This window comes from Pseudomonas sp. RA_15y_Pfl1_P11 (assembly GCF_963970975.1).
GTDB lineage: Bacteria > Pseudomonadota > Gammaproteobacteria > Pseudomonadales > Pseudomonadaceae > Aquipseudomonas > Aquipseudomonas tritici.
In genome coordinates this window covers 113,051-227,813 of sequence record NZ_CAXAOY010000005.1, presented here as the reverse complement: position 1 = coordinate 227,813, position 114,763 = coordinate 113,051, and the positions used below count along the sequence as shown (strand labels likewise).

105 protein-coding genes, 3 tRNA genes and 2 pseudogenes (2 of these 110 cut by a window edge) are annotated in these 114,763 nt (G+C 59.5%); 65 read left to right on the top strand and 45 right to left on the bottom strand.

The window, feature by feature from the left end; all coding sequences use genetic code 11:
- From ffh to rplS, 5 genes are all read left to right on the top strand, one after another.
- Positions 1-12, top strand: partial view of a signal recognition particle protein gene (gene ffh, locus AACY44_RS08535; RefSeq protein ID WP_339417311.1) — the 3' portion only. The gene continues 1,365 nt to the left of window position 1, outside the view; 12 of the gene's 1,377 nt are visible here — the last part of the coding sequence; its start codon lies beyond the left edge, outside the window; the stop codon is at positions 10-12.
- 251 nt (positions 13-263) lie between these two features.
- Positions 264-515: a 30S ribosomal protein S16 gene (gene rpsP / locus AACY44_RS08530; RefSeq protein ID WP_003175899.1), complete on the top strand. Its 252-nt coding sequence runs from the start codon at positions 264-266 to the stop codon at positions 513-515.
- A 5-nt stretch (positions 516-520) separates the two neighbouring features.
- On the top strand, positions 521-1,057 hold the full coding sequence (rimM, locus tag AACY44_RS08525; protein WP_339417310.1) for a ribosome maturation factor RimM: 537 nt from the start codon (positions 521-523) through the stop codon (positions 1,055-1,057).
- The gene (gene trmD, locus AACY44_RS08520; protein WP_339417309.1) at positions 1,039-1,812 is read left to right on the top strand and encodes a tRNA (guanosine(37)-N1)-methyltransferase TrmD; all 774 of its coding nucleotides are present in this window, start codon (positions 1,039-1,041) and stop codon (positions 1,810-1,812) included. Before rimM ends, trmD begins: the two co-directional genes overlap by 19 nt.
- Positions 1,813-1,857: 45 nt before the next feature.
- Positions 1,858-2,208 carry a 50S ribosomal protein L19 gene (gene rplS, locus AACY44_RS08515; protein ID WP_003175895.1) on the top strand — a complete coding sequence of 117 codons (351 nt, stop codon included), beginning with the start codon at positions 1,858-1,860 and terminating at the stop codon, positions 2,206-2,208.
- A gap of 87 nt (positions 2,209-2,295) precedes the next feature.
- Here rplS and AACY44_RS08510 read toward each other — a convergent pair whose 3' ends face one another.
- A complete protein-coding gene (locus AACY44_RS08510) occupies positions 2,296-4,095 on the bottom strand; it encodes a cation:proton antiporter (RefSeq protein WP_339417308.1) in 1,800 nt (599 codons plus the stop codon).
- A 107-nt stretch (positions 4,096-4,202) separates the two neighbouring features.
- Here AACY44_RS08510 and xerD point away from each other — a divergent pair, with 107 nt between their 5' ends.
- The 5 genes from xerD (at position 4,203) to AACY44_RS08485 (ending at position 9,451) form a co-directional block, all read left to right on the top strand.
- On the top strand, positions 4,203-5,099 hold the full coding sequence (gene xerD / locus AACY44_RS08505) for a site-specific tyrosine recombinase XerD (RefSeq protein WP_339417307.1): 897 nt from the start codon (positions 4,203-4,205) through the stop codon (positions 5,097-5,099).
- A gap of 141 nt (positions 5,100-5,240) precedes the next feature.
- On the top strand, positions 5,241-5,972 hold the full coding sequence (locus tag AACY44_RS08500) for a disulfide isomerase DsbC N-terminal domain-containing protein (RefSeq protein WP_339417305.1): 732 nt from the start codon (positions 5,241-5,243) through the stop codon (positions 5,970-5,972).
- Between the two features lie 129 nt (positions 5,973-6,101).
- Positions 6,102-7,406: a homoserine dehydrogenase gene (locus AACY44_RS08495; RefSeq protein WP_339417303.1), complete on the top strand. Its 1,305-nt coding sequence runs from the start codon at positions 6,102-6,104 to the stop codon at positions 7,404-7,406.
- A 103-nt stretch (positions 7,407-7,509) separates the two neighbouring features.
- Positions 7,510-8,919 (top strand): threonine synthase, encoded by a 1,410-nt coding sequence (gene thrC / locus AACY44_RS08490; RefSeq protein ID WP_339436012.1) that lies wholly within the window; start codon positions 7,510-7,512, stop codon positions 8,917-8,919.
- 247 nt (positions 8,920-9,166) lie between these two features.
- The gene (locus AACY44_RS08485) at positions 9,167-9,451 is read left to right on the top strand and encodes a DUF3509 domain-containing protein (protein ID WP_339417301.1); all 285 of its coding nucleotides are present in this window, start codon (positions 9,167-9,169) and stop codon (positions 9,449-9,451) included.
- A gap of 170 nt (positions 9,452-9,621) precedes the next feature.
- On the opposite strand, the pseudogene AACY44_RS08480 reads toward AACY44_RS08485, so the two are convergent.
- Together AACY44_RS08480 and AACY44_RS08475 are read right to left on the bottom strand one after the other, a co-directional pair.
- Positions 9,622-10,128, bottom strand: a pseudogene (locus AACY44_RS08480) (TIGR02285 family protein); the annotation flags it as partial.
- Positions 10,129-10,142: 14 nt separating this feature from the next.
- On the bottom strand, positions 10,143-11,342 hold the full coding sequence (locus tag AACY44_RS08475) for a CaiB/BaiF CoA transferase family protein (RefSeq protein ID WP_049711684.1): 1,200 nt from the start codon (positions 11,340-11,342) through the stop codon (positions 10,143-10,145).
- A 148-nt stretch (positions 11,343-11,490) separates the two neighbouring features.
- Between AACY44_RS08475 and AACY44_RS08470 the strand changes: the two genes are divergently transcribed.
- Together AACY44_RS08470 and recJ are read left to right on the top strand one after the other, a co-directional pair.
- Positions 11,491-12,033, top strand: coding sequence for a YaeQ family protein (locus AACY44_RS08470; RefSeq protein WP_339417299.1), 543 nt, complete (start codon positions 11,491-11,493; stop codon positions 12,031-12,033).
- Between the two features lie 172 nt (positions 12,034-12,205).
- Entirely contained in the window at positions 12,206-13,915 is a 1,710-nt protein-coding gene (recJ, locus tag AACY44_RS08465; RefSeq protein WP_339417297.1) for a single-stranded-DNA-specific exonuclease RecJ, read from the top strand.
- A 153-nt stretch (positions 13,916-14,068) separates the two neighbouring features.
- Here the strand turns inward: recJ and AACY44_RS08460 are convergent, their stop codons facing one another.
- The 4 genes from AACY44_RS08460 to AACY44_RS08445 all read right to left on the bottom strand — a co-directional run bounded on the left by AACY44_RS08460 (position 14,069) and on the right by AACY44_RS08445 (position 18,624).
- The gene (locus AACY44_RS08460; protein WP_339417295.1) at positions 14,069-15,355 is read right to left on the bottom strand and encodes a virulence factor family protein; all 1,287 of its coding nucleotides are present in this window, start codon (positions 15,353-15,355) and stop codon (positions 14,069-14,071) included.
- Positions 15,355-17,997, bottom strand: coding sequence for a bifunctional lysylphosphatidylglycerol flippase/synthetase MprF (mprF, locus tag AACY44_RS08455; RefSeq protein WP_339417294.1), 2,643 nt, complete (start codon positions 17,995-17,997; stop codon positions 15,355-15,357). Before mprF ends, AACY44_RS08460 begins: the two co-directional genes overlap by 1 nt.
- Before the next feature lie 278 nt (positions 17,998-18,275).
- Positions 18,276-18,352, bottom strand: a tRNA-Met gene (locus AACY44_RS08450).
- Between the two features lie 195 nt (positions 18,353-18,547).
- A tRNA-Met gene (locus AACY44_RS08445) sits at positions 18,548-18,624 on the bottom strand.
- A gap of 278 nt (positions 18,625-18,902) precedes the next feature.
- Between AACY44_RS08445 and dinB the strand changes: the two genes are divergently transcribed.
- Positions 18,903-19,961: a DNA polymerase IV gene (dinB, locus tag AACY44_RS08440; RefSeq protein ID WP_339417293.1), complete on the top strand. Its 1,059-nt coding sequence runs from the start codon at positions 18,903-18,905 to the stop codon at positions 19,959-19,961.
- A gap of 129 nt (positions 19,962-20,090) precedes the next feature.
- Here the strand turns inward: dinB and AACY44_RS08435 are convergent, their stop codons facing one another.
- The 4 genes from AACY44_RS08435 to AACY44_RS08420 form a co-directional block, all read right to left on the bottom strand.
- Positions 20,091-21,044 (bottom strand): hypothetical protein, encoded by a 954-nt coding sequence (locus AACY44_RS08435; protein WP_339417292.1) that lies wholly within the window; start codon positions 21,042-21,044, stop codon positions 20,091-20,093.
- 20 nt (positions 21,045-21,064) lie between these two features.
- Positions 21,065-22,780: a proline--tRNA ligase gene (locus AACY44_RS08430; protein WP_339417291.1), complete on the bottom strand. Its 1,716-nt coding sequence runs from the start codon at positions 22,778-22,780 to the stop codon at positions 21,065-21,067.
- 211 nt (positions 22,781-22,991) lie between these two features.
- Positions 22,992-24,524, bottom strand: coding sequence for an AmpG family muropeptide MFS transporter (locus AACY44_RS08425; protein WP_339417289.1), 1,533 nt, complete (start codon positions 24,522-24,524; stop codon positions 22,992-22,994).
- Between the two features lie 43 nt (positions 24,525-24,567).
- The gene (locus AACY44_RS08420; protein WP_339427480.1) at positions 24,568-24,930 is read right to left on the bottom strand and encodes an MGMT family protein; all 363 of its coding nucleotides are present in this window, start codon (positions 24,928-24,930) and stop codon (positions 24,568-24,570) included.
- Positions 24,931-25,071: 141 nt separating this feature from the next.
- Here AACY44_RS08420 and AACY44_RS08415 point away from each other — a divergent pair, with 141 nt between their 5' ends.
- The 10 genes from AACY44_RS08415 (at position 25,072) to AACY44_RS08370 (ending at position 33,803) form a co-directional block, all read left to right on the top strand.
- On the top strand, positions 25,072-26,079 hold the full coding sequence (locus AACY44_RS08415; protein WP_339436014.1) for a DUF481 domain-containing protein: 1,008 nt from the start codon (positions 25,072-25,074) through the stop codon (positions 26,077-26,079).
- Between the two features lie 116 nt (positions 26,080-26,195).
- Complete coding sequence (locus AACY44_RS08410; RefSeq protein ID WP_339417285.1) at positions 26,196-26,927, top strand: HugZ family pyridoxamine 5'-phosphate oxidase; 732 nt, start codon at positions 26,196-26,198, stop codon at positions 26,925-26,927.
- 66 nt (positions 26,928-26,993) lie between these two features.
- Positions 26,994-27,470 (top strand): FxsA family protein, encoded by a 477-nt coding sequence (locus AACY44_RS08405; protein WP_339417283.1) that lies wholly within the window; start codon positions 26,994-26,996, stop codon positions 27,468-27,470.
- Between the two features lie 247 nt (positions 27,471-27,717).
- Positions 27,718-28,014 carry a co-chaperone GroES gene (locus AACY44_RS08400; protein WP_003175874.1) on the top strand — a complete coding sequence of 99 codons (297 nt, stop codon included), beginning with the start codon at positions 27,718-27,720 and terminating at the stop codon, positions 28,012-28,014.
- 50 nt (positions 28,015-28,064) lie between these two features.
- Positions 28,065-29,711, top strand: coding sequence for a chaperonin GroEL (gene groL, locus AACY44_RS08395; protein WP_339417281.1), 1,647 nt, complete (start codon positions 28,065-28,067; stop codon positions 29,709-29,711).
- Positions 29,712-30,032: 321 nt separating this feature from the next.
- On the top strand, positions 30,033-30,716 hold the full coding sequence (gene colR, locus AACY44_RS08390; protein WP_049711697.1) for a two-component system response regulator ColR: 684 nt from the start codon (positions 30,033-30,035) through the stop codon (positions 30,714-30,716).
- Positions 30,706-31,980: a sensor histidine kinase gene (locus AACY44_RS08385; RefSeq protein WP_339417279.1), complete on the top strand. Its 1,275-nt coding sequence runs from the start codon at positions 30,706-30,708 to the stop codon at positions 31,978-31,980. Before colR ends, AACY44_RS08385 begins: the two co-directional genes overlap by 11 nt.
- A 194-nt stretch (positions 31,981-32,174) precedes the next feature.
- Positions 32,175-32,855: a class I SAM-dependent methyltransferase gene (locus AACY44_RS08380; RefSeq protein WP_339427479.1), complete on the top strand. Its 681-nt coding sequence runs from the start codon at positions 32,175-32,177 to the stop codon at positions 32,853-32,855.
- A 4-nt stretch (positions 32,856-32,859) separates the two neighbouring features.
- Entirely contained in the window at positions 32,860-33,579 is a 720-nt protein-coding gene (locus AACY44_RS08375; RefSeq protein ID WP_339417277.1) for a lipopolysaccharide kinase InaA family protein, read from the top strand.
- On the top strand, positions 33,576-33,803 hold the full coding sequence (locus AACY44_RS08370; RefSeq protein ID WP_339417275.1) for a hypothetical protein: 228 nt from the start codon (positions 33,576-33,578) through the stop codon (positions 33,801-33,803). Before AACY44_RS08375 ends, AACY44_RS08370 begins: the two co-directional genes overlap by 4 nt.
- A 74-nt stretch (positions 33,804-33,877) precedes the next feature.
- On the opposite strand, the gene AACY44_RS08365 is transcribed toward AACY44_RS08370, so the two are convergent.
- The 6 genes from AACY44_RS08365 to AACY44_RS08340 form a co-directional block, all read right to left on the bottom strand.
- Positions 33,878-35,314 (bottom strand): hypothetical protein, encoded by a 1,437-nt coding sequence (locus AACY44_RS08365; protein WP_339530038.1) that lies wholly within the window; start codon positions 35,312-35,314, stop codon positions 33,878-33,880.
- A 124-nt stretch (positions 35,315-35,438) separates the two neighbouring features.
- Positions 35,439-38,468, bottom strand: coding sequence for a multidrug efflux RND transporter permease subunit (locus tag AACY44_RS08360; RefSeq protein WP_339417271.1), 3,030 nt, complete (start codon positions 38,466-38,468; stop codon positions 35,439-35,441).
- 3 nt (positions 38,469-38,471) lie between these two features.
- Positions 38,472-39,602, bottom strand: coding sequence for an efflux RND transporter periplasmic adaptor subunit (locus tag AACY44_RS08355; protein ID WP_339438119.1), 1,131 nt, complete (start codon positions 39,600-39,602; stop codon positions 38,472-38,474).
- Positions 39,603-39,718: 116 nt separating this feature from the next.
- Positions 39,719-40,816, bottom strand: coding sequence for a DUF1513 domain-containing protein (locus AACY44_RS08350; RefSeq protein ID WP_339417333.1), 1,098 nt, complete (start codon positions 40,814-40,816; stop codon positions 39,719-39,721).
- A gap of 2 nt (positions 40,817-40,818) precedes the next feature.
- Positions 40,819-41,883 (bottom strand): imelysin family protein, encoded by a 1,065-nt coding sequence (locus tag AACY44_RS08345; RefSeq protein ID WP_339530035.1) that lies wholly within the window; start codon positions 41,881-41,883, stop codon positions 40,819-40,821.
- Between the two features lie 31 nt (positions 41,884-41,914).
- Positions 41,915-43,342, bottom strand: a complete 1,428-nt coding sequence (locus AACY44_RS08340; protein WP_339438117.1) for a di-heme oxidoreductase family protein — start codon at positions 43,340-43,342, stop codon at positions 41,915-41,917.
- A gap of 140 nt (positions 43,343-43,482) precedes the next feature.
- Between AACY44_RS08340 and AACY44_RS08335 the strand changes: the two genes are divergently transcribed.
- Positions 43,483-44,046, top strand: a complete 564-nt coding sequence (locus tag AACY44_RS08335; RefSeq protein WP_339417265.1) for an NAD(P)H nitroreductase — start codon at positions 43,483-43,485, stop codon at positions 44,044-44,046.
- Positions 44,047-44,265: 219 nt separating this feature from the next.
- On the opposite strand, the gene AACY44_RS08330 is transcribed toward AACY44_RS08335, so the two are convergent.
- The 6 genes from AACY44_RS08330 to gap form a co-directional block, all read right to left on the bottom strand.
- Positions 44,266-44,667 carry a YbaN family protein gene (locus tag AACY44_RS08330; protein ID WP_339417263.1) on the bottom strand — a complete coding sequence of 134 codons (402 nt, stop codon included), beginning with the start codon at positions 44,665-44,667 and terminating at the stop codon, positions 44,266-44,268.
- Positions 44,668-44,817: 150 nt separating this feature from the next.
- Entirely contained in the window at positions 44,818-45,426 is a 609-nt protein-coding gene (locus AACY44_RS08325; protein ID WP_339436017.1) for a biliverdin-producing heme oxygenase, read from the bottom strand.
- A 134-nt stretch (positions 45,427-45,560) separates the two neighbouring features.
- Positions 45,561-48,125 carry a TonB-dependent receptor gene (locus AACY44_RS08320; RefSeq protein ID WP_339417260.1) on the bottom strand — a complete coding sequence of 855 codons (2,565 nt, stop codon included), beginning with the start codon at positions 48,123-48,125 and terminating at the stop codon, positions 45,561-45,563.
- A gap of 115 nt (positions 48,126-48,240) precedes the next feature.
- On the bottom strand, positions 48,241-49,209 hold the full coding sequence (locus AACY44_RS08315) for a FecR family protein (protein ID WP_339530034.1): 969 nt from the start codon (positions 49,207-49,209) through the stop codon (positions 48,241-48,243).
- Between the two features lie 74 nt (positions 49,210-49,283).
- Positions 49,284-49,802, bottom strand: a complete 519-nt coding sequence (locus AACY44_RS08310) for an RNA polymerase sigma factor (protein ID WP_339417256.1) — start codon at positions 49,800-49,802, stop codon at positions 49,284-49,286.
- 121 nt (positions 49,803-49,923) lie between these two features.
- Complete coding sequence (gene gap, locus AACY44_RS08305; RefSeq protein ID WP_049711713.1) at positions 49,924-50,925, bottom strand: type I glyceraldehyde-3-phosphate dehydrogenase; 1,002 nt, start codon at positions 50,923-50,925, stop codon at positions 49,924-49,926.
- A gap of 221 nt (positions 50,926-51,146) precedes the next feature.
- Here gap and edd point away from each other — a divergent pair, with 221 nt between their 5' ends.
- From edd to AACY44_RS08285, 4 genes are all read left to right on the top strand, one after another.
- The gene (edd, locus tag AACY44_RS08300; protein ID WP_339417254.1) at positions 51,147-52,973 is read left to right on the top strand and encodes a phosphogluconate dehydratase; all 1,827 of its coding nucleotides are present in this window, start codon (positions 51,147-51,149) and stop codon (positions 52,971-52,973) included.
- A complete protein-coding gene (locus tag AACY44_RS08295; protein ID WP_339436018.1) occupies positions 52,970-53,926 on the top strand; it encodes a glucokinase in 957 nt (318 codons plus the stop codon). The genes edd and AACY44_RS08295 overlap by 4 nt, the downstream gene beginning before the upstream one ends.
- Positions 53,927-54,014: 88 nt before the next feature.
- Positions 54,015-54,749 carry a response regulator gene (locus tag AACY44_RS08290; protein ID WP_025854798.1) on the top strand — a complete coding sequence of 245 codons (735 nt, stop codon included), beginning with the start codon at positions 54,015-54,017 and terminating at the stop codon, positions 54,747-54,749.
- 31 nt (positions 54,750-54,780) lie between these two features.
- Positions 54,781-56,208 (top strand): ATP-binding protein, encoded by a 1,428-nt coding sequence (locus AACY44_RS08285; protein WP_370467840.1) that lies wholly within the window; start codon positions 54,781-54,783, stop codon positions 56,206-56,208.
- 35 nt (positions 56,209-56,243) lie between these two features.
- Here AACY44_RS08285 and AACY44_RS08280 read toward each other — a convergent pair whose 3' ends face one another.
- On the bottom strand, positions 56,244-57,173 hold the full coding sequence (locus AACY44_RS08280; protein ID WP_339417251.1) for an AraC family transcriptional regulator: 930 nt from the start codon (positions 57,171-57,173) through the stop codon (positions 56,244-56,246).
- Between the two features lie 327 nt (positions 57,174-57,500).
- Between AACY44_RS08280 and AACY44_RS08275 the strand changes: the two genes are divergently transcribed.
- Together AACY44_RS08275 and AACY44_RS08270 are read left to right on the top strand one after the other, a co-directional pair.
- Positions 57,501-57,842 carry an antibiotic biosynthesis monooxygenase family protein gene (locus AACY44_RS08275; RefSeq protein ID WP_339417250.1) on the top strand — a complete coding sequence of 114 codons (342 nt, stop codon included), beginning with the start codon at positions 57,501-57,503 and terminating at the stop codon, positions 57,840-57,842.
- A 41-nt stretch (positions 57,843-57,883) separates the two neighbouring features.
- Positions 57,884-58,129, top strand: a complete 246-nt coding sequence (locus AACY44_RS08270) for a hypothetical protein (protein ID WP_339530032.1) — start codon at positions 57,884-57,886, stop codon at positions 58,127-58,129.
- 37 nt (positions 58,130-58,166) lie between these two features.
- Here AACY44_RS08270 and AACY44_RS08265 read toward each other — a convergent pair whose 3' ends face one another.
- The 5 genes from AACY44_RS08265 to AACY44_RS08245 all read right to left on the bottom strand — a co-directional run bounded on the left by AACY44_RS08265 (position 58,167) and on the right by AACY44_RS08245 (position 65,301).
- A complete protein-coding gene (locus tag AACY44_RS08265) occupies positions 58,167-58,799 on the bottom strand; it encodes a flavin reductase family protein (RefSeq protein WP_339417248.1) in 633 nt (210 codons plus the stop codon).
- Between the two features lie 147 nt (positions 58,800-58,946).
- The gene (locus tag AACY44_RS08260) at positions 58,947-60,266 is read right to left on the bottom strand and encodes an MFS transporter (protein WP_339427478.1); all 1,320 of its coding nucleotides are present in this window, start codon (positions 60,264-60,266) and stop codon (positions 58,947-58,949) included.
- Between the two features lie 268 nt (positions 60,267-60,534).
- Complete coding sequence (locus tag AACY44_RS08255) at positions 60,535-61,860, bottom strand: sigma-54-dependent transcriptional regulator (protein WP_339436020.1); 1,326 nt, start codon at positions 61,858-61,860, stop codon at positions 60,535-60,537.
- Positions 61,854-63,620 (bottom strand): ATP-binding protein, encoded by a 1,767-nt coding sequence (locus AACY44_RS08250; protein ID WP_339436021.1) that lies wholly within the window; start codon positions 63,618-63,620, stop codon positions 61,854-61,856. Before AACY44_RS08250 ends, AACY44_RS08255 begins: the two co-directional genes overlap by 7 nt.
- Before the next feature lie 157 nt (positions 63,621-63,777).
- Positions 63,778-65,301: a fumarate hydratase gene (locus AACY44_RS08245; RefSeq protein WP_010208051.1), complete on the bottom strand. Its 1,524-nt coding sequence runs from the start codon at positions 65,299-65,301 to the stop codon at positions 63,778-63,780.
- Between the two features lie 215 nt (positions 65,302-65,516).
- On the opposite strand from AACY44_RS08245, the gene AACY44_RS08240 reads away from it, so the two are divergent.
- Positions 65,517-66,449, top strand: coding sequence for an iron-sulfur-binding ferredoxin reductase (locus tag AACY44_RS08240; protein ID WP_339417241.1), 933 nt, complete (start codon positions 65,517-65,519; stop codon positions 66,447-66,449).
- 30 nt (positions 66,450-66,479) lie between these two features.
- Positions 66,480-67,229 (top strand): enoyl-CoA hydratase-related protein, encoded by a 750-nt coding sequence (locus AACY44_RS08235; protein WP_339436022.1) that lies wholly within the window; start codon positions 66,480-66,482, stop codon positions 67,227-67,229.
- A gap of 99 nt (positions 67,230-67,328) precedes the next feature.
- On the opposite strand, the gene pyk is transcribed toward AACY44_RS08235, so the two are convergent.
- Entirely contained in the window at positions 67,329-68,780 is a 1,452-nt protein-coding gene (pyk, locus tag AACY44_RS08230) for a pyruvate kinase (protein WP_339417239.1), read from the bottom strand.
- A gap of 173 nt (positions 68,781-68,953) precedes the next feature.
- Here pyk and AACY44_RS08225 point away from each other — a divergent pair, with 173 nt between their 5' ends.
- Together AACY44_RS08225 and AACY44_RS08220 are read left to right on the top strand one after the other, a co-directional pair.
- Complete coding sequence (locus tag AACY44_RS08225) at positions 68,954-69,328, top strand: tetratricopeptide repeat protein (RefSeq protein ID WP_339417237.1); 375 nt, start codon at positions 68,954-68,956, stop codon at positions 69,326-69,328.
- A 223-nt stretch (positions 69,329-69,551) separates the two neighbouring features.
- Positions 69,552-69,911 (top strand): PilZ domain-containing protein, encoded by a 360-nt coding sequence (locus AACY44_RS08220; protein ID WP_339427504.1) that lies wholly within the window; start codon positions 69,552-69,554, stop codon positions 69,909-69,911.
- A 59-nt stretch (positions 69,912-69,970) separates the two neighbouring features.
- Here the strand turns inward: AACY44_RS08220 and AACY44_RS08215 are convergent, their stop codons facing one another.
- From AACY44_RS08215 to AACY44_RS08190, 6 genes are read right to left on the bottom strand one after another with little or no spacing between them, the layout of a single operon-like run.
- The gene (locus AACY44_RS08215; protein WP_339417235.1) at positions 69,971-71,302 is read right to left on the bottom strand and encodes a DUF58 domain-containing protein; all 1,332 of its coding nucleotides are present in this window, start codon (positions 71,300-71,302) and stop codon (positions 69,971-69,973) included.
- 7 nt (positions 71,303-71,309) lie between these two features.
- On the bottom strand, positions 71,310-72,305 hold the full coding sequence (locus AACY44_RS08210; RefSeq protein ID WP_339530031.1) for an AAA family ATPase: 996 nt from the start codon (positions 72,303-72,305) through the stop codon (positions 71,310-71,312).
- Positions 72,302-73,471 (bottom strand): DUF4350 domain-containing protein, encoded by a 1,170-nt coding sequence (locus AACY44_RS08205; protein ID WP_339427476.1) that lies wholly within the window; start codon positions 73,469-73,471, stop codon positions 72,302-72,304. Before AACY44_RS08205 ends, AACY44_RS08210 begins: the two co-directional genes overlap by 4 nt.
- Positions 73,468-74,997 (bottom strand): DUF4129 domain-containing protein, encoded by a 1,530-nt coding sequence (locus AACY44_RS08200; protein WP_339427475.1) that lies wholly within the window; start codon positions 74,995-74,997, stop codon positions 73,468-73,470. The genes AACY44_RS08205 and AACY44_RS08200 overlap by 4 nt, the downstream gene beginning before the upstream one ends.
- Positions 74,984-75,964 (bottom strand): stage II sporulation protein M, encoded by a 981-nt coding sequence (locus AACY44_RS08195; RefSeq protein ID WP_339417230.1) that lies wholly within the window; start codon positions 75,962-75,964, stop codon positions 74,984-74,986. The genes AACY44_RS08200 and AACY44_RS08195 overlap by 14 nt, the downstream gene beginning before the upstream one ends.
- The gene (locus AACY44_RS08190; RefSeq protein WP_339530029.1) at positions 75,961-76,653 is read right to left on the bottom strand and encodes an RDD family protein; all 693 of its coding nucleotides are present in this window, start codon (positions 76,651-76,653) and stop codon (positions 75,961-75,963) included. Before AACY44_RS08190 ends, AACY44_RS08195 begins: the two co-directional genes overlap by 4 nt.
- 167 nt (positions 76,654-76,820) lie before the next feature.
- Between AACY44_RS08190 and sbcB the strand changes: the two genes are divergently transcribed.
- Positions 76,821-78,248: an exodeoxyribonuclease I gene (sbcB, locus tag AACY44_RS08185; protein WP_339417228.1), complete on the top strand. Its 1,428-nt coding sequence runs from the start codon at positions 76,821-76,823 to the stop codon at positions 78,246-78,248.
- A gap of 89 nt (positions 78,249-78,337) precedes the next feature.
- Here sbcB and mvaT read toward each other — a convergent pair whose 3' ends face one another.
- Positions 78,338-78,712 carry a histone-like nucleoid-structuring protein MvaT gene (mvaT, locus tag AACY44_RS08180; protein WP_005790963.1) on the bottom strand — a complete coding sequence of 125 codons (375 nt, stop codon included), beginning with the start codon at positions 78,710-78,712 and terminating at the stop codon, positions 78,338-78,340.
- Positions 78,713-79,062: 350 nt separating this feature from the next.
- Between mvaT and purU the strand changes: the two genes are divergently transcribed.
- Both purU and AACY44_RS08170 read left to right on the top strand, forming a co-directional pair.
- On the top strand, positions 79,063-79,911 hold the full coding sequence (gene purU, locus AACY44_RS08175; RefSeq protein WP_339417226.1) for a formyltetrahydrofolate deformylase: 849 nt from the start codon (positions 79,063-79,065) through the stop codon (positions 79,909-79,911).
- An 88-nt stretch (positions 79,912-79,999) separates the two neighbouring features.
- On the top strand, positions 80,000-80,170 hold the full coding sequence (locus tag AACY44_RS08170; protein ID WP_339417225.1) for a hypothetical protein: 171 nt from the start codon (positions 80,000-80,002) through the stop codon (positions 80,168-80,170).
- Positions 80,171-80,183: 13 nt separating this feature from the next.
- Here AACY44_RS08170 and AACY44_RS27690 read toward each other — a convergent pair whose 3' ends face one another.
- The gene (locus AACY44_RS27690) at positions 80,184-80,948 is read right to left on the bottom strand and encodes a methyl-accepting chemotaxis protein (RefSeq protein ID WP_370467841.1); all 765 of its coding nucleotides are present in this window, start codon (positions 80,946-80,948) and stop codon (positions 80,184-80,186) included.
- A 93-nt stretch (positions 80,949-81,041) separates the two neighbouring features.
- A pseudogene (locus AACY44_RS27685) lies at positions 81,042-82,073 on the bottom strand (HAMP domain-containing protein); the annotation flags it as partial.
- Between the two features lie 204 nt (positions 82,074-82,277).
- Here AACY44_RS27685 and AACY44_RS08160 point away from each other — a divergent pair.
- Positions 82,278-83,756, top strand: coding sequence for a helicase HerA-like domain-containing protein (locus AACY44_RS08160; RefSeq protein ID WP_339530027.1), 1,479 nt, complete (start codon positions 82,278-82,280; stop codon positions 83,754-83,756).
- A 4-nt stretch (positions 83,757-83,760) separates the two neighbouring features.
- On the opposite strand, the gene AACY44_RS08155 is transcribed toward AACY44_RS08160, so the two are convergent.
- Positions 83,761-84,216 (bottom strand): DUF721 domain-containing protein, encoded by a 456-nt coding sequence (locus AACY44_RS08155; protein WP_339417222.1) that lies wholly within the window; start codon positions 84,214-84,216, stop codon positions 83,761-83,763.
- Between the two features lie 304 nt (positions 84,217-84,520).
- Here AACY44_RS08155 and secA point away from each other — a divergent pair, with 304 nt between their 5' ends.
- The 3 genes from secA to AACY44_RS08140 all read left to right on the top strand — a co-directional run bounded on the left by secA (position 84,521) and on the right by AACY44_RS08140 (position 89,564).
- On the top strand, positions 84,521-87,256 hold the full coding sequence (gene secA, locus AACY44_RS08150; protein ID WP_339417221.1) for a preprotein translocase subunit SecA: 2,736 nt from the start codon (positions 84,521-84,523) through the stop codon (positions 87,254-87,256).
- Between the two features lie 123 nt (positions 87,257-87,379).
- The gene (argJ, locus tag AACY44_RS08145; RefSeq protein WP_065889944.1) at positions 87,380-88,597 is read left to right on the top strand and encodes a bifunctional glutamate N-acetyltransferase/amino-acid acetyltransferase ArgJ; all 1,218 of its coding nucleotides are present in this window, start codon (positions 87,380-87,382) and stop codon (positions 88,595-88,597) included.
- Positions 88,598-88,619: 22 nt separating this feature from the next.
- On the top strand, positions 88,620-89,564 hold the full coding sequence (locus AACY44_RS08140; protein ID WP_339427474.1) for a Nudix family hydrolase: 945 nt from the start codon (positions 88,620-88,622) through the stop codon (positions 89,562-89,564).
- A gap of 56 nt (positions 89,565-89,620) precedes the next feature.
- On the opposite strand, the gene AACY44_RS08135 is transcribed toward AACY44_RS08140, so the two are convergent.
- The 3 genes from AACY44_RS08135 to AACY44_RS08125 are packed head-to-tail and all read right to left on the bottom strand — an operon-like array spanning position 89,621 to position 93,202.
- Positions 89,621-90,199, bottom strand: a complete 579-nt coding sequence (locus AACY44_RS08135; RefSeq protein ID WP_339417218.1) for a cob(I)yrinic acid a,c-diamide adenosyltransferase — start codon at positions 90,197-90,199, stop codon at positions 89,621-89,623.
- Positions 90,200-90,201: 2 nt separating this feature from the next.
- Positions 90,202-92,238, bottom strand: a complete 2,037-nt coding sequence (locus tag AACY44_RS08130) for a sensor histidine kinase (protein WP_339530024.1) — start codon at positions 92,236-92,238, stop codon at positions 90,202-90,204.
- A gap of 46 nt (positions 92,239-92,284) precedes the next feature.
- A complete protein-coding gene (locus tag AACY44_RS08125) occupies positions 92,285-93,202 on the bottom strand; it encodes a putative 2-dehydropantoate 2-reductase (protein ID WP_339436028.1) in 918 nt (305 codons plus the stop codon).
- Positions 93,203-93,325: 123 nt separating this feature from the next.
- Here AACY44_RS08125 and AACY44_RS08120 point away from each other — a divergent pair, with 123 nt between their 5' ends.
- A complete protein-coding gene (locus tag AACY44_RS08120; RefSeq protein ID WP_159955504.1) occupies positions 93,326-93,811 on the top strand; it encodes a YajQ family cyclic di-GMP-binding protein in 486 nt (161 codons plus the stop codon).
- Between the two features lie 136 nt (positions 93,812-93,947).
- The gene (locus AACY44_RS08115; RefSeq protein WP_339436029.1) at positions 93,948-94,790 is read left to right on the top strand and encodes a mechanosensitive ion channel family protein; all 843 of its coding nucleotides are present in this window, start codon (positions 93,948-93,950) and stop codon (positions 94,788-94,790) included.
- Between the two features lie 192 nt (positions 94,791-94,982).
- On the opposite strand, the gene AACY44_RS08110 is transcribed toward AACY44_RS08115, so the two are convergent.
- Positions 94,983-96,281 (bottom strand): OprD family porin, encoded by a 1,299-nt coding sequence (locus AACY44_RS08110; RefSeq protein ID WP_339436030.1) that lies wholly within the window; start codon positions 96,279-96,281, stop codon positions 94,983-94,985.
- 878 nt (positions 96,282-97,159) lie between these two features.
- On the opposite strand from AACY44_RS08110, the gene AACY44_RS08105 reads away from it, so the two are divergent.
- Both AACY44_RS08105 and AACY44_RS08100 read left to right on the top strand, forming a co-directional pair.
- Complete coding sequence (locus AACY44_RS08105) at positions 97,160-97,585, top strand: HIT domain-containing protein (protein ID WP_339436031.1); 426 nt, start codon at positions 97,160-97,162, stop codon at positions 97,583-97,585.
- Between the two features lie 3 nt (positions 97,586-97,588).
- Positions 97,589-97,795, top strand: coding sequence for a SlyX family protein (locus tag AACY44_RS08100; protein WP_015885618.1), 207 nt, complete (start codon positions 97,589-97,591; stop codon positions 97,793-97,795).
- 69 nt (positions 97,796-97,864) lie between these two features.
- Here AACY44_RS08100 and AACY44_RS08095 read toward each other — a convergent pair whose 3' ends face one another.
- Positions 97,865-98,467: a cold-shock protein gene (locus tag AACY44_RS08095; protein WP_339417205.1), complete on the bottom strand. Its 603-nt coding sequence runs from the start codon at positions 98,465-98,467 to the stop codon at positions 97,865-97,867.
- 413 nt (positions 98,468-98,880) lie between these two features.
- On the opposite strand from AACY44_RS08095, the gene AACY44_RS08090 reads away from it, so the two are divergent.
- The 20 genes from AACY44_RS08090 to nadA form a co-directional block, all read left to right on the top strand.
- A complete protein-coding gene (locus AACY44_RS08090; RefSeq protein WP_003193874.1) occupies positions 98,881-99,354 on the top strand; it encodes a Dps family protein in 474 nt (157 codons plus the stop codon).
- A gap of 181 nt (positions 99,355-99,535) precedes the next feature.
- Positions 99,536-99,880, top strand: a complete 345-nt coding sequence (locus AACY44_RS08085) for a ribbon-helix-helix domain-containing protein (protein ID WP_065889943.1) — start codon at positions 99,536-99,538, stop codon at positions 99,878-99,880.
- Between the two features lie 171 nt (positions 99,881-100,051).
- Positions 100,052-100,273 carry an FmdB family zinc ribbon protein gene (locus tag AACY44_RS08080; protein ID WP_339417204.1) on the top strand — a complete coding sequence of 74 codons (222 nt, stop codon included), beginning with the start codon at positions 100,052-100,054 and terminating at the stop codon, positions 100,271-100,273.
- Positions 100,274-100,380: 107 nt separating this feature from the next.
- The gene (gene aspS, locus AACY44_RS08075; RefSeq protein WP_339417202.1) at positions 100,381-102,156 is read left to right on the top strand and encodes an aspartate--tRNA ligase; all 1,776 of its coding nucleotides are present in this window, start codon (positions 100,381-100,383) and stop codon (positions 102,154-102,156) included.
- A gap of 150 nt (positions 102,157-102,306) precedes the next feature.
- Positions 102,307-103,053, top strand: coding sequence for a YebC/PmpR family DNA-binding transcriptional regulator (locus tag AACY44_RS08070; protein ID WP_339417200.1), 747 nt, complete (start codon positions 102,307-102,309; stop codon positions 103,051-103,053).
- 95 nt (positions 103,054-103,148) lie between these two features.
- Complete coding sequence (gene ruvC, locus AACY44_RS08065) at positions 103,149-103,673, top strand: crossover junction endodeoxyribonuclease RuvC (RefSeq protein ID WP_339417198.1); 525 nt, start codon at positions 103,149-103,151, stop codon at positions 103,671-103,673.
- Positions 103,674-103,739: 66 nt separating this feature from the next.
- A complete protein-coding gene (gene ruvA, locus AACY44_RS08060; RefSeq protein ID WP_003175802.1) occupies positions 103,740-104,351 on the top strand; it encodes a Holliday junction branch migration protein RuvA in 612 nt (203 codons plus the stop codon).
- Positions 104,352-105,410, top strand: a complete 1,059-nt coding sequence (ruvB, locus tag AACY44_RS08055; protein ID WP_024077146.1) for a Holliday junction branch migration DNA helicase RuvB — start codon at positions 104,352-104,354, stop codon at positions 105,408-105,410.
- Positions 105,411-105,549: 139 nt separating this feature from the next.
- Positions 105,550-106,005: a tol-pal system-associated acyl-CoA thioesterase gene (ybgC, locus tag AACY44_RS08050; protein WP_071484353.1), complete on the top strand. Its 456-nt coding sequence runs from the start codon at positions 105,550-105,552 to the stop codon at positions 106,003-106,005.
- Between the two features lies 1 nt (position 106,006).
- Positions 106,007-106,702, top strand: a complete 696-nt coding sequence (gene tolQ / locus AACY44_RS08045) for a protein TolQ (RefSeq protein WP_339417195.1) — start codon at positions 106,007-106,009, stop codon at positions 106,700-106,702.
- 23 nt (positions 106,703-106,725) lie between these two features.
- Positions 106,726-107,178, top strand: a complete 453-nt coding sequence (gene tolR, locus AACY44_RS08040) for a protein TolR (RefSeq protein WP_161793227.1) — start codon at positions 106,726-106,728, stop codon at positions 107,176-107,178.
- On the top strand, positions 107,178-108,251 hold the full coding sequence (gene tolA, locus AACY44_RS08035) for a cell envelope integrity protein TolA (protein WP_339417194.1): 1,074 nt from the start codon (positions 107,178-107,180) through the stop codon (positions 108,249-108,251). Before tolR ends, tolA begins: the two co-directional genes overlap by 1 nt.
- A 17-nt stretch (positions 108,252-108,268) precedes the next feature.
- Positions 108,269-109,549 (top strand): Tol-Pal system beta propeller repeat protein TolB, encoded by a 1,281-nt coding sequence (tolB, locus tag AACY44_RS08030; protein WP_339417192.1) that lies wholly within the window; start codon positions 108,269-108,271, stop codon positions 109,547-109,549.
- Between the two features lie 55 nt (positions 109,550-109,604).
- Positions 109,605-110,105, top strand: coding sequence for a peptidoglycan-associated lipoprotein Pal (pal, locus tag AACY44_RS08025; RefSeq protein ID WP_003193861.1), 501 nt, complete (start codon positions 109,605-109,607; stop codon positions 110,103-110,105).
- Positions 110,106-110,111: 6 nt separating this feature from the next.
- The gene (ybgF, locus tag AACY44_RS08020) at positions 110,112-110,939 is read left to right on the top strand and encodes a tol-pal system protein YbgF (RefSeq protein ID WP_339417190.1); all 828 of its coding nucleotides are present in this window, start codon (positions 110,112-110,114) and stop codon (positions 110,937-110,939) included.
- A gap of 164 nt (positions 110,940-111,103) precedes the next feature.
- Positions 111,104-111,751 carry a 7-carboxy-7-deazaguanine synthase QueE gene (queE, locus tag AACY44_RS08015; protein ID WP_339438108.1) on the top strand — a complete coding sequence of 216 codons (648 nt, stop codon included), beginning with the start codon at positions 111,104-111,106 and terminating at the stop codon, positions 111,749-111,751.
- Between the two features lie 16 nt (positions 111,752-111,767).
- Entirely contained in the window at positions 111,768-112,442 is a 675-nt protein-coding gene (gene queC, locus AACY44_RS08010; protein ID WP_339417332.1) for a 7-cyano-7-deazaguanine synthase QueC, read from the top strand.
- Between the two features lie 63 nt (positions 112,443-112,505).
- A tRNA-Lys gene (locus tag AACY44_RS08005) sits at positions 112,506-112,581 on the top strand.
- A gap of 228 nt (positions 112,582-112,809) precedes the next feature.
- Complete coding sequence (locus AACY44_RS08000) at positions 112,810-114,387, top strand: lactate dehydrogenase (protein ID WP_339438107.1); 1,578 nt, start codon at positions 112,810-112,812, stop codon at positions 114,385-114,387.
- Positions 114,388-114,622: 235 nt separating this feature from the next.
- Positions 114,623-114,763, top strand: the beginning of a protein-coding gene (gene nadA, locus AACY44_RS07995) for a quinolinate synthase NadA (RefSeq protein WP_339417187.1). 918 nt of this gene lie beyond the right edge of the window; the window shows 141 of its 1,059 coding nt (coding positions 1-141); its start codon is at positions 114,623-114,625; its stop codon lies off the right edge, out of view.

The window sequence follows — 114,763 nt, the reverse complement described above, 5'->3', positions numbered from 1 at the left end:
CCGAAAATGTAAAGTATTCGAGCGCAAGCCCGGCTTGCGCTCCGACCCACAGGGATGTGGGATCTCCAGCAAACCCGCCGTTGGCGGGGGCTGACCTGCCGTTTTAACCGACGGCTCTATAGCAGATCTGAATGGCACGCTGATAGGCGCCAGAAAAAGACATTTGCAAAAGTCCGGATATTCCTTAGAATATGCGGCCTTTCGGGCACCTATGCCCGCTGTGCATTTAGATTTGCAGCACCGACTACAGGAACGATGTTCACATGCTAACAATCCGTCTTGCCCTTGGCGGCTCCAAAAAGCGCCCGTTTTACCACTTGACCGTAACCGACAGCCGCAACCCGCGCGACGGTTCGCACAAGGAACAGGTTGGTTTCTTCAACCCTGTTGCTCGTGGCCAAGAAGTTCGTCTGTCCGTGAACCAAGAGCGCGTAGCCTACTGGCTGAGCGTTGGTGCACAGCCATCCGAGCGCGTTGCAAAGTTGTTGAAGGACTCGGCTAAGGCCGCAGCCTGAGCAATATGAGCGCGACGCCAGCTGTTGCTGATGATTTGATCGTTATCGGCAAGATTTACTCTGTTCATGGCGTTCGCGGCGAAGTGAAGGTGTATTCCTTTACTGATCCGACTGAAAACCTGTTGCAGTACAAAACCTGGACGCTCAAGCGCGAAGGTAGTGTGAAACAGGTCGAGCTGGTCAGTGGACGCGGGAGCGACAAGTTCCTGGTCGCAAAGCTCAAGGGTCTTGATGATCGTGAAGAAGCTCGTCTTCTGGCCGGTTACGAGATCTGCGTGCCGCGCAACCTGTTCCCTGAATTGACCGACGGCGAGTACTACTGGTACCAGCTGGAAGGTCTGAAGGTTATTGATCAACTCGGGCAATTGTTCGGGAAAATCGATCATCTTCTGGAAACCGGCGCCAATGATGTAATGGTGGTCAAGCCTTGCGCTGGCAGCCTGGATGATCGCGAACGCTTGTTGCCCTATACAGAGCAATGCGTGTTGGCCATTGACCTGGCGGCGGGCGAGATGAAGGTGGAATGGGATGCGGACTTCTAAGCGTGGCTAATCTGCGCATTGAAGTGATCAGTTTGTTTCCCGAGATGTTTTCCGCTATCAGCGAGTACGGCATCACCAGTCGGGCGGTGAAACAGGGGCTGTTGCAGCTTACCTGTTGGAACCCGCGAGACTACACGACGGATCGACATCACACTGTGGATGACCGCCCATTTGGCGGTGGCCCAGGCATGGTGATGAAGATCAAGCCCCTGGAAGACGCGTTGGCTCAGGCCAAGGCCGCCGCCGGGGAGAAGGCGAAGGTAATTTACCTGTCCCCTCAAGGCCGTCAGTTGAAACAGGCTGGGGTCCGCGAACTGGCGAATGAGGAAGCACTGATCCTGATTGCCGGTCGCTATGAAGGCATTGACGAGCGTTTTATTGACGCTCATGTCGATGAAGAGTGGTCGATTGGGGACTATGTCCTGTCTGGCGGCGAGCTGCCGGCGATGGTCCTGATAGATGCGGTTACACGACTGCTGCCTGGAGCTTTAGGGCATGCGGACTCCGCGGAGGAAGATTCCTTCACGGACGGTTTGCTGGATTGCCCGCACTACACCCGCCCGGAGGTGTATGCGGATCAGCGTGTTCCCGACGTATTGCTAAGTGGCAATCACGCACACATCCGGCGTTGGCGTTTACAGCAGTCCCTTGGTCGGACCTATGAACGACGCGCCGATCTTCTGGATAGCCGCTCGCTTTCTGGAGAAGAGAAGAAGCTGCTCGAGGAATACATCCTCGCGCGGGACGATAGTTAACAACGTATCGATGGTAGGTCCATTGACTTACCTTAGGAGCACAGCATGACTAACAAAATCATCCTTGCACTCGAAGCAGAGCAGATGACCAAAGAGATCCCTACCTTTGCCCCGGGCGACACTATTGTCGTTCAGGTGAAAGTGAAGGAAGGCGACCGTTCGCGTCTGCAAGCGTTCGAAGGCGTGGTAATCGCCAAGCGTAACCGTGGTGTGAACAGTGCTTTCACTGTTCGTAAAATCTCCAACGGTGTTGGCGTAGAGCGTACTTTCCAGACCTACAGCCCGCAAATCGACAGCATGGCCGTCAAGCGTCGCGGTGACGTACGTAAAGCCAAGCTGTACTACCTGCGTGACCTGTCCGGTAAAGCAGCTCGCATCAAGGAAAAACTGGCTTAAGTCCAGCTTCCCGATGCAGAAAAAAGCAGCCTACGGGCTGCTTTTTTGTGCCTGCGATTTGTGCGTATCGCAGGGTGGCAGTTGAGGCTAGGACTGCCCTGGCTGGATGACTGCCAATAACGCCCATCCCGCCACTGGTTTCAAACCGCTCTCTGGTGTTACCACATGCACCCAGCCACTGTTGTCACGGGCAAACAACAGGATCGCCCGTTCACCATGCAGTGCCTGGTAGTCGTTCCATCCAAACCCATCGGTCAGGTGGGTGGTGTACAGCTCGGCGCCTTGCCCCAGCAGGCTGGCGAGCTTGGTATAGCTCAAGGGTTGGCTGCCCAGCAGGTGCCCGCGGTGTTCATGACTGGCCCGGTGCTTGTCCGTGCGACGGCTCTCCTGGCTGCTGGTCAGGGTGAACAGGCGATGCCCGAAGTCGTGGCGAAAGCGCATGGCGGCCAAGGTATTCAGTTCACCCGAGGGCGAAAGTGCCAGCAAATGTCCGAGCCCCACAAGGTCCAGGTGCGATTCGGCATGCTGCGAGGCCGGGTTGCCGAAGTAGGTCGGTAGCCCCTCCATGCGACTGGCGCGGATGTTTTCCCAGCTGGAGTCGGTCAACAGCACGCGGCTGCCCAATTGCTGTAGAGCTTTGCCCAGGATGCGCGCCGGGCCATTTGCACCGACGATCAGAAAGCCACTGGGCGCAGGCTCGGCGACTTTCAGCAGGCGGGCCAGGGGGCGGGCGGTGGCGCTTTGCAGTACCACGGTGCCGATGATCACCGCAAAGGTCAGCGGCACCAGCAGCAATGCACCTTCGTGACCGGCTTCATCCAGGCGAATCGCAAATATCGCCGACACCGCTGCGGCCACAATCCCACGGGGGGCAATCCAAGCCAGCAGTGCGCGTTCCCGCCAGTTCAGCTTCGAACCGGCGGTCGACAGCGCGACATTGAGGGGGCGTGCAATAAACTGAATGATCAGCAACAGGATCAGGACGAAGGGCCCCAGGGCAATCAATGCATTCAGGTCCAGGCGCGCCGCCAGCAGGATAAACAAACCGGAGATCAGCAGTACGCTGAGGTTTTCCTTGAAGTGCAGGATGTGTCGCACATCCACGCCTTTCATGTTGGCCATCCACATGCCCATCAGCGTTACCGCCAACAGGCCAGACTCGTGCATGACTTCATTGGCGGCGATGAATACGCCCAGCACCCCGGCCAGGGTCGCCAGGTTGTGCAGGTATTCCGGCAACCACTGTCGACGCATGATCTGCCCCAGCAGCCAGCCGCCGGCAACCCCGAACAGGCTACCGCAGGCAATCACGCCGCCGAAAGTCAGCAGACTATGGCTCAAGCCATCACCGGAAGCGCGGCTGATGATGAAGCTGTAGACCACCACGGCCAGCAGTGCACCAATCGGGTCGATGACGATACCTTCCCAGCGCAGGATGTTGGCGATGGAGGCTTTGGGGCGCACCACGCGTAGCATCGGGACGATCACCGTCGGGCCCGTCACCAACGTCAGCGTGCCGAACAGCAGCGCCAGCATCCAGTCGAAACCCAGCAGCCAGTGGGTTGCCAGCGTGATTACCGCCCAAGTCGAAAGCGCGCCGAGGGTCACCAGGCGGTGGACGACGCTGCCAATCTCCTTCCATTCCGACAGGTGCAGCGTCAGGCTGCCCTCAAACAGGATCAGCGCCACGGCCAACGACACCAGTGGCATCAGCAAGGGGCCGAACATTTCCTGCGGGTCGAGCCAGCCCAGTACCGGCCCGGCCAGAATCCCGCTCAGCAAGAGGAACAGAATTGCCGGCAGTTTCAGGCGCCAGGCCAGCCATTGGCAGCCGAGTGCGGCCACGCCAATGCCGCCAAAGGCCAACAAAATCTGTTGTTCGTTCATTAAAGCTCCCTGTTCCTTGAAGTAGCGGGCTATGAAAGACTAGTGACCCTAATCACAGTTCACTAATTAATTGCCGCAAAGCCCTGTGCCGCGTCACTTGAGTGCCCATGCCCGCCATTGATCATCCTCTTATCGACCGTTTCCTCGACGCCCTTTGGCTGGAAAAAGGCTTGTCGGACAACACACGCCAGGCTTACCGCAGTGACCTGGCCCTGTTCAACGGCTGGCTGCAGGAGAAAAACCTCGAGCTGACCAATGCCGGACGCGAGCTGATCCTCGATCACTTAGCCTGGCGTCTGGAGCAACACTACAAGCCGCGTTCTACTGCGAGATTTCTCTCGGGTGTGCGTGGCTTTTATCGCTATTTACTGCGCGAAAAGCTGATCGCAGTCGATCCGACTCTACAAGTCGACATGCCACAATTAGGTAGGCCGCTTCCTAAGTCTTTGTCGGAAAATGACGTGGAGGCCTTGCTCGCTGCCCCCGACCTCAGCGAAGCCATCGGCCAGCGCGACCGCGCCATGCTCGAGGTTTTGTACGCTTGCGGCCTGCGGGTAACCGAGCTGATCAGCCTGACCCTGGAACAAGTGAACCTGCGCCAGGGGGTATTGCGGGTGATGGGCAAGGGCAGCAAGGAGCGGTTGGTACCAATGGGGGAGGAGGCGATAGTGTGGGTCGAGCGCTATATGCGTGATGCCCGCAGCGAACTGCTTGGCGGACGCCCCAGTGATGTGTTGTTCCCCAGCCTGCGCGGTGAACAGATGACCCGCCAGACCTTCTGGCACCGCATCAAGCATCAGGCCAAGGTCGCCGGGATCAGCAAGTCCCTGTCGCCCCACACGTTGCGCCATGCCTTCGCCACCCATTTGCTCAACCACGGTGCGGATTTGCGCGTGGTGCAAATGCTGCTCGGCCACAGCGACTTATCCACCACCCAGATCTACACCCACGTGGCGCGCGCACGTTTGCAGGAAATGCACGCCAAGCACCACCCGAGAGGCTGAAAACCGCCAATTTATCCCGCCACGGGCTGCCCTGCGGCCCAACTGTGGTAGGCTTTGCCGGTTAGCAAAGGGGACGGCTCAGACCTGTATTAACAGACCCATGTCTTGCGCCCGTCCCTGCATCTGCCTTCAGGAGTTCCCATGCGCTTGACCCAGATTATTGCCGCCGCAGCCATTGCGTTGGTTTCCACCTTTGTTGTCGCCGATGACGCTGCCGAGCAGGCCATCCGCAAGAGCCTGGCCAACCTGCAGCTCGACACTCCGATCGAAAGCATCAGTGCCAGCCCGATGGCCGGCCTTTACGAAGTCAAGCTCAAGGGCAGCCGCGTGCTGTACGCCAGTGCCGACGGCCAGTACATCGTCCAGGGTTACCTGTTCCAATTGAAGGACGGCAAACCGGTCAACCTGACCGAGAAAGCCGAGCGCCTGGGCGTGTCCAAGCTGATCAATGGCATCCCTGTGGCTGAAACCGTGGTCTACCCGGCGATCGGCGAGACCAAGACTCACATCACGGTGTTCACCGATACCACGTGCCCGTACTGCCACAAGCTGCACGCCGAAGTGCCCGCGCTCAACAAGCTGGGCGTGGAAGTGCGCTATGTAGCGTTCCCGCGCCAAGGCCTGGGCTCGCCGGGTGACGAGCAACTGCAAGCCGTATGGTGCTCGGCCGACAAAAAAGCGGCCATGGACAAGATGGTCGACGGCAAGGAAATCAAGGCCGCCAAGTGCGCCAACCCGGTTTCCAAGCAGTTCGCGCTGGGCCAGTCCATTGGCGTGAACGGTACACCGGCCATCGTTTTGGCTGACGGCCAAGTGATTCCGGGCTACCAGCCGGCGCCACAAGTTGCCAAACTGGCGCTGAGTGCCAAATAAACCAGCATCGTCGAACCTTTGACGATCATGGCCCGTGGATAAGTCCACGGGCCATTAATTGAAAGCCGCAGTTATGCGGCTGTTTTCCACGGCCGACCTCGCGTCGGCCGTTTCATGGGGAGTTCTTCAGTGAAACCGGTCAAAGTAGGCATCTGTGGGTTAGGGACCGTCGGTGGCGGCACCTTCAACGTACTTCAGCGTAACGCTGAGGAAATTTCCCGCCGCGCAGGCCGTGGGATTGAAGTGGCGCAAATTGCCACGCGTTCGCCAAAGCCACAGTTCGAAACGACCGGTATTGCGATTACCAACGATGTCTTCGCCGTTGCCACCAACCCTGAAATCGATATTGTCATCGAACTGGTCGGCGGCTACACCGTGGCCCGCGAGCTGGTGCTCAAGGCCATCGAGAACGGCAAGCACGTGGTCACCGCCAACAAGGCGCTGATCGCCGTGCACGGCAACGAAATCTTCGCCAAGGCGCGTGAAAAGGGCGTGATCGTTGCGTTCGAAGCCGCTGTCGCTGGTGGCATCCCGGTGATCAAGGCGATCCGTGAAGGCCTGTCCGCCAACCGTATCAACTGGGTCGCCGGCATCATCAACGGTACCGGTAACTTCATCCTCACCGAAATGCGCGAGAAGGGGCGTACCTTCGAAGACGTGCTGGCCGAGGCACAGGCCCTGGGTTACGCCGAAGCCGACCCGACCTTTGATGTGGAAGGTATCGACGCGGCGCACAAGCTGACCATCCTGGCGTCCATCGCCTTTGGTATCCCGCTACAGTTCGACAAGGCTTACACCGAAGGCATCACCCAGCTGACCACTGCTGACGTGAACTACGCCGAAGCCCTGGGCTACCGCATCAAGCACCTGGGCGTAGCGCGCAGCACGCCGGCCGGTATCGAGCTGCGTGTGCACCCGACGCTGATCCCGGCCGATCGCTTGATCGCTAACGTCAATGGCGTGATGAACGCCGTGATGGTCAACGGTGACGCCGCCGGTTCGACCCTGTTCTACGGCGCTGGCGCCGGCATGGAGCCAACGGCTTCGTCGGTGATCGCTGACCTGGTGGACGTGGTCCGCGCCATGACCAGCGACCCGGAGAACCGCGTGCCGCACCTGGCGTTCCAGCCGGACTCGCTGTCGGCCCACCCGATCCTACCGATCGAAGCCTGCGAAAGTGCCTACTACCTGCGTATCCAGGCCCAGGACCATCCGGGCGTGTTGGCCCAGGTCGCCAGCATCCTGTCGGAGCGCGGGATCAACATCGAGTCGATCATGCAGAAGGAAGTCGAGGAGCAAAACGGCCAGGTGCCGATGATCCTGCTGACCCACCGTGTGCTCGAACAACACATGAATGACGCCATCCGAGCGCTCGAAGCTCTCCAGGGCGTGGTTGGGCCGGTAGTCCGTATCCGTGTCGAACATTTGAATTAATTCAGCTGCAAGCGCCAAGCTACAAGCTTCAAGTAGAAGCAGATCTGCTTTAACTTGAAGCTTGTCACTTGAAGCTTGAAGCCCAAACCGAAGGTTTGCCCCTATGCGCTACATCAGCACCCGCGGCCAGGCACCGGCCCTGAATTTCGAAGACGTTTTGCTGGCAGGTCTTGCCACTGACGGCGGCCTGTACGTGCCGGAAAACCTGCCACGCTTCACCCAGGAAGAAATCGCTTCCTGGGCCGGCCTGCCGTACCACGAGCTGGCCTTCCGGGTGATGCGCCCGTTTGTCACCGGCAGCATTCCGGATGCGGAATTTAAGAAGATTCTGGAAGAGACGTACGGCGTGTTTTCCCACAGCGCCATCGCCCCGTTGCGTCAATTGAACGGCAACGAATGGGTACTGGAGCTGTTCCACGGCCCGACGCTGGCGTTCAAGGACTTTGCCCTGCAACTGCTGGGTCGCCTGCTCGATTACGTGCTGGAGAAGCGCGGCGAACGCGTGGTGATCATCGGCGCTACCTCCGGTGATACCGGCTCGGCTGCCATCGAAGGCTGCAAACACTGCGAAAACGTCGACATCTTCATCCTGCACCCGCACAAGCGCGTGTCGGAAGTGCAGCGTCGCCAGATGACCACCATTTTTGGTGAGAACATCCATAACATCGCCATTGAAGGCAACTTCGATGACTGCCAGGAAATGGTCAAGAACAGCTTTGCTGACCAGAGCTTCCTGAAAGGCACGCGCCTGGTGGCGGTGAACTCGATCAACTGGGCGCGGATCATGGCCCAGATCGTCTACTACTTCCACGCGTCCCTGCAACTGGGCGGGCCTGCACGTTCGGTGTCGTTCTCGGTGCCGACCGGCAACTTCGGCGACATTTTTGCCGGTTACCTGGCACGCAACATGGGCCTGCCGATCAACCAGTTGATCGTCGCCACCAACCGCAACGACATCCTGCACCGTTTCATGAGCGGCAATCAGTACGTCAAGGAAACCCTGCACGCCACGCTGTCGCCGTCGATGGACATCATGGTGTCGTCGAACTTCGAACGCCTGCTGTTTGACATGCACGGTCGCAACGGCGCGGCCATCGCGGGTTTGATGGACACCTTCAAGAGCGGTGGCGGTTTCAGCGTTGACGAAGAGCGTTGGACCGAAACCCGCAAGCTCTTCGACTCCCTGGCTGTGGACGATGCGCAGACCTGCGAAACCATCGCACAAGTCTATGCCCATACCGGCGAGCTGTTGGACCCGCACACTGCCATTGGTGTGAAGGCCGCCCGCGAATGCCGCCGCAGCCTGGATATCCCGATGGTGATCCTGGGCACCGCGCACCCGGTGAAATTCCCGGAAGCGGTGGAGAAGGCGGGCGTTGGCAAGGCGCTGGAATTACCGGCGCACTTGGCTGACCTGTTCGAGCGTGAAGAGCGTTGCACTGTATTGGCCAATGACCTCAAGGCTGTGCAGGCGTTTGTCAGCCAGCATGGCAACCGTGGTAAGCCGCTGTAAGGCAAACCGTGCAGGCAAAAACGCCGCTTTCCCTTCCTTGGGTCAGCGGCGTTTTTTATGGCTTGCAGGTTCGGTAGGTGCGGCCGTTTTTTCGTTGTCATGTTGCGAGCGCATGCTGGAATCCGTCAGCCCCTGACGGCCCCAAAACACGAAAAAGCGAACTTTTCTACGTCACAACCAGTCACTTAGGATAGATGCAGCTCTCCCGTTGAAACGATTGTTCCCGAACTATTGAGTGGTGATCGAGATGGAAAGTATCAGCCTATTGCTAGAAGAAGCGCTGAGCCCTTATCAGGTTTCGCTGACCACCGCCGGTGTGCAGGGCGAGTGCCTGGTGACCGTGAAGAATCCTGCTGGCGCGATCGTGGTCGAGCGTGAAGTTGATCGCGCACAATTGATGGATAAACGCGTGATGGTGGATGTGGTGGACTGCCTCTTGCGCGATCTCAAGATTGCCGAAGGGCGCTTGGAACCGTCGGTCATCGCGGCCTTGCGCAACGCCGCCCAGGCTCGTGGCGCTGCCGTTGCATGAAGAATTGTTTAAGTGTGGAAACTTCCTACAAGGCGGCCGGTCAGATTTCGTAACAGCAAGAGCAGACATTGTGCTCCGGTGTTTGTGCCTTGCTGTACGGGTCTTTGTAGGCCACGTTTAACCCCGAAGTGTATCCCCACGCTCCGGGGTTTCTTTTTGCCTGCGATTTGTCAGGGTTCAGGTGAATCCAGGAAAAAGCTCGGGTTGTCCTGCAGATAGTGTTCACGCATGACCGGGTCCAGCCATTCGGCGTAGGAAGCCTGTAGCTGTTCCTGTGGGATATGGCGCAAGGCCCGATCAATTCGCTGTATGGCCTGGCGACCTTCAGGTGTGGCCGAACAACCGATATGCGTACGCTGGTAGGGCGCTGACCCCTTGATGGGGTAGAACATCAGGTCTTCAGGGGCAATGCCTTGTTGCATGGCGTGATAGCGGATCTCCGGCGCGTAACCCAGAACGGCTTCCAGTCGGCCCAGGCGCTGCATTTGCAGCAGGCTGCCCAGGGCGTCATTGCCGTAATGGAGTGCCAGTGTGTGAGGGGCGGCACCCTTGAGTTGCGCATCGATCAACGGACCGTAGCTGCGTTCGGCGGTTGCGCCAATGCGTGCGGTAGGGGAGCCGAGGAAGGCTTGCAGGTCAAATTGGTCCTCATCAATGAACGCTGCCAACTCGCTCTGAGCAGGGTAAACCATCAAATCGCGCCATCCTCACGCAAGCGAGTAATGGCAGCGCTGTCGTATCCCAGTTTATTGAGTAGCACGTTGTTATGTTCACCCAGCTGCGGCCCGACCCATTCGCAGCTGCCTGGCGTGTCCGACAACTTGGGCACGATGCCAGGCATCTTGAAGTCCTTGCCGTCGGGAAGCTGGGCCTTGAGGAACATCTCCCGGGCGAGGAATTGCGGATCGCCGAGCATGTCCTCGGCACTGTAGATGCGACTGGCAGGCACTTCGGCTTTATTCAATATCGCGACCACTTCATCCAGTGGCAGCGAATTCACCCAGCGATCGATTACGCCATACAGCTCATCACGACGGCCATCGCGTCCGTCATTGCTGGTTAACTCTGGATCGTTGGCCAAATCTTCACGGCCAATGGCCGACATAAAGCGCTTGAAGATCGCATCGCCGTTGGCGCCGATCTGTACATGCTTGCCGTCGGCGCTGGTGTGGATGGAGGACGGCGTGATACCGGGCATGATGTTGCCGGTGCGTTCGCGAATAAAACCGAATACATCGAACTCCGGGATCATGCTTTCCATCATGGCGAAGATGGCTTCATACAGCGCTACATCGACCACCTGGCCCACGCCGCCGTTGACTTCGCGATGACGCAGCGCCATCAGCGCGCCGATCACCGCCCACAGCGCGGCAATCGAGTCGCCGATGGAAATGCCGGTGCGCACCGGTGGGCGGTCTTCGAAGCCGGTGATATAGCGCAGGCCGCCCATGGATTCGCCCACCGCGCCAAACCCTGGCTGGTCTTTCATCGGGCCGGTCTGGCCAAAGCCGGAGAGACGCACCATCACCAGCTTGGGGTTGAGTGCGTGCAGGGTTTCCCAGCTCAGGCCGAGCTTCTCCAGCACGCCGGGGCGGAAGTTCTCGATCAGGATGTCGGCGTCCGCCAGCAACTGCTTGAGGATGGCCAGGCCGTCCGGGTGCTTGAGGTTCAGCGTCAGCGACTGCTTGTTGCGCGCCTGCACAAACCACCACAACGACGTGCCCTCGTACAGCTTGCGCCACTTGCGTAGCGGGTCGCCGCCGTCCGGCGATTCGACCTTGATCACCTCGGCGCCGAATTCGGCGCAGATACGTGAGGCGAACGGGCCGGCGATCAGGGTACCGAGTTCGATAACTTTCAGGCCGGCAAGCGGTTTGGCATTAAACGACATGATGATCCTTGTCTGCGCAGTGCGGTGGTGTGATGCCTTTTAACATAGGCGGACAGCCCAGGGATAAGGATGATGCAGCGCAGGATTCGTTGAATGGCCCCGCCATCGGTTAGACTGGCCGCCTTTCCCTGTCTCTAGAAGTCCGTTCATGGCCCAGCCGTCCACGACCTACAAATTCGAACTCAACCTTACTGACCTCGATCGCTCGGTGTACGAGAGCGTCAAACAGACCATCGCCCGCCACCCTTCGGAAACCGAAGAGCGCATGACCGTGCGTCTGTTGGCCTACGCCCTGTTTTACAACGAGCAACTGGCGTTTGGTCGTGGACTGTCAGATGTAGACGAACCAGCCCTGTGGGAAAAAAGTTTGGATGATCGGGTTTTGCACTGGATCGAAGTCGGCCAACCCGATGCCGACCGCCTGACCTGGTGCTCGCGCCGCACCGAACGCACCAGCCTGCTGGCCTACGGTAGCCTGCGTGTATGGGAAGGCAAGGTGGTGCCGGTGGCGACCAACCTGAAAAACGTACACATCGCCGCCGTGCCCCAGGAGATCCTGGAGGTTCTGGCCAAAGACATGCCCCGCGTGATCAAGTGGGATGTGATGATCAGCGAAGGCACCATCTTCGTGACCGACGACCGTGGCCAGCATGAAGTGCAATTGCAGTGGCTGGTCGGCGGACGCGATTAAAATGTGGCAAGCGGCTTGTGTGGGAGCGGGCTTGCCCGCGATTGTATCGCCGCGGTGTAACTGTTTCACCGAGCCGTCCGCATCGCAGGCAAGCCAGCTCCCACATCAGGTTTGTACCGTTTGCAGGATTGTTGTTTAACCGTTGTATCAGTAGAGAAGTTTCCGTTACCTCATGCGTATCGATCCCCGCCCGTTGCCCGCCGTCCTGCCGTTTCTTGGTGAATTGCCACCGCTGTTGACCCGTCTTTATGCCGCGCGCGGTGTGCAATCGGAGGCTGAGCTGGATAAAAGCCTGGCGCGGTTGATTCCCTATCAGCAGCTCAAGGGAATCGACGCGGCGGTGGACTTGCTGGTGACGGCGCTGGAGCAACGCCAGCGAATCCTGATCGTCGGTGACTTCGACGCCGATGGCGCCACTGCCAGCACCGTGGGTACCTTGGGCCTGCGTTTGCTCGGAGCGGCGCATGTCGACTATCTGGTGCCCAATCGCTTCGAGTACGGCTACGGCCTGACCCCGGAAATTGTCGCCGTGGCCCTGCAGCGTGAGCCGCAGTTGTTGATTACCGTGGACAACGGCATTTCCAGCGTCGAAGGCGTGGCGGCCGCCAAAGCCGCGGGGTTGAAGGTGCTGGTGACCGACCACCATTTGCCCGGCGATGAATTGCCGGCGGCCGATGCGATCGTCAACCCGAATCAGCCGGGCTGCGAGTTTCCGAGCAAGGCCCTGGCCGGCGTCGGCGTGATTTTCTACGTGCTGATGGCCTTGCGTGCGCGCCTGCGCAGCTTGGGCTGGTACGCGAACATACCTCAGCCGAACATCGGTGAACTGCTCGACCTGGTCGCTCTGGGCAGCGTTGCCGATGTGGTGCCCCTGGATGCCAACAACCGCATCCTGGTGCATCAGGGCCTGGAGCGTATCCGTGCAGGTCGCGCACGGCCGGGGATCAAGGCGATCCTGGAGGTGGCCAAGCGCGACGCTGCACGCATCACCTCGACCGACCTGGGCTTTATCCTCGGGCCGCGCCTGAATGCCGCTGGGCGCCTGGATGACATGAGCCTGGGGATTGAATGCCTGCTCACCACCGACGTCGCCGCCGCGCGGGAGATGGCTGCGCAGTTGGACGGCATGAACCAGGACCGTAAATCCATCGAGCAGGGCATGCAGCGCGAAGCCCTGGCCCAGCTCAAGGACTTGCCGGTGGAGTCGATGCCCTACGGGCTCTGCCTGTTCGACCCGGAATGGCACCAGGGCGTGATCGGCATTCTGGCGTCACGCATGAAAGAGCGCTATTTCCGCCCGACCATCGCCTTTGCCGACGCCGGTGACGGCCTGCTCAAGGGCTCAGGGCGCTCCGTGCCGGGTTTTCACATCCGTGATGCCCTGGCAGTGGTCGCAAGCCAGCATCCCAACCTGATCGCCAAATACGGCGGCCACGCCATGGCGGCGGGGCTCACATTGCCCGAGTCGAATTTCCCACTGTTTGCCGAAGCATTTGATGCTGAAGTGCGTCGGCAACTGTGTGAGGAGGACCTGACCGGCAGGTTGTTGACCGACGGTACTCTGGCAGTGGAAGAGTTTCACCTGGAGCTGGCGCGGGCCTTGCGGCATGCCGGCCCGTGGGGGCAACACTTTCCCGAGCCGTTGTTCCACGGCGTGTTTCAGTTGGTGGAGCAGCGTGTCGTGGGGGAGCGGCACCTGAAAGTGGTGCTCAAGAGCGAATGCGGCTCGGTGAAACTCGATGGCATTGCGTTTGGGGTGGATCGTGACGTTTGGCCTAACCCTACCGTGCGTTGGGTCGAGCTGGCCTATAAGCTGGATGTGAACGAGTTTCGTGGGAATGAAACCGTGCAGCTGATGATTGCGCACATCGAACCGCGCTAAATATCGGTCACACCCTAAAGCAAATGTGGGAGCGGCGGTTCGACGCTTCGACTTGCTCGCGAATACGGAGTGTCAGTCAATGTTGCTGTGACTGATCCACCGCTTTCGCGAGCAAGCCCGCTCCCACATTTTTAATCCGTGTACAGCCTGAAGTTACTCGGCTTTATCCTTGGCCTGATGCTTCACAATGATATCCACCAACCGCTTGGCCAGCGCCGGGTAGTTCTCATCGAAGTGATGCCCACCTGGCAACTTCAGCGCTTCACCCACGGCAGTCTTGTCCGTGCAGCCGCTCTCGTCGACTTCTTCTGCACCGTAGATGCACACCACTTTCTCAGGCGGCAGCTTGGCCATTTCCGGGCCCGTGGCGGCTTCTTTGCCGGCGTTACCCAGCCAGCCTTCCACTTCGATTTCAAAGCTGCCAGTGCGCGCGAACGCCAGCAGGATGATTGCGTCCACGCGTTGCTGCTCGTTTGCCGGCAAGCGGTTGTAAATGGCCGGCAATACATCGGCACCGAACGAGTAACCGGTCAGCACGAAGCGCTTGGTGCCCCACTTCTGACGGTAGTGTTGCATCAGCTCGGTGAGGTCCTTGGCGCTTTGTTCCGGGGTCTTGTGCTGCCAGTAGTAGCGCAGGGTGTCGATGCCGACGACGGGGTAGCCGATCTTGGCCATTTCGCCGGCCACGTCGCGGTCCAGGTCACGCCAGCCGCCATCACCGGAGAGGAACAGGGTGACGGTGTCCTTGGCCTGGCCGGCTGGCACTTCAACCACTGGAATCGCCAGGCCGCCGTTGTCCGAACCTACCAGTTGCTTGCGCAGCTCGTTGTTCAGCACTTGCGGGTAGTGAATGTCGTAGTCGCTGATGCTGGTGGTGGCGCGTGGTGTATCGCGCACGAAACTGGCGCTTTCATCGTCAGGGTTGTCGTTCCAGGCCACCAGCCAATTGCCGTGCGCGGCGGTTTTCGGCAGTGGGTCCTTGCAGCCTTCCTGCACCAGGGCGAAGCCGACGGAGATGGCATTGGCCTTGTCGTCATCCTGTGTTGCCAGCCAGCGCCAGGCGAGCGCTGCGCCTGGGCCGATGCCGCTGACCAGGGTGGCCGGGCCCTTGAGCTGGACCAAGGCGCTTTGCAGCGCTTGTTCCTGCAGCTTGCAATCGTCCTTGGGCAGGATCACTTGGACAATCTGCGCCTTGCCGCCTTGGCTCAGAGCGATCAGTTGGCTGTCGGTCAGGATTTCGTCGGCCATTACGGCCACGGCCACAAGGGCTTTCGGCGTGCCATTGGGCGTCACGCGGGTCATCACCGAGCCATCGGCCTGGGGCAATTGCTCCAGGGTCGGCTGTGGGGCAGGGCGGTTCCAGTACCAAAAGCCGCCGCCTGCGATCAAGGCGAGCAGCACTACAGAGGCCAATACATACCGCCAGGAACGTCGAATCATCAGCGTTTCACCAATCCAGTCAAGCCGCCCGCGATCAGGGCGGCGGTATCGGCCAGTGCCACCAGCGGATCAAGTCCCGCAGGCACGGCCATGTAACGGGGTTCCCAGTCAGGCTGGAACTTGTCTTTGAAGCGGCGCAAACCTTGGAAGTTATACAGTTGTTCGCCACGGCGGAACACCATCGAACCCAGACGTTGGGTCAACGGCGCGCCGCGGCGTGGTTGCAGGCCCGACAACGGCACCATGCCGAGGCTGAAGCGGGCGTAGCCGTGACTCTTATAATGTTGAATCAGGCCGACCATCATGAATTCCATGGTCAGCTTGGGCGCGTCAGGGTGGGCGCGCATCAGGTCGAGACTGGCCAAGTCGTGGCTGTAGGTCTCGAGCAAGTTGGCGAAGGCCACCGGGTTCCCTTCGAAGCGAATGATCGCAATGCGAAAGTGCTTGAGGTAGTCGTCGCTGAAGCGTCCCAGGGAAAAGCCTTTTTCCCTCACGTTTTTGCCGGTCAGCCAGGCATCCGAGATCACTTTGAGCGCGTCCATCGGTGCCGTGCCCGGTTCAAAGATCTCCAGGGACAAGCCATCGCGGGTGCCACGGTTCCAGGTATAGCGCAGGTCCTTCATCTCTTTGCCCTTGGCTTCCAGGTCAAAGCGTTTCAGGTCGACGCGGGCTTCTTCACCCAGTTTGATCGCGGTGAGGCCGATGTCCATGTAGTACGGCAGGTTCTCTGCGCGCACTTGATAGAACACCGGGCGCGCGTGGTGGATGTCGCACAAGTCGCGGAACTGCCAGATCATCTCGGCGCGTGGCTGGGTCGGGCCAATCGGGTCGTACAAGGCTACCAGGCTGCGCCCGCGACGGGCGTACATGAGGAAAGCTTCATCATTGGGGTGAAACAGCAGCGCCTTGTCGCCGGTGAGCGCCAGGCCGCCGTCGGGTTGGGACGAGGCCATCAGGATCTTGCTGGCACGCTCGAGTTCGTCGGGCGTCGGCAGGTGGATCACCGGGCGCGCGGTGCGCAACAGCCAGGTCAGGGAGACGATCACCAGCAGGACGGCGGCGCCCAGCAGCGAGCGCAAACCACGGGGCGCGTTGGCGTCCAGGGTGAACTGCCACCACAGCTGGTGGCTGTAAGGCACGTCTTGATAAGCGAACAGCAGCAGCCAGATCGAAGCCCCCAGCACGCACACGCTTGCCACCAGGTACAGCGGTGAGAAGGGCAGCTCGGTGAGGCGGCTGGCGCGGTAGAACGAGCGTCGGAAGATCGCCAGCAGGATCGCGGTCATGGTCATCAAGCAGGCTTCTTCCCAGTCGAAACCCTTGAGCAGCGAGAGCAACGCACCGGTCAGCAGCAGCACCATGGTCAGCATCCAGGCGGCCGACAAGCGTCGACGCAGGCCCTGGGCCAGCAACAAGCACAGCACGCCGATCAGGCTGGCGCCAAAGTGCGAGGCGTCAATCAGGCGGTGGGGAATCAAGAAGCCGATGTTTTCCAGGCGTGAGTCGATTTCGGGCGTGGCGCCAGAAAACAGCAGGACCACGCCGGACAAAAAAACCAGTACGGCCAGTACTGGCGCTGCCAGCCCCGAGGCGACCCGCAGGCTTTGCTGGGTCTGGAACAGACGCTGCGCTTCGTTGATCAGCAGGAACACACAGGCGATCAATAGGGGCAGCACCACGTAGATCATGCGGTACAGCAGCAGGGCAGCGGCCAGTGGCGCGGCGCCCAGTTTGTCGGCGAAGGCTGCGAGCAGAATTGCTTCGAATACGCCAACCCCGCCCGGTACATGGCTGAGCACGCCAGCGGCCAGCGCCAGCAGGTACACCAACAGGAAGGGGCCGAAGGGCGGCGCTTCTGGCAGCAACAGATAAAGGACGGTCGCAGCGGCGGCGACGTCCAGCGCGGTGATGATCAGTTGCAGGAAGGTCAAACGCCGGCCCGGCAGACGCAGGGTACGGCGGCCAGCTTTTACCAGCAGGTTATCCGGGTAGGGTTGCTCCGGCAGGCGACGACGATAAATGCCGATGCACAGCGCGGCCGACAACAGCAGCACGGCGCAGGCAATGCCGCCCAGCAAACCTTGCGACAGATGCAGATAAGTGGACGCCGCCGGCAAGTTACTCAAGGTGGCTAATGCCGCCAGCGGCGGCAGGGCGCAGCCCAGGGCCAGGCTGGCGAACACGGTCATGTGCGCCACTTCTGAAGCCCCGATGCCATGGCGTGCATATAAACGGTAACGCACCGAACCGCCCGAGAGCATCGACAAGCCAATCGCATTGCCGATGGCAAACGCGGTAAAGCCACCCATGGCCAGGGTCTTGGCGGGCAGTTGTACCCCCGCGTAGCGCGCGCCGGAAAATTCGTAGCCTAATAGAATGACGAAGCCGGCGACACCTGCGGCAAACGCACCGAGTAGGGCGGGCCTGGGTACTTCCAGAATCGAATCGTGGAGGGCGTAGAGATCCAGCTCCAGCAGCAGGTGTCGGCAGGCGATCAACGCGATGGCGAACAGCAATAGTGTGACGGCCAGCCCGATGGGTTGCCGGTATTTGCTCACCCGATCCAGCCAACGCAAACGAGCGGGAGGGATCGGTTGTTCTGCTGTAACGGTGTCTTGTGGTTCAGACGAGTTGGCGCGCATCAATCACCTCGTGGATTGTGCGCGACAGGATGGAGGTATCCAGCCAAGTTACCAATCCCTATGGGCAAAATTATTACAAATATTAACGCGTATCACCGGGGGCGGCGACAGCGGCCATTGGTCGTAGAGGGAAGCGCTGAGCATTGAGCATAGCTTGCAATGAGATGGACTCTGCAAACCGTGTACGGTTTCATGAAAGATGCCATGCCATTGTTTCAGAAGAACTTTTTTACCGGATACAAAAAAGGCCACTCTTTCGAGTAGCCTTTTTTGATGTTTGGTTGCGGGAGCCGGATTTGAACCGACGACCTTCGGGTTATGAGCCCGACGAGCTACCAGACTGCTCCATCCCGCGTCTGTGGGCGGCATTCTACAGCCCAACGGCGGGGTGTCAACCGTTAATGGATGTATCGGTCAAATAAGTGTGAATTAACCCACTGAGTGGTCACCGATAACGGTAAGTGCGCGATAGGCTTGGATTTTTGTCAGACAATCAAAAAACTGACAGGCACAAAAAAGGCCACTCTTTCGAGTAGCCTTTTTTGATGTTTGGTTGCGGGAGCCGGATTTGAACCGACGACCTTCGGGTTATGAGCCCGACGAGCTACCAGACTGCTCCATCCCGCGTCTGTGTGTCGGCATTCTACAGAGGATCGCGAGTGTGTCAACCCGTGTTCTGAAGAAAAGCGCTTGTGGTTCAATTGGTTAGCTCTCCACCGCTGTACGTGGAAGCGCTGCAAGCCAGTCCGGCCAAGGGTTTCAGCTCTATCGGAATGCCAGATTCGATTGAGAAAATAAATTCATGTACGAATTTTCCTACCGTTCAAACGGAAGAATCAAACTACTGGTGCTATGTACAGGTGTGAGTGCGATACTGGCCACCCGTAGTTTCACATCCTGTTTATATGACGCAGCGCAAAATCATCCACGTTGACTGTGATTGCTTCTACGCCGCCATCGAGATGCGCGATGACCCGAGCCTGGCGCAAAAGCCGCTGGCGGTGGGTGGCTCGGCGGACCGGCGCGGGGTGATCGCTACCTGCAACTATGAGGCGCGGGCCTATGGCGTGCGCTCGGCCATGTCGTCACGCCACGCCTTGAAGCTGTGTCCGGACCTGACCATCGTCAAGCCGCGCATGGACGCCTATAAGGAAGCGTCGAAGGAAATCCAGACCATCTTTCGCGACTACACCGACCTGATCGAACCGCTGTCGCTGGATGAAGCCTATCTGGACGTGTCTGACTGTACGCATTTTGGTGGCAGTGCCACGCGCATCGCCCAGGACATTCGCCGCCGCGTCTCCAACCAGTTGCACATCACCGTGTCCGCTGGTGTCGCGCCGAATAAATTCCTGGCCAAGATCGCCAGCGACTGGAAGAAACCCAATGGATTGTTTGTGATTACCCCGGACCAGGTCGAAGACTTTGTCTCGCAGTTGCGTGTGAGCAAATTGCACGGTGTGGGCAAAGTCACGGCAGAAAAGCTGGCGCGCCTGGGAATTGAAGACTGCCTGCAACTGCGTGAGTGGAACAAGCTGGCGCTGGTGCGGGAATTTGGCAGCTTTGGCGAGCGACTGTGGAGCCTGGCGCGTGGGATTGATGACCGCGCAGTGCACAACGATAGCCGTCGGCAATCCATCAGTGTGGAAAATACCTACGATGTGGACCTGCCGGATCTTTCAAGCTGTCTGGCAAAGCTTCCCGAACTGATGGAAACCCTGGCCGGGCGTATGGCGCGTATAGACAGCAGTTACCGGGCGGGCAAGCCGTTCGTTAAAGTGAAGTTTCATGACTTTACCCAGACGACACTGGAGCAGGCGGGGGCGGGGAGGGATTTGGAGAGTTATCAACAGCTGCTGACCCAGGCGTTTAAACGGGGTGCGAAGCCGGTTCGGTTGTTGGGGATTGGGGTGCGGTTGCTGGATTTAAGCAGCGGCAACGAGCAGCTCGAGTTCTCCTGGTAGAAACCGAGAGCCCTATGTGGGGGCGGGCTTGCTCGCGAATGCGGTAGATCAGTCAATGCATCTGGTGGCTGACACTCCTTATTCGCGAGCAAGACCGCACACATTTAGATCTACGATATTCTTGAAGTCTTAGCGCGCGCCAGGATCCGCCACCAACCGCCCCGCATCCTTGGTCAGCGCCTGCAGGAATTCCTGCTGCAACTCGGGATCATTGCGGGTCAGTTCGATCAGGCTTTGTTCCAGTTCGCTGGCTTCTTCTTCCAGGCCCAGCTCTGAGAGACGCTTGACCCGGTGCACCCACTGGCTGACTTCGTCGTCTTCCAGGTCGTCGTAGATCAGGCCGTGGGCTTCCAGCAACTTGCCGCGCAGCGTGTTGCTGATCGCCAGTGTCGAGTCCGAATGCACGTCGTCCTGGCCATCTTCCACGCTGATCTTCAAGGTCGTGATGCGGTTAAGGTCCTGCTCGGCAAACGGGCTGTCCAACAGGTTCAGGCGCAAGACGCCGTTGCGGTCGGTGGTCAACTCATGCACGTGCTTGCCCGCAGTAACCTGCACCGGGCGTTCGCTCCAGGGCAGGCTCGAATACTCCACACGCTTGTCGCGCTGGACTTCATCGATACCTGCCAGGTTCTGTTGCGCACGGCCATGGGATTGCACGTTCATGAACGGGTTGAGGCCGTCCACGCCGTAGGTCAGCCAGTCGTGGGTCATGCTGGTAGGCAGGTTGCCGAGGGCGAAGATATTCGCCACGTTAGCCCCCGCACCCGCGACCAGGGCGACCGTACCCAAAGGCACTTCATAGAGTTCGCGCCAGGGTTGGTAGGGGGTGTAGCGGTCGTAACGACGGGTGACTTCGAACTCGGTGACCTCGAAGGTCTTTTGCTCGTGAATGCGCACTCGGCGTTGAGGCAGCTCCAGCACTTTGGGGTCGCCTACATCGATCTGCAGGCTGTGGTCGAGCAACTTACGCTCGACCCGCTCCTCGTGCTCACTGCGTTGCGACATCTGGTTGGCGCAGCCGCTGACCAGCAGGGCGCCGCACAAGGCGGCGCCCCCCAGGGCTCTGGTGTTTCGCTTGAACATGACTTCTCTTGATCTGGTTTTCAGCGACGAATACGCGCCTGAAGGAAAGACAGCACGTCAGCCACCGGCAACGGTTGTGCTTGGGCTTCGGTCCGGCTCTTGTATTCCAGATTGCCATCCGCCAGGCCGCGGTCGCTGACCACGATCCGGTGCGGGATGCCAATCAGTTCCATGTCGGCGAACTTGATGCCCGGGCTGGTTTTCTTGTCGCGGTCATCCAGCAACACTTCAAAACCAGCGGCCGTCAGTTCGGCATACAGTTTGTCGGTGGCTTCGCGTACTTGCTCGGTTTCATAGCGCAGCGGTACCAGGGCGACCTGGAACGGCGCCAGGGCGTCACTCCAGATGATGCCTTTCTCGTCGTTGTTCTGCTCGATGGCAGCTGCAACCACGCGCGAAACGCCAATGCCGTAGCAGCCCATTTCCAGGGTGATCGGCTTGCCGTTCTCGCCCAGCACTTCGCACTTCATCGCCTTGCTGTACTTATTGCCCAGCTGGAAGATGTGCCCGACTTCGATGCCGCGCTTGATCTCCAGGGTACCTTTGCCATCCGGGCTCGGGTCACCAGCGACCACGTTACGCAGGTCGGCCACGGTCGGAACCGGCAGGTCACGCTCCCAGTTCACGCCGAAGTAATGCTTGTCGTCGATGTTCGCGCCAATACCGAAGTCGCTCATCAGCTCGACCGAACGGTCGATGATAATTGGCAGCGGCAGGTTCAGTGGGCCCAGGGAACCCGCACCGGCGCCAATGGCGTCGCGCAGTTCGGCATCACTGGCCATGACCAGTGGGTTGGCGACGCCAGGTTGCTGGGCGGCTTTGATTTCGTTGAGTTCGTGGTCGCCACGGATCACCAGGGCGATCAGCTTGCCTTCTTCTTCGGCGTGCACGATCAGGGTCTTGATGGTCTTTTCAATCGGCAGATTGAATTTTTCCACCAGGGCCGCGATGGTCTTGGTCTCTGGTGTGTCCACCAAGCGCAGCTCTTCAGCCGGTGCAGGGCGGGACGTTTCCCGTGGCACGGCTTCAGCTTTCTCGATGTTTGCTGCGTAGTCCGAACCGTTGCTGAACACGATATCGTCTTCGCCGGATTCGGCCAGTACATGGAATTCGTGGGAGCCGGCACCGCCGATGGAACCGTTGTCCGCTTCAACCGCTCGGAACTTCAGGCCCAGGCGGGTGAACACGTTGCAGTAGGCCTGGTGCATGCGGTCGTAAGTGACCTGCAGCGACGCCTGGTCGGCGTGGAACGAATACGCGTCTTTCATGATGAATTCACGACCGCGCATCAAGCCGAAGCGTGGGCGGATTTCATCACGGAATTTGGTCTGGATCTGATACAGGTTCAGCGGCAGCTGTTTATAGCTGCTCAGCTCGTTGCGCATCAGGTCGGTGATCACTTCTTCATGGGTCGGGCCGGCGCAGAAGTCGCGGCCATGACGGTCCTTGAAGCGCAGCAACTCAGGGCCGTACTCTTCCCAGCGCCCGGATTCCTGCCACAGTTCAGCCGGTTGGGTGCTCGGCATCAACACTTCCAGAGAGCCGGCAGCGTTCATTTCTTCACGAACGATGGCTTCGACCTTGCGCATCACCTTCAAGCCCATGGGCAGCCAGGTGTACAGGCCCGAGGCCAGTTTGCGGATCATGCCGGCGCGCAGCATCAGCTGATGGCTGATCACGACCGCATCGGAAGGCGTTTCTTTCTGTGTGGCGAGCAAATATTGACTGGTGCGCATGGTAGGCCGTTGTCGGTTGCTTGGACTTGAAATGACGCTGGATTGTACGGGCGGTTGCCGCCGGAGTACAGGCATCAGGTTGCGGGGTGTTTCTGTCGGAAGCGTGCTTGTGTGGGCGCTGGCTTGCCTGCGATGGGAGCGGCGCGGTGTATCTGTTGCACCCTGGTGATGCTATTGCAGGCAAGCCAGCGCCCATATTGACTGAGGTGTGTCAGTCGTCAGCGGGTGGATTCAACCGAATCCGCCGATTCTCCTGGTACCAATGCAGTGCAATCAGCAGCAATGTTGGTACACCCAGCATGCAGGTGATCAGGAAGAAATTATGGTAGCCGAACTTCTCCACCATCACCCCCGAATACCCGCCGATCAGGCGCGGCAGCAACAGCATGATTGAGCTGAGCAGCGCGTATTGGGTGGCGGAGAACTTGAGGTTGGTCAGGCTCGACAAGTAGGCCACAAATGCCGATGTGGCCATGCCCGAGCTGAAGTTATCCAGGGAAATCGTGAAAATCAGCATCTGCAGGTCCGGGCCCCTGTCGGCGAGCGCCACGAACAGCAGGTTGGTGCCGGCAGAGAACACGCCGCCGATAAACAGGATCGGCAGGATGCCGAAGCGCACAATCAGCAGGCCGCCCATGCCGGCGCCGACCAGGGTCATGATCAGGCCGAAGATCTTGCTGACCCCGGCGATCTGGTCCTTGGTAAAGCCTTGGTCGATGTAGAACACGTTGGCCATCACGCCCATCACGGTGTCAGACATCCGATAGGTGGCGATCAGCCCCAGCAGCAGTAAAGCTTGCCAGCGGTAGCGCAGGATGAAGTCGTTGACCGGCGTCAGCACCGGCGCCAGGCCCCGGCGACCCATGGCCGAGAGGCACAGTGCGGTGAGCGTGATATAGAGAATGGCGCGCAGGAAGGCACGGTCGTCCATCAGCAGGTCCCACAGGCTCATACCGTGGAACAGCACGCTTGCGAAATCAGTATTGAACAGCTGGGTGAACATCGCGGGCACCGACACCAGCAATACGATCAGCACAAATACCGAGACCAGTTGATGCACGAAACTGTAGCGCCCGGCCTGCAACTGGGTGCGCAGTGGCACATTTGGTTCGCGCATGAACAGCGTGGTCAGCAACGCAGGAACCATCAATACGCCGAACAGCACATAGGTGCCGGTCCAGGCCGAGTGTTTATAGTTGAAACCGGTGGAGCCGAAACCTTCAGCAAAAAACAGTGCACCTGCCGTGGCCAGCAGGGCGGCGATGCGATAGCCGGACATATAGCTGGCGGCCAACGCGGCCTGGCGGCTGTCATCGGCGATTTCCAGGCGGTAGGCGTCTACCGCGATATCCTGGGTGGCGGACGCGAAGGCAACGACGACGGCGATAGCGATCAGCCAGGACAAATGTTTCTGCGGGTCGCAAAAGCCCATGCCGATCAATCCGAGGATCACCAGCGACTGGGCAAGGACCAGCCAGGAACGGCGTCGCCCGAGTTTACCGAGCAACGGCAGGCGCCATTGGTCGAGCAGCGGCGACCAGACCCACTTAAAGGCATACGCCAAACCAATCAGGCTTGCATAGCCGATGGTCTCGCGGGCCACACCGGCCTCCCGCAACCACACCGAAAGCGTCGAGAACACCAACATGTAAGGCAAGCCGGCGGCAAAGCCGAGCAACAACAGCACTAACGTCGAGGGGCTGGCATAGGCAGCGAGCGCGGCGCGCCAGGTTTTACGGGGCATGGGCTGGAGTCTGCCTCAGGTTTGCGGAAACAAAGCGCGCACTCTAACCGCTGTGCTCTACCGGGCGCCAGCCATGGCGCTGAATATCCACGCGATTATTGCGGACCGTGACGCCTTCTTCGCGCAAACGCGCGCGTTGCTCGTCACCCGAGGCACTGCCCACTGGCAGACTTATCCGACCACCGGCACCCAGCACGCGATGCCAGGGAAGTTTGGTGTCTGCAGGCAGTTGACTCAGGGTGCGGCCTACCCAGCGCGCCGCACGCCCCAGCCCAGCCAGGTGGGCCAGCTCGCCGTAGCTGACCACGCACCCTGCGGGCACTTGCGCCAGGGTCAGGTACAGCGCAGTGCGGCGCATTTGGGCAGGGCTTTGCGGGGGCTCGGCGGGTGGATTCACTGTGGGCATATCCGTTGAGATCGGCTGACTTATTGTAAGAAACGTCTGTAAGCATGGCATCGAGGATTGAACTGAATATAAATCCTTGAGTCAGTCGTATCTAACACGATAATGCCCTCTTTTCGCCAACCTCGAGCCCTGAATCCGCTTATGTTGTCCAGAACTCTGCTGTGCCTCGCTGTTTTCAGCGCCTCCACGCCCCTAATGGCCGATACCGTCTGGTTGAAGAACGGTGACCGTCTGACGGGCAAGATCAAGGTCTTCGACGGCGGCAAGTTGCTGATCCAGACCGATTACGCGGGCGCCATTCCTGTGGACTGGAAACAGGTGAAAACCCTGGAAAGCGACCAGGAACTGCTGGTCAAGCAAGATGCCTACACCGGCGAAAAGGCCAAGTCCCTGAAGCCGGCGGATGAAGGCAAGGTGGTGCTGGCCAATGGCGAGGCGCCAAAGACCGTCGAGCTGGCAAGCATCCAGCAGATCCTCAAGCCCAAGCCTGTGATCGAAGACTTGGTGTGGAAGGGCAATGTCGACATGGCGCTGGACTACAAGCGCGCCGAAAAAGATACCAACGACTACGACATCGACTTCAAGACCACCGCGCGGCATGGCCAATGGCGCCACACCGGGCAGGGCGAGTACAACCGCGAGTTCCAGGACGACGTGACCACCACCGACAACTGGGCGTTGGAATATGACCTGGACCGCTTCCTGACCGAGCATTGGTTCTGGCAGGGACGCTTGACTTACAAGCGTGACAAGGTTGAAGACTTGGCTCGCCAGCGTACCGTCGGTACCGGCCCGGGCTACCAGTTCTGGGATGATGAGCTGGGCGCATTCTCCCTGGGGTCGCTCGTCAACCGCACCGATTACGAATACGCCGAAGGCGGCAAGGACAACTTCTATTCCCTGGCCATGAAGTGGAACTACAACCGCTACCTGGTGGGCAAGACCGTTGAATTCTTTACCAATGGCGAAGTGGGCAAACCTATCGATGGCCCAGCGGAATACTCCCTGGATGCGGAAATGGGCCTGCGCTACAAAGTCACCGAGTGGGCTTCGCTTAACCTCAAGGCTGAACGCGACGTCATCAGTGGCGACTCGGAAAGCAGCCTGAGCAAAACCCGCTATACCGCAGGGTTCGGCGTGGCCTGGTAACCCCCTTCGACAAATCCCGGCAGGGGCGCCTCTGGCAACCGGCGCGTAGATTGATTACCTTGTGTTGAGATCCATTCCCATGAGTCATGGGCGGCTGAATACCCGAGGAGTCAACGTTGAGCGCACAGGTTGCCAAGAACGCCCGAGAGCTGTTGCTCAAGGAATACCGTGGGGCTCTCGCCACACAGTCCAAAGCCATGCCGGGTTTCCCTTTCGGTTCGGTCGTGCCGTATTGCCTGGACGAGCAGGGCCGTCCGCTGATCCTCATCAGCCGTATTGCCCAGCACACCCACAACCTGCAAAAAGACCCTAAGTGTTCGTTGCTGGTGGGTGAGCGTGAGGCGGATGACGTGCAGTCCGTCGGGCGCCTGACCTACCTGGCTGAGGCCGTAAAACTCGGGGAGGGCGCTGCCATAGAGGCAGCGGCCGAGCGTTATTACCGCTACTTCCCCGATTCGGCCAACTACCACAAAGCCCACGACTTCGACTTCTGGGTGCTCAAGCCGGTGCGCCACCGTTACATCGGCGGCTTTGGGGCGATTCACTGGGTCGACCAGTTGACACTGGCCAACCCGTTCTCGGGCACGGCTGAGCGCAGCATGATCGAACACATGAACAGCGATCACACCAACGCCATTGCCCACTACGTCGACTTGGCCGGTTTGCCGACCTCCGAGCCTGCGCAGTTGGCCGGTATCGACAGCGAAGGCATGCACCTGCGTATCGGCCAGTCCTTATATTGGTTACCGTTCGCGGAGCCTTGCAACACTCCGACACAAGTGCGCGAAGCCCTGGTTTCACTGGCTCACGCTGACGACTGGCCGAAAAAAGAAGCCGCTGACGCTTGAATTCACGAAATGGCGACGTCATTTAAGGTGGACTGGCAAGGCATTCTTGCGTTGAGGAACCATTTGATGCGCCCTTTTTTATTGCTCTTTCTGCTGTTCCCGGTGTTGGAGCTGTTCGTATTCGTTCAAGTCAGCAGTGCGATCGGGTTTTTCCCGGCCCTGCTGTTGATCATTCTCGGCTCGATGCTCGGCGTATTGGTGCTGCGCGTCGCCGGCCTGGCCACGGCACTGCGTGCCCGTGAAAGCCTGAATCGTGGCGAGCTGCCCGCACAGACCATGCTTGAAGGCCTGATGATGGCCCTGGCCGGTGGCCTGTTGATCCTGCCGGGCTTTATCAGCGATGTGGTCGGCCTGGTGATGTTGCTGCCAGTCACTCGCAAGCTGCTGGCCGGCAAGATGCGCCAGCGTGCCGAAGAGGCGGCGATTCGCCAGCGTGCGTTCGCCGATGACCTGCAACCCCGTGGCGGTCCGGCTCCGCGCCAGCCACTGGGGCGTGAAGGTGATGTGATCGAAGGCGAATTCGAACAGCGCGACAGTAAATAACCGCTTCACTGGCACGGCACCTCAGGGTGCCGTGTTGCTTTGAGCCGTCGACATACACAAAAAATTTCCGTCGCGGCCCCTTGTAATAAGCTTATGCGCCCTTATGTAACGGTCACCGCAAGGTTTCTGGTGGTGACACCAGACAGACTTCTGCGTCTTGCTTGGCGAGGCGCGACCGGCACTGCCGGAATACAACCTGCCGGTACTGATACCGGCCGATGAAAAACACAATTAGGAGAGATCGACAATGAGCAAGCTTCGTCCTCTGCACGACCGCGTCGTAATCCGTCGCAGCGAAGAAGAAAAGAAAACCGCTGGCGGTATCGTTCTGCCAGGTTCGGCTGCTGAAAAAGCCAACCACGGTGTGATCGTCGCTGCAGGCCCAGGCAAAACCCTGGAAAACGGTGACGTGCGTGCGCTGGCCGTTAAAGTCGGTGACAAGGTTGTATTTGGTCCTTACTCCGGCAGCAACACTGTGAAAGTCGACGGCGAAGACCTGCTGGTTATGGCTGAGAACGAGATTCTCGCTGTTCTGGAAGACTGATTTCCCCGCTCATTTTCCCGTTACTCCAAAGTATTTAAGGAATATCGATCATGGCTGCTAAAGAAGTTAAATTCGGCGATTCCGCCCGCAAAAAAATGCTCACCGGTGTCAACATCCTGGCTGACGCAGTAAAAGCGACCTTGGGCCCTAAAGGCCGTAACGTGATCATCGAGAAGAGCTTCGGCGCTCCGACCATCACCAAGGACGGCGTTTCGGTAGCAAAAGAAATCGAACTCGAAGACCGTTTCGAAAACATGGGCGCGCAGCTGGTCAAAGACGTTGCCTCCCGTGCCAACGATGACGCAGGCGACGGCACCACCACCGCTACCGTTCTGGCTCAGGCAATTGTCAACGAAGGCTACAAAGCCGTCGCTGCCGGCATGAACCCGATGGACCTCAAGCGCGGCATCGACAAGGCGACCATCGCCATCGTTGCTGAGCTGAAAAACCTGTCCAAGCCATGCGCTGACACCAAGGCTATTGCCCAGGTAGGTACCATCTCCGCCAACTCCGACAGCTCCATCGGCGACATCATTGCCGAAGCCATGGAAAAAGTCGGCAAAGAAGGCGTGATCACCGTTGAAGAAGGCTCTGGCCTGGAAAACGAACTGTCGGTTGTAGAAGGTATGCAGTTCGACCGTGGCTACCTGTCCCCGTACTTCGTCAACAAGCCTGAAACCATGGTTGCCGAGCTGGACAGCCCGCTGATCCTGCTGGTCGACAAAAAGATTTCTAACATCCGCGAAATGCTGCCAGTACTGGAAGCCGTTGCCAAAGCCGGCCGCCCACTGCTGATCGTTTCCGAAGACGTTGAAGGCGAAGCCCTGGCGACGCTGGTAGTGAACAACATGCGTGGCATCGTTAAAGTCGCAGCCGTCAAGGCTCCAGGCTTCGGCGACCGTCGCAAGGCAATGCTGCAGGACATCGCCGTTCTGACCGGCGGTACCGTCATCTCCGAAGAGATCGGCCTGAGCCTGGAAAGCGCCACCCTGGAAAACCTGGGCAGTGCCAAGCGCGTGACCATCTCCAAAGAAAACACCATCATCGTTGACGGTGCTGGCGTTGAAGGCGACATCCAATCGCGCATCACTCAGATCCGCGCCCAGGTTGCCGAGACTTCGTCCGACTACGACCGTGAAAAACTGCAAGAACGTCTGGCCAAGCTGTCCGGCGGCGTTGCCGTGATCAAGGTTGGCGCGGGTTCCGAAGTTGAAATGAAAGAGAAGAAAGCCCGCGTTGAAGACGCCCTGCACGCAACCCGCGCAGCCGTCGAAGAAGGCGTGGTACCTGGCGGTGGCGTTGCGCTGATCCGTGCGCTGGAAGCCCTGACTAACCTGACCGGCGACAACGCTGACCAGAACGTCGGTATCGCTGTACTGCGTCGTGCTGTTGAAGCACCACTGCGCCAGATCGCTGCCAACTCCGGCGACGAGCCAAGCGTTGTGGTCAACGAAGTCAAGAACGGCAAAGGTAACTACGGTTACAACGCTGCGACTGGCGTCTACGGCGACATGATCGAAATGGGCATCCTGGACCCTACCAAGGTGACTCGTTCGGCATTGCAAGCTGCAGCCTCCATCGGTGGCCTGATCCTGACCACCGAAGCTGCCATTGCTGACAAGCCTAAGGCTGAAGGCGCTGGCGGTGGCGGTATGCCAGACATGGGCGGCATGGGTGGCATGGGCGGCATGATGTAAGCCAGCCTTACCCCCGTACTGAAAAAGCCCCGCCTGCAGTGATGCAGGCGGGGCTTTTTTATTGTTTGAATTTGAAATGCAGCCAACTGTGGGCGCTGGCGTGCTTGCGATAGTGCCCTGCGAACCGATGAGGCGTTGAATTAACCGCAAATTTTCGCCCTGGCACTGTCTCCATTGTGTGAAGCCATAGTGAAAATCTCGTTCAATATGAATGTTGGTTGAAAACCTTTATCAGCGTGCCCTCAAGGCCTATCCCTGTGCCACACTTGGCCTTAAGCTGCGCGAGCCAACACGGCCGCTACCGCGTACGGAGACACTCCCATGCGAATTTTATTGGTTGAAGACAACCGCGATATCCTCGCCAACCTGGCGGATTACCTGGGGTTAAAGGGTTATACCGTGGACTGTGCGCAGGACGGTTTGTCGGGCCTGCACCTGGCTGCCACTGAACATTACGATTTGATCGTGCTCGATATCATGCTGCCCGGCATCGATGGCTACACCCTGTGCAAGCGCCTGCGCGAAGACGCGCGCCGTGACACGCCGGTGATCATGCTCACCGCCCGCGATCAACTGGATGACCGGCTGCAAGGCTTCAAGTCTGGTGCCGACGATTACCTGCTCAAACCTTTTGCCTTGTCGGAATTGGCGGCGCGGATCGAAGCCGTGCTGCGCCGTGCACAGGGTGGCGGTCGCCGCACACTGCAGGTGGCTGACCTGAGCTACGACCTCGACACCCTGGAAGTCACTCGCGAAGGTCGTCTGCTCAAGCTCAACCCGGTCGGCCTGAAGCTGCTGGCGGTGCTGATGCAGAAGAGCCCGCACGTGCTACGCCGCGAAATTCTCGAAGAAGCCCTGTGGGGCGATGACTGCCCGGACAGCGACAGTCTGCGCAGCCACGTCCACCAATTGCGCCAAGTGATCGATAAACCGTTCGCCAAGCCATTGCTGCAAACGGTGCACGGCGTCGGTTATCGCTTGGCCGAGGGGCGTGATGGAGTTTAAGCAAAGCCTTGCCCAACGCATCATCATCGCCTTTGCGTTGATGAGTGCATTGGTGGCGGGCGCCTTCGCCATGGGCATCGTCGCCACCGTGCACCTGGTGGAAGAAAAACTGATCTCGGCGGGCCTGGGCGGTGACCTGCAGCGCCTGTTGCTGATGGACACCGTCGAGGACTGGCGCCACCGGCCCGAGCCGGACCAGCTGTTTTACTTCAGCGGTGGCCCCGGCGATTTTGAATTGCCCAAGGATCTGCGTCACCTCGAACCCGGTTTCCACGAAGTGTTCCGAGAGTCGCTGTCTTACCACGCCATGGTGGAAGTGGTCGACGGCCGGCGCTATGTGCTGCTGCAAGATCAAAGCGATTTTGAAGAGCGCGAGCGCGTGCTGTTTGCCGTGGTGCTGGTGGGTTTTGTACTCAGCCTGGCACTGGCGGTATTCCTCGGCTGGGTGCTCGCCCGCAAAGTGATGGCGCCGGTCGTACGCCTGGCCCGCCAGGTGCGTCACCGTGACCAATTGCTGGGCCTGGCACCACCGCTGGCGCCGGATTACGCGGCGGATGAAGTGGGTGAGCTGGCCGTGGCCTTCGATGCCACGCTGGGGCGGTTGCGCCAGGCGCTGTCTCGTGAGCAGTTGTTTACCAGTGACGTGAGCCACGAATTGCGCACCCCCTTGATGGTATTGGCGAGTTCTTGCGAACTGTTGCTGGAAAACCCGGCCATCGATCAGCGAGGGCGTAACCAGGTCGAGCGGATCGCCCGTGCTTGCGAAGAAATGCGTGAGCTGGTGCAGACCTTTCTCATGCTGGCCCGTGCCCAGCATGACGATGGCAGCATGTCACCGCAGGTCAGCCTGGAGCAGGTGGCCGATGATCTGCTCGGCATCTGGCGCGAGCCCATTGAGCGCAAGGGCCTGGAGCTGATCTACCAGCCGGGTAACCCGCTGGACACCCGCTACAACGCCACCTTTCTGCAAGCGGTGATGGGCAATCTGTTGCGCAATGCCTTGCACTACACCGAGCAGGGCTTTATCCGCTTGACCCTCGAGCCGAGTGGCTTTGTGGTGGAAGACTCCGGCGTGGGGATTCCCGAAGACAAGCGCGAAGCGATGTTCGAGCCTTTCGTGCGCGGCAGCGAAAAACGCGGTGACGGCCTGGGCCTTGGTTTGTCACTGGTCCAGCGTATCTGTGAGAACCAGGGCTGGAGCGTGAGGCTCAGCACCATGGAGCCGAATGGCTGCCGTTTTCATGTGCAACTGAGTCAGGTCTAAGCCTGGCTCCACCTCCTGCCGCTATCCTGCCAGAGTTCCCCGTAATTCGGCGAACATGGCCCCATGCTATTGCTTGTGTCTGTAAAGTCTTGAAATGTATGAGATCGGGCAGGACAAGTTTTTCACAACGGGTTGACCTGTTGATCACAGACTGCTGCTTAAGGTTGTAGGCATCAGCAACTGGAGATCCGTAGATGTCTACCCCGATAAAGCTCGAATTTTCGAAAAAGTACGACGACGAGCACGCCCACGACTATTTGCTCAAGCATCAGGACAATCTGGCACGCCGGCTGTCCCATAAACGCGACGAGCAATTGGCCCGTGGCGCGTTGGCGATGGCCGGTGAGCCTGGTTTGGTGCTGGACTTGCCCTGCGGTGCAGGGCGCTTCTGGCCGCTGCTGGCCGAAAAACCCAACCGTGTGATCATCGGCGCTGACAACTCTGCCTCGATGTTGACGGTGGCGACAGCTGCTCAACCCGCCGATGTGGTGAAACGGGTACGGCCCTTGCAGACATCTGCGTTTGATATCGATCTGCCGGATAACGCTGTGGATAGCATTTTTTGTATGCGCCTGTTGCACCACATTGGTGATCCGGCGCATCGGGCGGCGGTATTGCGGGAGTTTCAGCGCGTTACCCGTGACAGCGTGATCATTTCGCTGTGGGTCGATGGCAACTTCAAAGCCTGGAAACGCAAGCGTCTCGAAGGGCAGCGTCGCAAAAACGGTGAGCAGGAAGGTTACCAAAACAGATTTGTGTTACCGGCTGCTACTGTCGAAGCGGAATTCGAGGAAGCCGGCTTTCGTGTTCAGGAATCCCTGGACTTCATACCGCTCTACGCCATGTGGCGGGTGTACGTATTACGCAAGAGGTAACAGGATGGCAGTTGAGTGCGTAGCAGGCAGTCACGTAGCGCCCGAAGAGCGATTCGATTATTTCTGGCGCCAGCAGGGTGAGTGGGTCGAGGAGCCCAACCGCCGGCGCGGCGGTGAAAGTGGCGTGCAGCGCGTGATAAGTCCCAATGGACGTTTGCTCTACTGCAAGCGCCAGACCGGGCATATTTACCGCAGTTGGCTGCACCCCTTCGGCCGTCCCACCGTGCTGCGTGAACGCGATGCCATCAAAGGCCTGCGCCTGTTGGACGTACGCGTTCCGGAAATGGTCTTTTGCGAGGCACGCCGCGACCCCGAGCACCGTTGGCAGGCACTGCTGGTGACCGCAGCCCTTGATGGCTTTGACGAAATTGAAAACTGGTACGCCGCCGGTGGCCGCGAGCAATACGGCGAGCAGGTGCATGAACGCGTGCTCAAGGAATTGGCCGGCACCCTGGCGCGCATGCACAAGGGGCGTTGGCAGCATGGCTGTCTGTACATCAAGCATATTTTTGTGCGGGTGACAGGCGAAGGTGATTCGGCCAATGTCGAAGTGGCGCTGCTGGATTTCGAGAAATGCCGCCAGCGCTTGACCGCTTATCGGGCGGCCTCCCATGACATGCTGCAATTGCGCCGCCATTCGTCGTGGAACGATACCGATTGGAAAAAACTCAGCTACTTTTACGAGACGGCGTTTGGCAGCGCTATCAAGGGTTTAACCAGATGAAGCTAGAAATAGCACGAGGTTTGTTTTTGGTCGGGGCGCTGGGCGTTGCAGCCTTGGCGCTGGCGGCGTGGGAGCAGCCTCGCACACAGGTGCTCAGCGCAACGCAGAGTGGCGGGCAATGCCTGTTGCCGCGCGTGGCCAAGGCGAGCACAGCGGTCAAGCCTGATCATGAGTTACTGCTCTTTATGTTCGGCATGTCTCAAGGGATGAGGCCACAGAGTTGAAACGATTCAAACCAACATTAAAAGATCTCGCAGTGCGAGGTCTTTTTTTGCAAAGTAGGTCGTTGTCTACCTGTTTAACCCGCTAACGCGTTGTAGCCGCTATTGCTAAAGTTGATAAGCGCGCTTGCCTCAGTGTCTGGGTTAGCGCCATCACTTGTGAAGCCCGTCAGATGGCCAGGACCGATGTCGTCAAACCCCTCGTCAAGCCTATAAAAGGTGGGGTTTGCGTCGAGGTAGTTTGCAACTTTAGCGATGTTGTACGCTGCGTTGGCACGCGACTCGGCATTTGTGTTGTTCTCGCTCCAGTCGCCTGTCAGTGCCTTCAGTTTCTCCAGAATCCTGGCACCACCTTGAATTTCAGCCAAGGACTCTTCCAGCCTGCCAATGATTGGATTAGCGTTGAGGATTTGATCAGCTGTGCGCTTATCACCTTCAGGCCGCCCGGAAGGGGACGGGGGGATTTTCTGAGGGCGTTTTTCATTGTCTGAGGCAAGCGGAGTGCCGTGATTGCCCAAGGCTGCGTAACCTTCCTCGCTGAATTTTTTCACGAGGTCGGCCTCAGAGCCTTTCACAATCGTGACTTCATCGAAGGGCGGTGGGAGTGGGCCCTGATGTTCACCCGTGATCTCGCCGTCACCTTGCTTGCTCGGTTTTCTAGCGGACTCCTTTACGTCGAGGCCATCGATGTAATTGAACAGACGTGCAGCATTAAAGACTGCATCTGCACGTTTTTCCGGATCCGGATTGCTGCCGGTCCAGTCACCCAGATGCTTGAACAGCGATTCTTTCGTAATAGACGAGGGCAAGTTGTTCAAGATGGGATTGTCCTTGATGATCTGTTCTGCTGTGCGACGGTCCCCTTTTGGTCTTCCGGTGGCGCCGTTAGGGGCGTAGTCAATATTGTTTTCAGTCCTTGAGGTTTGATCGCTCTTGGTGGTGTCCGTTTTCGAGGCGTTCTGCTGGTCTTTTATCCTGGCTTTTTCGGCTTCTATGGCTGTGTTTTCCGCCTTTTGTGATTCTGCCTCTGGATCTATCAATGCCGAGTAGCCGTTTTGCAGGAAGTTCTCCATTAGTTCCGCATTACTGCCTTCACGGGGTGGATAACCAGCGTACCGAAGGCCATCAGTCGCCTCACTGTTGGGTCTGCTATTGGCCGTTCTGCTGTCTTTCCCGGATTCGATGTAATTGAACACTCGGGCAGCTTTGTACGCAGCCTCGGCCCTCGACTTGGGATCGGGGTTGTTCGACGTCCAATCACCCACCTGCTTGTAGAGTCGTTCTTTGTAACCTTTCGGGTAGTCGATCTTGTCGAAGATATCCAATGAGGGATTGGCCTGGAGAATGTCCTCAGCGCTTCGATTATCGCCGTACGGCCTGCCAGTGGCGTGGGACGGGGGGGCGGCGTTGTCTTTTTCAGTGGCCAAGACACCGCTTGTCTGGCTGGTTGATGGCGTCTGGCTTTTTACGCAAGTGTTCAGGGGGACGGCATAGTTTGATGGTTTGAGTTCCATTTCTTCTTTTTACCTGGAGGTTAGATCGTGCGCCTGTAGTGGCGGTCGATAGGACCTTGGTTCCGAAGTCTGTAAAAAGTCGAGTTAGCGGCATTCTTTAGGCGTTGCAGGGCTTAGCCGTCGTTTAGATCGTTCGATCCTGTTTGGCAAGCAACGTATAGACACAGGGCAATACAAACAGCGTAAACAAAGTGCCAATGGACATTCCTGTCGCAATCACCATTCCGATATCAAACCGGCTCACCGCGCCTGCCCCTGTCGCGAAAATCAACGGCACCATGCCGAATACCATTGCCGCGGTGGTCATCAATACCGGTCGCAAGCGAATCGCCGCCGCTTCTTCCACTGCCTGGCGTGGTGTCAGGCCCTTGTCTTTGCGCAGTTGGTTGGCAAATTCCACGATCAGGATGCCGTGTTTGCTGATCAAACCGATCAGCGTCACCAGGCCGACCTGGGTGTAGATGTTCATGCTCGACCAGCCCAGGAATAGCGGAATCAGCGCTCCGCAGATCGACAACGGCACTGTCACCAGGATCACCAGAGGATCACGAAAGCTCTCGAATTGCGCCGCCAGCACCAGGAAGATGATTGCCAAGGCGAGGCCAAACGTGACCCACAGCGCCGTGCCTTCCTGGATGAATTGCCGCGATGCGCCGCTGTAGTCGAACGCATAGCCGGGTGGGGTTTCTTCAACGGCGATCTGGCGCACGGTGTCAATGGCCTCGCCCATGCTCACGATGGGAAACCCCGAGATCAGTGCCGAGTTGAGTTGTTGGAACTGGTTCAACTGCCGAGGACGAGCACGGTCGGTGAGGGTGATCAGGGTCGACAACGGCAGCAGTTCGCCCTGGTTATTCTTTACGTAGTAGTTGTTCAGCCAGCCGGGGTTGTCGCGGTAGGCGCGTTCTACTTGCGCGATCACTTTGTAGCTGCGTCCATCAAGGGTGAATCGGTTGATTTCCGCTTCGGCCAATAGCGTCGCCAGGGTGCCGCCGAGGTCTTGCATCGACACGCCCATCTGCGCCGCCTTGGCGCGGTCGATATCCACCACCACTTCGGGTTTGTCGAATGCCAAGTCGATATCGACGAAGGCAAACTTGCCGGATTCCATCGCGCGTTTCTTCACGCGGTTGGCCACTTCGAGCAACGAGGCATAATCGTTGGCCGTGTTGATCACAAACCCAAACGGCAATCCTTCGCCCGTGCCCGGCAGGGAGGGCAGGTTGAAGCCGAATACTTGCAGGCCCGGAATCTGCTCCAGACGGCTTTGCACCTCGGGAAGTATCTGCATCTGGGTGCGGTCGCGCTCGTTCCACGGTTTGAGCAGGAAGCCACCGATGCCCGATTGCACACCGTTGAAGCCGTTGATCTGGAACGACGAGTAGTACTCCGGGAACGCCTTGAAGATCTTGATGAATTCGTCGGTGTAGGTGTTGAGGTATTCCAGGTTGGTCGGCTGCGGTGCGCTGGCTATCATGAAAATGATGCCCTGGTCTTCGTCGGGAGCCAGTTGCGACTGGGTAAACTTGAGGAACACCGGGATCAGGCACAGTACGATCAACGCAAACACGATCACCACCGGCCGTGTGTTCAGGGTGCCATGCAGCATGCTCTGGTAGCGGCGCTTGAGGCTGTCGAAAATCCGGTCGAGGCGATGGGCCAGGCCCGAAGGGTTTTCATCATGGCGCAACAGCAGCGCGCACATCATCGGCGACAAGGTCAGGGCAACAATGCCGGAGATGATCACCGCTCCCGCCAGGGTCAGGGCGAACTCCTTGAACAGTGCGCCGGTGAGCCCTTCGAGAAAACCAATGGGCGCATACACCGCCGCCAGGGTGACGGTCATCGACACCACCGGCAGGGCAATCTCCCGCGCGCCTTCCAGTGCCGCATCCAGCGGTGTCTTGCCGTCCTCGATATGCCGGTGAATGTTTTCTACCACCACGATGGCATCGTCCACCACCAGGCCGATGGCCAACACCATGGCCAACAGGGTTAGCAGGTTGATCGAGTAGCCCATCAATTGCATGAAAAACAGCACACCGATCATCGACAACGGGATGGTGATCACCGGGATCACCACTGAACGCAGGGCGCCCAGAAACAGGAATACCACGACGATCACGATCAATATGGCTTCAAACAGGGTCTTGACCACCTCGTTGATGGACGCCTGGATAAACAGCGTGGCGTCGTAGGCAATTTCCGCCTTGAGGTTGGGTGGGAGCTGCGATTCCAACTCCGGCATGATCTTGCGCACTTCCTTGATCACATCCAGCGGGTTGGCGCTGGGCGTGGCCTTGATGCCGATGTACACCGACGGCGTTCCGCCAAACGAGCTGATGGCGTTGTAGTTCTCCGCGCCCATTTCCACCCGGGCCACGTCGCGCAACAGGACGCGGCTGTCGCCGTCGGTTTTGACGGTGATCGCACCAAAGGCGTCGGCGGACTTGAGGTCGGTGTTGGCGTTGATGCTGGTGACCACGAACTCGCCCTTCACCTCGCCGGCGGCGGACAGGAAGTTGTAGCGGCGCACGGCGTCGGTGATGTCGCTGGCGCTTAGGCCAAAGCCTGCCAGTTTCACCGGGTCGAGCCAGATGCGCATGGCGAACACCTGGTTGCCCAGAATCTCCGCCTCGGCCATGCCCGGCAGGGTGGCGAGCTTGGGCTGGATCACCCGTGACAGGTAATCGGTGATCTGCGGGTTGCTCAGTTGCTGGCTGGAGAAGCTGATGTACATCAGTGCCGAGGCGTCAGCGGCCTCTTTGCTTAACACTGGGTCTTCGGCGTCTTGCGGCAGTTTATTCTTCACCTCGTTGGCCTTGGCCAGCAATTCGGTGAACAGGCGGTCGCTGTTGGAGCCGATGCGCGCGTAGATCGAGATAACAGAAAAGTTCTGGCGACTCACCGAGGTCATGTAGTCGATGCCTTCGGCGCTGGCCAGGCTTTGCTGCAGCGGTTGGGTGATATAGCCCTGGATGGTCTCGGCGTTCGCACCGGGGTAGGCGGTGGTCACCGTGATCAGGGCGTTTTCCATACGCGGGTACTGGCGCAGCGGCAGCTTGCTGTAGGCCTGCAAACCCAGCAGCACAATCAGCAGGCTGACCACCATGGCCAGCACCGGACGACGGATAAAGGCGTCTGTGAACTTCATGGCTTAGTGCCCTGCCGGCAGGTTTTTGTCCGGGCTGATGGCGATGGGCGTGCCGTTGTCCAGTTTTAACTGGCCGGCGCTGACCACCTGCTCACCGGCTTTCAGGCCTTTGCTCACCAGCACCAGGCCGCCGCGCCGCTCACCGGTCTCGACGAACCGCCGTTCGGCGATCAGCAGCGGCTTGCCATTGGTGTCTTTTTCGACCTCACCACGCTCGGTTTTTTTCTCGGCCACGGCGTACACCGAGTTGCCGTAGAGGGTGTAGGTGATCGCGCCTTCCGGTACCACGATTTGCAGGGCGGGATTGGGCAGCATCACGTCCAGGCGGGTGAACATGCCGGGCAGCAGCTTGCCGTCAGGATTGGCCAAGGTGGCGCGCACCAACACGTTGCGCGTGCTGTTCTCGACCTTGGGGTTGATTGCACTGACCTTGCCGGAGAATTGCTGGCCCGGGTAAGCCGACACTTGCACCTGCACGGCTTGCCCGAGGGCGACCTTGGGCACGGCATGTTCGGGGATATAGAAGTCGACGTAGAGGCTGCTGATGTCTTGCAAGGTAGCGATCACCGTGCCACTGGCCAGGTAGTCACCCACATCCACCTGGCGAATGCCGATGGTGCCGCTGAAGGGCGCGACAATGTGTTTTTTCGCCAGTGAAGCCTTGAATTGATTGACTGTGGCCTTGTTCTTTTGCCGTTGCGCGAAGAGGCGGTCGAACTCGCCTTTGGAGATGGCCTGGCTGCCCACCAGTTGGCTGCCGCGACCGTAATCCAGCTGGGCCAGCCCGAGGTCCGCCTGGGCGGTTTCCAGCAGGGCCCTTTCCACTGCGCTGTCGAGTTGCACCAGCGGTTGTCCGGCCTTGACCTTCTGCCCGGACTCGAACTGCACGTCCTTGACCGTGCCAGCCACCTCCAGGCTCAGGTTCACACCTTGTAAGGCTTTGAGTGAGCCGACGGATGGAAGGCGCTGTTGCCAGGATTGTTCGACCACCGTCGCGACCGCCACGCTGACCGCCGGTTTTGGCTTGGAAAAGACCTGGATCTGCTGGTAGATGGAAAAGGCTTTGTAGCCCCCCAGCAGCAGGACGATTGACAGGACGATACCCAACATGATCAGCATGCGACGGCGCAGCATATTCCGATTCCCTGGAAAACATTGGCAGGCGATTTTTTGTAGAAGTGTAGTGGGTATTCCAGACGGTGTTTATCACCGGGAACAGGGCCAGGACTGGCCCTGTTCAGAGGGGAGCGTCAGATCAGATGCAGATGGTTATCCCAGAGCCCTGCCGGCAATTCCAACGGTTTTGCTGCCAACTGTTTCTGACGGCAATCGTAGAACCGGCAACGGCCTTGGCCCGAGGTCACGACAAAACCATCCTCGACGGCACCGACACCGGCACAGTCGGGTAATGGTCCATCCAGGCGCAGCTCGCCACTGTCCATGTCCCAGATAAAGAAGCGGTTGCCCCGTGGGGCGGTCAACGCCACCAGGCGCAATTCGCTGTGCACCGCGACGCTGGCGGTGTAGTGCCCCATCGACTGCAACTGCTCATCGGCCACCGGGAACGCGACGAAAGGCTGGCCCGGTCGCTTGATCGCCAACAATTCGGAACGCTCCTGGGACGGCCCCATGAACTGCTGCCCGGTAAGGATGGTGCCATCGCTGGCGATCCCCATATGGCGCACGCTGTTCATCTGCTGGCCGAGGGTTTCCTTACTGATCAGCGTACCGTCGCGGTGCATCAGCACGAGACTCGGTTCCATGGCGTTGAGGTTCATCTCCACGCGGCTTTCGGCTTCGGTGCGAATGCCGCCGTTGGCCACCACCAGGGTTTCGCCGTCGGGCATCCACGACACCTGATGTGGGCCGATCCCATGGGTGGAAATCTCGCCACTGTGCACCAGCCGCTCGCCTTCGAACCTGTACACACCGAGCAGGCCACGGCCGGGGTCGGACGTGTCGTTTTCGGTGGCGTACAGCCAGTCGCCGCTTTTGTGAATGACCGCATGGCCATAGAAGTGGCGATTGGCATGGGAGGTGATGGTTTGCAGCAGCGCACCACTGCGCAGGTCGATCAGATAACTCTCAGTGCCTGGGCGACGGGCAACAAACAGCGCAATGGGCAGCGTCGGGTGGTTGATGATGTCGTGACAGCGCTGGCCGACCTGGGTGGCAAACACTTGCTTGCCGTCCAGGCGATAGCCCACAGCGTAGTGCTTGCCGTCCGCATCATCGCGCGCCGAGAGCAGCAGCGGGCTTTTGTCTTTGCTTTTGAACAGCGTCCAGCCACCCAAGGTGAGCGCACTGAGCAGCATGCTGCCAACCGCCAAAGCCTGTCGCCTGAGCATCATCAGTCACCGTCGTTGGCATTGAAGCCCAGTTGGATGCCCAGCGCTTTGGCCAGCTCGCCTTCGTGCAGGCGGTGGACAACGTTGAGGCTGTCATAAATGTCGTTGAGCTGCTGGCGTCCGGCGTCGTCGGCCAGCAGTTCGTTGAAGGTACGCTGGTTGCTGTCGAACAGCTTCAGCGACGCGGCATAGGCGGCATCGATCTTGTCGGCCAACGGCTTCTGCTCGGCAGGCAACAGGCCGCGTAGGCCTTTGTTGTCGACGCCGACCCACACAGTCTGGGCCGCCGCGAGGCTGGCCTCGAGGCTTTGCAGGGACGACTGGCTGCGCCACGCATCGGCCTGGAATGGCTGCGGGATACCCTTGGTCTGGCGACCCATCGGCGTGCCGAGTTTTTTCTTCAGGGTGTCCAGTGCGGTCACCTGGACGCGCAGCAGGTCAGCGATGGCTTCGTGGGAGTCCGCGTAGCGCTGGTTAGGAAACTTGGTCATCTGCGCAAGCATGCCGTCGGTGCTGTTCCAGCTGGCCAGGATTTCTTCGGCCAGGGCCTTCTGACGGTCGCCGATAGCCACCAGCAGCGGGCAGTAACGGGCTTTCTGAGCGTCGTCGGCGATGTCGGTCTTGGCGTCGTAGAGGATGTATTCGTAGGCCGACAGGCCTTGCACGACCACGCTGGACTTGGCCAGGGCCGCGACGTCGATCTGTGGCTGGCTGGCGACCAGTTGTTCGACTTGGCGGCCGACCAGGTTTTTCTTGTCCGGCCAGAACTGCACCTGCCAAGCACGGTTGCCCTCGGCCAGCGGGCCGATCAGCAGCGGTTGCAACTCGGCCCAGGCCTTTTGCGCATGCAGGAAGTCGGCGCGGGCGGTGTCCAGGCTTTCCTTGCCTTGGCAGTAAGCCAGGGCGCTGACGGCCAGTTGGCGGTCGGCTTCAACCCAACGGCTGTACGTCGGCAAAATCACTTGCTTGGCGATAGCCGCCGAGGTCACTGCTTGCGGGTCTTGCGGTGAGCAAGCGCCGATGGCGAGTGCGGCAAGGCTGGTGAACAACAACTTGGGACGGAACATGTCGAGCTCCCTTCTGTAATTGGGGCAAAGCTTATAAAGAATTCAGGAACGCCAGCAACGCAGCGCGCTGCTCGGCATTGAAAGACAACACATGCTGCTGCGCCGCTTGTGCTTCGCCGCCGTGCCACAGCACGGCTTCGAGCAGGTTGCGCGCGCGGCCGTCATGCAAGAACTGGGTGTGGCCACTCACGGTCTGCGTCAGGCCAATGCCCCACAGCGGCGGCGTGCGCCAGTCGCGGCCACCGGCCTTGAATTCGCTACGGTTGTCGGTCAATCCGTCGCCCATATCGTGTAACAGCAGGTCGCTGTAGGGGCGGATCACTTGGCTGGCCAGTTCAGGTTCGGAGGCAGAGGCGGCCGTGGTGAACGCGGGTGTGTGGCAACCCTGGCAGCCCGCTTGATAGAACAGGTTTTTACCGGCCAGCACTTGCGGCGAGTTGACGTCGCGGCGCACTGGCACCGCCAGGTTGCGCGTGTAGAACAGCACCAGGCGCAGAATGTTGTCGCTGACTTCAGGCTCGCCGTCGGGGCCATTGCCGTTAGGCGCCTGCTTGCAGGCGACTTGAGTATCGGTGCAGTCATCGAACGGTCTCAGGGACGTGGTGAGGCCCATATCACCAGAAAACGCGTGAACATTTTGTTGATTGAGGTTGGGTTGCCCGGCTTTCCAGCCGAAACGCCCCAGCACGGTTTTTTGCTGGGCGTCGTCCCAGACCCAATTGGCGCGGCCGACGATGGCTTCTTTGTCGGCGGTCTTGGGGTCAGTGTTGCGCAGGATATCGGCGTCGCTGATGGCTTCCAGCAGGCCCAGGCCGATCATCGGCGGGGCGATGCGCGCGGAGAAGCGTGTATCCGGATGCATCGGGCCGTAGCCAAGCTGGGTGAATTGCAGGGCCGGCTTGCGTAGTTCGACTACCGTGCCGTCCTTGAAGGTAACGTTGACCGGCGTGTAGTCGACCCGCACCTTGCCTTCGGGCGCAACGCCGGGCACGGCCATGTCTTGCAGTTGCCCGCCGTAGACCGGTTCGGGCACTACGCCGATCTGTTCGATCAGCTTGGCATACGCAGGGCTACTTGGAATGGACAGGCGCACCAGCATCGACACCGCATTCGGTGCGTCGGGCAACGGTGGGTGCCCACGGCCGTCTTTTATATGGCAGTTCTGGCAGGCATTCGTATTGAACAACGGGCCCAGGCCATCACGCGCCGTGGTGGTGGACGGCGCGATCACCCATGGGCTGCGAAAGAAGCTGTTGCCCACGCTGAAATCCAGGCGCCGTGTGGCTGACAAGTTGGCCGAAGGCAGGGAAAACGCGTTCTGGTCGCGCTTGTTCACCGTCGCTGCGCCGCCCGCCCGTGATTCACCGGGCTCGGCCTTGGTGAACCTGGGTGCGTCATCGCAGGCCGTCAGGCTCAAGGACAGCAGTACTGCGGACAGGCGAAAAAACGGACGGAACATCGAAAGCCCTAAGCGAATGCGCAAATTATGGGCGCAAAGTCTAACAGGGCAGGGCGCAATGAATAAGAGCAATTATCGTTTAGTGGCATCCCGATTCATTCCCGCTAGAATGACCGCACATTTTTCTCTGGAGGTGGCCAATGCAGGCTCTCGACGCTTTGCTCAACCGTGTTTCCGTGCCGCGCTTGCTGGAACCGGCCCCGACCCAGGAGCAGCGCGACGTGCTGTTCGCCGCCGCCATGCGGGCGCCCGACCACGGGCAGTTGCGCCCTTGGCGTTTCCTGACGGTGGAAGGCGCCGCCCGCGAGCAAATGGGCACGTTGCTGGCTGAGGCGGCGCGCCTGCAAGACGCTGAAGCGCCGCAAGCCGCCATCGACAAAGCCCAGAATGGCCCGCTGCGTGCGCCGTTGGTGGTGGTGGTGATTGCCCACTTGCAGGAACATTTCAAGGTGCCGAAGTCCGAGCAACTGCTGGCTGCGGCCTGCGCTGCCCATGGGATCCTGTTGGCGGCCTACGCCCAGGGAATTGGTGCGGTGTGGCGCACTGGCGAATTGTCCTACTCGGCGCACGTTGCTAAAGGCCTGGGGCTGACGGCGGATGAGGAAGTGATTGGTTTCCTGTATCTGGGTACGCCGCAAAATCCGCCGCGTACTGCGCCGAAAGAGGATGTGGCGGCGTTTGTTCAAGCCTGGCCCGGTCGTTAAGTCGCTGCGAATCTGCTTTATGTGGGAGCTGGCTTGCCTGCGATGGCGGTGGGTCAGTCAATGATGTGTTGCTGATGCACCGCCATCGCAGGCAAGCCCGCTCCCACAGAGGGCGTCTTTGAATTTGGCTCGAATGCAGGGGCGCCACTCAGCGCTATGTTCGAAACATCGGCGTCATAAATCAATTCATGCGCGCTAGGTGAATGCCTACAGGCAGCGTTATGTGGGGGGGGTAAGCCGTTCCGGGCGTGACCAGATCCACAGGTTGCCCAGGCTCATGCCGGCAATCGCCAGGTAGATCGGCCAGCCGTGGTCGAGTATCGCCAGCATCAGAATCGCGCAGAGCAGCATGCTCACGGTGGCGCTGACCTTGGCCCGCCGCGTGATGATCTTGCCGTTGCGCCAGTTGGACAGGATCGGCCCGAACAGCCGGTGGTTTTCCAGCCAGGCGCTAAGGCGCGGTGAACTTTTGGTGGCGGCCCAGGCGGCCAACAGGATGAACTCGGTGGTGGGCAAACCCGGGATGACGATCGCCACCAATCCGATGCCCAGGCTGACGTAGGCCAGCAGGCCAAAGAGGATCTGCGCGATTTTCGAGGTGGATTGGGGTTTGCGGGTCATGGATTCGTGCAAGTGAGGGCAGCAAAAAAATCAGATTTGAACTGGGCCAAAATGTGGGAGCGGGCTTGCTCGCGAAAGCAGAGTGACAGTCACCTGATACGTGGCTGATACACCGTATTCGCGAGTAAGCCCGCTCCCTCAATCCAGGAATCAGGCCAGTTCAGGGGCGCTAGCGTACGCCTGTTCCAGCAAGATGGTGAAGCGTACAAACGCGTCGACCGCGCCTTTTTCCACTGCGGCTTCCTCTTCGGCGCTGAACTCCAAGGCGTCGAGGGTGCGGGTGAAGCGCTTCCAGCCTTCGGCACGACCGCCGGCCGGTTCACCCAAGTGGCGGGCACCGAAGGTTTCGCTCAGGCCCAGGCCCACGGCGCGCTTGATCAGGAACGCAGCGCCCAGCTTGGAGCCCTCGGAAACGAACAGCCAGCCGAGGGCTTCGGCCTTGCTCGGGTTCTTCACGGCGCCAGCCACCGGCGCAGGCACTTCGGTGTCCAGGTCGGCCAGGTCCTGCTTGGCGGCGTCGGCACGGCAGCGCTCCGCCAGGTCCGGCACGATCTTGATCAGTTCGGCATCGTTGTAAAGGGCCACCAATTCCGACTGGAACAGATACTGCGCCACCACGAAACGCGCGAAGTTGGCCTGGGTCTCGAACGGCGCGTGGGCTTTGACCAATGCGTCGAGCTTGGTGTGCGGCTCGTTCGTGATCTGGTTCAGGCGCTGGGAGCGCAGGCTTGGACGTTCTGCGGTAGGAGAAGCGGTCATGAATAAGTCCTTGAGAAGGGGAGCGCCTTATTGCTCTTAAAGAGAGCGGTTATCAACTAGACGAACAAGAAGACGCGGCACAGTAAAAAATCCTCACCCCGGCGATGAAATTTCGACGAGGTGAGTGGTGCGGGTCAGATGTCCCAGACCACGTTGATCGCAACGTTGCGACCCGGCTGGGTCAGGCGGTCGAGGTTGGCGGGCGAGGTCACACCGGCCTCGCCGACGCCGTCGTAGCTGCGCACGTCATCCCAGTTCCAGTACTTCTTGTCGGTCAGGTTGTAAAGACCACCGTTGAGGGTCACGTCGTGGGTGACCTTATAGAAGGCGGTCAGGTCGACAATGCCGAAGCCTGGGGTCTTGAAGGGGCCAGTGGTGCTGCCGTCAGGCGCATGGAAGGTGGTGCTGTCGACGCGATTCTGTTTTTTCACCAGGGTCCAGCTCAGCAGGCCACCGTAGTTGTCCTGGTCGTAGCCTAGGCCGAATACGCCCTTGAGCGGGTTGACGCTGTTGAGCGCCTCGCCATTATCGTCGTTGCGGCCATAGGTGTAGCCAACCGAACCCTGGGTGTACATGCCTTGCGGTGCGCCAAACGCGTCAAGGTTCAGGCGCCCTTTGGCTTCGATCCCCTTGATGGTGGCGTGCTTGATGTTGTTGGCTTCGAATTGCTGTGAGGTGCTGCCGGCGACGGAGGCGTCCTCGTCGATAAAATCGCGGTATTTGTTGTAGAACACGGCGATATCAAACGAACCGGAATCGAAGTTGCCACGAATCCCGGTTTCCACGCCCTTGCTGCTTTCCGGCTTGAGGTCCGGGTTGGGCTCGACGGTGTAGCCCTGCTGCAGGTTTTCGAAGCGGCCGTACAAGGCTTTGGCAGACGGTGTGCGGAAGCCTTCAGCGTATTGACCAAACCAGGTGTAGTGATCGGTCAGCGCGTAGGTCAGGCCGAATTTGGGCGTCACACGGTGCCAGGTTTTTTCCTTGTCACTGTGGGCGTAGATCCGCGTCGGGTCGACGGTGTTGAGGAACGCTTCAGTTAACTTGGGCTTGAGTTGGGTGTAGTCATAGCGCACCGCGGGCAGGAAGGTCCACTTGTCCCAAGTGATCTGGTCCTGCGCGAACAGCGAGTAAGTGTTGATAGTCGGGTCCGGGAAGTCGCTGGCTTTTTTCACGCTGTCGCTGGCCATCGGGCTGGGTGCGCCGATGGCCGTGCAACCGCTGCCGACCGCCAGGCAGGTGGCGGCGCCTTCGCGGGAGCCGGTGACTTTCTGTTGTTTGAGGGTGGTGCCATAGGTGAGTTGGTGATCGGTTTCACCCAGGCTGAAGGTCTTATCCAGCTGTGCGTCGAACACCCACTGTTTTTCTTCATAAAGGGTTTCGCGGGTGCGCAATACACGCCGTGATGGCTGGTAGATCTCGGCGGTGGTCTGGTCGGTCTTGGCGATCTGGTAGTTGAGGCTGGTCTTGATGTGATCGGCAATCGGCGATTCGAGGGCGAAGCGGTTTTCGATACCGAAACGTTCACGGGTGATGGTGTCGTTGCCCGACCGCGCCCGGTAGAAGTTGAAGCCGCGCCCGCCTGTGAACGGGCCGCCCACGGCATTCTTGAGGTTGACGTCGCGATCGTCCTTGAACTTCTCGTAAGTCAGGTCCAGTCGGTTGTCATCGCCATAATTCCAACCCAGCTTGGCCAGCACGTTAGTGGTGCGCGCATCCTCGGGGTTGGCACCGGTACGCGCCAGGCCCGTGGCGTTGTTGCCGTCGTAGGATTCCATTTCGTGACCATTACGCTGGCTCAGGTGCAGCAAGCCGTCGAAGTCCTGTACGCGCCCGGCGACGGTGGCGGAGGTCAACCAGCTCTCGTCGGCGGAGCTGTAGCCGGTCTTCAGGCGGGCGCCGACGTCCTGGCCGGGCTTGATGATGTCATCCGGGTCGAGGGTGAAATAGCTGACGGCGCCACCAATGGCGCTGCTGCCATACAGGGCCGAGGCCGGGCCGCGCAGGATTTCCACGCGCTTGACGATTTCCGGGTCCACGTAATTGCGGCGGGTCTTGGCGTAAGGGCCGTTGAAGAAATTGTCCGGCACTTCCACGCCATCCACCTGTGTGAGGATGCGGTCGCCGTCAATGCCACGAATGTTGTAGCCCGAGTTGCTCGCCCGGCCGCCGGCGCCGCCCACTGAGACGTTGGGCTCGTAACGCACCAGCTCGCGAAGGGTGTTCACGTTCTGGCGGTCCAGCTCCTCACGTTCATACACGCTGACGCTGCTCGGCACGCTATTTACATCCTGCTCGTTACGGGTGGCGCTGATAGTCACCTGCTGCAGGTTGAGGGTGCTCCCCGCTGCGCGCTTTTCCAGGACGATGTTGTTGTTGCCCAGTTTGCGGTAGCTCAAGTTGGTCCCCACCAACAGCCGATCCAGGGCTTTTTCCGGCGACAACGGGCCGCGTGCGCCAGGGGACGATACGCCCTGGCCGAGTTCCGCTGGCAGGCCGACTTGCCAACCGGTTACGGCGGTAAAGGCGTTGAGTGCCGAGACCAGCGGCTGCTGCTCGATGCTGAAGGTGTAGTTGCCATGGCTGCGCGGCGCAGGTTCGGCAGCAGCGGCCGTCATCACTGGCGCAGCGGCCAGTAGGATAGCCGCTGTCAGCAAGGACAGGACGGGCGAGGAGGACCGGCGGTTGAAACAAGAGGACATCGAGAGCGCTCCGGGATACGAATCTTATAGTTGCGAACTGAGACAAATAGGAATCAGTTGCATTGGCTAAGACGAGACGTACCACCGACAGCTATCGAGTAAAAATAATTCTCATTTAGTTCAAGATCACCAGCGCCGGGTATTCCGACAGCTTGGCCGAGGTGATGTGAGCCAGTGAACGCACGACGTCCAGGGGCTGGTCGAGGCGGTAATTGCCGGTGACGGCGACGCTGGCGAGCCGGTCGTTGGTGTTGACGATCCAGCCGGGGTAATAGCGGCGCAGTTCGGCGAGCACTTCGCTCATCGGACAGTTTTCGAAGATCAGCCGGCCTTGTACCCAGGCCAGGTCTTTGTTGGCGTCCAGCTTGGCAGGCTGGCCGAAGCCGTTGGGCCCGATGCGGATACTTTCACCGGCGCTCAGGCGCACGCGGGCATCGTCGAAGGTATTGCTCAGGTCGACATCGCCGCGCTGCACTTGCACTTGGGCTTCACCGTTGAGGTAGCGCACGGCGAAAGTGGTGTCGCGTACGCTGGCACGTACGGGGCCGGCGTCGATTTCCAGGGGCAGGCCATGACTGGGCACGACGTCGAAAAACGCCTCGCCCTGATACAGGCGGGCGATGCGCTGGTGGCCCTGGATGCTGCTGGAAAACGCCGAGTTGGTGTTGAGCAACACCTTCGAACCGTCGTCCAATTGCAGGCGCTGGCGTTCGCCCACCACGGTGAGGTGGTCAGCTTGCAGACGTACCGGCAGGTCGCTGAAGCTGAACAGGCCGATCAACAGCACGGCGGCGGTGGCCAACGGTTTCCAATGCGGTTTGACCCGGCGCCAGGCGCTGGGCTTGCGTGGCACGGCCAGGGCAACGGCGGCGCTGTGTACCGGCGCGCCACCCCAGGCTGCCTGGGCCTTACCGAAGGCGCGGACGTGAGCCGGGTCACGCGTCAGCCAGGCTTCAAATTCGGCCTGCTGCCCGGGCTGCGGGCACTGCAAGGCGATCAGCCAGTCGAGGGCTTGGTCCATAGCCGTGTCTTGCAACACCTCATGAGCCAGCTCATGTGGCCGCAGTTTATTCGGGTCCGTCACGGTGTTCCTCGGGTCTTCGCCACGTTCTATTCAACTTTCGCACAGCCTGTGCCGACGCTTCTGTCGGGTGAAGCTTAAGGCCGATCCAGCCGTTCAGCCACACCTACACAGATGGCCATGATCAATTTCAGTTCCTTTTGCACGGTGCTCAAGGACACGTGCAACTGATCAGCAATCTGCTGGTAGCTGCAACCATGCAGGCGGCTGAGGATGAAAATCTGCTGCTGACGGGCGCTCAACTGGCCCAGGCTGACGCTCAGGGCCTCAAGCATTTGCTCGGCCTGGGTGGCGTCCTCGGGTGTACTGATAGGGGCGGCGACGCTTTGCAGAACGTCCAGCGGGACATCTTCCTGCAACGTGCGTGCCTGGATCCGACGCGCGCGCAGGTGATCCAGCGCCAGGTTGCGCGCCGTCTGATAGACAAAAGGTTCAAGGTGATCGATCGGCCGCTCGCTCAGGGCCCGGGTGACGCGCAGGTAGGTTTCCTGCAACAGGTCCTCGGCGGTGCTGTGGTTATTCACCATCCGCTGCAAGGTGCGAAGCAGAATCACCCGTTGGGTGAGAAAGACTTGGTTGAAGCGAGATTGGCTCACAGTGATACCAGACCGATATTCAGTTAATGATAATGCTTATCATCAACTTAAATGGCAAGGGGCACTTTGAGCGGTTTGGCACAGGAAAGTTGTGGGAGCGAGCAAGCCCGCTCCCACTGGATTACTCGGCGTTGCACAGCGCCAGGCAGTTATCCAGCATACGGTTGGAGAAGCCCCACTCGTTGTCGTACCACGCCAGCACTTTCAGCAACTTGCCACTGACCTTGGTGTGATTGGCATCGAAGATCGACGACAGCGGGTTGTGGTTGAAGTCACTGGAAACCAGCGGCAGGGTGTTGTAGCCGAGGATCTTCGAGTGCTGGCTGGCTTCTTTGAGCAGCGCGTTGACCTGTTCGGCAGTGGCTTCTTTCTTCAGCTGTACGGTGAGGTCCACCAGCGACACGTTGATCACCGGCACCCGCACGGCCATGCCGGTCAGTTTGCCCGCCAGTTCCGGCAGCACCAGGCCGACCGCTTCAGCCGCGCCGGTCTTGCTCGGGATCATGTTCTGAGTGGCCGACCGCGCGCGGTACGGGTCGGTGTGGTAGACGTCGGTGAGGTTCTGGTCGTTGGTGTAGGCGTGAATCGTGGTCATCAGGCCGCTTTCGATACCCAGCTCGCGGTGCAGTACTTGGGCCACAGGCGCCAGGCAGTTGGTGGTGCACGAGGCGTTGGAGATGATCTGGTGGGATTGACGCAAAATGTCATGGTTCACGCCGTAGACCACGGTGGCGTCCGCGCCCTTGGCCGGTGCAGAGATGATCACCTTGCGCGCGCCAGCGGTAATATGGGCGGCAGCCTTGTCACGGTCAGTGAATAGACCGGTGCATTCGAACACCACGTCGATCTTGTGTGCAGCCCATGGCAGGTCGGCCGGGTTGCGAATGGCACTGACGGCAATCCGGTCACCATTGACGGTCAGGCTTTCCTGATCGTGTGCGACCTCTGCTTCGAAAGTGCCATGCACGGTGTCGTATTTGAGCAGGTGGGCGTTGATCGAACTGTCGCCCAGATCGTTGATGGCGACGATCTGCAAATCCTGGCGGTAGCCTTGGGTATACAGTGCGCGCAGGACATTACGGCCGATACGGCCAAAACCATTGATTGCGATACGAAGAGTCATTGGAGAGTGCCTGTCGTCGATTTGTTGTAAGAATTACAAGATTATTCGCATAAAAATAGAAAACAAGCCTTTTTAGTGGCAATATTTTGTTCAATCTACAACGAGTGACCTGAATCAACTGGTCCGATGATCCAAATGCCTACCTGCCATCCCATGCGCTGCGGGCGTTTGATCAACCCAGGAACGAGGGTCGCCATATCCGTTAGCCTGGAGTTCTACACATGCATCCCCGCGTTCTTGAGGTCACCGAACGGCTTATCGCCCGCAGCCGCGCCACTCGCGAGGCTTACCTTGCGCTCATTCGCGGTGCAGCCATCGACGGTCCGATGCGCGGTAAGCTGCAATGCGCCAACTTCGCCCACGGCGTGGCCGGTTGCGGCACTGAAGATAAAAATAGCCTGCGTATGATGAATGCCGCCAACGTGGCAATTGTTTCGGCATATAACGACATGCTCTCGGCGCATCAGCCGTACGAACACTTCCCGGAACAGATCAAGAAAGCCCTGCGCGAAGTCGGTTCGGTCGGCCAGTTCGCCGGTGGCACCCCCGCCATGTGCGACGGCGTGACCCAAGGCGAGCCCGGTATGGAGCTGAGCCTGCTCAGCCGTGAAGTGATTGCCATGTCCACGGCGGTAGCGCTGTCCCACAACATGTTTGACGCGGCGCTGATGCTCGGCATCTGCGACAAGATCGTCCCCGGCTTGATGATGGGCGCACTGCGCTACGGCCACCTGCCGATGATCTTCGTCCCGGGCGGCCCGATGCCGTCGGGCATCTCCAACAAACAGAAAGCCGATGTTCGCCAGCGCTATGCCGAAGGCAAGGCGACCCGCGAAGAGCTGCTGGAGTCGGAGATGAAGTCCTACCACAGCCCTGGCACCTGCACCTTCTACGGCACTGCCAACACCAACCAATTGCTGATGGAAGTGATGGGCCTGCACTTGCCGGGCGCCTCGTTCGTCAACCCGTACACGCCGCTGCGTGACGCCCTGACCCGCGAAGCCGCGCACCAGGTCACGCGCCTGACCAAGGCCAACGGTAGCTTCACGCCGATCGGCGAGATCGTCGACGAGAAGTCCATCGTCAACTCCATCGTTGCCCTCAACGCCACCGGCGGTTCCACCAACCACACGCTGCACATGCCGGCTATCGCCATGTCGGCGGGCATTATTCTCACCTGGCAGGACATGGCCGACCTCTCCGAGGTGGTGCCGACCCTGTCTCACGTGTATCCGAACGGCAAGGCGGACATCAACCACTTCCAGGCGGCGGGCGGCATGTCGTTCCTGATCCGTGAACTGCTTGAAGCCGGCCTGCTCCATGAAGACGTCAACACCGTGGCTGGCAAGGGCCTGAGCCGTTATATCCAGGAACCGTTCCTGGTGGATGGCGAGCTGGTCTGGCGCGACGGTCCGATCGAAAGCCTCGACGAAACCATCCTGCGCCCCGTGGCCCGTGCATTCTCGCCGGAAGGTGGTTTGCGTGTGATGGAAGGCAACCTCGGCCGCGGTGTGATGAAAGTCTCTGCTGTAGCCCCAGAGCACCAGATCGTCGAAGCGCCGGCGGTGGTGTTCCAGGATCAGCAGGACCTGGCCGATGCGTTCAAGGCCGGTCAGTTGGAAAAAGATTTCGTCGCGGTAATGCGCTTCCAGGGCCCGCGCTCCAACGGCATGCCCGAGCTGCACAAGATGACGCCGTTCCTGGGTGTACTGCAGGACCGTGGTTTCAAGGTGGCATTGGTGACAGACGGGCGTATGTCCGGCGCGTCGGGTAAGATTCCCGCCGCGATTCACGTCAACCCCGAAGCCCAGAGCGGCGGGCCACTGGCGCGGGTGCGCGATGGCGATATCATTCGTGTGGATGGCGTTACCGGCACCTTGGAGCTTAAGGTGGACGCCGAAGCATTTGCAGCGCGCACGCCTGCCACGGGCCTTCTGGGCAATAACGTGGGGGCCGGTCGTGAGCTGTTTGCATTTATGCGCTTGGCCGCAAGCTCCGCAGAGCAGGGCGCCAGCGCCTTTACCTCTGCCCTGGAGACGCTTAAGTGAAGCTAGCGCTGGTCGGTGATATCGGTGGAACCAACGCGCGTTTCGCGTTGTGGCGGGACCAGGCGTTGCATTCGATCCGCGTGCATGCCACGGCGGATCATTCCAGCCCCGAAGAGGCGATCAAGGTTTATCTCAAGGAAGAAGGCCTGGAAATCGGTGACGTCGGTGCGGTGTGCCTGTCGGTGGCCGGGCCGGTGAGTGGGGATGAATTTAAATTCACCAACAATCACTGGCGCCTGAGCAAGACCGCTTTCTGTAAAGCCTTGCAGGTGGATGAGCTGCTACTGGTCAACGACTTCTCGGCCATGGCCTTGGGCATGACGCGCTTGCAGCCCGACGAGTTTCGTGTGGTCTGCGAAGGCACGCCGGAGCCGTTGCGCCCGGCGGTGGTGATTGGTCCTGGCACCGGCCTGGGTGTTGGCACATTGCTGGATTTGGGCGGCGGGCGTTTCGCCGCATTGCCGGGCGAGGGCGGCCATGTCGACCTGCCTTTGAGCAGCCCGCGGGAAACCCAGTTGTGGCAGCACATCTACAACGAGATCGGCCACGTCAGCGCCGAAACCGCCTTGAGCGGAGGCGGCTTGCCGCGCCTGTATCGAGCGATTTGTGCAGTGGACGGGCACCCTCCGGTGCTGGACACGCCCGAAGCCATCACGGCGGCAGGCCTGGCCGGCGACCCGGTGGCGATGGAAGTGTTAGACCAGTTCAGCATCTGGCTGGGCCGAGTAGCCGGCAACAACGTGCTGACCACCGGCGGGCGCGGTGGCGTGTACATCGTGGGCGGCGTGATACCGAGGTTTGCCGACTTCTTTATCAGCAGCGGTTTCGCCAAGAGCTTCGCGGACAAAGGCTGCATGAGCGACTACTTCAAGGGCATTCCGGTGTGGTTGGTGACAGCCCCGTATTCTGGATTGACCGGGGCTGGCGTGGCTTTGGAGCAGGCGTTTGCGTAGGCCGTGATGGCCTCATTGCGAGCAAGTCGAAGGGGCCCTTGAGAGCAACAAATGACTTAAGCTTGGCCATAACAACAAGGAGGACCCCGTGAGCGTAATCAGTAAATCCATTCTCCTCGTCGACGACGACCAGGAAATCCGCGAGTTGCTGCAGACCTACCTCAGTCGCGCCGGTTTCCAGGTGCGTGGCGTGCCGGATGGCGCGGGGTTCCGCCAGGCGATGAACGAGGCGCCGTGCGACCTGGTCATCCTTGATGTGATGTTGCCGGACGAAGACGGTTTCAGCCTCTGCCGCTGGATCCGCCAGCACCCGCGCCAGGCGCAGGTGCCGATCATCATGCTCACTGCCAGCTCTGACGAAGCCGACCGCGTGATCGGCCTGGAGCTGGGAGCCGATGACTACATCGGCAAACCCTTCAGCCCCCGTGAGCTGCAGGCGCGGATCAAAGCGCTATTGCGCCGTTGCCAGTTTGGCCAGGAACGCAGCGTAGGCGGCGATGTGCTGGTGTTTGATGAGTGGCGCCTGGACATGATCAGCCACCGGCTGTTTCATGTGGATGGCGAAGAAGTGATCCTCTCCGGTGCCGACTTTGCCCTGCTCAAATTGTTTCTCGACCACCCCCAACAGATCCTCGACCGTGACACCATCGGCAACGCCACCCGTGGTCGCGACTTGATGCCGCTGGACCGTATCGTCGACATGGCTGTCAGCCGCCTGCGCCAACGCCTGCGCGATACCGAAAAACCCCCGAGGCTGATCCGCACCGTGCGCGGCAGCGGTTATCAACTGGCAGCCAGCGTGGTTGCCGGCAATGCCCACTGAACATGTGACCGAGCGCCGCCGCCGTTTCCCGGTGCCGCGCTCGCTGCTGGGGCGCATGCTGCTACTGACGCTGCTGGCAGTGTTGTTTGCCCAGGCGCTGTCCAGCGTTATCTGGGTGTCGCAGTTGCGTGCCACCCAGCTCGAGGGCCTGGTCACCAGTGCCCGCAGCCTGGCGCATTCGATGACCGCCAGCGTGAGCTACTTCCGTTCGTTGCCGGTGGCGTACCGCCCGTTGGTCCTGGATCAATTGCGCAGCATGGGCGGCACCCGTTTCGTGGTCACCCTCAACGACCGACCGCTGGACATGGAGGTCTTGCCGCAGACCCCGCGCAAGGAGGCCGTGCTGGTGGCCGTGGATGAAGTGCTGCGCCAGACCCTCGGTGCCGACGTGCACATCTCGGTGGAGTTCGTCAGCACCGAAGACCTGCGCATCTTCAACGCCGGCCTGAAACTCGACGAATTGCCGCGCTCCTGGGCGCATTACGCGTTGACCCTGGAACCGGTGAATCCGCCCGTGTTGGTGACCCAGATCCAACTCGCCCCGGGCGAATGGCTGTACATCGCTTCGCTGCTGCCCGAGCCCTACACCAGCCTTGAAGAACAAGGCCTGCCGTCCCAGCAAGTGTGGTTTATCGTGCTGACCAGCGGTTTCCTGCTGCTGTTTATCGGCTTGTTGGTGCACTGGCAGAGTCGGCCCCTCAAACGCCTGGCGAGGGCGGCGCGGGATATGTCCTTGGGGGCTGACGTAGAGCCGGTAGCCGAAGGCGGCGGCAGCGAAGTGGTGGAAGTGGGCCGTGCGTTCAACGCGATGCGCGAACGTATCAGCCGCTACCTGACCGAGCGCAGCCAGTTGTTCAGCGCCATTTCCCATGATTTGCGCACACCGATTACCCGTCTGCGCCTGCGCGTGGAACTGCTTGAGGACGAAAACCTGCAAACCAAATTCGGCCGCGATCTTGATGAATTAGAGTTGCTGGTGAAAGGCGCGCTGCAATGCGTGAAAGACACCGATATTCACGAAAATATCGAGCCGGTGGACCTGAACCACGTGCTCGACTGCCTGGTGGAACCGTACCTGGCGCCGAACGGCAATGGCCGCGTCACCCAGCATGGCCGCGCACTCACCCCTTATCCCGGCAAGCCGCTGGCGCTCAAACGTTGCATCGGCAACCTGATCGACAACGCGTTGAAATACGGGCAGAACGCGCATTTGCACATCGAGGATGATGGCTCGGAGTTCGTCCTGCACGTGGATGACGAGGGGCCAGGGGTTCCGGAGCAGCGGCTGGAGCAAGTGTTTGAACCGCACTTTCGTCTGGCCGGGCACCAGCAGGGTTATGGCTTGGGATTAGGGATTGCGCGCAATATTGCCCACAGCCATGGCGGTGAAGTCAGTTTGCAGAACCTGCGTGAGGGCGGGTTGCGCGTGACTCTTCAACTGCCTCGCGGCCTCGACTGAATAAACGCGGATCCCACACGTTGATCTCCATCCGGTCAGATGCTTTGGCGCAATCTAGCCAAATCCCTCAACGGCGGCGCCCCAAACAACCGGCTGTATTCGCGGCTGAACTGTGACGCGCTCTCATACCCCACGCGATATCCCGCCGCCGACGCCTCGAGCCCCTCGGCAATCATCAACCGCCGCGCTTCCTGCAAGCGCAACTGTTTCTGGTATTGCAACGGGCTCATGGCTGTAATTGCCTTGAAGCGGTGGTGCAAGGTCGAGACGCTCAGGTTCACTTCCCTGGCCAAGTCATCGATGCGCAGCGGTTGCTCGTAGTTGCTGTTCAACCACTTGATCGCCTGGCTCACTCGGTGGCTCTGGCTGTTGGCCACGGCAATTTCATACAACCGATAGCCCTGCGGACCCCGTAACAGGCGATAAAGAATTTCCCGATTGATCAGCGGCGCAAGCATGGCGATGTCTTTGGGCGTATCCAGCAACCGCGCCAGGCGCAGCACCGCGTCGAGTAACTGGTTGTCGATGCGGTCGACGTACATGCCGCGGGAGGTCGGGCGCGACGGCACACCCATCGGGCCGGCTTGCGCGATCAGCGCAGTGAGTTGGGCCGGGTCGATGTTGATCCTGATCGACAGGTTGGGGTCTTGCGGCGTGGCCTCCATGATCCGGCCAGCCACCGGCATCGCTACCGAGAACACCAGGTAATTGAGCGGGTCGTAGGCGAACACTTCATCCGCGAGGCGTACTTCCTTGCTGCCGCTGGCCAGAATGCACAGGGCCGGCTCCACCAGTACCGGCATGAAGTCGCGCGGTGCATTGTGGCGGTTCAGGTACAGCGAGGTGATTGCCGTACCGTATGAGCCGTCTTCCCAGGTATGCCGCTGCACAATGCTCGCCAGTTCGGCGCGCTGCTTTTCCATCTCGGCATCGAGGGGGAGGGATCGGGGTTCGGGCGACGGCATGGGGCGTCCTCTACAGGCTACTTCGATGGGATCAGCTTAGCGGCGGCTGTGCAAACAGTGTTACGTCGATTCTGCACAATCCTTGCCTGATCCTGCGACACACCGTGAATCAGGCAATCGTGGGGACTGTCATCTCCCTGAAACAAGGCGGTTGCCCTTGGAATAAATGCCGGGGCCAAACGTCCTATCTGCGCTTCTCGCAGAATTGTGCAATAAGCCAGCAGGAATCGACTAACCGCGCCCGCACCTGCGCCGTTATCGTTGATCCTGTGGCAACACGCCCCCACAGTGCTTGCCGAGCATCACTTCTCAACGGGAGAGTCGAACATGTCCACCCCCATTCCCGCGAGCCATATGGCCTTTATCCGCGCCCGCACCGGGTGCAGCACCGAACTCGGTGCACGCTTGAGCAGTTTGATCGAACCGGGCCGCCAGGCTCAGGGTTGCCTGCAATTCTCGTTGCAGCGTTCCCAGGTCGACCCCGATGTCTGGCTGGTCTCGGGCTTCTGGAGCAGCGAGCAGGCGATGAGCGCCTACTTCAATTCTCCGGCCCTGATGATTTTTACCGAGTTGTTGAACGACAGGGTGGTTCGCAGCATGGACTTCCAGACCTTTACCGATGCCTCAGCCGCCAATGCCTATGGAGAGTACCTGCAACTCGCCGGTTAGGGTTTAGAATGGCCGACTTTCCATTGGCCAGGACCTGCAACATGGCACGTAAACAATTTGCTCACCACGAAGCCGTTTCCGCCGTCGTACCCGGAGAAGGTGGCTACAGCGCCGCCGTTGCCGTCAAGGCACTCGATGGCATGGGCGCACCTCGGTTTCACAAGATCCTTGATGGACAGACGTTCAAGACGGCTTCCGATGCTGATGATGCGGCCACTGTGCAATTGGAGCGATTGGTCGATGTCGATGAAGACGGTCAGCAGAGTTGGGCAACTGCCGAAAACTAGAGCGCGCTGCCGCTCTCACATTTAGACCGCAGTCCAATCAGGGTTTTGTGGCACCAGGGCGATACATCTTGAACAGCGCCTCCGGCCCTAGCTGGAAGTAATCTGCCGGCCCGCCGCCACGCAAAATCGGCTCGGCGGCGGCGGTGTCATAGATGCCATCCTTGAGCAGCCACTTGGCGATATGCACCGCGACCACCTCGCCCAGCACCAGCCAGCTCGGCACCAGCGCCTTGTCGGCACGTTGCAGTTGGATGATTTGCGTCACCTTGCACTCGAACGACACCGGGCTCTCGCCCACCCGTGGTACGCCAACGATCTTCGAAGCCACCGGCGTCAAGCCGGACAACTCGAATTCGTTTACCTCTGGCGATACGGCGGCGCAGCTCTGGTTCATCTGCTCGGCCAGCGGGCGGGTCGCTAGGTTCCACACAAACTCGCCGGTCTGCTCGATGTTGTTCAGGCTGTCTTTGCGCCCGACGCTGGAAAACCCAATGATCGGCGGAATGTAGTTGAACGCATTGAAGAAGCTGTAGGGCGCCAGGTTCAGGCGGCCTGCGCTGTCGTGCGACGAGATCCAGCCGATTGGCCGTGGACCAACGATGGCATTGAACGGATCATGGGGCAGGCCGTGGCCGTTGGCGGGTTCGTAGAAATGGATATCGTCGGACATGGCCGGTTCCAAGCTCAGTTCTGGGGCACGCATCATAACCAATTGTGCGGGCTTGCTCGCGAATGCAGTGGATCAGTCGCTCTATTCGGTGACTGACACTCCGCATTCGCGAGCAAGCCCGCACACATTCTTTACCGAGTCAGACCCTTAATCCGTGGTGATGCGCGAGTGTTTGCGGGTGTCTCTCATGGTCAAGTAGACCACCAGCGACACTGCAATACACGCTGTCACATACCAGTAGTAACCGGTTTCCATGCCGATGCTCTTGAACCACAGTGCGATGTATTCAGCGGTACCGCCGAAGATCGACACGGTCAGTGCATAAGGCAGGCCCACACCCAGTGCGCGGATTTCAGTCGGGAACAGCTCGGCCTTCACCACGGCGTTGATCGAGGTGTAACCGCTGACGATGATCAGTGCTGCCATGATCAGGAAGAACGCGCCCCACCAGCTCTGGATGGTGTGCAGGGTGGTGAGGATCGGCACGGTGAACAGGGTGCCGAGAATACCGAAGGCGATCAGGATTGGCCGACGGCCGACTTTATCCGACAGCCCGCCGACGATCGGTTGCAGGCACATGAACAGAAACAGCGTCGCCGCCGAGATGGTGGTGGAGTCGGAAATGCTCATGCCGACGGTGTTCACCAGGTATTTCTGCATGTAGGTGGTGTAGGTGTAGAAGGCCAGGGTGCCGCCCATGGTCAGGCCGACCACGGTCATCAGTTCCTTGGGGTGGCGCATCAAGGTGCGCATCGCGCTTTCCTTGGCTTTTTCCTTCTTGGTGAACGACTCGGTTTCTTCCATGCCGCGACGCAGGTACAGCGCGACGACTGCACACAGGGCGCCGATGGCGAACGGGATACGCCAGCCCCACGCGTACAACTGCTCGGTGGTCAGCACTTGTTGCAGCACGATCAGTACCGCCAGGGCGATGAGCTGGCCCGAGATCAGGGTTACGTACTGGAAGCTGGAGTAGAAACCACGACGTTCCTTGGTCGCCATCTCGCTGAGGTAAGTGGCGGAGGTACCGTATTCACCCCCGACCGACAGCCCCTGCAGCAAGCGGGCAAACACCAGCAGGATCGGCGCACCGATACCAATCATTTCATAACCCGGGCTCAGGGCAATCAGCAGCGAGCCGAAGCACATCAAGTAGACCGAGGCCATCAGGGCCTTTTTACGCCCGACTTTGTCGGCGTACAGGCCCATCAGCCAGCCACCGATCGGGCGCATCAGGAAGCCGACGGCGAAGATCGCGGCGGTGTTGAGCAGTTGGGCGGTGGTGTCGCCTTTCGGGAAGAAGGCTTTGGCGAAGTACAGCGAGAAAGCGGCGTAGACGTACCAGTCGTACCACTCGACCATGTTGCCGACCGATCCGCTGAAAATCGATTTGATCCGGCTGGAAGTGGTGCGTGCTTTTGCCGGCGCAGCCGCCGAGCCCAGAGGCAGGGAGTTGGAGTTATCCATTGAAGGATCCTTCATCTAATTGTTTTTGTGGAGCGTGCTTGAGCACTGCCTGGCTTGGGCTATAGCAGGAGCTGTGCCAGGTAGATGAAGGCCCGGAATAGAAGGGTTACAGGTTTTTTTTGAGCGGAAAGTCGCTGATAATTTGCAGGTGATGAGCGGAAATCCGCTTATGGACACCGGCGTCGTCGCAGGCCAGCTCCCCTATTTTGAATGGTGAACACCGTCAACTGTGGGCGCTGGCCTGCCAGCGATGGCGATCAGAAGGTCGCTAGAGAAACATCTCTCGCACCAACCCATGCCGCTGCATCTTCTCATTCAAGGTTCGCCGGGGCAGTTGCAGCTCGGCCAGCACGGCCTTGATATCGCCCTTGTGCCGCGTCAGCGCAGCCTTCAGGCAATGCGCTTCAAACGCCTCCTGCTGCGCCGCCAACGATTGTCCGGCCTCGACGCCTTCCGGCTCCGGCTCGCCAAGGCCCAGTACCTGGCGCTCGGCAACGTTGGCCAATTCACGCACATTGCCCGGCCAGTCATGGCTGAGCAGGCGCCCCAGTTGCGCACCGCTCAGCGGTTCAACGCGGCGGCCCAGGCGTTCGGCGGCACTCTGTGCAAAGTGGTCGAACAGTAACGGGATATCTTCACGGCGCTCACGCAAGGGCGGTAGGCGCAATTGCGCGACGTTCAATCGGTAGGCCAAGTCTTCGCGAAAGCGCCCGGCGCGGGCCTCTTCCAGCAGGTCCGGCTTGGTGGCGGCGATGATGCGCAGATCCACGTGGATACTTTGGTTGGAGCCCAGTCGCTCGAGCTTCTGTTCCTGCAATACGCGCAGCAGTTTCACCTGCTGGGCCAGCGGCATGCTTTCGATTTCATCGAGGAACAGCGTGCCGCCGTGGGCGTATTCCAGTTTGCCGATGCGCTTGCCCTGGGCGCCGGTGAATGCGCCGCTTTCGTGGCCGAACAGCTCGGCCTCGAACAACTGCTCGGGGATCGCCGCGCAGTTGAGTGCCACAAAGGGTTTTTTCGCCCGGGGGCCGAAGTCATGCAGGCAACGGGCAACCCGCTCCTTGCCACTGCCGGTCTCGCCACGGATCAGCACATTGACCGGCAGGCTCGCCAAATCCAGCACCTGGCGGCGTAGGGTTTGCAAACCTCTAGACACGCCTAAAAGGGTCGACTCCAACTGTGCGCGATGATCGGCCTGTTGATGCAGGCGACGGTTTTCCAGGATCAATCCACGCTTGTCCAAGGCGCGGCGCAGGCTGTTGAGCAGGGCGTCGGGGCTGAAGGGTTTTTCCAGGAAGTCGTAGGCACCGTCGCGCATGGCGTCGACGGCCATCGGCACATCGCCGTGGCCGGTCAGCAATATCACCGGCAAATCCGCATCACGGCGCTGCACTTCGGCCAACAGTTCCAGGCCGCTGAGCCCCGGCATACGTACGTCGCTCAGGATCACCCCGGGAAAGTCCTTGGGCAGTTTCGCCAGGCATTCCTCGGCGCGGCTGAACAACTGCACCTCAAACCCAGACAGGCTCAACCACTGCTCGACCGCCTTACGGATACTGGCTTCGTCGTCGACCACAATCACCGCGTTCAACATAGGTCGGGCGTCTCCAGCGCGATAGGCAGGGTCAGGGTGAAAGCCGCGCCGTCGCCACGGTTGGCGGCGATCAGGCGGCCGCCCAGTTCGTGCACGATAGCGTAGGACACTGCCAGCCCCAGGCCGAGCCCGTCACCCACTGGCTTGGTGGTGAAGAACGGGTCGAACACGTTGTTCAGGTGTTCTTCGGCAATCCCGCCGCCGCTGTCGCTGACGGTGAGTTGCCACAGTTGTTCATCGGCGTGCAGGCGGATTTCCAGGCGTTTACGTGGCTTGTCGGCCATGGCGTCGAGCGCGTTGCGCAGCAGGTTGATCAGTACCTGTTCCAGGCGGATTGCATCGCCACGGACCCAGGCGGGGCGTGTCAGGTCCAGCACGACGCCGATGGCTTCATCGCGCAAGCGTGCGTCGAGCAGGTGCAATGACTGATCGACCACGCTGGCCAAGTCCAGGCGTTCACGCAGGCCGCTCGGGCTTTTGCGCGCGAAGGTCTTGAGGTGGCCGGTGAGCGCGGCCATGCGCGTGAGCATGTCGTCCAGCGGCGTAAGCGCCTTGTAGGCGTCGTCGACGCGGCCGTGATCCAGCAGCAGGCGCAAGGTGGCCAACTGCATGCGCTGGGCGGTCAGCGGCTGATTGATTTCATGGGCGAGGGCGGCGGACATTTGCCCCAGTGCCGCCAATTTGGCCGACTGCACCAGGCCATCCTGGGCAGTGCGTAGCGCCTGGGTGCGTTCTTCCACCAGTTGCTCAAGCTCTTCGCGGCTGCGCTGGCGCAGGCGGGCCAGGCGCCAGCGCTGGGTCAGGAACAGCACCAGGAACACCAGCGCCAGCCAGGAACCGGCGGCGGCGAGGCCGGCGTTGCGCTGGTCCTCAAAAGCGGACTGCGGTTTACGCAGCAGGTGCAGGGTCCAGCCTTCGGCCTTCAGCGGCAGGGATTCCCAGATGTAATTGGCGTTACCGTCCGGACCATTGACGCGCATCAAATGGCTGTTTTCGTCAAAGCGTTGCAGCGTCTGGGTGTCCAGCGGCTGCAGGTGTTTTTTGTCGTATTGGCGGGTGGCCTTGAGTTCGGCGAGATCGCTGGCCGACAGCGGCCGCAGGTTGCGATAACGCCAGCCCGGTTGATTGGCGATAAACACGATGCCACGCGCGTCGCTGACCAGCAGCAGGTCATTGCCCTGGGCCCACTCGCGCTCAAGTTCGGGGAACTCAAGCTTGACCACCATGGCGCCGAGAAACTGTTCGTGCTCGTCCACCACGGCGCTGGAGAGAAAGTAACCCGGTATGCCAGTGGTCACGCCGACCGCGTAAAAACGCCCGGTGCCCTGGCTCAGGGTCTGGCTGAAATACGGCCGGAAGGCGTAGTTATGGCCGACATAGCTGCTCGGCAGGCTCCAGTTGCTGGCGGCAACGGCGAGGCCGGTGCGGTCCATCAATTCCAGGGTGGACGATTGCGCGGCACCGTTTATGCGTTCGAGCTTGCGGTTCAGTACGTCCTGAGTTTGAGCATCCACCGGCCTTTTCAAGGCATTGATCATCTCCGAATCCAGCGCCAGCACAGCCGGCAGCGCTCGGTAGCGATCGATCAGGGTATGCAGTGAGTTGGCATACAGCGCGAGTTGCTGGTTGGCACGGGCCGCATCCTCCCCCAGAGCCTGGTGTTCGGCATGGCGCGTGGCCAAGGCCGCGGCCAGCACCGCACCGGCGATGATCAGCAAGGAATAGAAGGTCAGGCGCAGGGGGCGAGGGGTCACGATCATACGGTGATGAGCAGGCGCAGAAAGGGAAGTGCACCATAGCATGCGCGACGTTAATGTTGTGGCGAGCGGGGCCGGCTCACGGCAGAGAAATCAGCAGGCAATAAAAAGGCGACTGGGCCATGAGCCGCAGTCGCCTTTGTCCCCGCGAAAGAAGCGCTTACTGCACTTCTACCGCCAGGCTTTCACTGATCTTTTTCTGCCAGATGGCAGGACCGGTGATGTGCACGGATTCGCCCTTGCTGTCCACCGCAACGGTGACCGGCATGTCTTTCACGTCGAACTCGTAGATCGCTTCCATGCCCAGTTCGGCGAAGGCGACAACGCGCGACTTCTTGATGGCTTGCGCCACCAGGTAAGCAGCACCGCCAACGGCCATCAGGTACACGGCTTTGTGGTCCTTGATCGCTTCGATGGCGGTCGGGCCGCGCTCGGATTTGCCGATCATGCCCAGCAGGCCGGTTTGCTCGAGGATTTGACGCGTGAACTTGTCCATCCGCGTCGCGGTGGTCGGGCCAGCCGGGCCAACCACTTCTTCGCGCACCGGATCAACCGGGCCAACGTAGTAGATGAAGCGACCCTTGAGGTCCACTGGCAGGGTTTCGCCCTTGTTCAGCATCTCGACCATGCGCTTGTGCGCCGCATCGCGACCGGTGAGCATCTTACCGTTGAGCAACACGGTCTCGCCCGGCTTCCAGCTCTGCACTTCTTCTGGGGTCAGGGTGTCGAGGTTGACGCGACGGGCCGATGGGCCGGCTTCCCAGACGATTTCCGGGTAGGCGTCCAGCGGTGGCGCTTCCAGCGACGCCGGGCCCGAACCGTCGAGCACAAAGTGTGCGTGACGGGTGGCGGCGCAGTTGGGGATCATGCACACCGGCAGCGAGGCGGCGTGGGTCGGGTAGTCCATGATCTTGACGTCGAGCACCGTGGTCAGGCCACCCAGGCCCTGGGCGCCGATGCCCAGTTGGTTGACCTTCTCGAACAGCTCCAGGCGCATCTCTTCGATACGGTTCTGCGGGCCGCGCTTTTTCAGCTCGTGGATGTCGATGGATTCCATCAACACTTCCTTGGCCATCACGGCGGCTTTTTCGGCGGTACCGCCGATGCCAATGCCGAGCATGCCCGGTGGGCACCAGCCGGCACCCATGGTCGGAACGGTCTTCAAGACCCAGTCGACGATCGAGTCGGACGGGTTGAGCATGGCCATTTTCGACTTGTTCTCGGAACCGCCACCCTTGGCCGCTACGTCCACTTCCACGGTGTTACCCGGGACGATGGAGTAGTGGATGACCGCCGGGGTGTTGTCCTTGGTGTTCTTACGCGCGCCTGCCGGGTCGGCCAGGATGGATGCACGCAGGACGTTTTCCGGCAGGTTGTAGGCGCGACGCACGCCCTCGTTGATCATGTCGTCCAGGCCCATGGTGGCGCCATCCCAACGTACGTCCATGCCCACGCGCACGAACACGGTAACGATACCGGTGTCCTGGCAGATCGGGCGATGGCCGGTGGCGCACATGCGCGAGTTGATCAGGATCTGGGCGATGGAGTCACGGGCCGCTGGCGATTCTTCGCGCAGGTAGGCTTCGTGCATGGCCTGGATGAAATCAACCGGATGGTAGTAGGAAATGAATTGCAGGGCGTCAGCAACGCTCTGAATCAGGTCGTCTTGCTTGATCACGGTCATGAGTCGCGCTCCTCTATAAGGGAACATTCAATAAGGTGGCTTCAGTGGGGTGCATCGGTCGGCTGAAACCACCTTTCCAAGGCACGCCACTGGTGCAGGCGCGACGCTAAAAAGGCGCGGCAGTATAACCCGACACGGTGGCCGATACACCCGACTATGGTCAAACTGTCGCAGGCATGATTCCCTGTGCGCGCCTCTTATGATGGAGTCCTTATATGCCTGAACTGTACGTCGGCGAACGCCATTGGTCGGTATCCACCGGCAGCAACCTGCTGGATGCCCTGAACCAGGCAGGTGTGGCTGTGCCTTACAGTTGCCGCGCTGGGAGTTGCCATGCCTGCCTGGTGCGTTGCCAAGGTGATGTCGAGGACAAGCAGCCCGAGGCCTTGAGCCCGGCGCGACGCCAGGATGGCTGGCGGTTGGCCTGTCAGTGCCAGGTCAGCGGGGATGTGCGGGTCGAGGCGTTTGACCCGACGCGTGAGGGTTTGCCGGCGCAGGTAGTGGGTGCTGATTGGCTGAATCCGAGCGTGCTGCGCCTGCGCCTGCAGTCGGAGCGTGGCCTGCGTTACCGGGCCGGGCAGCACCTGGTGTTGTGGGTGGGGCAGGTGGCACGTCCGTATTCCCTGGCGAGCCTGCCACAGGAAGATCCCTTTCTGGAGTTTCACCTTGACTGCCGCCACCCCGGCGAATTCAGCGATCTTGCCCGGCAGTTGCAGGTTGGCGATCACCTGCGCCTGGGCGAACTGCGTGGCGGTGCGCTGCAATACGACCCCGACTGGCAATCCCGACCGCTGTGGCTGCTGGCCTCCGGCACAGGGTTAGGGCCGTTGTGGGGCGTGTTGCGCGAGGCGCTGCGCCAGGATCACCAGGGCGCTATTCGCGTGATTCACCTGGCCCATGATGCTCAAGGCCATTATCTCGCCGAACCCTTGGCGGCGTTGGCTGCGCAGCATCCCAACCTCACGGTGGAGCTGTGGACGGCGGCCGGGTCGGCACAGGCATTGGCGCAACTGCGGCTTGTTTCGCGGCAAACGCTGGCTCTACTCTGCGGTCACCCCGTCAGCGTCGAGGCCTTTTCCAAGCGCCTGTTCCTGGCGGGACTGCCGCGTAATCAACTGCTGGCCGATGTGTTCCTGCCCCGTGGTTGAGCGTTGAACTCCACCGCCGCGAGATCTGCCATGACTGACGCCCTCCTGCAGCACCGCGAACGCGGGCTGATGATCCTGCAGCTCAATCGTCCCGAGAAGAAAAATGCGCTGACTCGGGCCATGTATACCCAATTGGCCGAGGCGCTCGAGCAGGCCGATGCGGATGTGGATATCCGCTGCGTGCTTATCCAGGGCAGCAGTGAGTGTTTCACTGCGGGCAACGACATCGGCGACTTTCTCGAACAGCCGCCCAGCGACCTCGACAGCCCACCGTTTCATTTCATGAAGAGCCTGCTCAACTGCCGCAAGCCGGTGCTCGCCGCGGTAGCAGGTGCAGCGGTGGGTATCGGTACAACCCTGCTGCTGCATTGCGACCTTGTGTATGTCAGCCGTGATGCACGATTGCGCATGCCGTTCGTCAACCTGGGGCTGTGTCCAGAGTTTGGTTCGAGCCTGATCCTGCCGAGGTTGTTGGGTCACGCCAAGGCGGCTGAGTTATTGCTGCTGGGCGAGGGCTTCAGCGGCGAACAGGCGGCGGCGTGGGGGATTGCCACCGAGGCGTTGGGTAGCGGCGAGGCGGCGTTGGCCAGGGCGCGGGAAATGGCCGAGCGCTTTGAAACATTGGCGCCGGGAGCGGTGCAGGTGACCAAGCAACTCATGAAGAGTGTGGATCGCGAGCAATTGCGGCAGGTGATTGAGGAGGAGGGCGCGTTGTTTACCCAGCGGTTGAGGTCGCCGGAGGCGATTGCTGCGTTGTCGGCTTTCATTTCTCGGCGCTGATGTTGTATTGCTAGGCCATTGAAGCCAATACAAAAACCAATCTGAAATGCAAAAGCCCCGCCATTCACATGGCGGGGCTTTTGTTTTTCAGCGCGTCACTCAGACCATTGGGTCGCCAACGTGCAGAATCTTCATGCCGTTGGTGCCACCGATGGTGTGGTAGCTGTCGCCCTTGGTCAGGATGACCCAGTCGCCTTTCTCCACGACGCCGCGCTTGATCAGCTCGTCGATGGCCGCCTGGCTGACTTCATGCGGTGGCAACGAAGCCGGGTCGAACGGGACGGTGTACACGCCACGGAACATGGCCGCGCGGGCCTGGGTTTCGCGGTGCGGGGAGAACGCATAGATCGGTACCGAGGAACGGATGCGCGACATGATCAGCGGCGTATAGCCACTTTCGGTCAAGGCGATGATCGCCTTCACTCCCGGGAAGTGGTTGGCGGTGTACATGGCCGCCAGGGCGATACTCTGGTCGCAGCTTTCGAACTCTTTGCCAATGCGGTGGCTGGAGGTCTTGCTGGTCGGGTGCTTTTCGGCGCCCAGGCAGATACGCGCCATGGCTTGCACCGCTTCCAGCGGATACGGGCCAGCGGCACTTTCAGCTGAGAGCATCACCGCATCGGTGTAGTCGAGCACGGCGTTGGCTACGTCGGACACTTCGGCGCGGGTCGGCATCGGGTTCTGGATCATCGACTCCATCATCTGGGTCGCTACGATCACCGCTTTGTTGTGGCGGCGCGCGTGCAGGATGATCTTCTTCTGGATACCGATCAGCTCAGCGTCACCGATTTCCACGCCCAGGTCGCCACGCGCAACCATCACCGCGTCGGAAGCCTTGATCAGGCCGTCGAGGGTTTCGTCGTTGGCCACAGCTTCGGCGCGTTCGATCTTCGCCACCAGCCAGGCAGTGCCGCCGGCTTCGTCGCGCAGTTTACGGGCGTATTCCATGTCGGCGGCGTCGCGCGGGAAGGACACCGCGAGGTAGTCCACTTCCATTTCGGCGGCGAGCTTGATGTCGGCCTTGTCTTTTTCCGTCAGGGCCGGCGCCGTCAGGCCACCACCGCGACGGTTGATGCCTTTGTGGTCAGACAGCGGACCACCGATCAACACGACGCAATGCAGTTCAGTCGGGGTCGCGGTTTCGACGCGCATCACCACACGACCGTCGTCCAGCAGCAGTTCGTCACCGACGCCGCAGTCCTTGACCAGGTCCGGGTAGTCGATACCCACGACTTGCTGGTTGCCTTCGGTCAGCGGATGGCTGGTGGAGAATGTGAAGTTGTCACCGATCTTCAGCTCGATCCGCTTGTTGGCGAATTTGGCGATACGGATTTTCGGGCCTTGCAGGTCACCCAGCAGTGCCACGAAGCGGCCGTGCTTGGCGGCCAGGTCACGCACCAGCTTGGCGCGAGCCTTGTGCTCGTCTGGGGTGCCGTGGGAAAAGTTCAGACGGGCAACGTCCAAGCCAGCCAGAATCAGCTGTTCGAGGACTTCCGGCGAGTTGCTGGCCGGGCCAAGGGTGGCGACGATTTTGGTGCGACGGACGGACATGCACAGACTCCTGAGTTCAAGCGCTGAGGAAGGCTACTATGCTCTTTCGTTGTAGTCATTGTTCGTTTGCACTACTTATCGACGATTGACTTGTTTTCGTTGCGGCTGAATACGAACATCCTTGAAGATTTTCGACGATGGGTCGATACACTGCACAAGACAGGAGAACCCTCATGCGAATTTTGCTCATTGCTGCCCTGGCCGTCAGTGTTGTCGGCTGCACCCGTTGGTCGATGGACCACCATTTGAACAATGCCTACCGCGCCTACAAGGTCGGTGATTGTGAGCGTGTCACCCTGGAATTGTCCCAGGTCGACCGTGAAAGTCGTACCCGGCGTTATGTACAGCCGGAGGTCTCGATGTTGCGCGGCCAATGCCTGGAACGGCAAAAGCTGTTTGTCGACGCGGCACAGACTTATCAATTCATCATTAATCAGTACCCGTCGAGTGAGTACGCCTACCGTGCTCGCGCGAGGCTCGACACCTTGCAACAACTTGGGCATTACCCCGGAGCCCGCGTCGCTCAGCCGCGTCCAGCCTCCCTTTGATGATATTCGTCATTTCATAACTGGCCTGCTGCAAGTCTTGAGCTATTCTTTGAATGTTCGTTTGTACAAGTTTCCATTCGAACGAATCAAGGGCCCGGACTCGGCGGCCGTCCATCGGCAACTATTGCCTGTTGTCGCACCGAGATCCAGGGAGAGCGAGCGGTTTTCTCGTACCGAATCACTGGCACGGCCGCAGTTATGGCCATTGGATGGCGATCTCACCATGTTTACCGACCGACGGATTGAGCGGCATCAGCTACCTTACTTTCTGCAAGTGTTTAACCGTCTCACCGATAAGCCCATCGGCTTCTTGGGCAATGTCTCGGAAGATGGGCTGATGTTAATCAGCCAATTGCCCATGATGGTCGACGTGGACTTCGAGCTGCGCTTGAAGATTCCCAGTGCTGACGGCACCTTCCATCCAATCGATCTGACGGCAACCTGCCTGTGGAGCCACGAGGATATCAACCCGCAGCAGTACGATTCAGGTTTCAGCGTGCGCCACGCTCCCGAGGAATATGGGCAGCTGATCAACGTGTTGCTGCACTACTTCAGTTTTGATCCCTTGCAGGCTTCGGCCTAGACACAGTGCATTTTCTAGCCGGTTTTTTTGGGGGGGGCTGCCGTGTGCGCGTGCTCTTTTCAGAGCGCACCCGCTTTCTTCCAGCCCAGGTAACGTGTCACCAGGGCCGGCCCCAGTTCACATGGCAAGGTGTCCAATAAGGATAGGCCTTGGGCGGCGAGGCGGTCATGCAATTCGTCGCGGGTATTCAGGTAGTCGATGGTGCCGCTGTAGGCCAAGGCTTCAGGCAAGGTTTGCACGGGCGCCTGGCGCAGTTGATCGAGTACTTCCTCGCGCAAACTGGCGACCAGCACCCTGTGCTGACGGCTGATACGCTTGACTGCAGTCAGCAGTGCCTCATCGTCCTCATCGCGCAGGTTGGTCACCACGATCACCAACGCGCGCCGCTTTTGTCGAGTCAGCAAATCACTTGCCGCGGTCTGGTAATCGGCAGTCCGTCGGGTGGTCTCGAGGTCGTACACGGCGTTGAGCAACAGGTTCAGCTGGCCGCTGCCCTTGACCGGTGCCAGGTAGCGTGGTGGGTCACCGGCAAAGGTGCACAGGCCCACCGCATCACCCTGGCGCAAGGCAACGTAGCTGAGCAACAGACAGGCATTGAGGGCGTGGTCAAAATGCGACAGCTCGCCATCCTGGCTACGCATGCGTCGTCCACAATCAAGCATGAACACGATCTGTTGGTCGCGCTCATCCTGGTATTCACGGGCGATGGGCGTGCGCTGTCGGGCGGTGGCCTTCCAATCGATCTGCCTTAGGCTGTCACCGTCGCGAAACTCGCGCAGTTGATGAAACGCCTGCCCCAATCCACGTCGTTGACGTTGACGCACACCCAGTTGGCTCAGCCAGTTGTCCACCCCCAGCAATTGCGCGCCGTACAGTCGGGCGAAATCCGGGTAGACACGTGTGGCATCGCTCACTTCGATAAGTCGCCGCGCCGACCACAGGCCCATGGGGCTGGGCAGGTGAATTTCACAGCAACTGAAACTGAAATGCCCGCGCCGCAAAGGGCGAAGGCGGTAACCCAGCTCACTGCTTTCACCCGGGCGCAGCGCTATGGACTGGGGCAGGTTCTCGACACTCAATCCATCGGGGACATGATCGAATACCTGCACCGTCAGCGGCTGTGGGAAGTCATGCTCCAAGGCCAGCCGTACTTCGCCCCACCGTCCCAGCGCCAGGCTGCCGGGCATCTGTCGTTGCACACGGGGGGATGGACGCCGACGCAGACGTATCGCATCCAGCGTAGCCAGCAGCAACAGTGCGAGGAGCAACCCCCATGCGATTGAGTGCAAGGTGTCGGGCACCTTGAGCTGCAATGCTGTTGCGGTGCCCAGCAATATGCCCAAGCCCAGCAATACGCCGAGCCAGTTCAGCAGCAGACGGGTCGGTTTCATGGGCGAGTCATTGCCGAGGCGCCGGAATCTGATCGAGCATTTGCTTGAGCACCTGGTCGACCTCCAGCCCATCAATGTCCAATTCTGGCGCTATACGCACCCGATGGCGCAGTACGGCCAAGGCGCATCCCTTGATGTCGTCCGGGGTGACGAATTCACCACCGCGCAACAGGGCGCGAGCACGCGCACAACGCACCAGGGCGATGGAGGCCCGCGGCCCGGCGCCGATGGTCAGCCCCGGCCAACTACGAGTGGTGCGCGCCAGGCGCACTGCATAGTCGAGCACCTGTTCATCCAGGGCCAATTCACTGGCAAATCGCTGCAGTTGCAGCACGTCCTCGGCCTGCAACACGGTGCGCAATGGGTGTATATCCAGCATGTCGGCCCGGGACGAGCGCGTTACTTCGCGCACCATATCCAGCTCCTGCTGCGCGTCGGGATAATCCATGCGCACCTTGATCATAAAACGATCCAGTTCCGCTTCCGGTAGGGGGTAGGTGCCTTCCTGTTCGATGGGGTTCTGGGTCGCCAGTACCATGAACGGTTGGCCGATAGGCAGCGCCTCGCCTTCAAGGGTGACTTGCCGTTCCTGCATGGCCTCAAGCAACGCCGCCTGGGTCTTGGCCGGGGCGCGGTTGATTTCGTCGGCCAGCAACAAGTGGGTGAACACCGGGCCTTTGCGCAATTTGAATTGCTCGGTGTGCAGGTCATACACGGCGTGGCCGGTGACATCGCTTGGCATCAGGTCCGGGGTGAACTGGATACGCGCGAAATCGCCATCAAAGCAACGTGCGAGGGCGCGTACCAGCAGGGTTTTGCCCAGCCCAGGCACCCCTTCGAGCAGCACGTGGCCACCGGCGATCAGTGCGGTCAGGACTTCGTCGATCACCTGGTCCTGGCCAATCACCGCCTTGCGCAATTCAGTGCGCAGAGCCTGGGCTTGCCCGCTGGCACGTTGCAAGGTTTCGCTGGTCAGGGCAGTGGCGCTTGGAATTTCGCTCATAGGGCATTCCTGAGGGTTTGCAGGCACGCCACCTGCCGGCTGAAATCGGCGCTGGAAAGCCGTTTTGCCGGAAGTGAGCCAAGGGCCTGGCTGATGACGTGAAAGGGTTGGTGCGTCAGGTGTTCAAGTACCCGCCACTGTTCTGCATTGTCGAGGTGTTCAAAACCGGTGTGACGACGCCTGGCGGCACGCAAGACATCGCGCTGCAGAGCACGCAGCAGCGTGCCCTGGCCGCTGCGGCGCAGCAGGAAGTCGGCGCTGGCTTTCAGGTGTTCCTGCCACTGGCGGCGTGCATTGGGTGGGGCAGGCTGGATCGGGCCCTGACGCATTCCGGCCCGCCACAGTGCCAGGGCGACCAAAGCAATGAATGCGACCAGAGCCTGGGGGAAGTACCGCAACAGCAGGGTAAACAAGTCGTCGAAGTCGCTGTTGAACAGCAGGGTCACGGCTGTGCCCTGGGTCAGATACCACAGCAGCCAGGCATTGTCGTGCCTACCAATACTCGGGGTTTTCCACAGGTCACTGTCGGTGATCACCGTGACGCGGCCTCTGCCAAGGTCGAGTTGCATCAGGTGGCTCGACGTTGCGCTGTTGGCAGAAAACTGGGCCAGGTGCTTGGGGTCGGTAAGGTTGAAGTCCGTGTCGAAACTGACATAAGCCGGTGCGGTTTCATTGTCGACGTAGAGTTTGGTCAGGTCCGGGGCTTTCTTTTTGAGAGGCGTCTTCTCTGTAGGTGCAAGCTCTTCAGGTTCATCACTCAAGGTCTGGTGGATATCCAGGCGATCGAGCAGCAGGTCGCCGCTTTTGCCAGTCTCTTCATCCCATAGCGCCTCGGCCACCAATAACAGATGGCCGCCGGATTTGACCCAAGCCAACAGTTGCTCTACCTGGCGTGGTGACATGTTGCTGCGCTCGCCAAGCAATAACAGGCTGTGGCCCTTGGCTGGCAGCGTCGTCAGCCGTTCCGCGCTGTTGGCATGGTCCACGGACAGGCCTTGTTGGCTTAGAAAGTGTTCCGCCGCCAGGTAGGGGTTTGCCAGGGCTTCTGGAGAAGGGCCGCGATCCACCACTTCGTCGTAGGGGATCGCCTTGCTCCACACGAAGTAACCACCCGCGCCAAGCAGGCACGCCAGCAATAGTCCCACCCATATTAGAGGCCGGTTCATGGGTTGTTCCCAGCGCTGAACAGGGTGCGCCAATCAGTGCAGAGTTTTTGCTGGGCTGAAAGGGGTGGAAGGTGATGGCCGTAGGCAAGGTTTTGCCAATGGCGGGTCAATTCGTCACTGAAGGCCAGCAACTGCGGTTGTTGCAGTTGGTGCACGCGCGCCAGGACCTGGCCTTCCGTGTCAGCGCTTTTAAGCGGCAGATTGAAATCATGCAGCAGTCGGCTTAACAGGCCGCGGTACAGCAGGCCGAGGGCTTCCCTTGGTTGGGTGGCCCATAGGTCCTCGGCGGCGCTGGCAACATCGTCGGGCAAGGTCTCGGTGCCCAGTTCGAGACCGAATAATTGTGTCGGCACGGGGTTCATGACGTTTGGCTTGCGCGGCCCGCGCCGGCTGACAAACGTGCTCAACCATTCGCGATAACGCCATGCCAGCATGATCAAGACGCCGATCAGCAGGCCCCACAACAGCACCTCCAAGCCTTGGGCGATGTGCTTGAAGGTATTGCTGTTGAGGTTGTTCAGCAGCGCCTTCAACCAGCCCGGGAGTTTACCGTCGCTGTGAGCCTTGTTTTTAACAGGGGTCTTGTCTTCGCCAAAGCGATAGCGGGTAACGGTTTCCGGATTTTTGAAGGGAGGCTTATCCAGCAGCGACTTGATGGATTGGCTCGCGTCCTGGGTGTTCAGTGGCTTGGCGGGGCTGGAAGCATCGGCCATGGCGGGTGGGCTGAATGGCAGCAGCGTCAGCCCTATTATCAGTAACAATAGCGGCGCTACGCTGCTCAGGCGCTGACGAAGGCGTCGGAACGCCAGTTCCAGGTCCCAGGCCTCGAGTACGGTGCGGCGGTTAAGGTAAAGGCTGAAACCGCAGGCGACATAGATGGGCTCCCAAAACACCAGGATCAAGGCATAGAACGCGTTACTCAGGTGTTCCAGCCACAAATTGTCCGAGCTTGTCGCCAGTGCCAGACGTTGCCAGTCCCACTCCATCTCGACGTTCTGGGGAATGAACAGATAGAGCAGTGCCATGCAACCAAACCACAGGCCGATTTCCAGGTGCACTCCGATGGTTGTCAACCAACGTGCGGCTCCTGCTTTACGTTGCTGCAGCACGCCCAGTCGTTTTTGGCGTGCCGGACCATCCAGGCCTTCGAGTTGACTCACTGGCATCAAAAAGCTGCGGCTCAGGCTGAGCCGTCGCCAGGTCAGGCTGGCCAGCAGCTGGCCTTTCAGCAGTTTCGGCCACTGGCGCACGGCCTGCTTGATGCTGGGTGTTTCGCCAAATAAGGCCTTGGACAGGATGTAAAGCGGCAAGCGGTCAAAGGCCGGTTTGAGCCACCAGAACACGAATAGTGCAGTAGACGGGTACTGCCACAGCAGTGCAGTGAGTAAGACGAACACTGGCAGGCTCACCAGCGCCCAACTGCCCATCAGTAGCAGGCGATATTCGCGGGCCATCAATACGCCAAGGTCCATGGCTTCCCAGGCAGTACGTGGGCGGATTACCACGCTTGCATCACTCAGGCGCATGGCGAGTCCTTCCGGCAAGGCCCAGGTAAGCCGCCACCAGCAGCCACAGAGCAGCGCCCACCAAGTATTTGACCCAAGGCGTGATGGCGGTGGTGGACGACCAATAGGCTTCGATAAAGGCTGCGATCAGCAGGAACATCATGACGCCGCACAACATCTGCACGCTCTTGCGTGCCGCGCGCCGCAGTGATTCGCCACGGGTCAATTGCCCTGGAGCAATCAGCGCCCAGCCCAGTTGCAAGCCTGCGGCGCCGGCGAGCGCGATCGCTGTCAGCTCGAATGCACCATGGCCGATGACGAATGACCAGAAGGTCTGCCCGTAGCCGATTTCAGTCAGGTGCCCGGAGACTGCACCGATGACCAGGCCGTTGAAAATCAGAAAGAACACGCTGCCCAGCCCGAACAGTAAACCGGCGGCAAACGTCTGGAACGCTATGCCGGTGTTGTGCATCACGTAGTAGCCGAACATCATCCAGTCTTCGCTTGACGCACGCTCGGCGGCGCGGCCCAGGCGGCTGGCGTCGGGGTCATACATGCCCTGCATCTCGGCCACTTGCTGCGGGCTGACGATGCTGTAGACCAGGTCGGGGAACAGGTAGACCAACAGCGCGATACCCACCAGGCTGCCAAAGAACAGCAGGCTGGCGATCAGCACGAAACGCCATTGCTCGCGCACCAACCGAGGAAAATCAGCGAGTACGAACCCGAGCACATTTGCCGCCAATTGGCTGCGATGACGGTAGAGCTGTTGGTGGCCGCGCAGGGCCAGTTGTTGCAACGGGTCTATCAGATAGCTGCTGTAGCCCCGCGCCTGGGCTAAGGCCAGGTGTTGGCACAATCGTCGGTATTGATGGGGGAAGTCGGCCACGTCACTGGCTTTGGCCTTGCCCTGCTCCAACTGTTTCAGGTGTTCGGCAAAGGCTTGCCATTGAGGCTGGTGGCGGCTTTCGAAAAGGCTCTGTTTCATGTCGGCCCCAATAGTCCACGGGCCACACCATTGAGTTGCTCCACGGCGCGGGCAGGGGATACCTGCAAGGGAGCGGCGAGAATAGAGGCCAACTCATGAACGCGTTCGGTGGACAGTTCACCCTGACGTTCCGCGAAGCCAAGGATGGCCCGCTGTTCATTCAAATCCAGGGTGAAGGGCAGGCGCAAGGCCGCCGCTTGCGGGATTTGAGGGCGCACCAACGGCTGTTCCCGGTAGATCACCAGTGTGCCGGCGGCCAAGTCACCTAGGCGCTTGAAGTGAGGGTGTTGCAGGCAACTGATCGCGCCGAGAAAGTAGCCGAATGGCAGCATGTCGACAAACCGCAGCAGGTTACGGATCAGTGATGCGGACCAGCCAACCGGAGTGCCATCATCTTGGACGACACGCAGCCCCATGACCTGTTTGCCGGGTGAGCAGCCCTGGTTCAGTACCTCGAACAACACCATGTACCACCAACTGATCAGGAACAGCAGCAGCGAACCCAGGCCGATGCCGACGTTGCCGAGCAAGGCCAATGGCACCAGCAGAATGCCCATGACGATCCCGCGCAAACCAAGGTCGAAGGCAAAGGCCAGCACGCGTGGCACCAGGCCGGCCGGGCGCAGGGGCAGGTCGATGCCCTCAGGGGTTTCGATCTGGTAGCGGGTGTCCAATGGGGCTGACGGCATCGCGATCCTTGGCAGTGCGCAGAGGCTGGGAGACACGGATGCTAGCAGTGTCGGCGCTGGAAGCAACCATTCAAGGTTTTGCTGGATGTTTGTACAGTAAATTTGGTGCTGGTCGCGGACGCCGTTGAGCGCCTAGACTTTGTCGATCTTCAGTACAGGAATAGCCCGTGACCTCCATTTTCTGGTACGACTATGAAACCACCGGTATCAACCCACGTAGCGATCGTCCACTCCAGGTAGCCGGCATCCGGACGGACTTTGAGCTCAATGAGATTGGCGCGCCGGTCAATCTTTACTGCCAGCCCAGCGACGATATCCTGCCGCATCCCGTCGCCTGCGCGATTACCGGTATCACGCCCGCAATACTCGCGGAAAAAGGCTTGGCCGAGGCCGACTTCATGACGCGAGTGCATGCTGAACTGGCCGCGCCGGGTACGTGCGGCGCCGGCTACAACACCTTGCGATTTGACGATGAAATGACGCGCTACAGCCTGTACCGCAATTTTTTCGACCCTTACGCGCGGGAGTGGCAGGGCGGTAACAGTCGCTGGGATTTAATCGACGTGGTCCGCACGGCCTATGCCTTGCGCCCTGAAGGTATTGAATGGCCGCAACAGGATGGGCGTGTCACGCTCAAGCTGGAGCGCCTGACCGAAGCCAACGGTATCGACCATGGCCAGGCTCATGATGCGTTGTCCGATGTACGCGCCACGATTGCGTTGGCTCGACGGGTTCGTGAGAAACAGCCCAAGCTGTATGAATGGTTGTTTCAACTGCGCAGCAAGCAACGTGTGATGGACCAGGTGCGCCTGCTGCAACCGATGGTGCATATCTCCGGGCGTTTTTCCGCCGAGCGCCATTACCTGGGTGTGGTGCTGCCGCTGGCGTGGCACCCGCGCAACCGTAATGCATTGATCGTCTGCGATCTTGGGCTTGATCCGCAAGGGTTGCTGGACCTAGATGCGGATGCCTTGCGCCAGCGCCTTTACACCCGTCGTGACGATCTTGGCGAGGGTGAGCTGCCGGTACCGCTCAAGTTGGTACATATCAATCGCTGCCCGGTGGTTGCCCCGTTGAATGTGCTGCGGGCTGAAGACCGTGAACGCTTGCACTTGGATATGAACATCTATCAGGAACGAGCGCTGCGGCTAACTGACGCACAGGAACTTTGGCGCGATAAGTTGGCGGCCATTTACGCCGAGGAAGATTTCGTACCGAGTTCAGACCCGGAGCAACAGCTTTATGATGGTTTTATCGGAGATCGTGATCGGCGCTTATGCGAACAAGTCCGGATGGCCGAGCCTGCGCAATTAGCTCGCCAGCAATGGCCTTTTGATGATCAGCGTTTGCCTGAATTATTGTTTCGCTACCGCGCGCGTAACTTCCCCGATACCTTGAACAATGAGGAGCAACAACGCTGGGCACTTTTCTGTCAGCAACGTTTGTCTGACCCGCAGTGGGGCGCGCCGAACACCCTCAGGGCATTTAAGCAGGCTCGGCAAGAGTTTGCCGTTAGTGCAACGCCGTTGCAGGCTGAGGTACTGGAGCAGTGGCAGGAGTATGCGGACTCTCTGGCCGCCAAGGTAAACCTGTAGTCGACTTTGACAAAATAGGCAGGCAATAAAAAACGCCAGCAGGCTGGCGTTTTTAAAGTGTTGCGTATCAGGCGCAGGCCTGGCGAGCCTTAGCCCAGCAGGGTAGCCCAGCCTTCAACCACGTCACCGCCCCACTTGGCTTTCCACTCTTTCAGGGTTTTGTGGTTGCCACCTTTGGTTTCAATCACTTCACCGTTGTGCGGGTTTTTGTATTGCTTGACCTTGCGAGCGCGCTTGGTGCCAGTAGTTTTTACCGCGCCGCGCGGTGCTTTAACTTTCGACTCTGGATCCAGCAGCGCGATGATGTCACGCAGGGATTTGGAGTATTCACCCATCAGGGTGCGCAATTTGCCTTCGAATTCCAGCTCGGTTTGCAGTTTGTCGTCTTGGGACAGATTCTTCAAACGGGCTTGCAGCTCTTTGATAGCTTCTTCGGTGGCACGGTATTCGTTGATCAGAGACATGTGGACTACCTTATGTAGAGCGCTGATTGACAGGGACAGTGGCCCAATAATAGTCAGGCGGTTTGCCCAAGTAAACATTTAAGGTCGTATTTATGTGAATTACTTTGAATGTTTGTAGCCTTGCTATGCATTCGAGTTAATTACTAGGGCGTCAACCTAAAGATAACCTGCTTGACATGCGAGGAACACCCATCGGGTAACGCAGTAGATTCATATAAAGGTGGTAAAGCCATAGGCTATTAAGGGTCATGGTACGGGCCTGCGATCAGAATAAGCTTCAACGAATACTGCAGTTTTCTCGCGCAATCGCTAGAATGGCGGCCTTTGCGAAGTTCTGGAGTTTTCCCCTAATGCGCACTTTTCGGCTGGTGATTGCTTGCCCGGACCGGGTCGGCATCGTTGCCAAAGTCAGTAACTTTCTGGCCTCCCACAATGGTTGGATCACCGAAGCGAGTCATCACTCGGACAATCTCAGCGGTTGGTTCTTCATGCGTCACGAGATTCGTGCCGACTCGCTGCCTTTTGGTCTTGATGCCTTCCGCGAGGCGTTTGCGCCGATCGCCGAAGAGTTTTCGATGACCTGGCACGTCACCGACACCGAGCAGAAAAAACGCGTGGTGTTGATGGCCAGTCGCGAATCCCACTGCCTGGCTGATTTGCTGCACCGCTGGCACAGCGATGAGCTGGACTGCGAGATCGCTTGCGTGATTTCCAACCATGACGACCTGCGCAGCATGGTTGAATGGCATGGCATCCCGTATTGCCACGTGCCGGTCAACCCGCAGGACAAGGAGCCGGCGTTCGCCGAAGTCTCGCGCCTTGTCAAGCAACATGAAGCCGACGTTGTGGTGCTGGCGCGCTACATGCAGATCCTGCCGCCGGAGCTATGCCGCGAATATGCTGGCAAGGTGATCAACATCCACCACAGCTTCCTGCCATCGTTCGTAGGGGCCAAGCCGTACCACCAGGCTTCTCTGCGCGGCGTGAAGTTGATCGGTGCGACCTGCCACTACGTCACCGAAGAACTGGACGCTGGTCCGATCATCGAGCAAGACGTGGTGCGTGTCAGCCACAGCGACAGCATTGAAGACATGGTGCGTTTCGGCCGTGACGTCGAAAAGATGGTCCTGGCCCGTGGCCTGCGTTACCACTTGGAAGACCGCGTGCTGGTGCACGGCAACAAGACGGTCGTGTTCTGACCGACGTGTTGTGATTGAAGAATGAAGGGCCTGGGCGTTAAATCGCTCCAGGCCCTTTTTTTCTTTGTGCGCTGTTGAGGATTGAGTCATGAGTGACCCGCTGGAAAAAGCCACGTCAAAAGCCCCGGCGACCCTGGGGGAAGGGTGCTTGAGCCGATATGACCCGGATGACCTCGACAGTGAGGACGGCACCGAATTTCCCGGTGCCGTCGAGTTGTGGGAGCAGGAGCAGGGTAAGGCCGATCCCGAGGACGCGTAATCGCCCGCCTGGATCAGATGCGGAAACTGCCCACCAATTGCTTCAGTCGTGACGCTTGCCGCTCAAGGTCGCCACAGGCGCGCAGCGTGGATTGCAGGTTTTCCACGCCTTCCTGATTGAGGGTGTTGATCTCGGTAATGTCCATGTTGATCGACTCCACCACCGAGGTTTGTTCTTCAGTGGCAGTGGCGACCGACTGGTTCATGCCATCGATCTCACCGATACGCTGAGTCACGCTGTTCAGGCGTTCGCCGGCCAGGTTGGCGATGTCCACACTGTCGAGGCTGTGACGCTGGCTTTCACTCATGGTGCTGACCGAATCCCGGGCGCCGACCTGCAGTTCCTCGATCATCGTTTGTACTTGTTGCGCCGATTCCTGGGTGCGGTGAGCCAGGTTGCGCACTTCGTCCGCGACCACCGCAAACCCACGCCCGGCTTCCCCTGCGCGGGCCGCTTCGATGGCGGCGTTCAGTGCCAGCAGGTTGGTTTGCTGGGAAATACTGGTGATCACCTCAAGAATCTGGCCGATATTCACTGTCTTGCTATTCAGCGCTTCGATGTTGCTGCTGGAAGCGCTGATCATCGCCGACAGTTGGTTCATCGCCTTGATATTTCGCTCCACCACTTGCTGGCCGTCTTCGGCCAAATGCCGCGCGTCGCTGGCCTGGCTCGACGCTTGAGCGGCATTGCGCGCGATTTCCTGGGCGGCGGCGCCCAGTTCGTTGATGGCGGCCGCCACGCTGTTGGTGCGGTTGGCCTGCTCGTCGGAGTTGACCATCGACGAATTGGACGCGCTGACGACCCGCAGTGCCACCTCATTGACCTGTTCGGTGGCGGAGGACACTTCACGGATCGAGGTATGAATACGCTCCACAAACCGGTTGAATGCGTTACCCAGTGTGCCGAATTCATCATTGTTGTGGATGCTCAGGCGACGGGTCAGATCGCCTTCGCCGTCGGCAATGTCCTGCATGGCGCGCGTCATCACATGCAGTGGTTGCAACAGCACGCGGATCAGCATGCCGAGCAGGGCGATGATGATCACCACGGCAATGATCGTAGCGATGACCGCGGAAGTGCGGAACTCGCTGAGCATGGCGAAGGATTTGTCTTTATCTACCGAAATACCGAGGTACCAGTTCACCGAGGGCAGGCCCTTGATCGGTGTAAAGGTCACGATAGCGTCTTTGCCGTTGGCCTCGACTTCGCTGAAGTCTGCACTGATCTTCGGGGTGTTTTTCGGGTACACGTCGGCCAGGGTCTTCATCACCAGGTTTTTGTCTGGGTGTACCAGTACTTTGCCATCGGCACTGACCAGGAAAGCATAGCCCATGCCGCCGAAGTTCAGCACGCCAATGTTATCCACTAGGGTTTGCAGGCTCAGGTCGCCACCGACCACGCCGATGCTCTGGGTACCCTGGGTGCTGGGGGTGGCAACGGAAATGATCAATTTGCCAGTGGCGGCATCGATGTAGGGTTCGGTCAGGGTTGAACCGTTGCTGCTCTGGGCGCCTTTGTACCAGGGGCGCACACGCGGATCGAAGCCGTCCGGCATCTTGGTGTCGGGACGGATGGTGAAGGCGCCCTTGCTGTCGCCGACGTAGGTTGCCATGAACGAAGAGGTCAGTGCTTTCTGTTCCAGCAGGCTGGCAACGGCAGCAGGCTCGGGGTTAATGGCGATGTTTTGCGCGGCATTTTCCACCAGGGCAATGTGCCCGGTCAGCCAGGTTTGAATGTTGCTGGCGGTGACATCGCCCATTTCATGCAGGTAGTTGTTGAGGTCGTCACGAATCGCGTTGCGTTGCAGGTAATCGTTGTAGAGGGTAAACAGCGCGAAAGCGGCGATGACGATAAGGGAGGCTGCAAGCAGGATTTTATGGCTGAAACGCAGATTTTTATTCATGGCTTGTAGGGTCCGCTATGGTCTTGATATCCGAGGCGCGTCCTCGTGGGATGCGCAAAATGGTAGCGTCAAAAAAGGTGTAATAATCCGATTGATAGCTCTGTGGGTCCCTGTAGGAACTATCTGACCTATTTTTAGACTTTATGGGTCTCACATAGCCCTGTATCGACCTGACGACAGTAAAGATTAACCATGGGTGACGAAATGCCTGATTCTACGCAACTCCTTATCGGTGCTGACCTTACTGGCCAGCCTATCGCCCAGGCCATGCGCCTGGCCAACCGTCACGGGTTGATCGCCGGCGCCACCGGCACGGGCAAGACCGTCACGTTGCAACGTCTGGCCGAAGCCTTCAGTGATGCCGGCGTGGCAGTGTTTGCCGCCGACATCAAGGGTGACCTGTGCGGCCTGGGCGCTGCGGCGGCCCCCCAAGGCAAGGTCGCCGAGCGTATCGCCGGCATGCCTTTCCTGAATTACACGGCCAAGGCTTATCCGGTCACGCTGTGGGACATCCACGGGCAGTCTGGCCATCCGTTGCGCACCACTATCAGCGAAATGGGGCCGTTGTTGCTCGGTAGCCTGCTGGAGCTTACCGACAGCCAACAGTCGGCCCTCTACGCAGCCTTCAAGGTGGCGGATCGCGAAGGCCTGTTGCTTCTGGACCTCAAAGACCTCAAGGCACTGCTTAACCATCTGCGCTATCACCCGGAATTGCTGGGCGAAGACGCAGCGCTGATGACCACTGGTTCCAGCCAGGCATTGTTACGACGTCTGGCGGTGTTGGAACAGCAGGGCGCCGAAGCCTTGTTTGGCGAGCCGGCCTTGCAGTTGGAAGATATCCTGCAGCCCACCAGCGACGGGCGCGGGCGCATCCACCTGCTGGACGCCAGCCGCTTGGTGCACGAAGCGCCGAAGGTATACGCGACGTTCCTGCTGTGGCTGTTGGCGGAATTGTTCGAGCAACTGCCCGAGCGCGGTGACGCCGACAAACCGCTGCTCGCACTGTTTTTTGACGAAGCGCATTTGCTGTTCGCCGACACGCCCAAGGCGTTGCAAGAGCGTTTGGAGCAGGTGGTGCGGCTGATTCGTTCGAAAGGCGTTGGCGTGTATTTTGTCACCCAGTCGCCAGGCGACCTGCCGGACAGCGTATTGGCCCAACTCGGCCTGCGCATCCAGCATGGTCTGCGGGCGTTTACCACTAAAGAACAGAAGTCTTTGCGCGCCGTAGCGGACGGCTTCCGGCCAAACCCGGCCTTTGACGCGTTGTCGGTATTGACCGAACTGGGCACGGGTGAGGCTTTGGTGGGCACCTTGCAGGAAAAGGGCACGCCGGAGGTGGTCCAGCGCGTACTGGTCGCACCGCCACAATCACGGATCGGGCCGCTCAGCGAAACCGAGCGCGCTGCCTTGATCGCCAGTTCGCCCTTGCAGCGCCGGTATGACAAACCGATCGATCGGGAATCCGCTTATGAAGTGCTGATGGCACGCAAGGAGCTTGGGCCGACCGAAGAGGCCGCACCGGCCACCGATGAGCCAAGCTTTACCGACAGGGCCGGGGTGTTTCTCGGCACGACGGCGGGCAAAGCGCTGAAATCAGCGATGCAGCAAGCCGCCAATCAGATGGGCCGGCAACTGGTGCGTGGTTTATTGGGGTCGTTATTGGGCGGGAGCAAGCGCAAATAGCGAATCAGGGTTTGGGTTTGGCGTGGGCAGCCAGCCGCTCAAGCGCCGCGCGCAAGCCGGGGTCGCTGATCCCGTCGGCCGTTGCCTGAATGGTTTCGGCCGCATTTGTCGAGAGGTCCAGGGTATGACCCTCCACGCCGGGTAGGGGGGTGGGCGGTTGTACTTTGAATTGGACGCGCGTCAAACCCGCAAACTCATCAAAGGTCATCAATTGACGCTGCAGGCGTTTTTGCTGATAACGCAAACGCGTTGCCCAGTGACCATCTGTGACAATAAGCAGCAGGTTCCCCTCACGCCACGACGCCACGCGGCAGTGTTCGCGCGCGGCGGGTTGCAGCTGGCTTTCGAGAAGGCGTTGCAGATGGCCCAAGCGTTGCGCATGGCCAAAGATAGCTTTCAACGGCTTGGCTTCGCGCAGCAACACGGCAGGCGCGCGGGCTGTTAGGGGGCGAAATGCCATTATTGGACACCTTAAGTAACAGAGCGGCCATCTTAGCAGAAAGCGCTTGTATGCCCCCAGGCCATGCCTTCGTGGGTTTTGTGCGTGAAATCAATCAGTAACTTCTTCGCTCCATGGGTTGAAGTTCCAGCAAAAGCCCTTATTTTAAACGTGCCCTCTCACGGCGCCATGCCAGCCTCGCGGAACAACGCCACTTTCCTCACCCACGAATCCGGGTAGAATGCGCGTTCGCATGCGGCCGTGAGGGCTGCTCGGGCCACTCACGGTGCGCCCTCCATCCCTATGTGTGGAAGAACCTGCCGATATGTTTGCGCCTTTGTTAAAGAAACTTTTTGGAAGCAAGAATGAGCGTGAAGTCAAACGCATGCTCAAGACGGTGCAGCTGGTCAATGCCTTCGAAGAGCAGATGGTTGCCCTTTCGGACGAGCAATTGCGCGCCAAGACCGAAGAGTTCAAGGCCCGCATAGCCAAAGGTGAAACCCTCGACAAGCTGCTTCCCGAAGCCTTTGCGGTCGCCCGCGAAGCCGGCAAGCGTGTCATGGGCATGCGCCACTTCGACGTCCAGTTGATCGGCGGCATGACCTTGCATGAAGGCATGATTGCCGAAATGCGTACCGGTGAAGGCAAGACCCTCGTGGCCACCCTTGGCGTTTACCTCAACGCACTGTCCGGCAAGGGCGTGCACGTTGTAACGGTGAACGACTACCTGGCTCGCCGGGACGCCAACTGGATGCGCCCGCTCTATGAATTCCTCGGCCTGACCGTCGGCGTTGTGACGCCGTTCCAGCCGCCGGAAGAGAAGCGTGCCGCCTACGCTGCCGACATCACCTACGGCACCAACAACGAATTCGGTTTCGACTACTTGCGCGACAACATGGCGTTCAGCATGGATGAGAAATTCCAGCGCGAACTCAACTTTGCCGTGATCGACGAAGTCGACTCCATCCTCATCGACGAAGCCCGTACCCCACTGATCATCTCCGGCCAGGCCGAAGACAGCTCGCGCCTGTACACCGAGATCAACAAGTTGATCCCGCGTCTGGAGCAGCACATCGAAGAAGTGGAAGGCGTAGTGACCAAAGAAGGTCATTTCACCATCGATGAGAAGACCCGCCAGGTCGAACTCAACGAAGGCGGTCACCAGTTCGTCGAAGAAATGCTCACCCAGATCGGCCTGCTGGCCGAAGGCGAAAGCCTGTACTCGGCGCACAACCTGGGCCTGTTGACCCACGTGTATGCCGGTCTGCGCGCCCACAAGCTGTTCCATCGCAACGTCGAATACATCGTGCAGGACGGCCAAGTCGTTCTGGTTGACGAACACACCGGCCGTACCATGCCGGGGCGTCGTCTGTCCGAGGGCCTGCACCAGGCTATCGAAGCCAAGGAAGTGCTCAACATCCAGGCCGAAAGCCAGACGTTGGCCTCCACCACGTTCCAGAACTACTTCCGTCTGTACAACAAACTCTCCGGCATGACCGGTACGGCCGACACTGAAGCGTTCGAATTCCACCAGATCTACGGTCTGTCGGTGATGGTTATCCCGCCGAACAAGCCGCTGGCGCGTAAGGACTACAACGACCTGGTGTTCCTGACTGCCGACGAGAAATATGCAGCGATCGTCGCCGACATCAAGGAATGCATGACTCACGGCCGTCCAGTGCTGGTGGGTACGGCCACCATCGAAACGTCCGAACACATGTCCAGCCTGCTCAATAAGGAAGGCATCGAGCACAAGGTCCTCAACGCCAAGTTCCACGAAAAAGAAGCCGAGATCATCGCCCAGGCGGGTCGCCCAGGCGCGCTGACCATCGCCACCAACATGGCCGGTCGTGGTACTGACATCCTGTTGGGCGGTAACTGGGAAGTGGAAGTGGCTTCGCTGGAAGACCCGACTCCAGAGCAGATCGCGCAGATCAAGGCGGATTGGCAGAAACGTCACCAGGCCGTTCTGGAATCCGGTGGACTGCAGGTGATCGCTTCCGAGCGTCACGAATCGCGTCGTATCGACAACCAGCTGCGTGGTCGTGCCGGTCGTCAGGGTGACGCCGGTTCCAGCCGCTTCTACCTGTCGCTGGAAGACAGCCTGATGCGCATCTTCGCCTCGGACCGCGTGAAGAATTTCATGAAGGCTTTGGGCATGCAGTCCGGTGAAGCGATCGAGCACCGTATGGTGACCAACGCCATCGAGAAGGCACAGCGCAAGGTTGAAGGGCGTAACTTCGATATTCGTAAGCAACTGCTCGAGTTCGATGACGTCAACAACGAACAGCGTAAAGTGATCTATCACATGCGTAACACGTTGCTGGCCGCCGACAACATTGGCGAGACCATTGCTGACTTCCGTCAGGACGTGCTCAATGCCACCGTCAGCGCTCACATCCCGCCACAATCCCTGCCAGAACAGTGGGATGTTGCCGGCCTGGAAGCGGCATTGAAGAGCGACTTCGGTGTCGACTTGCCGGTTCAACAATGGCTGGACGAAGACGATCACCTGTACGAAGAGACGCTGCGCGAGAAACTGATGGCCGAGCTGCTGGCTGCGTACAACGAGAAAGAAGAGCAGGCGAGTGCCGAAGCACTGCGCACGTTCGAGAAGCAAATCGTACTGCGCGTGCTGGACGACCTGTGGAAAGACCACCTGTCGACCATGGACCACCTGCGTCACGGCATCCACCTGCGTGGCTACGCCCAGAAGAACCCAAAGCAGGAGTACAAGCGCGAGTCGTTCACGTTGTTCTCCGAACTGCTGGATTCGATCAAGCGCGATTCGATCCGCGTGCTGTCCCACGTTCAGGTGCGTCGCGAAGACCCGATCGAGGAAGAGGCCCGCCTGCGCGAGGAGGCCGAGGCACTGGCGGCACGCATGCAGTTCCAGCATGACGAGGCGCCAGGTCTGGAAGCCCCTGAAGTACTGGCCGAAGAGACTGATGTGGCCCTGGCTCAAACCCCGGTTCGCAACGACCAGAAGCTGGGTCGCAACGAGCTGTGCTATTGCGGTTCGGGCAAGAAGTTCAAACACTGCCACGGCCAGATCGAATAAGATTTCTGCCTGACGCTGCAACACCCTGCGCCGCGACCGGCCTCTGCCGTCGCGGCGTTTTGCCATTAATTTCGCCGTCGATCATGACGGTACAGACATCACCCATTTTTAAGGAGCGCATTCATGGCTGTTGGTCTTGGTCCTTTGCCCACATTGCACCCGGTTGCCGGTTTTGAACTGGGTATCGCTTCGGCCGGCATCAAGCGCCCGGGTCGCAAGGATGTGGTGGTGATGCGTTGCGCCGAAGGCTCGACCGTCGCCGGGGTGTTCACCCTCAATGCGTTCTGTGCCGCGCCGGTGATCCTGGCCAAGCAACGCGTGGCTGGCACCATCCGTTACTTACTGACCAACACCGGCAATGCCAACGCCGGGACCGGCGAGCCTGGCCTGGTTGCTGCTGCTCGCACCTGCGCCAAGCTGGCCCAGTTGACCGGCGTCGACGCCAGCCAAGTGCTGCCGTACTCCACTGGCGTAATCGGTGAGCCGCTGCCCGTGGAAAAAATCGAAGGCGCACTGCAAGCCGCACTCGATGACCTGTCTGTGGATAACTGGGCGGCAGCGGCTACCGGCATCATGACCACCGACACCTTGCCAAAAGGCGCGAGCCGCCAGTTCGTGCACGACGGCGTGACCGTCACCGTGACGGGCATCAGCAAGGGCGCAGGCATGATCCGCCCGAACATGGCCACCATGCTCGGTTACATCGCCACCGACGCCAAAGTCTCTCGCGACGTGCTGCACAGCTTGATCCTGGACGGCGCCAACAAGTCGTTCAACCGCATCACCATCGATGGCGATACCTCGACCAACGACTGCTGCATGCTGATCGCCACCGGCCAGGCCAACCTGCCGGAAATCACCGAGGCCAGCGGCCCGTTGTTCGCGGCCTTGAAGCAGGCAGTGTTCGAAGTGTGCATGGACGTGGCCCAGGCCATCGTGCGTGACGGCGAGGGCGCGACCAAGTTTGTGACGGTTGAAGTCAACGGCGGCGGCAACCACCAGGAATGCCTGGATGTCGGTTACACCGTGGCTCACTCGCCACTGATCAAGACCGCATTGTTCGCCTCTGACCCTAACTGGGGCCGTATCCTGGCAGCAGTCGGCCGTGCCGGCGTGCCAGACCTGGACGTGAGCAAGATCGACGTGTTTCTCGGTGATGTGTGCATTGCCAGCCGTGGCGCCCGCGCCGAGACCTACACCGAAGCCCAAGGCTCGGCGGTGATGCAGCAGGAAGAAATCACCATCCGCATCGAGCTCGGTCGCGGCGAGTGCAGCGAAACCATCTGGACCACCGACCTGTCCCACGAGTACGTGAAGATCAACGCGGAATACCGTACCTGATAGCAAAAAAAGGAAAAGCGCGGTGAAACGAGTGCATGTAGCAGCAGCGGTGATCCGCGGTGTCGACGGCAGGATCCTGCTGGCGCGCCGCGCCGATACCCAGCATCAGGGCGGCCTCTGGGAGTTTCCTGGAGGCAAGGTGGAGGCCGATGAGTCGGTCGCCAGTGCACTGTCCCGCGAATTGCAGGAAGAACTGGGCATCCAGGTCACCACGGCGCGGCCGCTGATCAAGGTGCAACATGATTACCCGGACAAGCAGGTGTTGCTGGATGTCTGGGAAGTCTCGGCCTTTACCGGCGAACCCCACGGCGCCGAAGGGCAGCCGCTGGAATGGGTTGCCCCTCGGGACCTGCTCAACTATGAGTTCCCGGCAGCCAATGCGCCGATTGTGGCGGCTGCGCGTTTGCCGGCTGAATACCTGATCACCCCTGGCGAGTTGGAAACCCCGACACTGTTGCGCGGTATCCAGCAAGCCATCGCCGGCGGCATCAAGCTGGTTCAGCTGCGCGCACCCAACGGCTACGACCCCAAATACCGCGATCTTGCGGTGGATGCGGTGGGTTTGTGTGCGGGCAAGGCTCAGTTGATGCTCAAGGGGCCATTTGAGTGGTTGGGGGATTTTCCTTCGGCGGGCTGGCACATGACTTCGGCGCAACTGCGTAAATATGCGAGCAAAGGCCGGCCGCTGCCTAAAGATCGCTGGTTGGCGGCGTCTTGCCACAATGCCGAGGAGTTGGCGCTGGCGGAAATGATGGACGTGGATTTTGTCACGCTGTCGCCAGTGCAGCCGACGCAGACTCATCCTGATGCACAGCCGTTGGGTTGGGAGCAGGCGGCTGAGTTGATCAGCGGGTTCAGCAAACCGGTGTTTCTGTTGGGTGGGGTTGGGCCTGCTGAGCGGGAAAAGGCTTGGGAGGCTGGGGCTCAAGGTGTCGCTGGGATCAGGGCGTTCTGGCCCGAGGCATGAAACTCCACCGTAGCAGCTGCCTCGCTTGAGCTCGACAGCTGCTACGCGAGGGTTTGTCAGTGAGGCTTGGCCGCTGCCTGCCACAACACCTCAGCAACACCCTGACGCCTGGCAATCACGCGCGCCGCCACAAACAATAAATCCGACAGTCGATTGATATACGCCAACCCGACCCCTTCCAACGGCTCCACCGCATTCAAGTGCTGACACCGCCGCTCCGCAGTGCGTGCCAGGCTGCGGCATACATGGGCCTGGGCGATCAACGCCGAGCCACCGGGCAGGATGAAGTTCTCCAGCGGGCCCACTTCCTCATTCCAGCGATCAATTGCCGCTTCCAGCCGATCCACTTCTGCCGCATTCAATGCCTTGTACACCGGCATCGCCAACTCACCGCCCAAGTCGAACAGTCGATGCTGGCAAGGCGTGAGTACTTCAACCACATCCATCAACTCAGGGTGCTTGCCGCTTTGCTCTTCAAGATTGGCCAGCAGCAACCCCAGCTGGCTGTTCAGCGTATCCACTTCACCAATGGCTTCCACCCGTGGGTGGTCCTTGGGCACGCGGCGGCCGTCGCCCAGGCCGGTTTCGCCTGTGTCGCCAGTGCGGGTGTAGATCTTCGACAGGCGAAAGCCCATGGTCAGTGCTCCAGTTGGTTCAATTCGTAGGGGGGCAGTTGGCTGCCGGCCAAGGGTAGGCGCAGGGTGAAGCAGGTGCCTTGGCCGAGGGTGGAGTGCACCTCCATCTGGCCTTTGTGGTTGTTGGTGATGATGAAATAGGACACCGACAGCCCAAGCCCGGTGCCCTGGCCGATTTCCTTGGTGGTAAAGAACGGTTCGAAGGTGCGCTTACGCACGTTCTCGCTCATGCCGATGCCGTTGTCTTCCACTTGGATCTCCGCCCACGGCGGGTTGAGACGGGTACGCAGGATAATGCGCCCCGGCTCACTGCCGTCTGCACGCAGGTGGATGGCCTGGGCGGCATTTTTCAGCAGGTTGAGCAGCACCTGTTCCAACTCGTTGGCAGTGCCCGGAACCGGGCCCAGTTGGGGGTCGAACTGGCGGGTGATCGCCTGACCCTTGAAGTCAAAGCCGATGGCAAGGTCGAAGTCGTTACCGGCGATTTCCACGGCTTGGTCGATCAGCGCCGGCAAATCGCAAGGCGCCATTTGCCGGTTGCTACGGCGGCTGAAACTGAGCATATGGGTGACGATCTTCGCCGCCCGGGCTCCGGCCTGCTGAATACCATCGAGCAGTTGTGGCACGTCGCGGCCCTCGAGGTAACGGTTGACCGTGTCCAGTTCGATGCCAGCCTGTTCAGCGTGCTCCAGGTTCTTGGGTAGGTCGGGAGACAACCGGCGGCGGATGTTCTGCACGTTATGCAGGATCGCCCCCAGCGGATTGTTGATCTCATGGGCCATACCAGCGGCCAGGCCACCCACAGAGAGCATTTTTTCCGACTGCACCATCATTTCTTCCAGGGACAGGCGCTGGGTGATGTCATCGATCCGGATCACCACGCCACGCCCAGCGCCCCCCATCAGCGGGTAGAAGGTCAGGGCATAGTGCTTGGGTTCATCGTCTTTGAACCACGTGACGCGCTCGATGCGTTCCACGGTGTGCTGTTCGACGGTTGCCCTGATCTGCGGCAGGTACGGTTTGAGCGGCTGGAACGCCAGGTAAATCGGCTGGTTCAGGGCTTCATCCAGGCGCGTGCCGGAGAGGGCGCTGGCCTCCTGGTTCCATTGGGTGACGTAGAGCTGTTCATCCAGGGCGATCAGCGCCGAGGGCATCGAGTCGATGATACTGTTCAGATAGTTCTGAAACCCGGTGAGCTTTTTCTCGATCTTGCTGCGAACTTGGACTTCCAGTTCGAGCTTGCGATTGGTGTGGCGCGTTTCTTCGGCCAGGCCTTGGGCCTGGTCATAGGCGGCCTGGGAGTCGTCACGCGCACGCTTGAGTTGCTGCTCGCGCGCTTCGATACGCGACAGCATGGTGTTGAAGGCTTCGGCCAGGCTGCCGATTTCATCGTGATTGCCGCGGCCGGCGCGCAGGGCGTAGTTCTCTTCGCGGGTGACTTGGCGCGAGAGTTCTTCCAGCTCGTGGATCGGACGGGTGATCAGGCGTTTGATCTGGCGGGCAATGACCAGCCACAGCAGCACGCTGAAAATCAGGATGCCCAGGCTGGCCGTGAGCGTGCCGGTATAGAACGCCACCGGCAATTCACTGCTGGCCACCAGCAACAGATGCCCGGATGGCAGGCCCGCACGGGGCAGGGTGATGATCTGATTGCTGCGAAACTCGGTGACACGCCAGGCTTCGATATGCCGGTAGTGGTCCGGCAGGTGCAGGCGGTCGCCGTGTTGCATCTGCGCCAAAAGGTTGCCAGCACCGTCGTACAGGGCGGCTGCACGCAGGGGGGAATAGCTGGTCAGCTCATTGAGCAGGGCATCAGCTTTCGCGGGCGACTCAAGGGCCTCGGCGGCGAGCGCGGGGTTGGACACCAGGCGGCCAATAGCCTGCAACGCCTGGGGCGCCATGCTTTCCTGGGAGATCCAGTAGGCGGCGCTGATAAAAGTCAGGTTGGCCACCAGCAAGACGGTGGTCAGCAGCACCAGCAGGGCGGCCAGCAGTTTCTGCCCGACCGGTAAATTTTCAAGACGCTGGCGCAACGGCATCAGGGTTTTCCCAGGCAATAGACAGACGAGCAGGGTAGCGCGTGGCTCAGTCGCGGGGCAATCCGCGCGCGAGTAACTGCTCGACCAAGCGTACTTGCAGCTGTTGCAAATGCGGCAGGTTCAACTGATGACGGCTGGCTGCCTGGCAAGCATAGCCCAATAGATAGCTGATTTCGGTGCGTCGGCCGGCGGCCACGTCCTGGAACATGGAGGAGTAGTTGGCGGCCGTGGCGTGGATTACCCGTTCCACTTCTTGCTGCAGGTCCTGCGCGGCTGCGGGTTGGCCGCAGCATTCCAGCAGTTCACCGAGTTCGGCGCAGAGGGTGGCGACTTCGCAGTGATGGGCTTGCAGTTCTCCATTGCGGCACTGGTACAGCACCGTCAGTGGGTTGATCGCGCAATTGAGGGCCAATTTACGCCACAGCCGCGTGAGGATATCGGTGCTCCAATCGTGGGGGATGCTGGCGGCGTTCAAATCATCGAGCCAAAGTGGCGGGGTAGGGTGGCTGGCGTCTCCCAGCCAGGTATAGCCATGGCCGGCGAACACCACGCGCCAGTCGCCATCGCGAAATGCGCCTTCGGTGCTGGAGGCAAAGATGCAGCGAACCTGGGGCAGTTGCGCGGCCACTGCGTCTTGGCTGCCCAGACCGTTCTGCAACAGGATCAGCTCGGCATCGGGTGTCAGTCGATGTTGCAACTGTGCGACAGCGTCTTGGGCGTCGTAGGCTTTGCACGCCACCAGCAGGCGATGAATCGGTTCGGGGCTGTCGGGCGTTTCGCCGATGACCGGGTAAGTGTGTTCGACGCCTTGTTCTATCAGGGTCAGCCCTTTGGCGGCCTGATAACTGGCCAGGCGTGCCTCATCGCGCAGGATCAACCTTACGGGCACGCCCGCACGTGCCAGGCGAGTGGCCCAGAGTGTGCCCAGGCTGCCAGCGCCGAGAATATGCCAGGTGGTCGACATCAGTTTGTGCTCCGTAGGGTCGCTCACAGTGAACGCGGCGAAAGAACCGCTATAATGCTCCGGCATTTTAGCTCGGGCGCGCTCCATCTCTACTGAGCCCGCCCCTTATATTGGAGAAATGACATGCCTTCGTTCGACGTGGTATCCGAACTGGACAAACACGAAGTCACCAACGCCGTCGAGAACGCCGTCAAGGAGCTGGATCGCCGCTATGACTTGAAAGGCAAGGGCAGCTTCGAATTCAAGGAAAAGGACCTGACCGTCAACCTGACCGCTGAAGCCGATTTCCAGCTGGAAGCGATGATCGAGATCCTCAAGCTGTCGCTGGTCAAGCGCAAGATCGATGCGCAGTGCCTTGAAATCAAGGATGCCTACGCCTCCGGCAAGCTGATGAAGCAGGAAGCCGTGCTCAAGGAAGGCATCGATAAGGAGCTGGCGAAGAAGATCGTTGCCCACGTCAAGGACGCCAAGCTGAAAGTCCAGGCCGCCATCCAGGGTGAGCAGGTGCGTATCACTGGCAAGAAGCGTGACGACCTCCAAGAGGCCATCGCGGCCTTGCGTGCCAAGACGTTCGATATGCCGCTGCAGTTCAATAACTTCCGCGACTGATGGCACATTGTGGAACCAGCGGGCGTTTTTGACGTCCCACGCCCTAGACACCTGCGCCCACTCTTGAGCCCTACGGGGCTCAATTGCATTTGTGGCCCGTGAATACGCCGAACATCCGGTAACCAGGAGAATGTTGATGGATTTGAACGCTGAAATGGATCACTTGATCAAGACCTCACAGTCGTGGATCCCGATGATCATGGAATACGGCAGCCGGGTATTGCTCGCTGTAATCACCCTGGCCATTGGTTGGTGGCTGATCAACGTATTTACCCACCGAGTAGGGCGCTTGCTGGCCACCCGTAACGCCGATCTGGCACTGCAGCACTTCGTCACCAGCCTGGCGAACATCGCGCTCAAAGTCATGCTGATTGTCAGCGTGGCCTCAATGATCGGCGTAGCGACCACCTCGTTCGTTGCTGCGATCGGTGCCGCTACCCTGGCCATTGGCCTGGCATTGCAAGGCAGCCTGGCCAACTTCGCCGGCGGCGTATTGATTCTGTTGTTCCGCCCGTTCCGTATTGGTGACTGGATCGAAGCCCAGGGCACCTCGGGTACCGTCGACAGCATCCAGATCTTCCACACTGTGCTGCGTACCGGCGACAACAAGACGGTGATCTTACCTAACGGCATCCTGTCCAACGGCATCATCACCAATACCAATCGTCAGCCGACTCGCAAGGTCGTGTTTGACGTGGGTGTGGACTATGACGCTGACCTGCAGAAAGCTCGCGAAGTGCTGCTGGAGTTGGCGAAAGATCCGCGCGTGCTGGCGGACCCGATGGCTGTGGCCGTGGTTTCAACCTTGGGCGACAGCTCGATCACCGTGTCCCTGCGCTGCTGGACCAAGACGTCGGATTACTGGGATTTGGTGTTCTTGTTCAATGAGCTGGCACGTGACCGTTTGAAAGCGGTGGGAATTGATATTCCGTTTCCGCAGCGGGTTATTCGGGTGGTGCAGGAAACAGCCGCTAAGTAATGTGGAGCAATAATCGTGAACTTGGCCGTTAGGTCAGGTTCAAGGCGAGGGTATTAATCTAGTTAGTTAGCTTGCTAGTTATTCTGGTGCTGAAACACTACAGCAATAAAAAAGCCGCTCCTTTGTTCACAAGGGAGCGGCTTTCTGTTTTAAGGCAGAAGCCTTAAGTCATCGTTGCAATCAAAAAGTCAATTACAAGATGTTCAGCGGGTAGTTCGCGATCAGACGCAGTTCGTCGATGGACGAAGAACCGTAGTAAACGCCATCAGACGAACGATAGGTCGCTTGGCGTACACGCAGGCTCAGGTCTTTGGCTGGGCCGCTCTGGATCACGTACTTGGCTTCGATGTCGCGTTCCCACTCTTTACCGTTCGAGGTGGTGGCGGTGTTGGCGCCGCTACCGGTCACGTAACGAGTCATGAAGCTCAGGCCAGGAATGCCAAAGGTTGCCATGTTGATGTCATAACGAGCCTGGTAGGACTTCTCGCCTTCGGCGTTGAAGTCGGAACGGGCGACGGAGTTGGCCAGGAACACTGTGCCGCCGCCGTCTACGCCATAGCCGTAGTCGCCGTCACCGGTAACTTTCTGGGCTGCCAGGGTGAAGGTATGTGCACCAACGGTGTAGGCACCCTGCAAGCTGAACGCGCGGTTGTCGAGCTTCGTGCGTGCTGCCAAAGGCAGGGCACTGTCTTTGGCTGCACGTTGCAGGCCTTCACCTTCGCTCTTGGTGTCGTAGATGTTGAAGTCCAAGGCAAACGACTGATCGTTGCTCAGCGCGTGGGTCCAGTTCAGGTTGCTGTAGTACTTACGGAAGTAATCTTCGGTTTTCGCGTAGTACAGGCTACCGGTGAACTCTGGGGTGAAGGAGTACACACCACCGACAAAGTCGGTTTTGGTCAGGCCCAGGCTGTCATGGTAAGTCTGGTTCTGCGCAACGCTGGAAGTGAAGTGACCGCCTTCCAGCTTCAGGCCCTTGATCTCGCTGCTGGTGATCGAGATACCTTGTGGCAGCTCTGGCAGCAAGCGGCTGTCGTCAGAGGCGAACACAGGCGCTGTGGTGTATTGGTCACCGATTTTCAGGACCGTATCAGAGATACGGAACTTAATGGCGGCACCGCCTTTGGAGTAATCGTCTTGCGAGCGACCGTCGGAACCGGTTGGGAACAGGCCGGTACCAGTGCGACCCTTGCCGCTGTCAAGCTTGACGCCCAGCAAGCCAATCACGTCAACACCGACACCGATGGTGCCTTGGGTGAAGCCCGACTGGTACAGGGCGTTGAAGCCAAGACCGGACTCTTCGGCACGGCTCTGAGAGTTCGGGCCCGACGGGTTGTTACGGAAGTCGCGACTGAAGTACAGAGCGCGAGTATTAATGCTGAAAGTGCTGTCTTCAACAAAGCCTTTGGAATCGCTTTGGGCGGACGCCATTGCGAACTGCGTAGTGCCTGCTGAAACAGCCAGGGCGATCATGCTCCACTTCATCACGCGCATCGTGATTTGCTCCTTTGGTTTTAGGAAGAGTACTGCCGTCCCACCTGTATTTTTGTCTGGGCGGCTCTTTCTTTTTGTGTCGGCGCAAAGTTATATCACGCTGACAATGTTGGCGATACTTGCCCCACTTTCCTTTCAGCTTCTTTACGAGCGACGAGCGGGTCGTAAATTGCTAGATCCATGTCGCAATTTCACAGCCTCACTGTAACGAGACTGACAACTTCAATGCTGTGTCCATACCGTTAAAAGCGCGTAGAAAACGTGATTTTAAAGTTTGAAATCTTCCCTGGTGCACACTGAACCGCTGTTGTTTTCATCGCGAAACACCTGGATCCCTTCAGGTGCCGTTGCCGACGATAGGGGGATGAATGCAACAAGCGCGCCCAAACCGAAAATTGAATGTCATTTTTTCGTGAAAAACGTTACAGCTTCGTGAAAACCGCACAAACACGGGGTTTTTACGCCGATTGGTTAGGCCGTGATGCCCATGCTCTTTGGCTGTTCGCGAGTGCATAAATCCTTAACCTTGCAAAAACGTTACCCGTTCACCCCATTCGGTGGGTAGACGGAGGCTCGCTTTGAGGCATGAGTGGGTCATTTTGGTGCAATAACCCTCATGGCTCGGTTTGCAGTGATGGCTCAATGCCTTTGCGTGTTGAGGCCTCTGTACCGAGGGTCTCGTCGCAATGGTTCGACCAGCATCTGGCCAATCGCTGAAGTAGTGGTCATTGAGCGTAGTCGAAAAATTCGACTGTCTCGAAATGGTGCGCCTCTTTTTACCATGCGTTGCAAATGCGCATATGGCGCGGCGTGAAGCAGTACCGATTCGCAGGTATGCTATCGGCCTTGAACCTGTCCTGCCGAACGGAGTGCCTGCGGTGTTCGCTTTAGATCAACGCCTTCAACAAGACACGCTGGTCATTGGGGATTTCCCCCTCTGTCGCCTGCTGCTGTCCAATGACTCGAACTACCCTTGGTTCATCCTGGTGCCGCGTATCAACGGTATCAGCGAAATGTTTCAACTGGATGTCACCGACCAGCAGCGCTTATGGCAAGAAACCACCGCCTTGGCGCAATTGCTGAATGAAGGCCTTGCGGCTGACAAGATGAATATCGGCGCACTGGGCAACGTAGTCAGTCAGTTGCACGTGCACGTGATCGTGCGCAAACGCGACGACGCCGCTTGGCCGGCGCCGGTGTGGGGCAGGCATCCGGCCCAGCCTTACACCGATGAGCAAGTGACAGCCATCCGCGCTCGTCTGCGTGAGCTGCTGCCTGCCGATTTCATCTTTACCCAGGGCTGAATTATGGATTTGCAAGACCGCGTTACCGACCTGGAAAGCCGGCTGGCCTTCCAGGATGACACGATCGAGACCCTTAACGACATTCTGGTCACGCAGCAGCGTGCGGTCGAGCGCCTGCAGTTGCAGATGACCGCGCTGCTCAAGCGCCAGGAAGAGATGGGCGGCCAATTCGAGACATCGGAAGAAGAAGCACCGCCGCCTCACTATTAATAGCCGCGCATAAAAAAACCGCGATCCAGCAATGCTGGCTCGCGGTTTTTTTTGCTTCGAAGGCGCGTATCAGCGACGCGGCAGTGCAGCGATCACGTCTTCGGCTTGCAGGCCTTTGTCGCGATTCATGACGGAGAATTCCACGCGCTGGCCTTCCACCAGGACGCGATGGCCTTCGCCGCGAATGGCCCGGAAGTGGACGAAGATATCGTCGCCCGAATCGCGGGAAATAAAGCCGAAGCCTTTGGACGTGTTGAACCACTTGACGGTACCGGTATCCCGATTGGTCATGTCGTAGGTTGGCGACGAGGCCGCAGGAGACGAACGGTAGAAGCTGATGGCCAAGTGAAGAACGATGGCGACCACAGCAATCACCAGGCTGAGCAGGATGGCCGGGTGGCCGCCGACTTCTGGCATGGGGGCCAGGAGGGTGAGGGTTTGTACGACAACGGTCAGCACCAGCAGCGCGCTGACCAGGTTTTGCAGTTGATGACGTGTGCCTTTGTTCCAGTAAGGGATCACGGGTGCCAGCGTCAGGTTAAGAAGGCCGAACAAGGCCAGGTACAGAGCGTCGTGTTGTTCCAGGTAGGGAGGGCTTCCCTGTTGCAAGCTCGGTATAAAGGACAGCAGCAAAGCTGCAACGCCCGTTAGCAGGTGGACGATTTTCAACATTTTGATTAACTCACGTTAAGACGGATCACGAGGAAGAGCTGACTGGCACGGTTCGCTTCTGAACAATGGGAGGCGTTGGGCACGTGCGCGGGTATCAGCCTATGTCGCTGCCGCAGAAAGTAACGGCGACGACACGCCGTCTATTTAACAGCAAAGGCTGTGGCTACTCAAATCAAGCATTTCGGGGTGTTGCAAGGAGGACGGCATTTCTGCGTCAAACGCTTGTCCTAGACACGTACAGGCCCTTCACACGGCTGGTAGAGATATTTCCCACATGGCTCGACGGCTGCGGCTGCGCCGTTTGGCAGGTTACACCGGGGCGAATTGCCGCTCCGGGCTGCGCATCACCGGCACTCTTGCTAGAGTGGTCCTGCACCTGATCAATAAATGCTTGTCAATTGAAGGGGATAAACATGGCAATCGATATCGGTATCAGTGAAGAAGATCGTAAATCCATCGTCGATGGGCTTTCACGACTGCTTTCCGATACCTACGTACTGTATCTGAAGACCCACAACTTCCATTGGAACGTCACGGGCCCCATGTTCCGTACGTTGCACCTGATGTTTGAAGAGCAGTACAACGAGTTGGCCCTGGCGGTGGACTCCATTGCCGAGCGTATCCGCGCCCTGGGTTTCCCGGCGCCGGGTGCGTATTCGATCTATGCCCGTCTTTCTTCTATCAAGGAAGAAGAGGGCGTACCCAGTGCCGAAGAGATGATCAAGCAACTGGTGGCCGGTCAGGAAGCCGTCACTCGCACAGCGCGCGGCATCTTCCCATTGCTCGACAAGGTCAGCGATGAGCCCACGGCCGACCTGTTGACCCAGCGTATGCAGGTTCACGAGAAAACCGCATGGATGCTGCGTTCGCTGCTCGAAAATCAGTAAACGCCGACCCTGAGTGGCGCCGTCCTGGCGCCGCTCGCTTGTTTCCGCGCATTTCCTGGCGTTGTCCTACGCCGATCAACTCCCACGTCTTCTGGCTGCCCGCTGCTCGCTGCTGTTTTATAGGGCCATTGCCCAAGGGGATATCCCGTGGGCTGCTGTTTGGCAATGGAGTGTCAGGTGTATGTCACGTGGAGTCGGTAATGGAGTGATGGAAACCGGTGGTTTTCATAAGATACAGGTCGACCCTTTTGCAAAAGGGTTCGATATGGGGCTGGCCAAGCCATTGTCCCGGTCGGTGAGGCTCAACGGGTTTTCCACTTGTCTGCGGCTGGAGCAGATCTATTGGAATATCCTCACGGAAATAGCCAGGATCAACGCCTGTTCAGTCAGTGCGTTGCTGTCTTACGTCGATCGGGAAGTGCACTTGCGTTATGGCGGTGTGAAGAACTTCAGTGGGTTGGTCAGGGTGGTGTGCGTGGTTCACGTCTTGAAAGGGCGTATTGAACCTTCATACTCACCGGGGTAGTCACCGGGCACCGGGGCCGGCCCATGTATGAGCTGAGGTGGGTAAGGCTCAGGACAGAAAGCCGGCTGCGCTGCCTCGATTTACCAGATATAATCACGCGCTTTGCTACGCATGCTGCGAACCCGCAGGGCAGGCGTGGCGCAGTAACGATCTGATCGCCGAGACATCTCCATGCCCATGTACGACTATCAATGCGCTTCCTGTGGTCATCAGTTGGAAGCCATTCAGAAGATAAGCGCCGCGCCGTTGGTCGATTGCCCTGCCTGCCAGGCTCCGGAGCTCAGGAAGATGTTGTCCATGCCGGGCTTCCGCTTGAGCGGCAGCGGCTGGTACGAGACCGACTTCAAGACCGGCTCGAAGAAGAACCTGGCCGGCGGCGACAAAGCAGACTGAGTTGAACTCTACGCGCAGGCTCCTGCATTATCCGTCCCTTGCTTTAATGTACGGTGACGAAGCGGGCCTCCACCGAATTTCGAATTACGAGAAGTGAAACCACTACCATGATGCGCAGCCACTATTGCGGCCAACTGAACGAGACCCTGGAAGGTCAGGAAATCACCCTTTGCGGATGGGTTCACCGTCGCCGCGACCACGGCGGGGTCATCTTCCTCGATATCCGTGATCGTGATGGTCTGGCCCAAGTGGTGTTCGACCCGGATCGCGCCGAGAGCTTCGCCGCCGCCGACCGCGTGCGCAGCGAATACGTTGTGAAGATCACCGGCAAGGTTCGCCTGCGTCCCGCTGGCGCTGTGAACAAGAACATGGCGTCCGGCGGCATCGAAGTGCTGGGCTACGAGCTGGAAGTGCTGAACGAGTCGGAAACCCCGCCGTTCCCACTCAACGAGTACTCCGACGTGGGCGAAGAAACCCGCCTGCGCTACCGCTTCCTGGACCTGCGTCGTCCGGAAATGGCCGAGAAGCTGCGCCTGCGTTCGCGCATGACCACCAGCATCCGCCGCTTCCTCGACGAAAACGGCTTCCTGGACGTTGAAACGCCGATCCTGACCCGGGCCACCCCGGAAGGCGCGCGTGACTACCTGGTGCCTAGCCGTACCCACGCCGGCAGCTTCTTCGCCTTGCCGCAATCGCCGCAGCTGTTCAAGCAACTGCTGATGGTGGCCGGCTTCGACCGTTACTACCAGATCGCCAAGTGCTTCCGTGACGAAGACCTGCGCGCCGACCGCCAGCCGGAATTCACCCAGATCGACATCGAGACCAGTTTCCTCGATGAAAAAGAGATCATGGACCTCACCGAGCAAATGATCCGCAACCTGTTCAAGGAAGTGCTGGACTTGGAGTTCGGCGAATTCCCGCACATGACCTTCGAAGAAGCCATGCGCCGCTACGGTTCCGATAAGCCAGACCTGCGTAACCCGCTGGAACTGGTGGACGTGGCCGACCAGCTCAAGGAGGTCGACTTCAAGGTGTTCAGCGGCCCGGCCAACGATCCTAAATGCCGCATCGCCGCCCTGCGCGTGCCTGGCGGCGCGAGCATGCCGCGCAAGCAGATCGACGATTACACCAAGTTCGTCGGCATCTACGGTGCCAAGGGCCTGGCATACATCAAGGTCAACGAGCGCGCCAATGGCGTTGAGGGTCTGCAATCGCCGATCGTCAAGAACATCCCGCTGGACAACCTGAACGCGATCCTCGATCGCGTCGGTGCGGTCGATGGCGACATCGTGTTCTTCGGCGCCGACAAATCCAAGATCGTCAGCGAAGCGCTGGGCGCACTGCGCATCAAGCTGGGCAACGACCTCGACCTGCTGACCTGCAAGTGGGCACCGATGTGGGTTGTTGACTTCCCGATGTTCGAAGAGAACGACGACGGCAGCTTCAGCGCCTTGCACCACCCGTTCACCGCGCCGAAGTGCACGCCGGCAGAGCTGGAAGCCAATCCGGCTGGCGCTCTGTCCCGTGCCTACGACATGGTGTTGAACGGTACTGAGCTGGGTGGCGGCTCCATCCGTATCCACCGCAAAGAGATGCAACAGTCGGTCTTCCGTCTGCTGGGTATCAATGAAGCGGAACAGGAAGAGAAATTCGGCTTCCTGCTCGACGCCCTGAAATACGGTGCACCGCCCCACGGTGGCCTGGCCTTCGGCCTGGACCGCCTGGTGATGCTGATGACCGGCGCCCAGTCGATCCGTGAAGTGATCGCCTTCCCGAAAACCCAGAGTGCTGCGGACGTCATGACCCAGGCTCCAGGTGTGGTGGATGCCAAGGCATTGCGCGAACTGCACATTCGTCTGCGTGAGACGCCGAAAGCTGAGTAAGGCCGCAGCGTGAAAGCGCACTGAGGTTTACGCAGTCTAAAAAGGCGCATCTTCGGATGCGCCTTTGCGTTACAAGGGCTGTGCTTTAAAGAGGGAAGTCCCACCTGGGGTGGGATTGTTAAGGTTTCTACAGAATTTCGGAGTTGTGTTATGGCTGGCCATTCCAAGTGGGCGAACATCAAGCACCGCAAAGAGCGTCAAGATGCCAAGAAAGGCAAGATCTTCACCAAGTGGATCCGCGAGCTGACCGTCGCTGCCCGCCAAGGCGGTGGTGACCCTGGCTCCAACCCGCGTCTGCGCCTGGCGCTGGACAAGGCCCTGGGTGCGAACATGAGCCGCGATATCATCGACCGCGCCGTGGCCCGTGGCGCCGGTGCCGCCGATACCGACGACATGGTCGAGCTGAGCTACGAAGGCTATGGCCCGGGCGGGGTGGCGGTGATGGTCGAGTGTATGACCGACAACCGCAACCGCACCGCAGCGGCTGTGCGCCATGCGTTCAGCAAGTGCGGCGGCAACCTCGGTACTGACGGTTCGGTGGCCTACTTGTTCGAGCGCAAGGGGCAGATTTCCTTTGCACCGGGTGTGGATGAAGATGCACTGATCGAAGCCGCGATGGAGGCGGATGCCGACGACGTGGTGACCAACGACGATGGCTCCATCGACGTGTTCACCTCGTTTGCCGGGTTCTATGCCGTGCGCAATGCGTTGGAAGCCGCTGGTTTCAAAGGCACTGACGCGGAAATCGTGATGCTGCCGACCACCAGCGCCGAGCTGGATCTGGACGGTGCGCAGAAAGTGCTGAAGATGCTGGACATGCTCGAAGACCTGGATGATGTGCAGAATGTGTATTCGAACGCCGATATCCCGGAAGAAGTTGCCGCACAGCTAGGCTGATGGGTGACGTAGATCAAAATGTGGGAGCGAGCAAGCCCGCTCCCACATTGGATCTCCTCTGTATCGAAAATTGTTTTACCCAACCTGCAGGCGCTATGACTTTAATCCTAGGTATCGACCCCGGTTCGCGCATCACCGGTTTTGGCGTGGTGCAACACACCCCGCGCGGCTGCATCTATGTCGCCTCGGGTTGCATCCGTACCGGCGCGGGCGAGTTGGCCGAGCGCCTGCAGATTGTCTATCGCGGCGTGCGTGAGGTGATCCAGACGTACGGGCCGGTGACCATGGGCATCGAGAAGGTGTTCATGGCAAAGAACGCCGACTCAGCCCTTAAGCTTGGCCAGGCCCGTGGCGCGGCCATCGTGGCCGGCGCGGAGGAGGGCATGGAGATTGCCGAGTACACCGCGACGCAGGTCAAGCAGGCCGTGGTCGGCACCGGTGGGGCCAACAAGGAACAGGTGCAGATGATGGTCATGCACATGCTCAAACTCACCGCCAAGCCGCAGATTGACGCCTCCGACGCCCTGGCCATCGCCATTTGCCATGCGCACACCCGATCCAGTCTCCTACCGCACGGCCTCGGTACGGCACGCAGTCGTGGCGGGCGCCTGCGTCTCTGATAGCATCAGCGCAATCGTTATTTCCGGTCAGGCCTTGATCTGACCCCAAGCTTTAAGGAACGAACCGTGATTGGACGCTTGCGCGGCACCCTGGCTGAGAAACAGCCGCCGCACCTGATTCTGGATGTAAATGGGTTGGGGTATGAGCTGGAAGTGCCCATGACCACCTTGTATCGCCTGCCGTCGGTCGGTGAGCCGATAACACTGCACACTCATTTGGTGGTGCGCGAAGACGCACAACTGCTCTATGGTTTCATTGGCAAGCGCGACCGTGACTTCTTCCGCGAGCTGATCCGCCTCAATGGTGTGGGGCCGAAACTGGCCCTGGCCTTGATGTCGAGCCTGGAAGTGGATGAACTGGTGCGAGCTGTTTCGGCCCAGGATACCTCTGCGTTGACCAAGGTGCCCGGCGTCGGCAAAAAGACCGCCGAGCGCCTGCTGGTGGAACTCAAGGACCGCTTCAAGGCCTGGGAAGTCGTGCCGAGCATGTTTGCGCTGGTGCCGAACCAGCCGGATATGCCGGCGGGGCAGGTCGCCAGCGCCGAAAGTGATGCGGTCAGTGCGCTGATCTCCCTGGGCTACAAGCCGCAGGAAGCCAGCAAGGCCGTATCGGCCATCAAGGACAAGAACCTGAGCAGTGAAGACATGATCCGCCGTGCCCTGAAGGGAATGATTTAAGTGATTGAAGCTGATCGTCTGATCGCGGCCACCGGCCCGCGCGACCGTGAAGAAATCCAGGACCGCGCCATCCGTCCACTGAGCCTGGCGGACTATATTGGCCAGCCTACCGTGCGCGAGCAGATGGAATTGTTTATCCAGGCCGCGCGCGGACGCAGTGAATCCCTGGATCACACGCTGATCTTCGGCCCGCCGGGTCTGGGCAAGACCACCCTGGCCAACATCATTGCCCAGGAAATGGGCGTGTCGATCAAGTCGACCTCCGGCCCGGTGCTGGAGCGTCCGGGCGACCTGGCAGCATTGCTGACCAACCTTGAGCCGCACGATGTGCTGTTTATCGACGAGATCCACCGACTCTCGCCGATTGTCGAGGAAGTGCTGTATCCCGCGATGGAAGACTTCCAGCTCGATATCATGATCGGCGAAGGCCCTGCGGCGCGCTCGATCAAGCTCGACCTGCCACCTTTCACGCTGGTCGGCGCCACCACCCGCGCCGGCATGTTGACCAACCCGCTGCGAGACCGTTTTGGCATTGTTCAACGTCTAGAGTTCTATAGCACCGCAGACTTGGCGACCATCGTCAGCCGTTCGGCAGGCATTCTTGGCTTGCCGCTTGACCCGGAAGGCGCGTTTGAAATCGCCCGTCGCGCCCGTGGTACGCCACGGATTGCCAACCGCTTGCTGCGTCGCGTGAGGGATTTTGCCGAAGTGCGGGCCAAGGGCCATATCACCAAGCCCGTGGCCGACCTGGCCTTGAACCTGCTGGATGTGGATGAACACGGCTTTGATCACCAGGATCGACGTCTACTCTTGACCATGATCGAGAAGTTCGACGGGGGGCCGGTGGGCGTCGACAGCCTGGCGGCGGCGATCAGCGAGGAGCGCCATACCATTGAGGATGTGCTGGAGCCGTACCTGATCCAACAGGGTTATATCATGCGCACTCCGAGGGGCCGCGTCGTGACGCGCCATGCCTACCTGCACTTCGGATTAAACATTCCGTCACGATTGGGTGAGATGCCCGTGGTAGACGAATTCCTCGATGCAGTGGACGATTAAAAGCTTCACGAAAGTCGATTTATTCGATGTTTGTGCTGTCCTAGTGGCTGGCGTCGTCTTTCAGTCACTGGATATGTTTCAGAGAATGAAAAAACAGTTGCCTGGCCGGATTGGCAACCTGAGGAGTAAGCACTAGAGTATGCGCGCGCAAAACGGGGATCAGTCGTTCGCTCATCGCTGTCGCGTTTATTACGAGGACACCGATGCGGGCGGCATCGTGTATTACGTCAATTACCTCAAGTTCATGGAGCGGGCTCGAACCGAGCGGCTACGGGAGCTGGGCTTTGCCCAATCCCAGCTGGCAGGGGAGGACCTGTTATTCGTCGTGCATTCCAGCGAGGCGCGCTATCACGCGCCGGCGCGGCTGGACGATGAATTGCTGGTAAGCGCTGAAGTAATCGAATTGAACCGTGTCAGCCTGCGTTTCAAACAGCAGGTCAGGCGGGCAACGGATGCAACGCTGCTCTGTGAGGGGCAGTTCCTGGTGGCCTGTGTGCGCACCAATAGTTTGAAACCCCGGGCCATTCCCGAAGCTCTACGTGCGGCCTTTGCCGGCGTAAGCGGCGCGGGTAAACAATCAAAGCAGGAGATTTAGCGTGGAACCTACCGTCGTCGACCATTCCTCCATGTGGAGCCTGGTCAGTAATGCCAGTGTTGTGGTTCAACTGGTGATGCTGACCCTGGTAGCCGCATCGGTTACCTCTTGGGTCATGATTTTTCAGCGCAGCAACCTGCTGCGTGCCGGTCGACGTGCCCTGGAGAGCTTTGAAGAGCGCTTCTGGTCGGGTATCGATCTGTCCAAGCTTTACCGCCAGGCCGGTAGCAACCCGGACCCGGATTCGGGCGTCGAGCAGATCTTCCGCGCGGGCTTCAAGGAATTTTCCCGTCTGCGCCAGCAGCCAGGCGTGGACCCGGAAGCGGTCATGGAGGGTGTGGCCCGCGCCATGCGCGTCGCCATTTCCCGTGAAGAAGAGAAGCTTGAGCAGAGCTTGCCGTTCCTCGCCACCGTCGGTTCCGTGAGCCCATACATCGGCCTGTTCGGTACCGTGTGGGGGATCATGAACTCCTTCCGCGGCCTGGCCCAGGCCCAGCAAGCGACCCTGGCCACCGTTGCCCCGGGTATCGCTGAAGCCCTGGTCGCCACCGCGATCGGCCTGTTCGCTGCGATCCCGGCAGTAATCGCCTACAACCGTTTCGCCGCTACCAGCGAAACGTTGATTGGCCGTTACTACACCTTCGCCGATGAGTTCCAGGCGATCCTGCACCGTAAAGTGCACACCAGCGAAGAATAAGCAGGTAATTCCCAATGGCTTTAATCGCTCGAGCTCGCAAAAAGCGCAAGCCGGTCGCCGAGATGAACGTAGTGCCTTACATCGACGTGATGCTGGTGCTGCTGGTTATCTTCATGGTGACCGCGCCGATGCTCAACCAGGGCGTGAAGGTTGATCTGCCCAAGGTTTCCAGTGAAGCCTTGCCGCAAGACAACAACACTCAGGTCCTGACCATTTCGATCAAGGCTGACAAGACCTATTACTGGAACCTTGGCAGCGAAGTCGACACCCAGAAGCAGCAGGACAAGGCCCTCACCTTGCCAGCGATGACTGACGCTGTGACCAAGATCATTCGCTCCGGCAACGAAGGCGGCAAGCACACCCAGGTCTTCATTCGCGGTGACAAGTCGGTCGACTACGGCTCCGTCATGGGCGCCATGGGCGGGCTGCAGAAGGCCGGCGTCGGTAACGTTGGCTTGATTACCGAGGCGCCCTGATGCAGCAACAGCGAGAGCCGTCCGCCTCGGAAAGCTTCTTCTGGCCTAGCGTCTGGGCAATTGCCCTGCACGTCCTGGTGTTTGGCATGCTGTTCGTCAGCTTTGCCATGACCCCGGACCTGCCGCCAGCCAAGCCTATCGTGCAGGCGACCCTGTATCAGCTGAAATCGAAAAGTCAGGCCACCACCCAGACCAATCAGAAGATTGCGGGTGAGGCCCAGAAGTCGGCTGCGCGCCAGACTGAAGTCGAACAGATGGAACAGAAGAAGGTCGAGCAGGAAGCGGTGAAGGCTGCTGCGGAACAAAAGAAAGAAGAGGCGGCTCAAAAGGCCGAGGAATCGAAAAAGGCTGACGAAGCCAAGAAAGCTGACGAGGCGAAAAAGGCGGATGAAGCCAAGAAGTCCGAGAAAGCTGCCGAAGCTAAAAAGGCTGAAGAGAAACAATTGGCTGATATAGCCAAGAAGAAATCTGAAGAAGAAGCCAAGAAAGCTGCTGAAGAAGAGGCCAAGAAAAAGGCCGCTGAAGACGCCAAGAAGAAAATAGTCGAAGACGCGAAGAAAAAAGCCGCCGAAGACGCCAAGAAAAAAGCTGAAGCAGACCAGGCGAAGAAGAAAATCGCCGACGACGCGAAGAAGAAAGCTGCCGCCGACGCCACCAAGAAAAAGGCCCAGGAAGCAGCGCGTAAATCCGCCGAAGAGAAAAAGGCCCAGGCCTTGGCTGATTTGCTTTCCGACACGCCTCAGCGTCAGCAAGCCTTGGCCGATGAGCAAGGCGATGATGTCGCGGGCAGTTTCGACGACCTGATTCGGGCGCGGGCAGCAGAAGGCTGGACACGTCCACCTTCGGCGCGTAAAGGCATGACAGTAGTGCTGCAGATCGGCATGTTGCCGGACGGTACGGTGACTTCGGTCAGCGTGGCCAAGTCCAGTGGTGACGGTTCGTTCGACAGTTCGGCGGTTGCCGCGGTCAAGAATATTGGCCGGTTGACCGAGATGCAGGGAATGAAACCAAGCGACTTCGCTCCCTATCGATCATTCAAGATGACATTCACACCTGAGGATCTAGCCTTGTGAGAAACCTTCTTCGAGGAATGCTTGTCGTTATTTGCTGTATGGCAGGGATAGCGGCGGCGGATGAAAAGAACATCCTGGTCACCAGCGGTAGCGATCGGGCCACCCCGATCGCGGTAGTACCGTTCGGCTGGCAGGGCGGCAGCGTGCTGCCGGACGACATGGCCCAGATCGTCGGTGACGACCTGCGCAACTCCGGCTACTACGCACCGATTCCAAAGGGCAACATGATCAGCCAGCCGAACCAGGCCAGCGAAGTTGTGTTCCGAGACTGGAAGGCTGTTGGCGCCCAATACCTGATGGTCGGCAACATCACGCCGGCCGGCGGTCGCCTGCAAATCACCTACACTTTGTTCAACGTGGCGACCGAGCAGCAGGTCTTGACCGGCAGCGTTTCGGGCACCACCGAACAACTGCGGGACATGGCCCACTACATCTCGGACCAGTCGTTTGAAAAACTCACCGGCATCAAGGGTGCGTTCTCGACGCGTCTGCTTTATGTAACGGCTGAACGTTTTTCCGTGGATAACACGCGCTACACGCTGCAGCGCTCGGACTACGACGGTGCACGCGCAGTGACCCTGCTGCAATCGCGTGAGCCAATCCTGTCGCCGCGCTTTGCGCCGGACGGCAAGCGTATTGCCTATGTGTCTTTTGAGCAGCGCCGCCCACGGATTTTCGTGCAGCACATTGATACTGGCCGTCGTGAGCAGATCACTAACTTTGAAGGCCTCAACGGTGCACCCGCGTGGTCGCCGGATGGTTCGCGCCTGGCGTTCGTGCTGTCCAAAGATGGCAACCCGGATATCTACGTGATGAACATGGCTTCGCGCCAGCTCAGCCGCGTAACCAATGGCCCTGGCATCAATACCGAGCCGTTCTGGGGTAAGGATGGTTCGACCATTTACTTCACCTCTGATCGTGGCGGTAAGCCACAGGTCTACAAGGCAAACGTGAATGGCGGCGGTGCGGAACGTGTGACCTTTATTGGTAACTACAACGCCAACCCTAAGCTTTCGGCCGATGAAAAGACGTTGGTGATGATTCACCGTCAGGATGGTTTCACTAATTTCCGGGTTGCGGCCCAGGATTTGCAGCGCGGAACCGTAAAAATCCTCACAGATACCAACCTTGATGAGTCAGCCACTGTTGCGCCCAACGGCACCATGGTAATCTACGCCACCCGCCAGCAGGGCCGGGGAGTCTTGATGCTCGTGTCCATTAATGGACGCGTAAGGCTCCCGCTTCCTACCGCACAAGGCGAAGTCAGAGAACCATCCTGGTCCCCTTACCTGAACTGACGCGGCGCTACAAAAAGAAGTACTTAACACACTGGGGTTCATTAGGAGTTTCACGATGGAAATGCTGAAGTTTGGTAAGTTTGCTGCTCTGGCTCTGGCTCTGTCCGTAGCTGTTGGTTGCTCGTCTAAAGGCGGCGACAATGCCGGTGAAGGCGCAGCTGTTGATCCAAACGCTGGTTACGGCGCTAACACTGGTGCAGTTGACGGCTCCCTGAGCGAAGAAGCTGCTCTGCGCGCGATCACCACTTTCTACTTCGAATACGACAGTTCGGACCTGAAACCAGAGGCCATGCGCGCTCTGGACGTTCACGCGAAGGACCTGAAAGCTAACGGCGCTCGCGTTGTTCTGGAAGGTAACACTGACGCCCGTGGTACTCGTGAGTACAACATGGCACTGGGCGAGCGTCGTGCGAAAGCCGTTCAGCGCTACCTGGTACTGCAAGGTGTTGCTCCAGGCCAACTGGAACTGGTTTCCTACGGTAAAGAGCGTCCAGTTGCCACCGGTAACGATGAGCAGTCCTGGGCTCAAAACCGTCGCGTCGAACTGCGTAAGTAATTCGTCATGCGAACGTGCCGTCGTGCTCTAACTGTATTGGCTCTCAGCCTCGCACCGCTTGCGGTGTGGGCTGCGGTTCCTGTGGAAGATAGCAACTCAGGCTATAACAATAGCGGGAGCAGCTATCCACCAGCGGGTTATGGTACGAACGGCGCCTATGCGGGGGGAGCGGTTACGTCCGCTCCCTCGGCACAGGGCGAACTGTTCAACCAGCTGCAACGCATGCAGGATCAATTGGCGCAGCAACAAGGCACCATTGAAGTACTGCAGAATCAAGTGAACCAGCTGAAGCAAGAAGGCCTGGAGCGTTACCAGGATCTTGATCGACGTATTGGAACCGGTGTTTCACCTGCCGCCACTCCTGATAATTCTTCTGCCGGTGGCGCGCCTAGCGCTGCTGCCGGTGGTGCCGCAGCGGGGGCTGCAAGCCAAGCCCCTGTCAGCAGCGAACCGGTTGATCCGGCGAAGGAAAAGCTGTACTACGATGCAGCCTTCGACCTGATCAAGGCCAAAGATTTCGATAAGGCCAGCCAGGCTTTTACCGCTTTCCTGCGCAAATACCCGAACAGCCAGTACGCGGGCAACGCCCAATACTGGTTGGGCGAAGTCAACCTGGCCAAAGGTGATGTGCAGGGTGCAGGCCAGGCATTTGCGAAGGTCAGCCAGCTGTACCCCAAGCACGCCAAGGTGCCGGATTCGCTGTACAAACTCGCTGACGTAGAACGCCGCCTGGGTCATACCGACAAGGTCAAAGGTATTCTGCAGCAGGTCGTCGCCCAATATCCGGGTACTTCAGCTGCCCAGTTGGCCCAGCGGGACCTGCAACGCCTGTAAGCAATGCCGCCCGTTTAGAAGAAACCCGCGCCTGGCGCGGGTTTTTTCGTTAGAATCCACGCCCTTTTATGAAACACGCTTCCTGGGGTCTACGCGTTGGCGGGGTCTCTTGAGGTGCCTGACGGAGGCGGACAGCCTGTTTAGCTGTTACGCCCGTGGCGACTATGCAAGACACATTACGAATTACCGAAGTTTTTTACTCATTGCAGGGTGAAACGCGAACGGCCGGCCTGCCCACAGTATTCGTGCGGCTGACCGGTTGCCCTTTGCGTTGCCAATACTGCGACAGCGCCTACGCCTTCAGTGGCGGAACGGTGCGCACCCTCAATGACATCCTGGAGCAGGTTGCCGGTTATAAACCGCGCTACGTCTGCGTGACCGGCGGTGAGCCGCTGGCCCAGCCCAATGCCATCCCTTTGCTCAAGCAGCTGTGTGATGCCGGCTATGAAGTGTCGCTGGAGACCAGTGGCGCTCTGGACATCTCTGCGGTTGACCCCCGTGTAAGTCGCGTGGTCGACCTCAAGACTCCAGGCTCCAAGGAAGCACATCGCAACCGCTACGAGAACATCGACCTGCTGACGGCGAACGACCAGGTCAAGTTCGTTATCTGTTCCCGCGACGATTACGACTGGGCAAACTCCAAGCTGATTCAATATGGCCTGGAACGTCGCGCGGGTGAGGTGCTGTTCTCGCCAAGCCACCATGACCTGAACGCGCGTGACCTTGCCGATTGGGTCGTGGCGGACAATCTACCGGTCCGCCTGCAATTGCAGTTGCATAAATACCTTTGGAACGACGAGCCAGGACGCTGATATGACAGAACAAACAATGGATCAAAAGCGCGCGGTAATCCTGCTTTCCGGTGGCCTTGATTCCGCCACAGTGGTTGCCATGGCACAAGCGCAAGGCTACAGCTGCTACACCATGAGCTTCGACTACGGCCAGCGCCACCGTGCCGAGCTGAACGCCGCCGCCCGCGTCGCTCGTGAGATGGGCGTGGTAGAGCACAAGGTGATCGGCCTCAATCTCAACGGCATCGGCGGCTCCGCGCTGACCGACAGCAGCATCGATGTACCGGAAGCGCCCAGCGAAGGTATCCCGGTGACTTATGTGCCTGCACGTAACACCGTGTTCCTGTCCCTGGCCCTCGGCTGGGCAGAAGTGCTCAGCGCCCGTGACATCTTTATCGGCGTCAATGCGGTGGATTACTCCGGCTACCCGGACTGCCGCCCAGCGTTCGTTGAGTCGTTCGAGCGCATGGCCAACCTGGCAACAAAGGCCGGTGTAGAGGGGCAGGGCTTCCGCATCCTCGCGCCGCTGCAAAACCTGAGCAAGGCCGATATCGTCAAGGCTGGCGTAGGGCTTGGCGTTGATTATTCGCTGACTGTTTCCTGCTATCAGGCAGACGATGACGGCCGTGCTTGTGGGAAATGCGATAGCTGCCGACTGCGTGCAGAAGGCTTCCAAGCGGCCGGAATTGCTGACCCAACGCGTTATTTCTGATTTATTTCAAATAAGGTGTTGAATAATCCTTAGAAATCAGTATTATACGCGCCACCACACAGCGGGTCGTTAGCTCAGTTGGTAGAGCAGTTGGCTTTTAACCAATTGGTCGTAGGTTCGAATCCCACACGACCCACCATATTTGGCGGTTTAGAAAATCCGGAAGGCCCACGCAAGTGAGGATTTCCGGGTTTTTTTTTGCCTGTTTGAACATACCCAAAGCCCCAGGCGGACAAGAAGCCTGGGGCATTTTTGTATCTGTTCGACGGCAAGCGTCACAGGGGCAAGGCTTTTTCTCCCCGTTTGTTGTCAAACGATCCGAACCGCGAGTAGATTGAGTGCTATACAGCTCAGGACAAGGACCGTCATGACCATGCTTTCGCCTATCACCTCCGCCACTACGCTTGTTCCCCGTCCGGCAGAAGCGCCGAGCGCCACTCTGGCGCAAAGCACGGACGTCAGCGTAAAGCGACCGTCCCTGGTCGTCAGCCTGGGCAATGTTGTCTCCGATACGCTTGCTGACACGTATTCCCGCCGGGGGCAATTACCGGGTCAAGAGACCGTGCGTGCCTGGGAGAGCGAAAGCCAGGATGCGCTCAGCAAAACCCTAAATACCAACTTCAACTCGTTGTCCACAGCCAGCCGCTTCAGTGGCCTCGGCACCGGCCTGGTTGCGCAATTCGTCAAGGGCGGCGGGGTGGGGGTTTCCCAGTCTGTTTTGTACGCGAGTGCGGATCGGGCGCAAAACGCCGGCGAACTCAAGATCGATCAGAGTCTGCTGCACACCAAGGCCGATAATCTGCTGAGCCTCAGCATCCAGACCGCCAGCGGCAAGACCGTGACCTTCAGCCTCTCCAGCCAGGCCGATGGCCTGGGTGTGCAGGCCACGGTGGATGGCGGCACCTTGAGCGATGACGAACTCGAGGCGGTCGGCAAATTGGGCAGCGCCTTCCAGGCCGCCGTAGACGGGGTGACTGCGACGCCGCCGAAGCTCGACCTCAGCCAACTGACGCAGTTTGATTCCAAGCTGCTGGCCTCGGTGAACCTCAACGCCACGCTAAAGGGCCTGGACGGTCAGGACCTGAGCCTGGCCTTCCACGCCGACAGTCAAAGCCGTACTACACGCATGAGTGGCCCGCTGGGCGAACTTAACGTGGCAGTTGACCTGAAAAACAGCGCGATCCTGGGCGATGCCAAGCAGCAGGCCAATGCGCTGAAAAGCTACCTCACCCAGTTTGATCGCGCGCAGGAACGCGGCAGCGCCAAGCCGGAGTTGATGGCGATGTTCAAGGACGCGTTCCGCGCCATGAACAGCCATTATCCACAGGCCATTTCCCTGCCGGAAGCGCTGACCCGCAACCCGACCGACCAGGGACTGCTGACCGGCCTTGCTGATTTCAAGGCGTCGATCAAGCAGGCCGCTGACTCACCCAACCCGATGCGCCCGTCCGAGGTGGACGGCTTTGCCTATCAAGTGTCGCAAAAGACCCGCGTCGGCGGCGGCAGCGCATTGGACCGCAACGTCAGCCAGGACCAGCAGTCGAGCCTCTCCGCGAGTTTCCATAAAGGCCTTAAGGGTGGAAAGGCACCGGCCCTGGATGGCAGCCTGGAGTCGCAGAACTATCTTTATGTGCAAGTGCAGGACAAGGCCAGCAGTTCGGCCAATCTCTCCTACAAGGACGGCCTGCTGGTCAACGCATCCGTCGAGCAGAGTGCCAGCCAGAACACTCGTACGCAGAAGTATGTGATGGGCAAGCTGACGGAGGACACCACTGTGCCGAAAGACGCCTCAGTCAGGCGCGATTACCTCGTCCTTCTCGAATACGCGGCCAAGGAAAGCAAGAAGTCCAAAGATGCACTGCAGGCGTCCACATTGAAAGATGCCCTGGCCGACGTGCATGCCTCGGTGATGTTGCAGGAAGACCCATCTGCACTGGTGCGCTGACACCGCTTGCGAGAACGGGCAGCCCCGCCCTGGGGTTTCCCGTTTTTTGCCCGACAGACGCGCCCGCAGATGCCAGATTAGGCTTTTGAATCCATTCGATATTCTGTAGCCTTGCCGAGCTTCACCTTTACCCGTGCTTGATGAACACAATCACTTCGTCCGGCGGCGCCCGAAGGGCTCCAGAGCCGGTGGTACACTCGACTTTCGCGCTACTGCGCCTGCAGGTCTTGCGAACATGACGCAAATTTCTGAACGCCTTCTGGTCCAAGCCCATCTCGACGCCAAGCAGCCCAAGGCCCTGAGCGCCGATGAAGAGGCGAGCCTGCGCACCGCCATCGCTGCTGAGCTCAAAGCTCAAGACGCCGTCCTGGTTGCC

Bases quoted from the DNA above. Each gene is read 5' to 3' on its own strand.
- rpsP (WP_003175899.1), top strand. From the start codon at position 264: ATGCTAACAATCCGTCTTGCCCTTGGCGGCTCCAAAAAGCGCCCGTTT.
- rimM (WP_339417310.1), top strand. From the start codon at position 521: ATGAGCGCGACGCCAGCTGTTGCTGATGATTTGATCGTTATCGGCAAG.
- trmD (WP_339417309.1), top strand. From the start codon at position 1,039: ATGGGATGCGGACTTCTAAGCGTGGCTAATCTGCGCATTGAAGTGATC.
- rplS (WP_003175895.1), top strand. From the start codon at position 1,858: ATGACTAACAAAATCATCCTTGCACTCGAAGCAGAGCAGATGACCAAA.
- AACY44_RS08510 (WP_339417308.1), bottom strand. From the start codon at position 4,095: ATGAACGAACAACAGATTTTGTTGGCCTTTGGCGGCATTGGCGTGGCC.
- xerD (WP_339417307.1), top strand. From the start codon at position 4,203: ATGCCCGCCATTGATCATCCTCTTATCGACCGTTTCCTCGACGCCCTT.
- AACY44_RS08500 (WP_339417305.1), top strand. From the start codon at position 5,241: ATGCGCTTGACCCAGATTATTGCCGCCGCAGCCATTGCGTTGGTTTCC.
- thrC (WP_339436012.1), top strand. From the start codon at position 7,510: ATGCGCTACATCAGCACCCGCGGCCAGGCACCGGCCCTGAATTTCGAA.
- AACY44_RS08485 (WP_339417301.1), top strand. From the start codon at position 9,167: ATGGAAAGTATCAGCCTATTGCTAGAAGAAGCGCTGAGCCCTTATCAG.
- AACY44_RS08475 (WP_049711684.1), bottom strand. From the start codon at position 11,342: ATGTCGTTTAATGCCAAACCGCTTGCCGGCCTGAAAGTTATCGAACTC.
- AACY44_RS08470 (WP_339417299.1), top strand. From the start codon at position 11,491: ATGGCCCAGCCGTCCACGACCTACAAATTCGAACTCAACCTTACTGAC.
- recJ (WP_339417297.1), top strand. From the start codon at position 12,206: ATGCGTATCGATCCCCGCCCGTTGCCCGCCGTCCTGCCGTTTCTTGGT.
- AACY44_RS08460 (WP_339417295.1), bottom strand. From the start codon at position 15,355: ATGATTCGACGTTCCTGGCGGTATGTATTGGCCTCTGTAGTGCTGCTC.
- mprF (WP_339417294.1), bottom strand. From the start codon at position 17,997: ATGCGCGCCAACTCGTCTGAACCACAAGACACCGTTACAGCAGAACAA.
- dinB (WP_339417293.1), top strand. From the start codon at position 18,903: ATGACGCAGCGCAAAATCATCCACGTTGACTGTGATTGCTTCTACGCC.
- AACY44_RS08435 (WP_339417292.1), bottom strand. From the start codon at position 21,044: ATGTTCAAGCGAAACACCAGAGCCCTGGGGGGCGCCGCCTTGTGCGGC.
- AACY44_RS08430 (WP_339417291.1), bottom strand. From the start codon at position 22,780: ATGCGCACCAGTCAATATTTGCTCGCCACACAGAAAGAAACGCCTTCC.
- AACY44_RS08425 (WP_339417289.1), bottom strand. From the start codon at position 24,524: ATGCCCCGTAAAACCTGGCGCGCCGCGCTCGCTGCCTATGCCAGCCCC.
- AACY44_RS08420 (WP_339427480.1), bottom strand. From the start codon at position 24,930: ATGCCCACAGTGAATCCACCCGCCGAGCCCCCGCAAAGCCCTGCCCAA.
- AACY44_RS08415 (WP_339436014.1), top strand. From the start codon at position 25,072: ATGTTGTCCAGAACTCTGCTGTGCCTCGCTGTTTTCAGCGCCTCCACG.
- AACY44_RS08405 (WP_339417283.1), top strand. From the start codon at position 26,994: ATGCGCCCTTTTTTATTGCTCTTTCTGCTGTTCCCGGTGTTGGAGCTG.
- AACY44_RS08400 (WP_003175874.1), top strand. From the start codon at position 27,718: ATGAGCAAGCTTCGTCCTCTGCACGACCGCGTCGTAATCCGTCGCAGC.
- groL (WP_339417281.1), top strand. From the start codon at position 28,065: ATGGCTGCTAAAGAAGTTAAATTCGGCGATTCCGCCCGCAAAAAAATG.
- colR (WP_049711697.1), top strand. From the start codon at position 30,033: ATGCGAATTTTATTGGTTGAAGACAACCGCGATATCCTCGCCAACCTG.
- AACY44_RS08385 (WP_339417279.1), top strand. From the start codon at position 30,706: ATGGAGTTTAAGCAAAGCCTTGCCCAACGCATCATCATCGCCTTTGCG.
- AACY44_RS08380 (WP_339427479.1), top strand. From the start codon at position 32,175: ATGTCTACCCCGATAAAGCTCGAATTTTCGAAAAAGTACGACGACGAG.
- AACY44_RS08375 (WP_339417277.1), top strand. From the start codon at position 32,860: ATGGCAGTTGAGTGCGTAGCAGGCAGTCACGTAGCGCCCGAAGAGCGA.
- AACY44_RS08370 (WP_339417275.1), top strand. From the start codon at position 33,576: ATGAAGCTAGAAATAGCACGAGGTTTGTTTTTGGTCGGGGCGCTGGGC.
- AACY44_RS08365 (WP_339530038.1), bottom strand. From the start codon at position 35,314: ATGGAACTCAAACCATCAAACTATGCCGTCCCCCTGAACACTTGCGTA.
- AACY44_RS08360 (WP_339417271.1), bottom strand. From the start codon at position 38,468: ATGAAGTTCACAGACGCCTTTATCCGTCGTCCGGTGCTGGCCATGGTG.
- AACY44_RS08355 (WP_339438119.1), bottom strand. From the start codon at position 39,602: ATGCTGCGCCGTCGCATGCTGATCATGTTGGGTATCGTCCTGTCAATC.
- AACY44_RS08350 (WP_339417333.1), bottom strand. From the start codon at position 40,816: ATGCTCAGGCGACAGGCTTTGGCGGTTGGCAGCATGCTGCTCAGTGCG.
- AACY44_RS08345 (WP_339530035.1), bottom strand. From the start codon at position 41,883: ATGTTCCGTCCCAAGTTGTTGTTCACCAGCCTTGCCGCACTCGCCATC.
- AACY44_RS08340 (WP_339438117.1), bottom strand. From the start codon at position 43,342: ATGTTCCGTCCGTTTTTTCGCCTGTCCGCAGTACTGCTGTCCTTGAGC.
- AACY44_RS08335 (WP_339417265.1), top strand. From the start codon at position 43,483: ATGCAGGCTCTCGACGCTTTGCTCAACCGTGTTTCCGTGCCGCGCTTG.
- AACY44_RS08330 (WP_339417263.1), bottom strand. From the start codon at position 44,667: ATGACCCGCAAACCCCAATCCACCTCGAAAATCGCGCAGATCCTCTTT.
- AACY44_RS08325 (WP_339436017.1), bottom strand. From the start codon at position 45,426: ATGACCGCTTCTCCTACCGCAGAACGTCCAAGCCTGCGCTCCCAGCGC.
- AACY44_RS08320 (WP_339417260.1), bottom strand. From the start codon at position 48,125: ATGTCCTCTTGTTTCAACCGCCGGTCCTCCTCGCCCGTCCTGTCCTTG.
- gap (WP_049711713.1), bottom strand. From the start codon at position 50,925: ATGACTCTTCGTATCGCAATCAATGGTTTTGGCCGTATCGGCCGTAAT.
- edd (WP_339417254.1), top strand. From the start codon at position 51,147: ATGCATCCCCGCGTTCTTGAGGTCACCGAACGGCTTATCGCCCGCAGC.
- AACY44_RS08280 (WP_339417251.1), bottom strand. From the start codon at position 57,173: ATGCCGTCGCCCGAACCCCGATCCCTCCCCCTCGATGCCGAGATGGAA.
- AACY44_RS08275 (WP_339417250.1), top strand. From the start codon at position 57,501: ATGTCCACCCCCATTCCCGCGAGCCATATGGCCTTTATCCGCGCCCGC.
- AACY44_RS08270 (WP_339530032.1), top strand. From the start codon at position 57,884: ATGGCACGTAAACAATTTGCTCACCACGAAGCCGTTTCCGCCGTCGTA.
- AACY44_RS08265 (WP_339417248.1), bottom strand. From the start codon at position 58,799: ATGTCCGACGATATCCATTTCTACGAACCCGCCAACGGCCACGGCCTG.
- AACY44_RS08260 (WP_339427478.1), bottom strand. From the start codon at position 60,266: ATGGATAACTCCAACTCCCTGCCTCTGGGCTCGGCGGCTGCGCCGGCA.
- AACY44_RS08255 (WP_339436020.1), bottom strand. From the start codon at position 61,860: ATGTTGAACGCGGTGATTGTGGTCGACGACGAAGCCAGTATCCGTAAG.
- AACY44_RS08250 (WP_339436021.1), bottom strand. From the start codon at position 63,620: ATGATCGTGACCCCTCGCCCCCTGCGCCTGACCTTCTATTCCTTGCTG.
- AACY44_RS08245 (WP_010208051.1), bottom strand. From the start codon at position 65,301: ATGACCGTGATCAAGCAAGACGACCTGATTCAGAGCGTTGCTGACGCC.
- AACY44_RS08240 (WP_339417241.1), top strand. From the start codon at position 65,517: ATGCCTGAACTGTACGTCGGCGAACGCCATTGGTCGGTATCCACCGGC.
- AACY44_RS08235 (WP_339436022.1), top strand. From the start codon at position 66,480: ATGACTGACGCCCTCCTGCAGCACCGCGAACGCGGGCTGATGATCCTG.
- pyk (WP_339417239.1), bottom strand. From the start codon at position 68,780: ATGTCCGTCCGTCGCACCAAAATCGTCGCCACCCTTGGCCCGGCCAGC.
- AACY44_RS08225 (WP_339417237.1), top strand. From the start codon at position 68,954: ATGCGAATTTTGCTCATTGCTGCCCTGGCCGTCAGTGTTGTCGGCTGC.
- AACY44_RS08220 (WP_339427504.1), top strand. From the start codon at position 69,552: ATGTTTACCGACCGACGGATTGAGCGGCATCAGCTACCTTACTTTCTG.
- AACY44_RS08215 (WP_339417235.1), bottom strand. From the start codon at position 71,302: ATGAAACCGACCCGTCTGCTGCTGAACTGGCTCGGCGTATTGCTGGGC.
- AACY44_RS08210 (WP_339530031.1), bottom strand. From the start codon at position 72,305: ATGAGCGAAATTCCAAGCGCCACTGCCCTGACCAGCGAAACCTTGCAA.
- AACY44_RS08205 (WP_339427476.1), bottom strand. From the start codon at position 73,471: ATGAACCGGCCTCTAATATGGGTGGGACTATTGCTGGCGTGCCTGCTT.
- AACY44_RS08200 (WP_339427475.1), bottom strand. From the start codon at position 74,997: ATGCGCCTGAGTGATGCAAGCGTGGTAATCCGCCCACGTACTGCCTGG.
- AACY44_RS08195 (WP_339417230.1), bottom strand. From the start codon at position 75,964: ATGAAACAGAGCCTTTTCGAAAGCCGCCACCAGCCTCAATGGCAAGCC.
- AACY44_RS08190 (WP_339530029.1), bottom strand. From the start codon at position 76,653: ATGCCGTCAGCCCCATTGGACACCCGCTACCAGATCGAAACCCCTGAG.
- mvaT (WP_005790963.1), bottom strand. From the start codon at position 78,712: ATGTCTCTGATCAACGAATACCGTGCCACCGAAGAAGCTATCAAAGAG.
- purU (WP_339417226.1), top strand. From the start codon at position 79,063: ATGCGCACTTTTCGGCTGGTGATTGCTTGCCCGGACCGGGTCGGCATC.
- AACY44_RS08170 (WP_339417225.1), top strand. From the start codon at position 80,000: ATGAGTGACCCGCTGGAAAAAGCCACGTCAAAAGCCCCGGCGACCCTG.
- AACY44_RS27690 (WP_370467841.1), bottom strand. From the start codon at position 80,948: ATGGTCAACTCCGACGAGCAGGCCAACCGCACCAACAGCGTGGCGGCC.
- AACY44_RS08160 (WP_339530027.1), top strand. From the start codon at position 82,278: ATGCCTGATTCTACGCAACTCCTTATCGGTGCTGACCTTACTGGCCAG.
- AACY44_RS08155 (WP_339417222.1), bottom strand. From the start codon at position 84,216: ATGGCATTTCGCCCCCTAACAGCCCGCGCGCCTGCCGTGTTGCTGCGC.
- secA (WP_339417221.1), top strand. From the start codon at position 84,521: ATGTTTGCGCCTTTGTTAAAGAAACTTTTTGGAAGCAAGAATGAGCGT.
- argJ (WP_065889944.1), top strand. From the start codon at position 87,380: ATGGCTGTTGGTCTTGGTCCTTTGCCCACATTGCACCCGGTTGCCGGT.
- AACY44_RS08135 (WP_339417218.1), bottom strand. From the start codon at position 90,199: ATGGGCTTTCGCCTGTCGAAGATCTACACCCGCACTGGCGACACAGGC.
- AACY44_RS08130 (WP_339530024.1), bottom strand. From the start codon at position 92,238: ATGCCGTTGCGCCAGCGTCTTGAAAATTTACCGGTCGGGCAGAAACTG.
- AACY44_RS08125 (WP_339436028.1), bottom strand. From the start codon at position 93,202: ATGTCGACCACCTGGCATATTCTCGGCGCTGGCAGCCTGGGCACACTC.
- AACY44_RS08120 (WP_159955504.1), top strand. From the start codon at position 93,326: ATGCCTTCGTTCGACGTGGTATCCGAACTGGACAAACACGAAGTCACC.
- AACY44_RS08115 (WP_339436029.1), top strand. From the start codon at position 93,948: ATGGATTTGAACGCTGAAATGGATCACTTGATCAAGACCTCACAGTCG.
- AACY44_RS08110 (WP_339436030.1), bottom strand. From the start codon at position 96,281: ATGCGCGTGATGAAGTGGAGCATGATCGCCCTGGCTGTTTCAGCAGGC.
- AACY44_RS08100 (WP_015885618.1), top strand. From the start codon at position 97,589: ATGGATTTGCAAGACCGCGTTACCGACCTGGAAAGCCGGCTGGCCTTC.
- AACY44_RS08095 (WP_339417205.1), bottom strand. From the start codon at position 98,467: ATGTTGAAAATCGTCCACCTGCTAACGGGCGTTGCAGCTTTGCTGCTG.
- AACY44_RS08090 (WP_003193874.1), top strand. From the start codon at position 98,881: ATGGCAATCGATATCGGTATCAGTGAAGAAGATCGTAAATCCATCGTC.
- AACY44_RS08085 (WP_065889943.1), top strand. From the start codon at position 99,536: ATGTCACGTGGAGTCGGTAATGGAGTGATGGAAACCGGTGGTTTTCAT.
- AACY44_RS08080 (WP_339417204.1), top strand. From the start codon at position 100,052: ATGCCCATGTACGACTATCAATGCGCTTCCTGTGGTCATCAGTTGGAA.
- aspS (WP_339417202.1), top strand. From the start codon at position 100,381: ATGATGCGCAGCCACTATTGCGGCCAACTGAACGAGACCCTGGAAGGT.
- AACY44_RS08070 (WP_339417200.1), top strand. From the start codon at position 102,307: ATGGCTGGCCATTCCAAGTGGGCGAACATCAAGCACCGCAAAGAGCGT.
- ruvC (WP_339417198.1), top strand. From the start codon at position 103,149: ATGACTTTAATCCTAGGTATCGACCCCGGTTCGCGCATCACCGGTTTT.
- ybgC (WP_071484353.1), top strand. From the start codon at position 105,550: ATGCGCGCGCAAAACGGGGATCAGTCGTTCGCTCATCGCTGTCGCGTT.
- tolA (WP_339417194.1), top strand. From the start codon at position 107,178: ATGCAGCAACAGCGAGAGCCGTCCGCCTCGGAAAGCTTCTTCTGGCCT.
- tolB (WP_339417192.1), top strand. From the start codon at position 108,269: ATGCTTGTCGTTATTTGCTGTATGGCAGGGATAGCGGCGGCGGATGAA.
- pal (WP_003193861.1), top strand. From the start codon at position 109,605: ATGGAAATGCTGAAGTTTGGTAAGTTTGCTGCTCTGGCTCTGGCTCTG.
- ybgF (WP_339417190.1), top strand. From the start codon at position 110,112: ATGCGAACGTGCCGTCGTGCTCTAACTGTATTGGCTCTCAGCCTCGCA.
- queE (WP_339438108.1), top strand. From the start codon at position 111,104: ATGCAAGACACATTACGAATTACCGAAGTTTTTTACTCATTGCAGGGT.
- queC (WP_339417332.1), top strand. From the start codon at position 111,768: ATGGATCAAAAGCGCGCGGTAATCCTGCTTTCCGGTGGCCTTGATTCC.
- AACY44_RS08000 (WP_339438107.1), top strand. From the start codon at position 112,810: ATGACCATGCTTTCGCCTATCACCTCCGCCACTACGCTTGTTCCCCGT.